The sequence below is a fragment of the Cytobacillus sp. FSL R5-0569 genome (assembly GCF_038007265.1).
GTDB classification, from domain to species: Bacteria; Bacillota; Bacilli; order Bacillales; family Cytobacillaceae; genus Cytobacillus; species Cytobacillus kochii.
In genome coordinates this window covers 3,633,299-3,748,641 of record NZ_JBBOWW010000001.1, presented here as the reverse complement: position 1 = coordinate 3,748,641, position 115,343 = coordinate 3,633,299, and the positions used below count along the sequence as shown (strand labels likewise).

The following is a 115,343-nucleotide window of genomic DNA, read 5'->3' as shown; positions in this document are numbered from 1 at the left end:
TCTTTTATCCCATTATTAGTTTTATTGAGCTTGTTAGTTAGTTGTACGCCAGAAGGGGAATCCCCATTTACAGAGGGAAGACAAACAAATGATTATCAGGTTGATAGTGACTATTATAAAGAGGCAAAAGGGAAAACGGGAGATGAATTAAAAGCAGCACTTCATGAGATTATAGATGATCATAATGAACTGACTTATCGTGAGGTATGGGAAGCGTTAATGGTGACAGATGAAGATCCACAAAATAGAGACAATGTAATTTTATTCTATAGTGGAAGATCGCAAGACAAGGACTTAAAAGGTCCAGATGCAGATGACTGGAACCGTGAACATATTTGGGCAAAATCCCATGGTGGATTTGATACTGATCCAGGTGTAGGAACAGACCTGCATCATTTAAGGCCGACGGATGTAAGTGTAAATGCTTCTAGAGGAAACTTAGATTTTGATAATGGTGGAAAAGAACATCAGGAAGCAAAGGGTAATTATTATGATCATGATTCTTTTGAACCTCGTGATGAAGTGAAGGGTGATATTGCCAGAATGCTTTTCTATATGGCGGTACGTTATGAGGGAGATGATGGCGAGTTAGATTTAGAATTGAACGATAGAGTCAATAATGGACGCACGCCTTTGCATGGAAAATTATCCGTTTTGTTAAAGTGGCATAAAGAGGACCCTGTAGATGAGAATGAACAACGTAGAAATCAATTCATCTATGAAGAATTTCAAAATAACCGCAATCCCTTCATTGATAATCCTGAATGGGCATTTGCTATTTGGGATGATGAACAGTAAAAGTGGAATAGAGTAAGTCTGGTATAATTGTAAATTTTTTTACATTTCAACCAGACTTTTTTTACTTCACGAGAATGAAAGGCAGGCTCATTTTAGCAATAAACAAAATAACTTTAATTTTAAAAAAATAAGCCATTTGTATCAAAAACAATATTGACAGTTGATTTGTATGATGTTAGTTTAAAAGTACTTACATGTTCTTTATAAAGAACTAACAAAGAGGGAGGTAGCGCATGACAGCAATTACTGGTATATGGAGCTTCAATGAGTGGGAAATTCCCGTTCATTATGGGGATAGGATGTTGCAACAGTTTCAAGGGTTCCGTTATGATCAAGTGCAAACAATAAGAGAGCGCCGCCTATTCTTAAGTTGTTCTTTAAATTGGATTACACCACAATCTATGGGTGAGGAAATTCCTTATTATAATCGAGAAAAAGGGTTAGCTATTATATGCAATAGTATTATTGATAATCGCGAAGACTTATACCAGCTATTAAATATTCGGAAGTATGAGAGATATATGATTACCGATAGTCAACTGATTTTATATGCCTATGAAAAATGGGGAGAAGATTGTCCTAGGTTTTTAGTCGGTGATTTTGTATTCATGATTTGGAATGACAAAAAACAAACATGGTTTGGAGCTAGAGATTTCTCAGGCACGAGAACATTATATTTTACTAAAAATGCTTTGTTCTTTTCATTCGCATCGACTATGGGTGCACTACTGACTTTACCAGAAGTAGAAGATACATATAATGAGAACTGGATCGCTGAATATCTTGCTAATCCATTAACGATAGAATCAGTAGATTTAACCTCAACAGTCTATCAATCAATCTATCAAATTCCACCTTCACACTCAATCACGATAACGAAACATCATACGCAGTTTAAACAATACTGTCACCTACTAGAAGAAAGAGAACCGCTTAAACTAAAGAATGATGAACAATATATTGAAGCATTTCAAGAATTATTTCAAAAAGTAGTTGATTCTAAATTAAGAACATTTAAGGGAAAAGGTGCTCATTTAAGTGGGGGGTTGGATTCAGGTACAGTCACTGCATTTGCGGCCAAATCATTACAAGGGGAACCGTTACATACTTTCAGTTACATCCCTATTCCCAAGTTTGAAGATTGGACACCCAAAAGTAGACAAGCGAACGAAAGACCATGGATTGAAGAGATGCTTAAGCTATACCCTACTCTCGTTCCGCATTTCTTATCTTTCTCTGACCGTAATGCTTATACAGAAATGGATGAGTGGTTGAATGTGATTGAATCACCTTATAAATACTTCGATAATACGTATTGGTTACGAGGGATTTACGAACAAGCATCAGCTTTGGATATAGGTATTCTCCTCAATGGCCAACGTGGCAATTGGACCATTTCTTGGGGTCCAGCGCTTGATTACTATGCAAGTCTTCTTAAAAAGTATCGATTATTACATTTTTTAAAAGAGACTAATTCCTATAGTATCGCTTTAGGTGTTGATCGAAAAAAAGTTTGGTCGACTATTATAAATAAAAAAATAAGAGCATCCCATGTGAATCGGGGGCATCCCTTTCCACAATTTATTCATCCTGCATTTGCAAGACAAACAAAGGTGTATGAAAAATTAAGAGATAACGGTATAGACCAAGCGGGGAACGGGCTAACTAATGCATATCAAGTGAGAGAAAAACAATTCAATGACCTCTATTATTGGCATACAACAGGGGTATATGGCGCAAAAATGGCCTTGAAATATGGAGTAATTCCTAGAGATCCTACAGATGATTTACGAGTGGTCCGTTTTTGTTTATCGCTTCCGGAGGATCAATTTGTGAAAAATGGATTCAATCGTGCCTTTATTCGTAGAGCAACAAAAGGATATTTACCGAATCTTAACCGATTAAATGTGAAAAGTAAGGGTGTGCAAGGTGCAGATGGGCTGCTGCGTCTCCTACCAAATTGGTCGTCTTTTCTAAATGAAATGGAAAAAGCACTAAACGATCAGCGCATTCAGCACTTTATCGATGTGTCAGTCATCCGGGACCATCTAAAGCGTATTCAGCAACCACAAGCAAACCAGGTGTTTGATGATGATTTTCGCATAGCGATGCGGACACTCATTCTTTACCGTTTTCTTATTAAAGGAGGTGAAACAAGTGACAAAAATTTGGCAAACACCCATTTTGCAAGAACTTGAAATAAAAAGAACAATGGGAGGACCAGGATTAAAAATCCCGGATGCTGTCCAACCAGATGAAGATGAAACCATTCATCATTCGTAAGCACATTAAAGGAACCGGCCCTTGTGCTTATGTATAAGGGCTTCTTAGAAAAGAGTTGGAGAGATAATAAGTTTAATTGACATTTCGTGCGCTAAATTTGGACGCTATTGCTCTTAGGTATAGCTTAAAAAAACAGGATAGGCAGAGTCCTTTCTTTTACGCTTATAGGCAGTGGTGTCTGGCGCTTTTCTAAGAAAGGAGGATCGTTTTGGATAAGAAGACACATAAATATCGGGCATTCGGTTTATATGTATTAAGTGATATTCCATTTAAAGAACTTGTTGCTAGCGAAGAATCTGAGCCCTCTAATCCTATTGAGATGATTAGTATTAAACAAAGAGATTTATCATCTATATGGGATAATTATGGAGAGAAAAGAAAATTTAAAGTATTAACAGATCAATCCGTTCTATTTACAGTTAATGAAACGGCAACTTTCTATATTGAGGGGGGCAGGAGTATTTATTTTGACCCTCATCCTAGTAGTTCAATAGATAAGGTCCGTTTGTTTATATTAGGATCGTGTATGGGTGTACTGTTAATGCAAAGGCGGATATTACCCCTTCATGGAAGTGCAGTAATGAAGGATGGCAAAGCCTATTTAATTGTCGGAGATTCAGGGGCAGGAAAGTCGACACTAGCTTCGACGCTTATTCTTAAAGGATGGTCGTTATTAAGTGATGATGTCATACCTATTCAATTAGTAAACGGCACAGCCTATGTAGTACCGAGCTACCCACAACAAAAACTATGGGATGAAAGTATTATAAAGTTAGGTTTATCAGTTACAAGTTATCATCCTCTTTTTGATAGAGAAAATAAATATGCGATACCTGTACAGAATGTATTCACACATCACTCGGTTCCACTTGCAGGTATTTTCGTACTACATCAGGTGAATGAAAGGCCAAAAGAAATACACCCTTTAAATGGGTTGCAAAAAATTGAAGTTTTGGATGCTCATACATATCGTCCTTTTATGATCGGGCGGTTAGGACTATTAGCTTGGCATTTTGACTTATCGGTTAAGATTGCTAGTCAAATTCCTATGTATGCGATCGAGCGGTCGAACTTATTTTCAGCATATGAGCTGGCAGATACGATTCATAACTTGTTTGAGGAGGAGCAGAATGATAACAAAGAAGCCATTGTCAATCAATGATATCGTGAAACAAGTAAGTGGAAATATGGTAAGCGATATGAACGGTGAGAAAGTGATGCTGAATATTGAAAACGGTAAGTATTATAATTTAGGTGTCATTGGTGGTGAAATCTGGGGAAAGATGCAAGAAGGCGTGTTAATCTCTTCTCTCATTGTGCAAATGCAAGCAGAATACGAAGTGGAGCAAATCAAGTGTGAAGAAGAGGTGTTTTCCTTTCTTGATCAGCTTTTAAAAGAAGGGCTTATTGAAGTACATCAACATGAATAGCATACTTTTTCATAAACTTAAACATTTTCTTGCTCTTCCCTGGGAGAAAAAACAATTATTAATAGAGGCCCTAATTTATCTAGCTTATGCAAGAATCTATAAGCAGTTACCATTTTCTAAAGTTTCACATCTATTAGGTAAGCATATGAAAGAGACAGAACAAACACAGGACCTTCATAGAGAGAATCCTATTCAACAAATTTCTGAAGCAGTACATCATATGAGTCGGTATACGTTTTGGGAGAGTGAATGCTTAGTGAAGGCTGTTGCTTGTATGAAAATGCTTGAAAGAAGAGGAATAGAAAGTACTTTATATTTAGGGACTGCAAGGGATGATTACGGTGAGTTTGTCGCTCATGCATGGTTAAGAAGTGGTACTTTCTTTCTGAGCGGGGCGCATGAAAAAGATAAGTTTACAATTGTTAGTATGTTTGCATGTATACCGAAAAAGGAGAAGGAGAGATGGTAAGAACGTCATTGGATAATCAAAATTTACCTTTAGAAATGCAGCTGATCGTATCATTGATGAAAAATGAAAAGCAATTAGTACTTTCATTATGTACCAAGGTAGATTGGGATCAGTTCCTGCTAGCAGTAAAGCATCATCGAATATTCCCGCAAATATATCATGCAATAAATGAACAAAGGGTAGCTGATAAGATGCCAGCATATATATTTACAAAAATAAAGAAAGATTATGAGCAGAATATCTATCGTATGCTGCATTTGACTGCGGAAATGCACACACTCTATTTGCAGTTTCAACAAGCATCTCTACCGCTTCTTTTTCTCAAAGGTCCGATACTAGCTAAAGAGCTTTACGGTGATCTGTCTTTGCGTACTTGTGCTGATATTGATTTGCTGGTGCCGATTGAACGTATTGAACAAGCAGAACAATTAATGCTCCTACAAGGTTATGAAAAAGATGAATATATTGAATCGGTGATGGATGATTGGAAATGGCGACATCACCACTTTACCTATTTTCATAAGCAACATCGAACGAAGGTAGAAGTTCACTGGCGCCTTCACCCTGCACCAAGCACAGAGCCCCATTTTACCGAGTTATGGGAGAGACGAAGAGAAAGCCAATGGAGTAGTCAAATTAGCTTTCCTTATTTAGGTGAAAAAGATTTATTCTATTTCTTAAGTACTCACGGTGCTAGGCACGGTTGGTCAAGGTTAAGATGGCTGTTCGACATTCATCAGATCTTGTTACAGGGAAGTTTTGTGAATGATAAGGACTGGTCACATCATTTAACCCAATACCAATACGATAAAATCGCTGGGCAGGCATTATTATTATCAGTGAAACTATTTAATTCAAATGTAAAATCAACATGCATGGATAAGCGTGCATCAATAAAATTAGCAAGGGGTGCATCGTTTTATTTTCACCAATTGGTTTCGTTACATGATCATCATGTACCAAAGGAAATTGCTCATTATCATGCGCAATATTTACGTAGTTTATTTACTTTGAAGCAGAAGTTCATTCATTATTTGCAATGGTTCTATCCTTTGTCCGAAGATTATCAAGCATTCCCGTTACCGAAAAAATGGTTCCCACTTTATTATGTGATAAAACCTTTTCTATGGCTAAATAGGAAACGGCAAATACTACAAAATGCAAGAAAGAAAACTTGTTGACTTGTTCTTTATAAAGAACTAAAATGAAATAAATCTAATCTAATTCTATTTTTTTACTCTTTTTGTTCTTTATAAAGAAAATACAAAAGGTGGATTACAAATGAACAGATATTTGAATGAACCTGAGGCTAAAGAAATACAATTACCTGAACTATTTAAAGTCATTAAGAAAAGGTTTTGGCTGGTGCTTCTTTTTACGTTGCTTGCTTGTGGGATTGCTTTTATTTATCACTTATTAAATAAACCAACGTTACTCTATCAAAGTGATACGAATATTATTATTGGGGCAGAAGTAGGGTATCGAAATACTCTACAGGTCATCATTAGAGACACAGTGGTGTTAGAGGAAGTAATTAAAGAATTGAGATTAGCGGAAACAAGTGATCAATTAGCGAATAAGATTGCTGTTACGAGTGTTGATGATACGCAGGTGGTGAATATAACCGTAGTTGATTCACATCCAGAAAGAGCCGCTTTAATTGCTAATACTACAGCAAAAGTGTTTATTGAAAAAATCCCGACAATTATGGATTTTGATGAAGTCAGCATTTTGTCGGAGGCAAGAACAAACCCGACCCCTATTAATGAAAGTAATGGGCTGAATATAATAGTAATTGCAGGGGTATTAGGTTTAGTTGCGGGAATAGGCTTTATTTTTCTATTAGACTCATTAAATGATTCTGTAAAGTCAGAAAGCCAGCTTGAGAGATTAATCGATGTGCCAACAATTGGTACTGTTTCAATCATACATACAAAAAATTTGAAACAAAAGAAACAAAAACAAACAATGAAAGAAAGGAGGAAGACTAATGGTCAATATGCGGAAATGGAAAATCGGTACGAGCAATAAGGGACGAAACTTAGTCACTTATTTGTACCCTCATTCTATCATTTCTGAACAATTCCGCACGATAAGAACAAATATCCAATTTATCAATGGTGAGAAAAAGCATATGGTCTTGCTTATTACTTCACCAGATCGTTATGAAGGTAAAACGACTATGATAGGCAATATTGCTGTATCAATTGCGAACCAAAAAGAGAAAGTACTCTTGATTGATGCTAATTTAAGAAATCCAGCATTGCATCAAATGTTTATGGCAGCTCAAGAGCCTGGTTTAACAGATGTATTGAAAGGCGATGCAATACAGGAAGAAGTGACTATTTCTACGCAAATTCCTGGCCTAAAACTATTGCCTAGTGGGAAGATTCCATCCAATCCCTCAGAACTACTTGGTTCTAGTGTCATGAAGAAGCTCATAGCTAAAGTTAGCCCATTATATGATGTAATTTTAATTGATTCCCCTTGTTTATTAGATGTTACTGATACAAAGGTGTTAGCGAATGTTAGTGATGGTGTGATACTCGTCGTAAAACAAGGGCAAACAAAAGCAGAACATGTCTACAATGCTAAAAAAACACTACAATATGCAAAGTCGAACATTATTGGCACCATCTTGAATGGAAGCCATTAATTTTTTTATGATTGTTCGTTATAAAGAATATTTAAGGTGATGTCTCCTTGCCTTTATCTAAGAGAGATACTCGGTCATGCTGTGGGTTGAAAGAAACCTTAGACGCCCTGTCGTCAAGAGTGTGGTGAGAGGGGGGGTTAGATGCCCTGTTTTACTTTTAAATTAAATGTCTTTACATGAGTTGAGAATTGTATTAGTTCTAATCATTTACTGATGGTATAAGTCATTTGGAATCCTGAAGCAAGGGAGGGATGATATTGTGTCATACAGACTAAAGCTTATATTTTCGTTATTGATGGATGCAGTATTACTATTGAGTTCTTTTATATTTACGTATCTATTACTCCCAACTTCTATCTCATACAATCAAGCTATTATAATTTATAGTTTATCACTTCTATTTTATTATATCTTTGCTTATAAAGAGCAATTCTATGAGCAATTATGGTCCTATGCTAGTATTCGAGAATTTCTCATTATTCTCAGGCTTGTAGGAACGACAGTCTGTTTAACAATGATTACATACTACATGTTATTAAAAGCGTTTCTTCCACAATTTACAATCATTTATAGTTTAGTGTTGCTTATTATATTAACAAGTTCGAGATATGGCGTAAGAGTCTATCGAGAACAAATGCAAGAGCTAGCTATTAATAAGAAAAAAACATTAATTATTGGTGCTGGTTCAGCAGGAGGAATGCTTGCCAAACAATTGATGCAAGGACATGATCAATTAATTCCAGTCGGATTTATTGATGATGACTATAGGAAGCAAGGCTTGTATTTAGCAGGCTTAAAGGTTTTAGGGAAGGTAGAACAATTAAGAGAGATTGTTCAGGAAATGGGTATAGAGCATTTAATCATTGCTATCCCTTCACTTAAAAAAGAAGAGCTCGAAATCATTTTTAATGAATGTACCAAAACGAATAGCAAGACACAAACACTACCCTTTATTGAAGATATTGTCATGGGAGAAGTAAAAGTCAATCATATACGAGATGTAAAGGTGGAAGATTTACTCGGAAGAGAGCCGATTCTCTTAGAGGACAATAGTATTTCGGAGTATATTGCCAATCAAACGGTACTTGTCTCTGGTGCAGGTGGTTCAATTGGTTCAGAGATTTGTCGACAGATTTTAAATTTTTCACCGAAGCGTTTGATTCTTCTCGGTCATGGAGAAAACAGCATTTATTCCATATTATTAGAACTGGTAGATATGAAAAGTGATAGCGAACTGATTCCTGTTATTGCTGATATTCAAGATAAAGAACGCATGATTCAAGTCATGAAAAAATATCAACCGGCAGTTGTTTATCATGCAGCCGCCCACAAGCATGTACCATTAATGGAAGAACATCCAGAGGAAGCAGTAAAAAATAATATAATTGGTACAAGGAATATGGCAGAGGCAGCTCATCAGTCACAAGTCAATGTATTTGTAATGGTGTCAACAGATAAAGCAGTAAATCCAACAAGTGTAATGGGCTCATCGAAGCGTCTTGCAGAAATGCTTGTTCAACAAATGAATAAAGTAAGTACAACTCGTTTTGTTGCGGTAAGGTTTGGCAATGTATTAGGTAGTAGAGGGAGTGTTATTCCCCTTTTTAAAAAGCAAATCGAAAAAGGGGGACCAATTACTGTCACGCACCCTGATATGGTGAGATATTTTATGACCATTCCTGAGGCGTCAAGGCTTGTGCTACAGGCAGGTGCACTAGCATTAGGTGGTGAGATATTTATTTTAGATATGGGTAAACCGGTAAGAATATATGATTTAGCAAAAAATTTAATTAAACTTTCCGGCTATACAACTCAGGAAATAAGTATTAAATTCACCGGTATTCGCCAAGGGGAGAAGTTATTTGAAGAACTATTGAATAAGGAAGAAATGGACGATCAGCAAATTCACCCACATATTTATATTGGGAAAAGCGCCACTCTTTATATTGAAGAGATTGAAAGTTTAATTGATTTATATCCTGTGATGAGTAAAGAGGAATTAAGAGAACGATTGTTAACCCTTGCAAACCGAAAAGAAACGCCAGAGAAACAGCAGGAAGTTGCTAATATGTTATCACTATCTTAAGGAAGAAGGAGTGAGTAAGTATGAGGCAAGTAAGAAAAGCGATTATTCCAGCTGCCGGTTTAGGAACTAGATTTCTTCCTGCAACAAAAGCAATGCCAAAAGAAATGCTACCACTTGTCGATAAACCGGCAATTCAATACATTGTAGAAGAAGCAGTTGCTGCTGGTATTGAAGATATTATTATTGTTACAGGTAAAGGGAAAAGGGCAATAGAGGATCACTTTGATTATTCTTTTGAACTAGAACAAAATTTAATGAGCAAAGGTAAATTTGAATTACTATCAGAAGTGAAGAAGTCATCTCAACTGGCCAACCTTCATTATATCAGACAAAAAGAACCGCTTGGGTTAGGGCATGCCATATGGTGTGCACGGAAGTTTATTGGCGATGAGCCGTTTGCGGTCTTGTTAGGTGACGATATTATTGAAGGATTTACGCCATGCATAGCTCAAATGATAGAACAGTATGAAGAGCATAAAGGTACGATTCTTGGGGTGAAAAAAGTGAAAGACGAAGAAGTATCAAGATATGGCATCATTGATGGTGAAATAGTGACGGAAAGACTTCATACGGTTCGTTCTTTAATTGAAAAGCCAGACCTTAATCAAGCACCATCTAATTTAGCAATCATGGGGCGATACATCCTACCACCGCGTATTTTTGATATTCTTTCATATCAAGAGCCAGGGAGGGGGAATGAAATTCAACTAACAGATGCGTTAGCCACTTTGAATCATAGTGAACCGATATTTGCATTCGAATTTCAAGGAGAGCGCTATGATGTTGGTGAGAGACTTGGTTATATTCAAACATCCATTGAATTTGCTTTAAAACGTAAGGATTTACAAGAGGAGCTGTTAGGTTTTCTACAAACGATAACAGAAAGATATCCAATCAAATGACGGCAAAAAAACTGCTATTAGTTGCCACAGTCGACTATCATTTCAAGGCATTTCATCTCCCCTTTATGCGACATCTATACGAACAAGGTTGGGAAATACATATAGCGGCTAAAGGTGACTTAACCTTACCTTTTGTATCCAAACAGCATCGCCTCCCAATTGAAAGACATCCGTTGAAAAAAGCCAATCTATATGCGTACAAGCAGTTGAAAAGCTTAATGGAGATTCATCAATACGATATTGTTCATTGCCATACACCCACTGGTGGATTACTTGGTAGATTGGCAACTTTTAGTTTGAAGAAGAAGCCATTACTATTTTATACTGCCCATGGATTTCATTTTTGCAAAGGTGCACCACTACTTAATTGGCTTATCTATTATCCTATTGAAAAAACCTTGGCGCGGAAAACGGATTGTTTAATTACGATTAATCAAGAAGATTATGCCTTAGCCACTAAGGCATTGAAAGCGAAGGAAATAGCTTTTATCCATGGAGTGGGCGTCAATGTAGCGCAATATCAGCCAATTGATAAGGAAATAAAGGAAAAACTAAGAGAAAAGCATCTGATTGAAAAAGAGGCTTTTTTATTTTTTTATGCAGCAGAGTTTAATCGAAACAAAAACCAAAGGCTTTTACTACAAGCGTTTAAGAAAATAGCGAAACAATACCCATCTAGCCAATTACTATTAGCAGGAGAAGGACCGCTGTTATCAGATTGTCAAAGACTTGCTACTGAGCTTGGAATTGATCGTCAGGTAGTATTTCTCGGCTTTACAAATGAAGTGAAGGAATGGTTACAAATGAGTGATGTGGCTGTGGCTTCTAGTTTAAGGGAGGGCCTCCCAGTGAATATTTTGGAAGCTATGGCTTGTGGCCTACCCATTGTAGCTACTATGAATCGAGGGCATCATGAATTGATCAGGGACAGGGATAATGGATATCTGATAGCAGCGACTGATGTGCATCGTTTCGCCGAAAAAATGGAAAGTCTTATACTTTCTGAACAAGAGAGAGAGAGGTTCGCTAAAGCAAATAGGCAACTTGTTAGCAAGTATTCAACTGAAGTCGTCATGGAAGAATTAATGATCCTTTACGCTAAATACACGCAGGAGAAGAAAGATGAAAGCAATCATCAGCATTATCGTGCCTATATATAATATGGAAATGTATATTGAAAGATGTCTACATAGTTTACTCACACAAACATTTAAAAAAATTGAAATTATTGCCGTCAATGATGGTTCAACCGATCAAACGGGGGACATTCTTTCAAAATATCAAGAGAAGGATAAAAGGCTGAAGGTCTTCTACCAGGAGAATAAAGGTGTCTCCCAGGCCCGTAATTTTGGACTAAAGCACGCGGAAGGAGAGTATATTGGTTTTGTCGATCCTGATGACTGGGTTCACCAAGAGATGTATGAGGCATTATATGAAGCGCTTCAACGAGAGCAGGCAGATATCGCTATGTGTCGATACACACGAGCGTATCAACACTTTTCTAAGGAAAGATACTTCCATCACTTGAAAGAAAAAACCTATAGAGGTCAAGCCTATAAAGAACAAATTGTCAGGCGATTAGTAGGTCCAATTAAGGAAGAAGTATCTGATCCTAGTATGCTTGATGCTATGGGAACCGTTTGGTCAAAGCTATACCGTACAAATTTATTTACAAAACAACCTATCTTTTTTACAGATTTACATCATATTGGATCAAATGAGGATACCCTTTTCAATATGAAAGTGATGAGCCTAGCTGACTCTTTTGTCTATGTCGATCGGCCTTTATATCATTACTGGAAGGAAAATGAACATTCACAAACGAGTGAATATAAATCGGATTTATTTCAGCTTTGGCAGCAACTTTATGATGAAATGAATCATTGCATAAAGGAATATTCATTCAGTCGTCATGCTCAATCAGCTTTAAATAATCGTATTTGCTTAAATATGATTGGTTTAGGCTTAAATATCCTTGCTTCTAAAAGCCAACTAACGGTACGAGAAAAAATCAATGAAATAGATAACATATTAAGTGCACCTATTGTTAGAGAGGCTTTTAAAGCGTTGGATCTCAGCTACTTTCCATTCGTTTGGAGGGTATTTTTTGTTTGTGCCCGTTCACGTTCAGCTAGCAGTGTCTACTATATGCTTATGATGATTGATAAATTAAGAAAAAAACGCTGGGGGGGGTAGGTCATAATGGAATTAAGAGTGTTGCAAGTGGTAACGATTATGAATCGTGGTGGGTTAGAGACCATGTTAATGAATTATTATCGTCGGCTTAGGCATGTTGGCATTCAATTTGACTTCATTGTCCATCGGCAGGAAGAAGGTCATTATGACAAGGAAATTAAGAGGCTAGGTGGTCGTATATTTCATATGCCATCCATTCGCCCAGGCAATTACCAAAAATACTTTAAACAATTGGACACCTTTTTTGCCGAACACGCATATTATCGAATTGTACATGCTCATTTAAACGAAAACAGTAGTTTTGTTATGCGTGCAGCATATGATGCTGGAGTGCCGTGTCGGATTGCGCATAGCCATTTGAGCGATTTACATATAGATTTTAAATGGCCGTTTCGCAAGTATGCAAGATTATGCATGAAGGAATATCCTAATTATTACTTTGCATGTTCAGAACGTGCTGGGGAATGGTTATTTACATCATCATCTAAGAACAAGGTAATTGTTTTACCTAACGCAGTAAATGTGAGTCAATATCTTTATCATTTGCCAGAGCGAAAGCGGATAAGAAGAGAATTGGGCGTGGATGATTCTTTTGTAATTGGTCATATTGGGCGCTTTAATTATCAGAAAAATCATGATTTCATCATAGATATTTTCCAATCTATATCTGATAAAAGAAAAGACGCTGTTTTAATTTTAGCTGGAGATGGTGACTTAATGCCACAAATAAAGAAAAAAGTTCACAAGCTAGGGCTAGAACAACAAGTGAAATTTTTAGGTGTTAGAGAAGATATTCCTTCGCTTTTGCAATCCTTGGACGTCTTTTTATTCCCTTCTCATTTTGAAGGTTTACCTGTAGTTTTAATTGAAGCACAAGCTGCAGGTCTCAGTTGCCTTGTCTCTGATACGATAACGGCAGAAGTGAATCTGACGAATAGGGTAACATTTGTGAGCTTATCTAGAAAGGCTTCTGAATGGGCAGATAAACTGTTGCAATTAGATAACCAACATAAGGATACCTCTACGGAGTTAAAAGTAGCTGGTTATGATATCGAGACCACGAGTCAGTGGTTATCTACCTTTTATAACGAATATAACGATACTAAACATCATGCAAGCGGGACGAGATAAGATGAAACCAATATTAACAATCTTTACCCCTACCTATAACCGTGCTTACACCCTACATTTAGGCTATGAAAGTTTAAAGAAACAAACATGTCAATCCTTTGTGTGGTTAATCATTGATGATGGTTCGAATGATGGAACAAGGTCATTGGTTCAAGGGTGGATAGAAGAGGGAATCATTTCTATTCGCTACCATTACCAGGAAAATTCAGGTATGCATGGGGCACATAATACAGCCTATGAGTTAATCGAAACAGAATTGAATGTGTGCATTGATTCTGACGATTATATGCCAGTGGATGCGGTACAGAAAATCATTACTTATTGGAACCAATTTGGGAGTGAGGAGGTAGCTGGAATTGTCGGGCTTGATGCCTATCAAAATGGGGATATCATAGGGACCGAATTACCCGCTGATTTGTCTACTTGTACTCTAGGGGAATTGTATGGTGTTCATAAAGTGAAGGGTGATAAGAAGCTTGTCTATCGAACAGCATTGACAAAAACGACCCCTGCTTATCCGATTTTCTCAGGAGAAAAGTATTACCCATTAAGCTATAAGTATATTTTTATTGATCAGTTAAAACCGTTATTACTTCTCAATGAAGTATTATGCCATGTCGAATATTTACCAGACGGATCGAGTTTAAATATGCTTAATCAATATTATAAAAACCCGAAAGGTTTTGCATTCTTTCGTCAAACAGCAATGATCCATGCTCCATCATTGAAAGAAAAATTAAGAGAATGTATACATTATGTTTCTAGTTGTTTATTAAGTCGAAAGAAACACTTCATTCAAGCGTCACCTTTAAAAGGAATGACATTTGTTGCGCTACCATTTGGATATCTACTTTCATTTTATGTACGCTATGAGCAACGAAAGAGGAATGCCATGGGAAGTGACCAGTAATCATGACTGTTTTTTGGATGTGTTTATTCGCAAGTTTTAGTGTTGCTTTAATAGCTAGATACTTTTCTAGACCTGTACTTGTAGGGGATTCAGTTCAGACTGTTTATCCTAATAAACTGATGATTACTTGTGTTGCTTTCATTCTTATTGCTGTTTCAGGGGCAAGAACCAATATTGGCGATACTTTTTTTTATATGCATGCATATGAAGTCAATGATTTTAGCTGGGCAACAATAGTAGAGGGAAAGGATATTGGCTTCGGATTATTACAAATGGTTCTGAAGTTTTATACTGATGACCCGCAAGTGTTAATTTTCGTTGTCTCGTTATTGACGAACAGTTTAATAGTATTTGTTCTCGCACACTATGCAAGATTATTTGAGTTGAGTATTTATATTTATATAACTGGTGGTTTATTTTTAGTTACGATGAATGGTATTCGCCAATGCTTAGCAGCGGCGATAGTATTTGCGGCAACAAAGTTCCTTATAAATGGGAATTGGCCTGTGTACTTTTTATTTGTTATCCTTGCTTCTTCAATTCATCAAAGTGCGCTCATTTTATTACCTATTTACTTTTTTGTACGTTATAAGGCTTGGTCGAAAGCGACGTTGATATTACTTCTGATAGCCGTTCTTATTGTTGTCGGCTTTAATGAGTTTTCGACACTCCTTTTTTCAGCGATAGAAGATACACAATATGGGCAATATGCAGAATTCCAAGAAGGAGGAGCAAATATTTTACGCGTGGCTGTGGAAGCAACCCCTTTATTCATCGCTTATCTTGGGCGAGAGAAGTTAAGGACTATCTTTCCTAAAAGTGATTTTATTGTGAATATGGCACTAGTTGGTTTAGTATTTATGATTATTTCTACACAAAACTGGATTTTTGCGCGATTTTCTATCTATTTTAGTCTTTATCAATTGATTCTTGTTGCTTGGATAGTCAAATTATTTCAACCAAAGGATCAACGCTTTATTTATTATTGTATCCTTGTGCTATATTTTTTCTATTATTTTTATGAAACAGTCATTAGTTTAAATATTCAGTACCAAAGTGATTGGTTAGGATAACGAGAGAAAGAGGGGAAAAAAATGAGTGTTCTCGTCACCGGTGGAGCAGGGTATATTGGCAGTCACACATGTGTCTCTTTATTAAACCGTGGTATGGATGTCATTATTCTTGATGACTTTTCCAACAGTAATCAAAAAGTGGTGCAGCGGATTGAGCATATGACGAAGAAAGAGGTAAAGTACTATTCGATTGATTTAAAGGATAAAGACGCAGTTCATTCTGTCTTTGCTGATAATGAAATCGAGGCAGTGATTCATTTTGCAGGGTATAAAGCAGTTGGAGAATCAGTTGTTAATCCACTTTCCTATTATGATAATAATCTCATTTCCACGATTTACTTATTGCAAGTAATGAAACAGTTTAACGTAAAAAAACTGGTGTTTAGCTCTTCAGCGACTGTTTATGGTAGACCAAAGCAGGTACCGATTGCGGAGAATGCTCATCTATCGGCAACTAATCCATATGGCAGAACAAAACTAATAATCGAAGATATGTTGAGAGATATTTATGCATCCGATAATGATTGGGCGATTACATGCTTACGTTATTTTAATCCAATCGGTGCCCATCCAAGTGGAAATTTAGGCGAAGATCCACGAGGTATCCCTAATAACCTCATGCCTTATATTACCCAAGTAGCTATTGGTAAACGACCGGTATTACAAATATTCGGCGATGGCTTTTCTACTAAAGATGGTACAGGAGTAAGAGATTATATCCATGTAATGGATTTAGCTGAGGGACATATCTGTGCACTAGAACAATTAAAAAAGGTAACCGGTTTTAATTTTTATAATTTAGGTACAGGGAAAGGCTATAGTGTTTTAGAAATTGTCCAAACTTTTGAGAGAGTAAATCATGTGAATATACCGTATATCATTACGGATGCCCGTATGGGTGATATCCCTATTAGTTATGCTGATCCAACAGCTGCTGCGACGGGGTTAGGTTGGAAGGCTCAAAGAGGATTAGAGGAAATGTGTATAGACGCCTGGCGTTGGCAGAAAAATAACCCCACTGGATATAGTGATAAGAAAAATCCGCACTTAATGCAAAGTGGGGCTTTTTCTTTTTCTTAATAAGATGTCGGAACCCGTATAAGAAGAGGAAGGAAATGAAAAGATTATTTGATTTTATTAGCGCATGTTTACTGCTTCTTTTATTTGCACCTGTAATGGCAATTATATCTACCGTTTTGCTTATCAACGGATCGTCCATTTTTTTCAGACAAGAAAGACCTGGACTTAATGGATCATCCTTTCGCTTATATAAATTTTGTACAATGACTGATGAAACAAATGAGCAAGGTCATCTGTTACCAGATGAGAAAAGATTGACCAAAATCGGTAATAAGTTAAGAAAATATAGTTTGGATGAATTACCACAACTGCTTAATGTCTTAAAAGGTGAAATGAGTTTGGTTGGACCTCGTCCGTTACTAATAGATTATTTACCATTATATTCACCAGAACAAGCAAGAAGACATTGTGTCAAACCTGGAATCACAGGCTGGGCACAAGTAAATGGCCGCAATGCGATTAGTTGGGAAGAAAAATTAAAAATGGATGTATGGTATGTCGATCATCAACATTTTTTACTAGACTTAAAAATTCTTTTTCTTACGATTAGTAAGGTCATCCGTTCAGAAGGAATTAATCAGCCAGGTGCTGCCACAACTGAAGTGTTTAAGGGAAGCCAAATAAAAATGAAAGAGTGACATAAATGGATATTGCATTAATTGGTTATGGCGGGCATAGCAAAGTAATCTTTGACATTATTACAATGCAAAAAAATAAAGTGGTTGGTATTTTTGATGATAAGCATCGCTCATTAAAAATGAAAGGGAATGCGTTTTTAGCACCGATTGATTATGTGCATGATGTCCTAAAAATCAACCCTAATATGCGGTTTGTTATCTCTATAGGCAATAATAAAATCCGCAAGCAAATGTTCGAAAGGCTAGCTTTACCAATAGAATACTACACCACTTGTATCCATCCTTCTGCTTGTATTAGTCCGAGCGCAATAATTGGTAAAGGAACCGTCATCATGCCGCAGACGGTTATTAATGCGGATGCGGTGATTGGTCATCATACAATCATTAATACAGGAGCAGTGATTGAACATGATAATGAAATTGGTGATTATGTGCACATCTCCCCGCGTTCAACTTTAACTGGATCAGTAAAAGTTGAAGAGGGGGTGCATCTCGGTTCTGCTTCTGTTGTCATTCCACAAGTAACATTAGGAAAATGGTCTGTCATAGGGGCAGGTTCGACAGTGATTCATTCAATACCAGAGCGAGTAATGGCAGTGGGATTACCCGCACAAGCAAAGAAAATATTGAAATGGAGTGATGACATTGACTGAGCGTATTTATTTATCGCCTCCCCATTTGACTGGTGAAGAAATTCATTATGTACAATCCGCATTTACGGATAATTGGGTGGCACCCGTCGGTCCTCATATCGATTTGTTCGAACAAGAAATGTCAACACTTGTGAATGTCCAATCTTGCTTAGCGGTGAACTCGGGTACTGCTGCCATTCACCTCTCATTATTAGCACTTGGTATTAGCTCTCTAGACACCGTTTTTTGTTCTACATTTACATTTGTAGCTACGGCTAATCCTATTCTTTATATTGGGGCAAAACCGGTATTCATTGATTCAGAACCCGAAACTTGGAATATGTCTCCTGATGCGTTAGAAAGAGCTCTAAAGGAAGCGAGTGCAAATGGAAATTTACCAAAAGCGGTAATTGTCGTTCATTTATATGGGCAACCTGCCAAAATGGATGAATTGCTAATGATTTGTCAACGTTATGGTGTGCCTTTAATTGAAGATGCTGCTGAATCTCTCGGTTCTACATACAAGGAGAAGCCAACCGGCACAATCGGCAGTTATGGTATTTACTCATTTAATGGTAATAAAATCATTACTACTTCTGGAGGGGGGATGCTCGTTTCCAATCATAAAGAAGGTGTGGAGTATGCTTCGTTTTTAGCCACACAGGCAAAAGATATAGCACTACATTACCAGCATAGCCAAATCGGGTTTAATTATCGTATGAGTAATATCGCTGCTGGTATTGGTAGAGCCCAATTGACCTATCTGGAAAAGAGAATAAATGCACGTCGGAAAATTTTTCAGCGTTATGAAGAAGGGCTTCAAGGATTGGAAGGCATTTCATTTTTACCTGAGCTTCCGGGAACCTATTCCAATAGATGGCTAACTACTATATTGATTGATAGTGAGACAATTGGTGTAACTGTCGAGGAGCTAATTTTCGCTCTTAGGAATGAGAATATAGAGGCTCGTCCAGTATGGAAACCATTACATCTACAACCGTTATTTCAAGGTTATAGTTTTTATCCACATGATGTCGAGCACGAATCTATCTCTGAAATGATATTCGAAAAAGGAATTTGTTTACCTTCAGGATCTGATTTGACAATTGAGCAACAAAACAGAGTGATACATTGTATTCAAACAACCATTACCTCAAATCTTCATCTGCATCCATATTTATTAGGATAGGTGGCAGAGAATGATTGGAAAGAATATTGCAAAACTACGTAAACAAAAAGGATTAACATTAACAGAACTAGCCGAACGAGCGGGCGTAGCGAAGTCATATCTTAGTAATATTGAAAGGGAGGTCCATCAAAATCCTTCTATTCAAGTCATTGAAAAAATTATTTTCGTACTCGGTGTTGAAATAGAAGAAGTCATCAGAGGCGTTTATATCACGGAGCAAAATAGACAATGGCAAATACTTATTAAGGAAATGCGAGAGTTAGGTATTGAAAAAGATCAGATGGAGACAGTTAAACAAAGAATTTATGAAGTAAAGAATAAATAACTCAGTTTTAAGAAAAGGAAGAGAGCGCTGGAATGATGGAGAAGATACCAAGAATTATTCATTATTGTTGGTTTGGTGGCGGGGAAAAGCCAGAGTTAATGAAACAGTGTATAAGGTCCTGGGAAGAACATCTCCCTCATTATGAGCTAAAGCAATGGGATGAAAGCAATGTAGATGTAACATGCAATGCTTATGTACACGAAGCGTATCAAGCGAAAAAGTATGCTTTTGTGAGTGATTATTTTAGAATGTATGCTTTGTATACAGAAGGTGGGGTTTATCTTGATACAGATGTCGAGGTTTATCAATCTTTTGATCGTTTCCTTCATTATCCATCCTTTTGGGGATTTGAAGAAGGCAATTATATTGCAACAAGCACGATTGGTGCCAGTAAGGGGCATCCGCTTATCCAGTATTTTTTAGAATCCTATCAATCTAATCATTTTATCAATGATGACGGGACTTTTAACGAATGGACAAATGTTGCCGCCATAACAGAAGAAATGAAGAAAAAAGGTGTTATATGTAACGGACAAAAGCAAGTGATAGAAGATTTGGGAGTAATATTCGAGCAAGCTATTTTCTCCCCATATGATTATATTAATTGTCGCGACCTGCAATCAGATGAAACAGTAACGAAGCATCATTTTTATCAGAGTTGGTTGCCTCCTCATGTGTTAGTTAAACGAATCGTGAAAAGGAATATAGTCAAATTGATTGGCGGAGAAAAATTAGCTAATTTACGTAAGAAGTTTTCGGGAGTGAGGTCATGAGCCGAATATTCATTGCTACATATGATATGGAGATTGGCGGGGTAGAAAGAAGTTTATTACAATTATTGAAACAACTTAACTACGAAAAGTATGAGGTGGATCTATTATTATATCGTCATCAAGGCGATTTTTTTCATTTGCTTCCTAAACAAGTGCATTTGTTGCAAGAGTTTTCAAGTATGGCTACTTTTCGTCAGTCCATTATTGAAACAATCCAAAAGAAACATATGCTATTGGCTTCTGTAAGACTACTAGCCAAATGGCAAACACAATGGAAAAGCCTGCACGCACGTGATGAAGAGTGGGGTTACTATCAGATGCAGCAAATCGGCAAATATTCATCACCCTTCCTTCCTACAATGGATAAAACTTACGATGTGGCTATTAGTTATTTATGGCCCCACCATTTTGTAGCCTATAAAGTAAAGGCTAAAAAGAAGATTGCTTGGATTCATACTGACTTTTCCTCTCTTCATATTGATACGAATGAAGATGAAAAAGTTTGGAGGTTATTTGATCATATTATCGCAGTTTCTGATGCTTGTAGAGAAGCATTTCTTACCGTTTATCCACAGTTAGCCGATAAGGTGATGGTGATGGAAAATCTGATATCGCCGACATTTATACAAGAATTGTCTGAGGAAATAGTCGAAAATCCTATTCTCTTAGATCATCGTTTTACTATTGTTACAGTTGCTAGACTCTCAAAAGCAAAAGGAATAGATATTGCCATACAGGCGATGAAAATAGTTAAAGAAAAAGGTTATCACAACATTGTTTGGTATGTGATTGGTTTTGGTGGAGATGAAAAAGAACTGACACAACTCATTCAAGCTTGTAATTTAGAAAGTCAGTTTATATTACTTGGTAAAAAGGTCAACCCTTATCCATTTATGAAGGCATGTGACCTCTATGTTCAACCCTCTCGTTATGAAGGGAAAGCCGTTACAGTAAGTGAAGCGCAAATACTAGCAAAGCCAGTACTACTTATGAATTATCCTACAGCAAAAAGCCAAATTCGTGTTGGAGTGGATGGTTATATCGCTGGCAACAATCCAGAGGAATTAGCTTCAAGCATTATTCAGCTATATGAACATCCGGAGGAAAGGGAGAGGTTGAGCAAGAATTGTCAACGAACGAACTTTAGTAATGAAGCCGAGCTCGAAAAATTACATGCTATTTGTGAATAAAAAAGGGGGATAGGGCCATTGGAACAACCTAAAGTAAGTGTCGTCATCCCCGTTTATAACGCAGCCGATTATTTGGAAGAATGTATTCAATCCTTACTTACGCAAAGTTTACAACAATGTGAATTTATCTTCGTCAATGACGGGTCTAGTGACCACAGTCAACAACTCATTGAAGCTTATCAAGAAAAAGATCATCGCATTAAACTTTTGAATCAAGAAAACCACGGGGTCAGCTATGCGAGGAATAAGGGGGTTGAAATAGCTAAAGGTGAATACATCGGATTTATAGATGCTGATGATACAATAACAGAAAATACTTATCAGCACGTATATCAGCTTGCTAATCAATTCGATAGTGAGGTCGTTATTTTTCACTTAGTTGAAGAGGTCAATGGCATTCAAAGAGTGATTAGCTATCCCTTTCCAATGCGGGTAAAATTACATAAAAAGGACATTCATGAGTTTATCATTCCACATATGTTACAAAAAGAAGATTTTAATAGTGTGTGTAACAAGTTATATAGAAGAGAAACATTGAATAAGCTTCGACTGCAATTTCCGATAAACGAGGTACTTGGGGAAGATGGACAATTTAATTGGTCCTTTTTTTTATGTGCGAATTCAGCGATTTATAGCGATTTTCCTGGTTATTATTATCGTGAAGTAGCAGGCAGTGCGACAAGAAATCTCCAAGAAAAAGATTACTTTTCTCATGCGTTACGCTCTTATCAGCGTAGTATACCAGATCGGATTGAAATGAGTAGCCCTCAAATCAAGACACTAAAGGCTATGAAGCTGCTTCATCAAGTGTTAGCTTATATTCACATCTATATTTTACCTACAAATGAATTAAGTAAAAAAGAAAGAAGGCAATATGTACAAAAGATGATTCATCATCCAGTTGTTCAAGAAGCTTTACGACTCTACCCGTTAGAAAAGGTAAGAATGCTCGGCAGATATGACCGCTTCTTAATGAAGTGTATAAAGCATCAATCGCTTCTTGGTTTATATAGTGCAACTGCATATAGTAGGTGGCGAAATAGATAAAAAGGGGAGGTTCATTCATGAAAATATTGATGTTTGCCCATGGAGGAAGTGAGAATCGCGGTTGTGAGGCGATTGTACGATCAACGTCAACTATGCTCAAAGAAAAAGTGGAAGATGTGGCTGTTTTTCTTTCCTCTTATCAACCTGAAACAGATCAACATATACAACAGCTAGATGGAATCTTTGATGGTTCAGAAACAATCATAAGAAAATATTCAACAGATTGGTGGAAGGCTGCGATTCGGAATAAACTCTTTCAAGACGAAACATACGCCTTGCAAAAAGCGCAACAAAAAACGATTAATCAAATTGATGTGGCTGACATTTGTCTTTCAATTGGCGGAGATAATTACTGTTATGGTGAACAGCCCGGTTGGTATGAAGTTGATAAAATGGTCAAAAAGAAAGGGAAAAAATTAGTATTATGGGGGTGTTCGATCGGAGAGGAAGATATGTCGGCAAGAAAGCTAGCAGATCTCAAAACATTTGATTTAATTTTGGCTCGAGAGACATATACGTACCAAATGTTAAAAAAGAGAGGCATTCATCATGTGACACTTTGTGGTGATCCTGCATTTACACTAGAGAAAGAAGAAGTAGACCTGCCCTTTGGTTGGAAAGATGGGGATACGATTGGCTTAAATATCAGTCCACTTTTAGTTAGTAAGAATCAAGGTAGTAAACAAGCTGTCTCTCATTTAATTGAATATATTTTAGAAAATACCGAATCTGTCATCGCGCTCACACCACATGTCATGCAAAAGGGGAATAATGATTATGATTTATTACAAGAATACTATCAAAAATATAAAAGTTCACGAAGAGTCATATTGCTACCAGCGGATTTAAACGCATTACAGTATAAAGGGTATATTGCAAAAATGCGTTTTTTCATTGGCGCAAGAACACATGCAACCATTGCGGCCTATTCCAGTTTTGTCCCGACCCTCGTTTTAGGCTATAGTGTGAAGTCAAGAGGTATCGCCTATGACTTATTCAATAGTGAAAGATTTGTAGTTTCGATTGAGGAAGTGTCAAATAGTAATAAACTGATTCAATATTTTGGTGAAATGGTAGAACAAGAAGCCCAGATTAAAGAGCAATTGCTAAAAGTCATCCCCATTATACAAAACCGTTCGTATGAAGCCGTGCATTCTTTAAAGGAATTGCTAGGATAATGAAAAGACAACTATTATTTATTATCCCTAGTTTAGCAGCAGGTGGAGGAGAAAAAAGCTTGATCAATCTTCTATCACAAATCGATTATGACCAGTATGAGGTGGATGTTTTTCTTTTTGCCAAAAAAGGTGTATTTCTATCGTTTCTACCTCCTCAAGTGTCTGTGCTAAATCACTCCGTAGATTTTGAACATTTCTCTTTACCAGTCCATTCAGCTATATGGGCTCTAGCCAAGAGACGCAGATGGAAGCTCGTGTATAACCGTCTATTATACTTTTTAGCTAATAGAAGAATAGGAAATACAGCTCAAAAAGAACAGTATGCCTGGAAATATTTAAAACAAGCATGTCCACAACTAGTCAAAACGTACGATACAGCGATCGGATTTTTAGAGAAATCTTCAACCTATTTTTGTGTGGAGAAAGTAAATGCGAAACAGAAAATTGGGTGGGTACATATTGATTACAATGAAATGGGTATGGATGCAACATACGATCATACTTATTTTAAAGAAATGTCCACTATTGTCACAGTCTCTCATGAATGTGCACGCGTGTTTATCGAACAGTTTCCTTCATTGAAATATAAAGTAAAGGTGATTCATAACATTGTGTCACCAACAATCATTTACGAAATGTCACGTCAGTCCATACCGTTACAAAAGCAAATGTTTACGTTACTAACCATTGGCCGTTTGCATCCGCAAAAAGGTCTAGATATGGCAATTGAGGCTTGTAGCCGTTTAGTACGAAAAGGAATGAAACTGAAATGGTACATTATTGGCGAGGGGCAAGAAAGAACCAAATTGGAAAGATTGATTAGAATTCATCAACTAGAGGAACACTTCATTTTGCTTGGACAACAAGCGAACCCCTATCCTTGGCTCGATGTAGCTGATATTTATGTACAGCCATCAAGGTTTGAAGGTAAGGCAATTGCTATAGACGAGGCAAAAATACTGCACAAACCGATTGTCGTAACAAACTATACTACAGCAAAAGATCAAATTATAGATAGAGTAACGGGACTCATCGTAGATTTAAACGTGGATGGGATCGAAAAGGGAATTAGCTTATTAATGAAAGATGATGCTTTAAGAGAACAGTTAACAGTCAATTTAAGCGGGCACTCTTATGGAACAGAATCTGAAATAGACAAGTTTTATCAAATCGTATAGAGGGGTATAAGCATGAAAACAAAACTACTCTTTGTGATGAATAACCTCCAATGTGGCGGTGCAGAAAAGGCACTTATCTCATTATTACATGCCATTGACTATAAAAGATATGAGGTGGACTTGCTGTTATTTAAAAAGGAAGGTGTATTTTTGAATATCGTGCCAAATGAAGTAACCATTTTAAATGAACAAGAGGAATTTCGTTACTTTGATGGCAGAGTCATCGATAATGTGTTAAAAGCTATTTCATCTCGAAGGTTTGATCTCGCCATTTCTCGTATAAGGGCAGCCCGTATTTTTAGAACGGAAAATAATGGAGCTGTTTGTGAACAAAAAGTGTGGAAATATATATCCCCATGCTTATCTAGTGTAAAAAAAGAATATGATGTTGCCATAGGATTCTTAGAAAAGAATCCTATTTATTTTTGTCTAGAAAAAGTAAAAGCAAAGAGGAAAATAGGGTTTATCCATAATGATTATAAACAAATGGGCATGGATAAAACGTTGGACTCTCCATACTTTCAGCAGTTGGACGGTATTATGACAGTGTCAGATTCCTGTGCCGAAGTATTACGTCAACAATTTCCAGAATATCAACAGAAAATAAAAGTCATACAAAATATCTTATCTAAATCGACTATTCAAACGTTGTCTATGAATGAGATGCCTTTACCATTTCCAGGATTGAAGCTTTTATCTATTGGACGATTACATCGACAAAAAGGTTTTGACTTAGCTTTAGAGACAGCTGCGTTACTGAAGAAAAAAGGTGTACCATTTAAATGGCTCATCTTAGGAGAAGGTAGCGAAAGGGAGAATTTAATCCAGTTATCTACAAAGTATCAATTAGAAGAAGAAGTGAAATTTATCGGAATAAAGGAGAATCCTTATCCATATATTCGCTGGGCAGATATATATATTCAGCCTTCGCGCTTTGAAGGAAAGTCAGTTGCTGTTGAGGAAGCCAAAATATTGTACAAGCCAGTGATTGTCACAAACTATAGCACAGCAGGCGATCAAATTAATCATGGACAGACGGGGCTAATCGCAAATATGACAGCAGAATCACTTGCAGAAACGATTGTACAATTATTTGCAGATGAATCTTTACAGCATCAGTTAATGGAGGGACTAGGGAAAGAGAAACTTGGAACAGAAGACGAAATCAAGCGTTTTTACCAATATATAAAAGTAGGGTAGGCGAATCTTTAATGATTATATGGCCGTTAGCCTTTTTCATACTGATTTTGGTTGGAGCAATCGGTTTGGATTTATTTCTTATATTTAAAACTTGGTTTTCACGGATTCATTTTGGCAAATATGAAAATGAACGCGATTGGGAGAAACCTATCATCACTACAGTCGCTCGTTGGTTAAAGCGAACACCGAAAGTACCTTTAACCGACCAAAGGCGTTGGGTGGCTTTAGATATCATCAAAGGACAATATACAAGAGGCGAGATCCAATATTGGCAAGAGGCAGCTTTGTTAATGGCATTACCATCACCCCAGTTTATTTCAGAAGTCGATCGTTTTATCAATAAGAAAATCACTCCCTCTGGTGAATGGAAAACATGTCCACAACAGATAGATGGTGCAATCTTAGCTTATGCAATCCTTAAAAATAATCGGTTAAATGGTGAGTGTTATCAGCAAGCAATGGATGAAATGTGGCAAGTGATTCAAGCACATATTGGGAAGGATGGAACCGTCATGTATAGAAAGTCAATGGTAGACTATCGGTACGTCGATACGATTGGTTTTATTTGCCCTTTTCTGATTACTTACGGTGTGAAAAATAATAAGCCGGAATGCATTGACCTTGCGATTCATCAAATAGAATCCTTTTTTACTTATGGGATGAGTAGTCAGATGGCAGTACCCGCTCATGCTTATCATATAAAATCAAAGGTGGGGACTGGACTATATGGATGGGGACGAGGAATGGCATGGTTAGCGCTAGGCGTGATTGATTCGTGGAAGGAGTTACCGAATCATCATCATTATAAACATGAATTAGAGTTAAGGATAACACAATTGGCAAAAGTCATTTTGAGTCTACAGCAAGACTCTGGTTCCTGGAGTTGGTTAATGACTAGAAAAGAAGCGAGAGCGGACTCTTCGACAACGGCGACATTAGGATATTTCTTAGCTCATGCTGCTTATATCGAGGAGATTGCGGATCAGTGTTGCCAAGGTAGAGATAAAGCTATTCATTATTTGATGAAGGTAACGAGAAGGACGGGAGCGATTGACTTCTCACAAGGAGACACAAAGGATATTGGCGTTTATTCCCAATTGTTTGATATCCTTCCGTTTACGCAAGGGATGTCGCTAAGGTTATTGGCAGAGAAAAGAAGATATCAGGAGACAAAGAAAGATAGACAAGCTGTGAGCTAATGGGTGTGAACAAAGAAAGTGAGAAGGGGACAAAATGAGATCACGCTACTCTCTAATTAATATAACAGCAGGTTTAACCAATCAGTTGATTATTACCATGTTAAGCTTCTTATCAAGAACAATTTTTATCCAAACATTAGGTGTAGAATATTTAGGGATTAATGGTTTGTTTACGAATCTTTTAGCGATGCTTACGCTCGCTGAAGCAGGGCTAGGTGCTAGCATTATGTACAGTTTATATAAGCCTGTTGCGGACAATGATTATATGAAGATCCGCATTCTTATGAAATTTTATCGTCAAGCGTATATGGTTATTGCAGCAATTGTCTTCGTACTCGGTTTATTGCTTTTTCCGTTCCTTGATTTTTTTGTAAAAGGGGCGAATATTGAGGATGTAGAACTCATTTACTTTATCTTTTTGCTTAATACAGTTGCTCCCTATTTTTACATTCATAAAAATTCATTTCTGAATGTCGCACAGCGTGGTTATATTGTTACAGCTGTTTACACAGTTTCATCGATAGTAACGGCCGTAATGAAAATAGCTATTTTATCTTATACTCAAAATTATTTACTTTATTTAATAATTGATAGTGTTATTACAATTGCCAATTCCATTATCCTTGCTGTGATGGTCAATCGAATGTACCCATATTTGCGCGAGAAGGTGGAGGGTAAATTAGATGAAATAACAAAGGGACAAATCACTACCAACGTGAAGGCGATTGTTATTCAAAACATAGGGAATTATTTATTATTCGGGACAGAGCATCTTCTGATTGCATCCTTTGTTAGCTTAGTGGCTGTTGGAATTTATTCGAATTATAAAATGGTCATTGATATTGCTCGTACGTTTATTAACCAGGTATTTAGTAATGTGTATCATAGTGTTGGCAATCTCGTGGCTAATGAATCGATGGTGAAGATCATAGCGATTTATAAATGTTATCGTTTAGTAAATTTTTGGCTGTATTCTTCGTTAACCATTGTATTGGCATTTACATTGGAGCCGTTTATAAGAATCTGGTTAGGAAGCGACTTCTTGTTTTATCAAGAAGCGTTACTCGTCATTCTATTATTGACGTTCTATGAACGTGGCATGCGAAATTCTATATCAGCAATAAAAACAACAGCGGGTTTATTTCGAGAAGATCAATATGCACCGCTATTACAAGCAGGAATCAGCTTAATATTTGCACTTGTCCTTGTACAATTTCTAGGGATTACTGGCATATTTTTAGGGCATTTCCTTAGTGCTCTTTTCGTTCCTTTTTGGTTTACCCCCTATGTGGTCTATAAAAAATTGTTTAAGCTACCAGTAAGACAATATTTTACTTCTTATTTGTCTCTTATGTTGATAGGATTGGTAGCTTATTTATTAACGAAAATCATTCTTATGCAGTTTTCTCCTGTCAGTTTTTCTACTTTTCTTATTTACTTATTTGTAAGTTTAGTGCTGCCTAATTTATTATATATAATCGTATTTTACCGAACGGACGAATTCCAATATATTTTAAAAATGGTTTTGACTATACTAAGACGCTTGCAAGCGAAGAGAAGAGATAGAATGCTCTCTTCTTAGCAGCAATATTTTAGGTGATTCTTGTCTAGTCCTAGACGTGATATTGGCTTTTTTAAATAGTAGTATTCTGGTAAGTGTGAACTTGATAGGATCCATTCTCATGTTCTTTACCAGTGGTAAAACCGGCACCATCGGTAAATATATTTCTGGCGAGAATGGATTCTGCCTGCGTACTAAAGTCATTGGTGATTGCGCCTTTACCCATAAAAATATTATTATAAATTCTAAAGTTTTGTGTTCTTCCCCATGCCTTCATTGTTGACATAGTAAATTCGTTTTCATAAATAGCTAAACTGCTACCAGCACTTAAGATAATACCTAGAGGCGAAGTAAAACGGTTATACCTAACAACATCCAACGCCATTGCATCCCAGCCATCTTCCCAATCAATGTCACAGCCTGGTGTTCGTCCTTTATTATTAACAAATGTATTTCCTTCAATTAACCATTCTTGACCACCACACATCGCAAGTCCTGTGCTGGTGTTTTCTTCAAAATGACAGTTTTTAATTTTACATTGTCTTGGCATGCCAATGGTACGAAGAAAAGCGACTGCGCCATTAAAGTCGGTATCGCCATCTGCAGGGGGGGCTTCTTGATAAATGACAATTTTGACCCATTTTGCCGCTTGTGGCTTTTCATAATTGTAAAATTGTAGATTATAAGTTTGGGAAGAAATGAATAGGTGATTTTCATCGTAAAAGTATATAGAATACAGTCTGGATCGTAAATAACGGAACCCTTGATAACCTTGAGTGTAACCTAACAAATAATAACTACCCAGTCCTGAAATATTTAAATAGGTAGATGAGCGAAAACGATGATTGTTTATTTCTGCACGCGCATTCCCTTGATCATCTATATCTCCTGGTTCAAAATGTGACCAGCTAACAACCGTATCACTTTTCACTTCTCCGAGCTCACGGTTATGAATTGTTCCAGTGATGAAATTAAATCCTGGTGATTGATTAAACGTACATGACTCAAAGGAGACATTTTTACAATCATCAATGAGCACACTCAGGCAACCTTCAGTAGATTCTGCAACAGTTGTATCGTTTCTTTCGCCATAAATATGGGCGTTTAAGAGTTTGGTATTTTCAAGATTAGTAAAATAGAACATTCTGTACCCAGTTTTTGTCTTTTCACTTGCTTCAATTTGAATCTTACTATCACTGAAATCAATGATGATATTAGTCGGAGGAAACAATGTTCTAACAGTTGGATTAATTAAATAATGGCCGTAGGGGAAAATGACTTTTTTATATGGGCCTAGTAAGGCATCATCAAATGCTGCTTGGATCCCGTTAGTAGTTGCAAGAGCGTTTGTTTCATCCAAATGTATATCATATTGTTCTGCATTCACATACAAAATGTCGGCTTCCTCAATCGGTTGCTCCGCTCGTTCAGATACAGTCAAAGTAAAGCTTGCAGCAATTGTTTTACTACTATCATAAGCAGTAATAGTCGTTGTACCGCTCGTAAGTGCTTCAACCACTCCATATTGTACTGTGGCGATATGAATATTTTCACTTTCCCAGAAGACAATATTATCATTTAGCACATCAAAAGGTAATCCTTCTGATAATGCAGTCGCCATCAATACAGTCGCTTCACCAACAACCATCGTTTCCTTCTTCTTATTAATAACAATCTCGGTGATCGTCCGATTAGATGGGGGGAGAGAGGGAGATAATTGCACATCTATAGGAATAGTTGTCGTAAAGCTCTGTTCTTCGTAGGCAGCCATTACATTTACGGACGTCGTCCCTGCGGTTAATGCCTTTATACGGCCTCTGTTATCTACTTCTACTATTTGTTCATTATTACTTTGAAAATCAAGGGTGAGGTCTGAAGTGTATTGACTTGGAATGGCTTCAATAAATAACTTTTGGCTTTCACCAATGGCTAAAGAGATGGTTTGTGGTAACGCAGAAATGCCAATTAATTGTTCTGTTTGCTGATAATAGTCATAATTGTTTTTTACTTCCTCATCCGTTAATGCCCGATTATAAATTGCAAAAGCCACAATGATTTCAGGTGCTTGATTGTGTGCGACAAAGTCCTTTCTTAATTGAAGTGGTGATTGAATAAGCGCATTTACGGTACTAGCAAAATCATTAGGTACAGGTCTTGGACCATTATCATTGATTGCATCATTGATAAAGAGACTGGCTGTTTGATCGGTATTAAATCTGAGTGTAAAGAGATTAATCGCATGTGAATCAATAGGGTTTAGCCAATCTTGATAACTTTTCTTTTGTCCTTGTTCATCTTTAAACCAATATGAATTAATTGCTCTTGTGTTTTGCTGTCCTGTTGTAGTCAAATACGGAATAAATACATCTGAGCGTGCAGCTGTGAATTTCCCATCTACTGTTTTCCAGTGCGATCCATTTGTGTTGAAGCTGGCCATTTGGATAGTTAATCCATTTTCAAAAGTAATGAGTTGATTCAGTGGGGAGGCATTTGTCGGTATTTCTACATAATCCTCGCGATTGACTAATAAACCTTGATCTGTCACATAACCATCGCTCACTCCATCATGTGAAAGACCTATTAAGGAAGCAACGACCCCATGAATCGTATCACTAATAGAATTATTCGATTCCCCGGAACGGTTGGTAAAGTCATAATGAAGAATAATACCCTCAGTTTGAATGCCAATTTTTTGATATAAGGCAGATTGTAGCGCACTCTTGTTTCCAGTATTATCTATTGCGTAAGCCTGTAAGGTTGTGGTTTCAGTAATTATAAATGGACCTGAATAAACCGGGCTTGTTGAAGTGGGTTCGTCTCCATTTAAAGTATAATAGATCGTCGCTGGTTCACTTGAAGTAATAGTAATTTCGTGTGATTGTGAAAAAAAGCCACTAGGTGTCACCGTTAAAGTAGGTGGTGTTTCGTCTAATTCTAAGGTAGTAACGGTAATGCTAACCCCTGTAGAGGTTTGACCTGCTTCATTTTTTGCTTGTACGGTAAAAGTATAAAAGGTGGATGGGGACAAGTTTGCTAAAGTGACAGAAGGATTGACGACATTCTCTCTAAATTGGTCATTTTGAGAAATGTCATAAGAGGTAATTCCATCATGATAAAGAGGTGGCTCCCATTGTAACGTAACGCTAGTAGCAGTTACTTGATGAATCATTAAGTTTTCTACATTTCTTGGAGGTGATTCAGGCTCAGGTTTGAGTTCGTCATTATTTAACCAAGAACTTACATAACATCTAAAAGGGACAGATGATTGCACAGAGAGCGTGTTAAACGGGGCAAAGTTTCCCTCGAATGTTTCATTCGCCCTAACGGTAATCGTGATGTTGTGAATGTTAAATGACAACGAAGTGGTTGGATGTAAATTTGTTATTTTTAAACGAATCATCGCGGTATCGTAATTCTTAATCGTTGGTGCATTATTCTCGAAATAATCTTTGATAATAAAAATCACTTTTTCTCGCCTCCTTTTCTAGATAGGTTATCTTATGCGCGTACTGTCGCTTTTTTACTATATATTTGTGTTTAATAGTACTTTAGATGAGGAAATCAGTGTAAACCATTATGAATGTAATTAAACATAGTTCGTTTAACCTAATTTTTATTGACGTCTAGTGGTGAATCATGGTAAATTGATAATGGGAGTTCGTTATATAGAATATAAATGTTCTTTTTAGGAATAAGGGGTGGTTACTTGAAGGATATTATCTATTTTTTAAAACAAGTTTACCAATACGCTGGTTGGAGACTATTCGCTAGCTTAATAGCAGTTACAATTGTCAGTCTTTTAGATGGATTAGCTATCCTTTTACTAATCCCATTGATTCATTTTACCGGTATGGTCGATTTCGGCTTAGAAAACTCCTTTTTATCCTCTTTTTCCTTATTCGAGTATGTACCATCTAGTGTAGTACTGCCGTTGATCTTACTGATTTTTGTTGTCATTGTAGCTGTTCATCATCTTATTGAAAAAGCTGTGATGATAAAGCATACGCGCATACAAATGGGTTTTTTGACACATTTACGGATGAGTATCTATCAGGACATATTGTTGAGTAATTGGTCTTTTTTCCTGAAAAAGAGCAGTTCCGATTTAATCCATACCGTGCTAACCGAGATTGCCAAAACAAGTGGTGGTACGAGGTCTATTTTACAATTATGTACGAATCTGATTTTCGCTTGCGTGCAAATTGGCATGGCGTTTATTCTGTCTCCATATATTACAAGCTTTGTTCTTTTGCTTGGCATGGTGGCCATTTATATGAACAGGAAATATTTGAAGCTGACACAAGCTTTTGGTAAACAAAATTATACGTTAGGTAAAAAATTCCTATCCGGAATAACAGACCAATTAGGGGGAATCAAGGAAATTAAATCTAACCATTTAGAAGAAGCACAACTACGCTGGGCTGGTGAAATGACGGCTCAAATGCAAGAAGAGCAAGTGAATTATATGAATACGAGATTACGTTCACAGTTGAATTATAAAATTTCATTAGCTGTATTCATCGCGGTCTTTGTTTATCTATCTATTCAATTATTTCAAGCACAATCAGCAACACTATTACTAATTGTTGTTATATTTTCTCGCCTTTGGCCGAGAGTTGCAGGTATTCAATCCTCTTTAGAACAAATAACAACAGCTATCCCATCTTTTAAAGCGGTAAAATTATTACAAAGTGAATGTAAACAAGCTCGCGAGGAACTTATTTCATCAGATGAAAAACTCAAATTAGAGAACAGTATTACTTATCAACAGGTGTCTTTTCGCTACGTTAAAGAGAAATATGCCTTAAAGGATATTAATGTAACAATCCCATCAAAAAAGATGACAGCAATTGTCGGCAAATCAGGTGCGGGTAAAAGTACATTCGTGGATTTACTGATGGGCTTAAATCAACCACAGGAAGGCGAATTGTATATTGATGGACAAAAGATTAGCAATCATTCGCTTGCCTTATTAAGGCAGAGCATTGGTTATGTCTCTCAAGAGCCTTTCTTATTTAACGGTACGATTAGAGAAAACTTGCTACTACTTCGCCCGAATGCGACAGATCAAGAACTATGGCAAGCCTTGTCCTTTGCTTCAGCAGCTGATTTTGTGAAAAAATTACCTGAATCTTTAGAAACTTACATTGGCGATCGAGGAATAAAGTTATCTGGTGGTGAGAAACAAAGGCTTGTTTTAGCAAGAGTTATTTTGAAAGATCCTTTAATTCTTATACTTGATGAAGCAACGAGTAGTTTAGATACCGAAAATGAAAAGAACATTCAAGAGAGTATTGAACAATTAAAAGGAAAAATGACAATCATAGTAATTGCTCATCGCCTCTCCACCATTAGAGATGCCGATCAAGTAATCGTGTTAGATGCAGGTAAAGTTGTTCAAGTCGGAGAATTTGTTCAATTATCTAAAGATAAGAACCAGTTATTTAGTCAACTGTTACAGAGGCAGGTGGAGGCAATGTAAATATTTCCTTTTCCTAAAGAAAAAATAGAAAGGATTCGTGATTTTATGAAAAAGCCGTGGGGAGAAGTAAAACTGGAAGTACTAGATGTAAAAATGACCATGAAAGGTGGAGGACATGGGGGAGGAAAGGATCCTAAGGATCCTGCTGATCCAGAGCCGGAAACAGATATCTACAGTTGAGGAAATGTCCTTATGTACTTTTGTACATAAGGATTTTTTACTAGAAAAGAGATTAACTTGTTTATTTCAGGGCGCTCTGCGTTTTTTATTTAGGTGGTGAGTATATGTTTAAAAAAGTAACTAGTCAGAAGGAACAAGAGGCTTTTGCTGCTACATGGGAATATTTTTGTGAGAGAAATGGTTGGCATAAAGACCCTTATGCACAAACAGGCGAGAGGTATCAACTATTGTTATCTAAAAGAGACCCGACCGTGATCGGTACGATTGAATTTATTCCTTATCATGAAGAAGTGGAAGTAGAAAGGTATTTTCGCTTTTCTAAAATCCCATCTATTTTTCAACAACAGGATCGGGTATGGGAGATAGATAAACTATGCTTACATAAAGATTATCATAGACAAGGTTATTTCTTTCATTTTTTTGAAATCATTTATGATCATGCCCTTCTTCATCAGCCGAAATATTATATAGCTATATTAGAAAAAAAGTTATATAGACTTTTAAAAATGTCTGTTGGTCGACGAATGATACGGGTCGATAAACAAACTGTCAGATCAGAAGCATCACTTATTCCAGTTGTAATACAGATAGAACAAATAATGAAGGATGATACAATCATACAATCACTTTTCTTGCGGAGAAATAAATTATTGTTGTGGAAATATTTCTTCAGATCAGGATTAAACCGATTGAAAAATAAAGCTGTGCGTATTCTTAGGGGGTAAATCATTGGTACTTTGGAGATACGGAAAACAGGTTAGTTGGATGCTCATGACGATTGGTTATATGGTTTTCATTTGGCTTCAATCTGAATATTTTAACCCCCAATTAATTGAAATATATGCTTATAGACTAGATTTTCCTATATTAGTAATTCTCGGCACTGTTTTTGAATTATTGCATCTTATCGAGTTTGGCATTTTATTTATTTTCCTTATCTTTACCTTTAAGGCCAATCCTAATGGAGAGTTTACAAAAAAGAAAATGATTGTTTGTTTCATTTTGTCTTTACTTTATAGTCTGATTGATGAAATTCATCAATTATATATTCCTTATCGTTCTTTCTCTTTTGTTGATATTTTTAAGAACTTTATCGGTATTTTCATTGTTTATTATATTGTTAAGAAAAGGTATAAGTGGTGAATTGCAGTGTCCATTTCTTCTCTTCAATTAAAGCTTCTTTATTCCGTTTATTTTGTTACAAATGTCTATTTTACAGGCGAATACACAAACAGAATACTTTAATGGGAATAGCATATAGGTAATTGAATATGAAACGAATATAAAATAAATAGATAAAAAGTTTATTAAAATCTATAAGGGAGAGAGGAAATTTGAGATATGTGAGAATCATCGAGGAAATCAATCAATTGAGGCTATTGTTAAGTAATATGTATGACCAAGGCCTATTCGATGTTGAAGAGGTAGAAGAGAGGCTCACATATCTTTTTCAATTGCTGTTTCCGGATAGAATAGGTGAATTTTCACCGGAAATTCATGAGATTCCTGGTGAGTCTCTTAGACTCTTGGCTGAGATTTTACAAGATCCCATATTAGTTCCAATCTTGAGAGAAGTAAGTGAAGGAGCAGCTGGTGAAATAAATATCCCTCATGCTTGTAATCAAAGATGTAATTGTCGGATGTGTAGATGGTGCAGAAGAGGGGTAACGGGTGCAACAGGAGTTACCGGAGTAACAGGTATGACTGGCGCAACAGGGTCGACAGGTGCAATGGGTCCGAGGGGTTATCCAGGAATACCTGGGAGAAGCGGATTAACAATAACGGGTCCTACAGGGGCAACAGGTCCAACAGGTCCACCAGGCAGTGAGACAGGAATAACAGGTGCAACTGGACCAACGGGTATGACTGGTGCGATAGGCTTAACTGGAAGTACGGGAATCACTGGTATAACGGGGGCCACCGGTCTAACTGGAGCTACTGGAGTGACAGGTCTAACAGGGGTAGATGGTTTAACTGGAGCGCCAGGTATCACCGGTCCTACTGGAGTGATGGGATTAACCGGAGCCACTGGCGTAACTGGTTCAATAGGAACCACCGGCCCTAATGGTGTGACAGGAGTAACGGGAATGACTGGACCTACTGGCTTAACAGGTAGCGCAGGGGTGACGGGAACAACTGGAGAAACAGGAGTCACAGGCGTTACTGGTCCCACAGGCACGCCAGGTATCACTGGGAGCACAGGAAATACCGGTGTCACGGGTCTAACTGGAGAAATAGGATTAACAGGTGCAACAGGAGTCGCAGGCTTGACAGGGGCTACGGGCGTTTCAGGTGTGACGGGAAGTACTGGTGCAACAGGCAACACTGGGCCAATAGGCGAGACTGGAATAATGGGTTCAACCGGTCCTACTGGTTTGACAGGAGTCACAGGTTCAACGGGAATGATTGGACCTACTGGAATCACAGGCCCAATTGGTTTAATGGGTCTTACAGGGAGTACCGGAACCACTGGCAACACCGGAGTAACAGGAATAACGGGTTTAACAGGAGCAACAGGAGTCACAGGTTCAATCGGTTTGACGGGAGTAACAGGATCAACCGGAATCACCGGTTCAATGGGTTTACCAGGAACAACAGGAATAACGGGAACTACTGGTTCAACAGGAGTGACAGGGGTCACGGGTCCAACAGGCTTGGCGGGTGTAACCGGAGTGACAGGTTCAATCGGTTCGACGGGTCTAACGGGAGCCACAGGTTCAACGGGCGCAATAGGAATCACCGGAGCAATTGGCTTGACGGGGCCTACGGGTTCAACAGGAGTGACAGGTATCCCAGGAGGTACTGGACCGACAGGAATCATTGGAACTACTGGTTCAACTGGTAACACAGGAAATACAGGTCTAACGGGTCCAACTGGCTCAATAGGCTTAACAGGAGCAACAGGAATTACGGGGTCAATCGGTTTGACAGGAGTAACGGGTTTAACAGGATCCACCGGAGTCACCGGTTCAACCGGCTTGACGGGAGTAACAGGTCTAACAGGGGCGGCCGGAATCACAGGTCCAACTGGTACAACAGGATTAACAGGGATAACGGGACCAACCGGCTTGACAGGAACAACTGGTCTAACCGGTGTAAACGGTTTTACTGGGACTACGGGAACCACTGGGCTAACAGGAGCGACGGGGATCACAGGCCCAACTGGCTTGACGGGAGTAACGGGTTTAACAGGGTCAACCGGAATCACTGGTGCAATAGGTTTAACCGGAGTCACAGGTCTAACAGGGGTAACTGGATCAACAGGTTCGACGGGTCCAACCGGATCAACGGGGTTAACAGGTGCAACTGGAATCACCGGTCTAACGGGTATCACAGGTTTAACAGGATTGACAGGACTCACAGGGAATACCGGAGTAACGGGTAGTACAGGAAATACAGGTCTAACGGGAGTAACAGGAATTACCGGAGCAATAGGTTTAACCGGAGTGACAGGTCTAACAGGGACGACCGGAATCACGGGTTCAACTGGCGCAACGGGAGTAATAGGTCTAACAGGATCGACCGGAATCACTGGATCAACAGGAGTGACAGGTGCAACTGGATCAACGGGCTTAACAGGAATTACGGGGTCAATCGGCTTGACTGGAGTAACAGGTTTAACAGGAACAACCGGTTTGACAGGAGCCACGGGAGTCACGGGTTCAACAGGAGTGACCGGCATAATAGGAAATACGGGAGTTACTGGTAGTACTGGATCAACAGGAGTAACGGGAACAACCGGTCCAACTGGTGTCACAGGAGGAATAGGTTTAACCGGAGTAACAGGAAATACAGGGTCAATCGGCTTGACTGGAGTAACAGGTCTAACAGGATTCACAGGAACAACTGGTCCAACTGGCTTGACCGGATCAACTGGACTAACCGGTGTAAACGGTTTGACAGGAGCTACAGGTTCAACAGGAATCACCGGTTCATCCGGCACGACGGGTCTAACGGGGGCGACAGGAACTACAGGGCTAACGGGAATCACAGGAGCAATAGGTTTAACCGGAGTCACAGGTTCAACAGGAGTGACCGGTATCACCGGAAGTACTGGAGCAACGGGCATAACAGGAACAACAGGTATTACGGGTTCAATCGGCTTGACTGGAGCAACAGGTTTAACAGGACCAACAGGAGTAACAGGAACAACCGGTTTGACAGGAGCTACAGGTTCAACAGGAATCACCGGTTCATCCGGCACGACGGGTCTAACGGGGGCGACAGGAACTACAGGGCTAACGGGAATCCCAGGTCTAACTGGCTCAACGGGCTTAACAGGAACCACAGGAATTACTGGGTCAGTCGGCTCGACTGGAGTAACTGGTTTAACTGGATCAACCGGTTTGACAGGAGCTACTGGTTTAATTGGAGCCACGGGTTCAACAGGAGTGACCGGTATCACCGGAAGTACTGGAGCAACGGGCATAACAGGAACAACAGGAATTACGGGTTCAATCGGCTCGACAGGATTAACGGGTTTAACTGGATCAACAGGAGTAACAGGAACAACCGGTTTGACAGGAGCTACAGGTTCAACAGGAATCACCGGTTCATCCGGTACGACGGGTCTAACAGGGGTAACTGGAGTAACAGGTTCGACTGGATCAACAGGCATAGCGGGAGTAACGGGTCTAACAGGGGCGACAGGAACTACAGGGCTAACGGGAATCACAGGAGCGATAGGTTTAACCGGAGTAACAGGTTCAACAGGAGTGACCGGTATCACCGGTTCAATCGGCTTGACAGGAGTAACTGGTTTAACTGGAACAACAGGAGTAACAGGAACAACCGGTTTGACAGGAGTAACTGGTTCAACAGGTCCAACAGGAATCACAGGAACAACGGGTCCAACAGGCTTGAGTGGATCAACTGGCCTAACAGGGGTAACCGGTTTGACTGGGGCGACAGGAAATTCTGGGCTAACAGGAGCGACGGGGACCACAGGCCCATCCGGCTTGACGGGAGTCACCGGTTTAACAGGACCAACAGGAATCACAGGAACAGCGGGTCCAACAGGCTTGACCGGATTAACAGGTCCAACAGGCTTGAGTGGAGCAACAGGTCTAACTGGAGCCACGGGGGTCACGGGTTCAACAGGGGTGACCGGTATCACGGGAAGTACCGGAGTATCGGGTGGTACTGGAGCGACAGGAATCACGGGGAGTGCAGGCCCAACCGGTCTAACGGGAGTAACAGGGATCACAGGAGCAATCGGTTTAACGGGATCAACCGGCTTAACAGGAACAACAGGACCTACGGGACTAACGGGCCCAACCGGTTCAACAGGCTCAATCGGACCAACCGGTCTAACGGGATTAACGGGTTTAACAGGATCCTCAGGGTTCACAGGAACAACCGGCCCAACGGGAGTAACAGGTCTGACTGGCCTAACAGGATCTACCGGGATCACGGGTCCAACAGGAGTGACAGGAATCACAGGTGTAACTGGTCCATCAGGCATTTCAGTACCTATTGTCGGTTTTTCGGCTAGAACAAACTTAAGTGGGATTAGTGCTTCGCAACAAATTGCTAATTGGAATATTGCTTCGCCTAGCTATAGTAGTGCAAGTTTTAATGCTACTACAGGTACTTTTACAGTACCAAATACAGGGAGATATTCTATTAAGGCAACAATTAATTATCAAACAACTACCACTATTTCTATAGCTATCGGTGCAGGAGTTAGTCCGACTTTTAGTGTTAGAAGAATATCTACTTCAACTGATTTAATTACTGGTGTATTTCCTATTCTAGATGTGAATATTGTTTTATTATTGAGTCTGAGAACTATATTGGGTTCTGGAACAGTTACTCTCTCAGGTGATATGACTTTAAATGCGGGAGATACTGTGGGTTTATTCTATAATGCAAATGGGCTTACAATTAGCTTGAATCTGGGATCAGGGACTTTACCCATTGTTTGGTCCATTCACCAAATTGGATAAAAAGAGCAATGTGGGAATCATTATCCTCACATTGCTTATTTGATGTAATATTCTTTGAAAAAAAGCTCGTTATGATTGACTCTTGAATCATTGGGTCGGTACTCTTTTGCTTTACAGTGATGGAAATATGATTGATTTTCATTACCATTTTGCCAGTAACAATAACATAGTTGAATATGTGGGTACCAGGTAGTATAAGATTCATCTTTAAAATTAAAATGAGTCGGTTCCTCGAGCGTAGTTGCTAATTGATACCAAAAAATGGCCTTATTAAAGTCATTTTTTTCTTTATAAATATCACCAATTTTACAAGCGGCTTCGGGTCTTGGTGTATCAAACTTCATGGTTAAAATGAGTGCCTCAAGCTCACTTTCTTCTATATTTAAATGTTTATAACATTCAGCTATAGATAAGCATGCCCTAATTTCATCCTCGACCCATCCCTTTTTACTCTGTAAAAATTGTGCATAATAGGAAATTGCATTTTCGAATCTAGCATGGTCTTTTAGTTCATTTGCAAAATAAAACAAATCCCTTGGTGAAAACTCCTCACCCTTTTCTAACCTTTTCTCGTATATTTTAATATTGCGGTCACTTTGTTCATGATGTGTTTGTTTCCTACTTTTATTATGCTTAATGGCAATATCTGACTCAATAATATGGCCCCCGACTTCCAAATATTCATGGACAGGACCATGCCACTTGAAATGTCGGTCTCTTTTAACTAACCGATGTCTACGAGAACTAAAGGTTGGTTTATTTTCCTCATCAAAGGCTAAATGGTAGAGCATTGCGACAGCATCTACGTCAAAAGATAACGCTCCTTTTAAGTCTTTCATTTTTTGTCTGTCATCTGGTAAAAGTATATCGTCTGCATCTAACCAGAGAATATAATCTTGTGTAGCTTGCTCAAAAGCATAATTCCTTGCTGCGGCAAAATCATCTGTCCATTCATAGTGAAAAAGATGTTCAGTAAACTCTTTAGCGATTTTCTCTGTTTCATCTGTTGAGCCCGTGTCTACAATTATAATTTCATCACATAAATCAGACACACTTTTTAAGCATTCAGCAAGTACTTCCTCTTCATTTCTTACAATCATACAAAGGCTAATTGTTATCATCCCGTTCACCACCAAATAAAGAATCCTTATACTATATGAATGGTGAAAGAAATGGGTTCAAACCTAATTAGTTATTTCATTGCAAGTCTTAAAAATAGTAAATAAAGTAAGAAAACCCCTAGATATCCCCCTGTAATTAAAAATAAAGGGTTGAGAAAGACGACATGGACGGTTGTCATAAATACTAAGTTTTCGCTAATGATTTCATAAACTGTTGTAGCTGTTATACTTTCAAAAACGATAAGGGAAATGGTAGCTAAAGAAATTAGCACAATATGTGTAGGTGCCCAATATTTATTAGCAAAAACCATTAAAAGAGGAATCATTATAATCATCAATACAATGAAAAATACCATTAAAAAACCCTCCTAAGAAGAGTGATAGGATTAGCTTCTGTTATTTTTCAAAGAAAGATACATTTATTTTCCGAAAAATATAAAAACGAAAAGGAACTTACCTAGATTTGTCGAATGATAGGTGAAAAGGAGCTGAGAGTAATGAAACAAGTGAAACAACAACAGTGGATTTGCTCTAAATGTGAGAAAGTAATAGAAGACAAGAATGAATATATCGATAATGATGGTGTTTGTGACCAATGCTATTCTCGTAAACTGAAAATAAGGCGTGGTTTTAAGATTTAAGAAAAAATAAGCGGATCCCATATTTGTAATTATCAAATATGGGACACCGCTTATTTTGATTTGTGAACAACTCTTTTAGTTAAACAAGTCATACAAATGGTCTTTCTTTTTACGATTAGTATTTCATGATAATAAACAAGCTCTTGACATTTATTGCAAAGTACAAATTCACTCATGAATTTACACATCCTTTCTTTAAAGGTATATGTAAATAGAGAGGTAAACATGATTACTTGTACGAGGCTTATAAACTTACTCATTAATATGAAGTGCAATTTCTTGAAGCTCTTCTTTCATTTGACCAATAAGTGATAAAACAGACCCGATCGCCTGAATCCAACTACCATAAAACCCCAATGCTTCACCGCTCTCACTACTCTTGTCTCTTAATGATTCAATCCCTCCTTTTGCTTGCATACTATTGCCAATTCCTTGAAGGAAGCCACCAACTATATTTAAAAATCTACCCGAGGGTGTTAAATCAAAAAACTCATCACTTAATGCAACAAAACTTCCTAAAGCCTGGAACCAATTACCAGTAATGATTATTCTTTGGTTCAAGTCCTTATTTGGGTCAAAAAGGATGCCAATGATAACGAGAGAATTGCCAACAGCTTGGACTTCATCACCAATAAGCTCAAGTGAATAGGTTCCTTGGCCATCAGCGGAAAGTGCTTCGCCTGTAGCTTGAAGTATATTTCCTTGCAAACGCAAATCAATTTTTAGCTGTTCATTGATAGGGAGTTGAGGAGTACTTCCTAAAGCTGCTTCAATTGTACCGATAGTTGACAATACAGAGCCAAAAATCTCCTTTAGTTGACTATTCAGGCCTAATCCCTCCCATACTCGCTTCATTATATGTATGTGGTGAAGGAAGTGGGTTTGTACTTAAGGAGATAAAAATGAAAGATGTACATTTACCGGTTACTTCTTCCAAATAAAGACCATTTATTAACTAGTACACGACCCGTAGTAAGAGTCGAATCATTAGAAGCTAGGTACAACAGCATAACCTCATCGACTAACGGTTTTTTGGCAATTAGTTCATCTTTTTAAAATTGTTTGTTGCCAGTTCATCGCAATGAAACCTGGCTGGACTCTATTCATACGAATCTTCTTCTCTTTTGCAACATGAAGTGTAGCCAGTCGATTGTGTCTCCTTTAATGCTTGAACTTTTAAGAATTTCACATCTAATCAACATTGACTTTTTTTATTCATCATTTGTTTTATCCTCAGGAACTCTTTTGTACAAGTATCGGATTCTGTTAAGTCTGATTCATTTAGCTTTCCCTCATTTGCAACATTCAATTTTTTTAAGCATTTTTCTTACTTGATCATCTATATCTGTTACAATTACTTCTGCCCCTTTTTAGCAAATATATTAGAACTGTAGCGCTCATACTAGAGATATCTCCAGTAGTAATCGTAAATTTATTGTTCATCCCATTATCTTAGCTCCAATTATTAGCAGTAAACTTAACAAATAACTTGATTCACCTACTCTTAAAGGTTAACTTTAAGTGAATACAATCTAATACTTGTTTTTTATTTGAAAGAAGAGGGAATATAAAACATAAGTACATAATAGTTAAAGGAGAACGATTAAAGATGAAGAGATTTTTACTTATATTATCGATAATGACGTTGTTTTGTTTGACTGCATGTGGCGATGGTGAGGGCGATTCTCAGAGTGGAAACATTGATAAACCTAATCTAGCAGATGAAGAAATTGAAGTGAGTCTTCAAAATGCCGTAGATATCTTTCTGCGAGAATATGAAGTGGATTATATTACAAAAGTTGAATTAGATAGTGATATGGATCAATGGAAATATGATGTGGCTGGAGCTTCTAATGAAAAAGAGTATGAGCTTGTGATTGATGCACATACTGGAGATATTTTAGATCAAAGTGAAGAGGCAATTGAAAAAGGGGATGAAGAACAAGGTATTTCTTTAAATGAGATTCTTTCACCTTCAGAAGCGATGAAAATTGTTCAAGCAGAAACGAGTAATGAAATTGGCGGTTGGACATTAGAAGTAGAGAATGGAACAGAGCAGTATGAAATCGAAGTCAGAGATGGTAGTGAAGATATCGATTATATTATTAATGCGATAAGTGGTGAGTTAGTAGGCAGAGATTAAATTTTTTTCCTCAGCAGATAGTAAAGTCCAATGATTAATTTAATCATTGGACTTTTTTTAACCTATTATTAAAGACTAGGTTGCACGACGGGTGATTTCTTATATTTTTTCTGGATGACATATGTCTGGATAATAAGGAATAATCCACTCACTGACCAATATAAAGGCAGTGCAGCTGGTGCAGATAGGGAAATGAACAAGATCATTGCCGGTGAAAGGTATCCCATGATTTTCATTGGTCCTTGTTGTTGATCCTTTGGTAATTGCATAAGGGAAACTCTGAATTGCAAATAATAAATGACACCAGCGATAATAGCCATGGGAATATTGGCGTGTCCTAAGCTAAACCATAAAAAGCCATGGGTAGCGATTTCAGGAGATGTTCTAATAGCATAATAAATAGCCATCAAAATCGGCATTTGTATCAGCAAGGGCAAACACCCCATATTCAATGGGTTGACCCCATGTTTCGCATATAAACCAATAAGCTCTTGTTGTAATTTTTGCTTCTTAGCTTCATCTTTTGTTTTGTTCATTTGCTCTTGTATAGCCTTCATTTCAGGTTGTAACGCTTCCATTTTGACCTTCATCGATTGAGAGCTTTTTACTTGTTTAACGGTTAAAGGTAGTAAGATCAACCTTAATAATAAAGTCACTAGCACAATACTCCAACCATAATTTCCGTGGAATATGCCTGCAAAAAAGTCGATGATAGAGATCAATGGCTGCACAAAATAATGATGGAAAAACCCTGTGTCTGTACCACCATTTGCTTGACAGCCAGCTAAAACCAATGAAATTGTAATTACTAACCATATCATTTTCTTCAAAAATATTTCCTCCTCTAATGATTGTTTTAATTAGTCATTAGAGAAAGAAATGCTTCATCGCTATCGTCTGGACTTTCTTTGCGACGAACTGTAAGTAAACGGTTTTGTTTACATGCCCAATTAAGCACATTAGAAAGAACAGATGCGTAGTGGTTAATTAAATCAGCGTCTGCTTCTTGAAGACGATAAAAAAGCATGCCTGTATTTCGTTGTAAGAAATATATCGTTAAGGCGGGGAGTAGGATTGTTAAGACAATACCAGCTAAGGTTAAGTCATGAATCGTTTGATAATCAAGTTCAAAAAGACCAGCAAATATCATCCCAAAGAGAATGGTATGATTAAATGATAAATGTCTCATTAGACTGCTCCCCTCCTTTCAATTCTTTTACATATTTTCATCATAATCATAACGGAATCAGAAGGAAAAGTAAATGAAGCAAGACTTACAGGCTATGGATAACCTTTTTGTGACTATTATATTTAAATATTAAGTAGATAGTACAAGCTTCTTTTTCTGGTACATCCATTCTAAAAAATGCTGTTACGTTATGGGAGTATTCATGATTGCAAGCAGTAAATGGGTAGTTGTTATAGTCTATTCTTTTTCCTCATCCTTCCCTAAGTCTTCACATGCATACTCTATTAAAGAAAAAATCAAAGCTAAAATAATTGTAGCGAACAATCCGATTTGGATGGAATGCATGACATAATCCAAAAAAGACACAATCGCCCAGTTTGTCAAAAAAGAAAACACTAAAGATGTAACCTGCTGTTGCTTCAGGGTATATTTCCCCGAATGATTCATCAATAAAATGAGAGCTCCTATAAAAATTTCAGATACGATTCCAATGAGAAAATAAAGCAAAATAAATGAAATGATGGATGGGAAGGATTCAAATTTGATGTTAAGTAAATGAAAGATTCCTAGAGTACTAAAAAAGTAAAGAGCAAGAACGAATGATAAGACCAACAGAACAATGATGCTTATCGCGATAGTTGACCCAATGATACTTTTGAAGTTACTTTTCTTTGATGATGGTTTGTCTTTCATCTCCTCATCCTCCCAATAGACTTCGTTAATATGTAAAATTTTACATTGTATTAAAGTGTTTGCCAACTTATATTAGTTTTTTTGTAATAATCTTGTAGCAGACATTGGAGGTCATGTACCGTTTTATTTCTAAAGGGGTGGCCATCATTAAATGTATGAGTACCAGATGAATAGTTTGTCTCAGTCAGGCTATTGCTACCGGACACCGTTATAGGAATAACTCAATTAAAACTTTAAGGGGCTATTTGAAAGCTAGAAAGTGAGAATGAATAGCTCAATATGTAACAAAAGGATTCCTAGGTGCTTGATATAGAGAGGTAGTTGAAACTTGGCATAGGAGAAGATGGCAAAGGAAACTGATGAAAAAAATACAAATTTGTCATTCAAAGGACCTTTGCCTCTCTTTATTTTACTTTATGCCCTTATATTACTTTTAATTGAAGTCCTATGAATAGGTAAGAGTCTTTTAAGCGAATAATTACTCACTTTTACTTGCTTCTTGATTTAAATACTTTATTTGGACTATGAGAATATTTAATTTCTACATTTATATCTTCGGCAGTAATATTCTTAAACATGTCTTGAAATTTGTGTTGCTTCCAAATTTTATTATGATGCCTAAAGAGGTAATCTTCAAAAAGGTATACATCTATACCTTTTTCCCTCCCAGATTTTAAAGATAAGAACGCTTCATCTCTGATTTTATCTTCAACTTTATGTTTAAGTGCATCTTGATTTACTTCGGAGGCTCCCTCCCTTAAAATGATTGTGGATTTTATGTTTAACTTGAATTTAGAATGAAAGTTGTCTTCCTCCAACGTTAATTTCGTTTTAGGATCTCTAAGTTCGACTTCAACAGGATCGTTTTTATTTTCCATATTGACTTGAATTAAACTTCTTTCAACATCTGCCTGCTTATTAGCTTTGATATAACCACTTAATTGAGATGAGTTTAAAAAACCTTTGTAGTTCCCGCCTTTAATAAAATATCCTCCATTAAAATAGGGTACTAAAAATTTCAATTCATTTTTTCTCACATTATTATTAGTTATTTCAATTCGTGGTAGTAAGATAGTCTTTGTCGCTTCACCTAAACCAATAAGAAATTTAGTTGCATCAATAGCAGGTACTTCTGAAACTTGTGTTTGTGTGTCTAGAGGTTGATTAATAATACTGCTTGTATAGGGATAATAAAAAGGCATTTTAAGTGTCAATATTTCCTCTAAATCTTCACTAGTGCCATAAATCCACCCATGGACACGTATGTTGTAATTCGAAGATAGTGAATCAGTCGTTTCCTTTAGTTTATACTTGATTATATTTTCTGAAAAAATAAAGCTATTGATATGATCAAAATTAATTTTTATTTGCATGGTTTTATAAATATTAGTTAATGCTTTATTTATTGTATTGCCTGTTCCTACACCCAACCATACAGGTTTATCTTGATTAATAGAGCTGCTCTCGGTCTTAGCTACATTTGAAAAATCCAAGAATTGAACATATACCACATATTCTTCGTCAATAAAGTCAACACCAAAACCAATGGCGTATGCTTGATATTGAATTTCTACAGGCTTTTGACATCCACTTAACAAAAGAAACATAATCATGGTAATGAGGATCCTCTTAATTTTAACTCTCCCCTTTAAGGTATACTATCTTAACTTAGAGTGACGTTAAATGGACTTAAGTATTCATAAATTATAAAGTCATTTACATATTTCATGCTCTTTACCAGGTATGCTTTTGTATTTAATCTCAGAATTATGTGCTTCGAAGTAGATGTATATTTTAATTAACCAATGTATCTGCGAGCACAGGATGAATTACAGATTATGTATAATGTCTCTTAAAAAACAGCCCACTGATGTGGGCTGTGCTTCAATATAATGGTTGTTGGTTATGACAGGATGGAAACCCACTTATATCTTGAATCATATGAAAATCATATTGTTTTAATGCGAATTGGGATTGATATAAATATTCAATCACTAATAATTTTCTTTGAGATGTACCACAAAGTTTCCCTGATGTCCCTTGACCATTGGTGAATGAGATACCAATTGGTTGGCCAATTAAATAATTAATTTTATGTTGCCATGGCATGGTGATATCACTCCTTCAAAGCATCTTATGATTTTGAAGGGATTGGGTGCATGTATGAGCTTTATTAAAGAATTCTTAAGTTTATTTAAAAAAGCACCCAAATGAAGGTGCCTACTTAAAAAATTGATGGAAACCTAATTCCATAGGTATTAACCAAATAAAAAAACCTAATAAGGCTATTGGCCCGATAAAAAAATTGTAGAGTTTAACTGGCAATAGTTTAAAAAGCAAAAATCGATAAATGAAAGCTACACCAAACATTGTAATAAACAGAATTAGCAATGGTCCAATAAATTGCATGTAGTTAAATTCTATCCCCTTAAAAATATCCATATGGATCCTCCTTATATACATTGTGGGTATATTTTACTATAAGATGAAAAGTTTTGAAAAGAGGATACACAATTTTATGGTGCTGCTTTATTCTCTAATTGCTTGAAGACAAAACGTATAGCTCTAGTCGTTTAGGAATCTTGTTTCCCTTTGTTGGAGTAATCCTTATTGAATTGAAGATTGCCGGAAGGGGTATAGCTGTAACTTCTCCAATCAAATACGTTCTCCGAGAGTGAGCAAGAGAATATGGAATGTTAGAAAAAACACAGAAGCTCCAATCATTTATAACGTTTTGACCAGATGAAAATCAATGAAGCATCCTTTTAAGGGTTATCTTCTGAATTTTAAAAATCTATTTCTAAATACGTAGTTGATAGAAGGTGAATAATTTAGAGATTTAATTGGTTGGTGCTTATTAATCTTATATAGGAGGATGTTTTTAATAGATGTTAAGAATCTTAAATGTATGAAAAAAACCGAAGAAATCGGTTTGATTAGCGCTTATGAGTGAATATTAAAGAGAGCCCTCTTGATATTGAGGGCTATACAAATTTTAAACACCTTTAAGTAGTATTTAGATATTGTTAAATAAACAATACTAGGTGCTGTTTTTTATATGGTAACCTGGTTTAGTTCTTTCGTAAGTTAGTAAGAGTTTATTAATACTTAGATTTTTCATTCATCTCTATTTTTTTATTTAGCAAATCTTTACCCCAGGTTTGCATTGCTTCTAAAATAGGTATAAATTTTCGCCCCTGTTCGGTTAATGAATATTCTACTTTTGGTGGTACAACTTTATAAACTTCTCTGTGTACTAGGTTGTCCTCTTCAAGTTCTCTCAATTGTCTAGTTAAGATTCCTTTTGATATTCCAGGTAACATTCTCAATAATTCATTAAACCTAATGATATTATTTTGGCTTAAATGCCATAAAATCACGATTTTCCATCTGCCCGCAATTGCATTTTGGGTGACTGTTAATGGACAGATTTCTTGTTGTATTTCCTCAGTGATTGATTCATCTTGATAACTAAAACGTGCCATAATAAAACCTCCTTTTTCTCTAGGTGCTATTTTTATGACTATGTTATTAAAATGTGCCTACTTACATAAATCCTACATAACAAATAGTATAGATATTAGAATTAAAAATCAAAAATACACCATAGTGGAGGAGTTTCTATGAAAGTTTTAATAACTGGGGCAACTGGAAATTTAGGTTCTAAAGTTGTAGAATATTTACTTGTCAAATTATCAGTAGAAGAAGTAGTTGTTGGTGTACGTGACGACAAGTCTCAAAAAGCAATGGGTTATAATAAAAAAGGCTTGGAAGTGCGAGTAGCGGATTTTGAAAAGAAAGATACCCTAATTACTGCATTTAAAGATATAGATCGAGTATTTGTTATATCAACATTTGGTGATTATGAAACGGTTATGCGACAACATTTAAATGCAGTTGAAGCTGCCAAAGAAACAAACGTAAAACAAATTATTTATCCAAGTGTTACTAGATCAGAAGAAAATGATTTCTTCCTAGCAGTTCTTCATAGAGCACGTGAAATAGCTATTATTGAATCAGGTATCCCTTATGTAATTCTACGTAACAACTGGTATATAGAAAATGAGCTTAATACAATCCAAGGTTGTATGGATGGTGCCCCTTGGGTAACTTCTGCAGGTGAGGGGAAAATCGGTTGGGTATACCGACCAGATTTAGCTGAAGCAGCTGCAAATATTTTAGTAGAAGATGGTCATGAAAATAACATTTATGAACTTTCTGGTGAAAATTTAACACACCAGCAATTTGTTGATATATTAAATCAAGTAACAGGTAAGGAAGTTCCTTTAGTAGCAGTAGACGATGCTTCTTTTGAAAAAATGTTAAAAGATGCCGGAGTACCAGAAGCTTACCACCCTATGTTGGTAATGACTCAAAAAGGGATACGTGAAGGTGGCTTAGAATCCACACATTCCGATTTGGAATTCTTATTAAAACGTCCTGCTACATCATTGAGGCAAGCTCTTATAAAATTATTAATAACTACTAAATAGGTCAATTAAATTTTCTGCAAAAACAAACAAAAATTTTATACCACTAAATGAACTTGCACTTATGTTAAAAAGCCTTTCCAGTTGGAAGGGCTTTTTAACATAAGTCACCATTAATACAAATTAATAAGTCAGTTACTTCAAATCGGAAGTTAACATGCCATACACAATACTATCTGTCCATTCATTTTTATTCCAAAAATCTTGTATGAAATGTGCTTCCTTTCTCATACCAATTCTTTCACATAATTTTTGTGAAGCTATATTTCGTGCATCTAGATTAGCCTGTATACGATGTACATTAAATTCATCAAATAATTTATAGACCAAACTACTTACTGCTTCTGTTGCCAAACCTCTACCAGCAACTTCATTTGAAAAACTATAACCAATCTCAACAGTATCTTTCATTTCTGTATACCATACGGATAAATCACCAACTACTTTATTCTTGTATATAACTGCCAAACTTAACATGGATTCTTTAGTGAGTGCACAGTTTGCTAACTTTTTATCAAACCTTTTATTCATATCTTCGTCAGTCCACTTCTCATGTAATAAGAACTTACAAGTATCATCATTATTATAAATAGCAAATACATCCTGTAAATCATTACGCTTAAAAGGTCTGATTAGTAGTCTTTCTGTTGTGATATTCAAGTTAGTTCTTCCCCCTTGCTTTTATTCTACAAACATTTCTTATAGTATCTAGCCTCCTTTTATATGTTACCTTAAATACATATTTCACCATAGTAAATGAATAGCCTCTTCACCTAAATTCTCCGTTTCTTTAAGGAAAACCCTTCATTAACTCCTTAAATAAGTACATTTATTATAAGAATGCTTCCAAGATTTTTGTCTTATGATCCCCTTCTAAATAATCTTTTGGATAAAATAAACAAAATATTAATTTTTAATTAAAAAAAGACAAAAAAAGAGTAGAAATCATTCTCCTACTCTCTTTTGCTATTTAAGACTTTTATCCTTAAAGTATTCTCGGCTATCAACACGGATTTTTTTTGGTAAAACACGATCAAGTTCTTCATCTAACCAAGCAATCGTTTTGTTTCGTAAATACTCTCTCATTTGCTGTTCGGCTTCTAACATTACTAAATTTATTGTACAAGTGGAATTACCTGATATACAAGATGAACAGTCTCTATCCTCTTTTTCTTCTTTACCTACATACATAAGGTTATTACTTAAAATGTTTTTACACTGAAAAATTGGTTTAACACCTTCAACAGCTTCTATTACATCCCAAAAGGAAATTTCTTCAGGAGCCTTAGCTAATTTATAACCTCCATTGACTCCTGGAACAGAACTCACAATTTTAGCCTTTGATAATTTACCAAATGCTTTGGAAAGATATGTTTCTGAAAGCCCTTGAAATTCTGAAAGTTCTTTTATCCCAATAACTTCATCTGATGGTACATCAATTAAGTACACTAAACTATGCAACGCATATTCAACCATAACACTATATTTCATGTAATCACCTGCTCTATTTAAAACATCTTTAATCATCTTTTTATTGTATTTGTATCTTAACATAGTTTTTTTTGTTTGACACAAATTACTAATAGCGTTATATTGATTAACGTCGACAAGATTAATCGACGATTGATGTAAGAGACAATTAGTTTACCCATTAAAGAAACATTTATTCAGGAGGAATTATCTAATGAGCAAATTACTTATTATAAATGCACATCCAGAAGTGGAATCTACTTCGTCTGTTAGTCTTAATGTTCTTAATCACTTTAAAAATGTATATAAGGGATTACAATCAGAAGATGAGGTCATTGAACAAATTGACTTATATAGCGAAGAAGTACCTATGATAAATAAGATAGTTTTAAATGCATGGGCTAAGCTTGCTAAGAATCAAGAACTTACGAATGAAGAAAAAGAAGTAACAAACCGTATGAGCGCAGTGTTACAACAATTTAAAAGTGCGAATAAGTATGTAATCGTTCTCCCATTGCATAATTTTAATGTACCAACAAAATTAAAAGACTATATGGATAATATTTTAATTGCGAAAGAGACTTTTAAATATACAGAGAATGGTTCTATTGGCTTACTTAATGATGGAAGAAGTATGTTGGTGATACAAGGAAGTGGTGGTATTTATACTAATAATGACTGGTATACTGAAGTCGAATACTCACACAAATATTTGAAATCTATGTTCAATTTTATTGGAATTGAAGATTATCATATGGTTAGAGCGCAAGGGACAGCTTTACTAGAAAGAGAGACAATTTTAGAAAATGCTTATATTGAAGTCGAAAAAATTGCTTCTGAACTTGCACAGAAATAAATAAAAAAAGCAAAGAAGAGAAACTTTTAAATTTCTCTTCTTTGCTAATTGTGATATTGAATCTGACTATTTTATACTTTGCTTCAAACAAGTTTCTTGTTAAAGTTAGCCTTATTTTTATTAAAATGATGGATATGTAATCTTTCCTTTTTCTACCAACTCTTTCAAACCTAAGAACATATAATGCCAACCTTGTTCGGTATCTTTTTTCCAATCTTCATGTGCTTTTTGAATATCTTCAGTTGTCCAATCTTTTTCATGGATTACGTTAATTTCTTGTGTGAAAATCATTTCACAGCCTGATTCAAGCGATTCGATTTCCACTGTAATGTCGTCTTCTAAATCACTAAATTGAGGCATTTTGAATGTGAAAACAAGTTTCGCTGGTGGTTCAACCAATTTGTATTCTCCAATAGCTCGATAATCTTTCCCATCCCGATGATCCACAACTTCCCATGTTCCACCTACACGAGGATTACTCTTTGCCACTTTATTTGTATGTTCCATGGTGAACATCCATTTTTTAATCGTGTCTGCTTTAGTCCACGCGTCAAATACTTTTTCTGCTGGAACATTAAATTTGCGTTTCATATTAAGGGTTGTTATTGATGTTTTTGCCATCTGAACCATCCTCTCAACGATTATTATTCTTTTGATTCATTCTTACGTCTTTACTACTTGAAACGTTGTTCTTATATACGAAAGTGGCCTTTCAAAAAAATAGTATAACCAATATTGGATAATATTACAAAACCATCAATGGTTAAATCTCGATACTTTTTCTTGAGAACGTCAGAATGAAAGCAGGATATCAAGAAGTTATCATTTCAGCCAATTTTCAAAGACTTTGTAGCCATCAATTTGTATTCATTCTCTACACCATACGTATCAGCGAGTTGTTGATAACACCAATGAGACTTAATCCCATATATGGATTCTAGGTATTCCTGCTGATCTTAAGTAATCCAATAACTGACCGGTATGAACAGATTCATGATAAGCAATTCGTAATAGCATGTCACCTAAATCTCGTATGTAACCTGCATCGGAACGGTCAATTTTTATATTAAATAGGTCTTCTTCTGAAAATGATTTAATTGTATTTATAAATTGCTGTCTATAAGGTTCAGCAAAATCCAATTCTGCATTTACAGAAGTGAAAGGACGATTTTCGAATGGAGAATTGAATTTGGACAAACTCCTTCTATTTTTAATTGCTAGGTGATAATAATGTTCGCTTTCTAACACATGCCTAATCATTTCTAGGCATGTCAAGGCTTCATCATCAGGCTTCCATTCTAGCTTATCTTGAGGAATAGATGTCCAGACCTTAATACTTCTTCTTCTAATTTCGTTGAAGTTTAAAATAATTAAATTAACTGAGTTCATAATATCCTCCTTGAAAATTATATCTTTAATATACACGAATAAACGTTCGTGTTAAAGAGGATTAGTTGAGCATTTAAAAAACAAGATTAGAGGAGTGATGTAGAAGTAAGTGGAAGAATAAGAGAATAAGGCACAGGAGCTGCATTTAACAACGGACTTACTAGCCTTATTCAGTCAAATGAGGTACAGAATTACCATGGAATATGACAATACCATTTAGTGCATTCTTGTGGTTTTACTTCACCTGCAGCAGAAGCAGGAGAAACAATTGTTAAGGTGAGTATATTCAGGATCTTTATAATCGAGTTAGTAACTTATGGAACCGATTCATTTTCTGTCCAACCCTGCTCCTCTCTAATAACATCTTCATCTTCTGGGTTTACAGCATGTACTTTAATGGCAACCCTTGTTTTCAGAATGTTTGCACTTGATTATGTGCTTATACAATTTATGTGATGCTTCTAAAGGTGTTGAATGAGGTTTGTAGTGGGGGAGGATAATTAGACAAAAATAAAAGAAGCCCTGATAAATCAAGGCTTCTTGGTATGGAGAATAGGGGGCTCGAACCCCTGACCTCATCGCTGCCAGCGATGCGCTCTCCCAGCTGAGCTAATCCCCCGCTAGATATATTGAAATTATAGCGGGAGAATGAATATTTTTCAATAGTCAAAATAAAAAATTAGTGCAAGCTTTCTATTTCCATCGACTTTACTCCCGGCACTTGAGAAATTGTATGATAAAAGTCAGTTGTTTTTTTACGATAATCAACTGCAATAGTTAAATAAACTTGTGGGTAGCCCTCTTCAGTATCTTTAATTCTCATCCTGCGAATAGCCGCTTGCTGCTCTTTAATGGTGTGAATAATCGTCGTGATCTGTTCCTTCGTTTCAACTGCCATTTTCATCGTAATCTCTTTTTCTCGTAGTTGTCTTGGGCCAATAAGCCCTAATAAGTAGGGAACAACTTCAACTGAAATAATAAGTAATACGACACCTGCAACAGCCTCCATATAATATCCAGCTCCAACAGCGATACCAATTCCAGCTGCGCCCCAAATTAAGGCGGCGGTTGTAAGGCCGGAAATACTATCATTCCCTCTCCTCAATATGACCCCTGCACCAAGAAAGCCAATTCCTGATACAATTTGAGCTGCTAAACGTAAAGGATCCATTGTAATATTAATATCGTCATTACCTGGAAATATGTATGCTGATTCTATTGACACAATAGTGAGAAGACAGCTAACGATTGAAATGACTAGGCTTGTTTTTAAGCCAACTGGTTTACGTTTTAGTTCTCTTTCTAGTCCTATAATAAGACCAAGCACAGCTGAAATCCCTAACTTCATTAGGACATCCATTTCTAATCCGTACATAATATCGCCTGCTTTATCATTTAATAAATTTTAAATAAGTTACCTTTACTATAGGTTTAAGGTGTAAAATAGTCTATACCTAAATATCAATATATAGAGACAAGGTGATAGCATGGGGTAGTGAAGATGAATCCGCTTTTTGTATTAGCTATAGGAGTTGTTTCAGTTTCAACTTCAGCCATTTTTGTAAAGTTGATTTCAGCTCCCCCTGGTATTATTGCTTTTTATCGTCTCCTTTTTTCAGTCGTGCTTATGATGCCAATCTTTCTTTTAAAATATGTTCATGAAATTCGTCATATTACAAGCAAGGATTGGCTGTTTTCTATCATTGCGGGTATTTTTTTAGCTTTCCATTTTATTTTATGGTTTGAGTCTCTTCAATACACATCGGTTGCTAGCTCGACTGTGTTAGTTGCCTTACAACCGATTTTTGCATTTATAGGTGCTTATCTCTTCTTTAAAGAAAAAACTTCTTGGAAATCCATTTTGTCAACTATAACTGCGATAGGCGGTTGTATCATTATTAGCTGGGGTGATTTTCTACTAAGTGAAAAGGCGCTCTATGGAGATTTGTTAGCACTCATCGCCTGTGGGCTAGTAACAGGGTATTTACTGTTTGGGCAGACCGTCCGTCAAAGAGTATCCCTGATTACTTATACATTTATTGTATACAGTATTAGCACATTGACACTTTTTATCTATGTCATGCTTAACAAACAACCTTTGTATCCTTATCAAGTAAATGACTGGATTTTTTTAATTCTCTTAGCACTTTTTCCAACATTATTAGGCCATACATTATTTAATTGGTCTGTAAAGTATTTAAGTACTTCTGTTATTTCGATGGCTACTTTGTTTGAACCTGTGGGTGCAGCCATTTTAGCTTATTTTGTACTACAAGAAAGAATAGCTTGGTCACAAATTTTTGGTGGGCTATTTGTTATAGTAGGGCTATCTTCCTTTTTAATAGATGAAAGAAGGAGAAGAAAGAAACGATTATAGGCAAATAATGAAGATCAAGTTTAGAAAATGAAGCAAAAGGTGAGCCAAGAATGAGCTCACCTTTTTTATATAAATAAATAGGATAATCTACTAAAAATAAATGCTGCTGTTACGGTGAAGATGAAAGTTCCTCCATAAACTTTACCTGGTGAATTAGCGATGCGAATACCTTCCACATAAGCGAATGAAAATAAAAAAAGGGCCATAATTACTGATACGTATAGTGCTACATCTTCCAGCTCTATTCACACCTTTCATATATAATAGAATGAGATTAGTAGATTATATGACCCATTCTCAACTTTATGACAAATATTTATGATAAGGATGAAGAGAAAGAGAGATTACTTATTGAGTTAAGACGGGAGCTTAGAAGAAGGGAAGAATGATTGAAGAGTATCTGAAGAGTATCTATATATAAGTAAAGCAAAAGATAATTAATAGTTTCTTGTGGTTATCAATTAATGGAAACGCTTAACTATATGATAGTTACGATACTTAATAAAAATATGAAAAACTTGATTAAAACTTTTAAAATTATATTGCAAACACTTTTTAATCATGATATAGTTATTTTTGTTCCCGATAAAAGAAAAATTTACTAATTTAATCACTTAAATTATTTTAAAAAAATGGTTGACGTGATGAAGACGGGATGTTATGATAATAAAGTCGCTTTTGAAGCGAACGAGATTGTTCTTTGAAAACTGAACGAACATAAAACGTCAAGCGTAATTCTAAAAAGCTGATTTATCAGCAACAAAGCACCATAGGTGCAAATGAGCTAATCAAACACTTTATTGGAGAGTTTGATCCTGGCTCAGGACGAACGCTGGCGGCGTGCCTAATACATGCAAGTCGAGCGAATCTGAGGGAGCTTGCTCCCAAAGATTAGCGGCGGACGGGTGAGTAACACGTGGGCAACCTGCCTGTAAGACTGGGATAACTCCGGGAAACCGGGGCTAATACCGGATAATATCTATTTATACATATAATTAGATTGAAAGATGGTTCTGCTATCACTTACAGATGGGCCCGCGGCGCATTAGCTAGTTGGTGAGGTAACGGCTCACCAAGGCGACGATGCGTAGCCGACCTGAGAGGGTGATCGGCCACACTGGGACTGAGACACGGCCCAGACTCCTACGGGAGGCAGCAGTAGGGAATCTTCCGCAATGGACGAAAGTCTGACGGAGCAACGCCGCGTGAGTGATGAAGGTTTTCGGATCGTAAAACTCTGTTGTTAGGGAAGAACAAGTATCGGAGTAACTGCCGGTACCTTGACGGTACCTAACCAGAAAGCCACGGCTAACTACGTGCCAGCAGCCGCGGTAATACGTAGGTGGCAAGCGTTGTCCGGAATTATTGGGCGTAAAGCGCGCGCAGGCGGTTCCTTAAGTCTGATGTGAAAGCCCACGGCTCAACCGTGGAGGGTCATTGGAAACTGGGGAACTTGAGTGCAGAAGAGGAAAGTGGAATTCCAAGTGTAGCGGTGAAATGCGTAGAGATTTGGAGGAACACCAGTGGCGAAGGCGACTTTCTGGTCTGTAACTGACGCTGAGGCGCGAAAGCGTGGGGAGCAAACAGGATTAGATACCCTGGTAGTCCACGCCGTAAACGATGAGTGCTAAGTGTTAGAGGGTTTCCGCCCTTTAGTGCTGCAGCAAACGCATTAAGCACTCCGCCTGGGGAGTACGACCGCAAGGTTGAAACTCAAAGGAATTGACGGGGGCCCGCACAAGCGGTGGAGCATGTGGTTTAATTCGAAGCAACGCGAAGAACCTTACCAGGTCTTGACATCCTCTGACAATCCTAGAGATAGGACTTTCCCCTTCGGGGGACAGAGTGACAGGTGGTGCATGGTTGTCGTCAGCTCGTGTCGTGAGATGTTGGGTTAAGTCCCGCAACGAGCGCAACCCTTGATCTTAGTTGCCAGCATTCAGTTGGGCACTCTAAGGTGACTGCCGGTGACAAACCGGAGGAAGGTGGGGATGACGTCAAATCATCATGCCCCTTATGACCTGGGCTACACACGTGCTACAATGGATGGTACAAAGGGCTGCAAGACCGCGAGGTTTAGCCAATCCCATAAAACCATTCTCAGTTCGGATTGTAGGCTGCAACTCGCCTACATGAAGCCGGAATCGCTAGTAATCGCGGATCAGCATGCCGCGGTGAATACGTTCCCGGGCCTTGTACACACCGCCCGTCACACCACGAGAGTTTGTAACACCCGAAGTCGGTGGGGTAACCTTTTGGAGCCAGCCGCCTAAGGTGGGACAGATGATTGGGGTGAAGTCGTAACAAGGTAGCCGTATCGGAAGGTGCGGCTGGATCACCTCCTTTCTAAGGAATATACGGAATTAACTTGATGTTAGACTGTTCGTTCAGTTTTGAGAGTATAATCTCTCAAAATAAGGTGAAAGTAGCGAAGGATTCAAGGAAGCGTAAGCTGACGAGAATACCAAAGCTTACCATTCATCAATCGTTCTTTGAAAACTAGATAATGTAATGAAGAAGATTACCGAGTAATCGCCACCTTAGTTATTTTCTCTCTATATAATAGAGTAGAGATACTAAACTTTTTTTAAAAACATACAACCGTGAGGGTTGTGAGAAGCAAGCAGTTCAAGGAAGCGAGCTAGGAAACACCGGAGTGTGCGTCTTGTGCACATGAGGATGTTGACGAGTGAGCTGACGCCGAAATGCGTAGCTTATCGCAAGCCGAACAATGGTTAAGTTAATAAGGGCGCACGGTGAATGCCTTGGCACTAGGAGCCGATGAAGGACGGGACTAACACCGATATGCTTCGGGGAGCTGTAAGTAAGCTTTGATCCGGAGATTTCCGAATGGGGAAACCCCCTATCCGTTATGGGATAGGATCCATACCTGAATACATAGGGTATGGAAGGCAGACCCGGGGAACTGAAACATCTAAGTACCCGGAGGAAGAGAAAGCAAACGCGATTCCCTGAGTAGCGGCGAGCGAAACGGGATTAGCCCAAACCAAGAGGCTTGCCTCTTGGGGTTGTAGGACATTCTATACGGAGTTACAAAGGAACGAGATAGACGAAGAGGTCTGGAAAGGCCCGCCATAGGAGGTAAAAGCCCTGTAGTTGAAACTTCGTTCCCTCCAGAGTGGATCCTGAGTACGGCGGGACACGAGAAATCCCGTCGGAAGCAGGGAGGACCATCTCCCAAGGCTAAATACTCCCTAGTGACCGATAGTGAACCAGTACCGTGAGGGAAAGGTGAAAAGCACCCCGGAAGGGGAGTGAAAGAGATCCTGAAACCGTGTGCCTACAAGTAGTTAGAGCCCGTTAATGGGTGATAGCGTGCCTTTTGTAGAATGAACCGGCGAGTTACGATTACATGCGAGGTTAAGTTGGACAGACGGAGCCGTAGCGAAAGCGAGTCTGAATAGGGCGAATGAGTATGTGGTCGTAGACCCGAAACCAGGTGATCTACCCATGTCCAGGGTGAAGTCCAGGTAACACTGGATGGAGGCCCGAACCCACGTACGTTGAAAAGTGCGGGGATGAGGTGTGGGTAGCGGAGAAATTCCAATCGAACTTGGAGATAGCTGGTTCTCTCCGAAATAGCTTTAGGGCTAGCCTCATGCGTAAGAATCTTGGAGGTAGAGCACTGTTTGGACTAGGGGCCCTCATCGGGTTACCGAATTCAGACAAACTCCGAATGCCAAAGATTTATCCATGGGAGTCAGACTGCGAGTGATAAGATCCGTAGTCAAGAGGGAAACAGCCCAGACCACCAGCTAAGGTCCCAAAGTATACGTTAAGTGGAAAAGGATGTGGAGTTGCTTAGACAACCAGGATGTTGGCTTAGAAGCAGCCACCATTTAAAGAGTGCGTAATAGCTCACTGGTCGAGTGACTCCGCGCCGAAAATGTACCGGGGCTAAACGTATCACCGAAGCTGTGGATTGAACATCGTTGATGTTCAGTGGTAGGAGAGCGTTCTAAGGGCGTTGAAGCTAGACCGTAAGGACTGGTGGAGCGCTTAGAAGTGAGAATGCCGGTATGAGTAGCGAAAGATGGGTGAGAATCCCATCCACCGAATGCCTAAGGTTTCCTGAGGAAGGCTCGTCCGCTCAGGGTTAGTCGGGACCTAAGCCGAGGCTGAAAAGCGTAGGCGATGGACAACAGGTTGATATTCCTGTACCACCGTATTCTGTTTGAGTGATGGGGGGACGCAGGAGGATAGGGTAAGCGCACTATTGGATGTGCGTCTAAGCAGTTAGAGGGACCATGAGGCAAATCCCATGGTCACATACCTTGAGCTGTGATAGCGAGGGAAATTTAGTACCGAAGTTCTTGATTCCACACTGCCAAGAAAAGCCTCTAGCGAGGAATAAGGTGCCCGTACCGCAAACCGACACAGGTAGGCGAGGAGAGAATCCTAAGGTGAGCGAGAGAACTCTCGTTAAGGAACTCGGCAAAATGACCCCGTAACTTCGGGAGAAGGGGTGCTCATTAGGGTGTTAAAGCCTTGATGAGCCGCAGTGAATAGGCCCAGGCGACTGTTTAGCAAAAACACAGGTCTCTGCGAAGCCGCAAGGCGAAGTATAGGGGCTGACGCCTGCCCGGTGCTGGAAGGTTAAGAGGAGAGGTTAGCTCACGCGAAGCTTTGAATCGAAGCCCCAGTAAACGGCGGCCGTAACTATAACGGTCCTAAGGTAGCGAAATTCCTTGTCGGGTAAGTTCCGACCCGCACGAAAGGCGTAACGATCTGGGCACTGTCTCAACGAGAGACTCGGTGAAATTATAGTACCTGTGAAGATGCAGGTTACCCGCGACAGGACGGAAAGACCCCGTGGAGCTTTACTGTAGCCTGATATTGAATTTTGGTACAGCTTGTACAGGATAGGTAGGAGCCTTAGAAGCCGGAGCGCTAGCTTCGGTGGAGGCGTCGGTGGGATACTACCCTGGCTGTATTGAAATTCTAACCCACATCCCTTATCGGGATGGGAGACAGTGTCAGGTGGGCAGTTTGACTGGGGCGGTCGCCTCCTAAAGAGTAACGGAGGCGCCCAAAGGTTCCCTCAGAATGGTTGGAAATCATTCGTAGAGTGTAAAGGCACAAGGGAGCTTGACTGCGAGACCTACAAGTCGAGCAGGGACGAAAGTCGGGCTTAGTGATCCGGTGGTTCCGCATGGAAGGGCCATCGCTCAACGGATAAAAGCTACCCCGGGGATAACAGGCTTATCTCCCCCAAGAGTCCACATCGACGGGGAGGTTTGGCACCTCGATGTCGGCTCATCGCATCCTGGGGCTGTAGTCGGTCCCAAGGGTTGGGCTGTTCGCCCATTAAAGCGGTACGCGAGCTGGGTTCAGAACGTCGTGAGACAGTTCGGTCCCTATCCGTCGTGGGCGCAGGAAATTTGAGAGGAGCTGTCCTTAGTACGAGAGGACCGGGATGGACGCACCGCTGGTGTACCAGTTGTCTTGCCAAAGGCATCGCTGGGTAGCTATGTGCGGAAGGGATAAGTGCTGAAAGCATCTAAGCATGAAGCCCCCCTCGAGATGAGATTTCCCATAGCGCAAGCTAGTAAGATCCCTGAAAGATGATCAGGTTGATAGGTTAGAGGTGGAAGTGTGGCGACACATGCAGCTGACTAATACTAATCGATCGAGGACTTAACCAAAAACGAAAAGCGAAAGCGCCTTGCACAGGTGCGACAAGCATAAGACAGATTTGACAGGAGGTTGTTCTTTAACCTCATGACAAATTTGACTTATGACCTCGAGCACCTAGGCGCTGTAGCTGGACAATACGATATGCGGGCGGCTTCAAGCCGCCGCAGCTAGACAGCACTACGTAAGTAGTCGCGTCAGCACGCATTCAGGCGATTACTCAAAACAATCTTCTTCAACATTACCTAGTTTTCAGAGAATGATTTAAAATTTCTCTTGAAAATTTTATTAAAGACGTTATAATAATATATGTCTTTAAAAAGTCCGGTGGCGATAGCGAGAAGGTCACACCCGTTCCCATACCGAACACGGAAGTTAAGCTTCTAAAGCGCCGATGGTAGTTAGGGGCTGTCCCCTTGTGAGAGTAGGACGTTGCCGGGCATACATATTGGAGGATTAGCTCAGCTGGGAGAGCATCTGCCTTACAAGCAGAGGGTCGGCGGTTCGATCCCGTCATCCTCCACCATTTTTTGTGTGTATTTGCCGGCCTAGCTCAATTGGTAGAGCAACTGACTTGTAATCAGTAGGTTGGGGGTTCAAGTCCTCTGGCCGGCACCACTCGTGCTTTGTACGAGCCATTAGCTCAGTTGGTAGAGCATCTGACTTTTAATCAGAGGGTCGAAGGTTCGAGTCCTTCATGGCTCACCATTTGATCATTTTAATATGCGGGTGTGGCGGAATTGGCAGACGCACCAGACTTAGGATCTGGCGCCGCAAGGCGTGGGGGTTCGACTCCCTTCACCCGCACCATTTTTCATTTTAAATATTTGCGGAAGTAGTTCAGTGGTAGAACATCACCTTGCCAAGGTGAGGGTCGCGGGTTCGAATCCCGTCTTCCGCTCCAATATGTGCCGGGGTGGCGGAACTGGCAGACGCACAGGACTTAAAATCCTGCGGTAGGTGACTACCGTACCGGTTCGATTCCGGTCCTCGGCACCATTCTTTTTAAAATTAAGCGCCCGTAGCTCAATTGGATAGAGCGTTTGACTACGGATCAAAAGGTTAGGGGTTCGACTCCTCTCGGGCGCGTTTTGTATCGGGAAGTAGCTCAGCTTGGTAGAGCACTTGGTTTGGGACCAAGGGGTCGCAGGTTCGAATCCTGTCTTCCCGACCACTAGATATACATATATATTTTTAGGGGCCTTAGCTCAGCTGGGAGAGCGCCTGCTTTGCACGCAGGAGGTCAGCGGTTCGATCCCGCTAGGCTCCACCAATTAATTTTATACAATATATTCTATGGCGGTGTAGCTCAGCTGGCTAGAGCGTACGGTTCATACCCGTGAGGTCGGGGGTTCGATCCCCTCCGCCGCTACCATAGATAGAATGATGGACCTTTAGCTCAGCTGGTTAGAGCAGACGGCTCATAACCGTCCGGTCGTAGGTTCGAGTCCTACAAGGTCCACCATTATTCGGAGGAATACCCAAGTCTGGCTGAAGGGATCGGTCTTGAAAACCGACAGGGGTGTTAAAGCCCGCGGGGGTTCGAATCCCTCTTCCTCCGCCATTCATATTATTATCGCGGGGTGGAGCAGTCCGGTAGCTCGTCGGGCTCATAACCCGAAGGTCGCAGGTTCAAATCCTGCCCCCGCAATCTGGTCCGGTAGTTCAGTTGGTTAGAATGCCTGCCTGTCACGCAGGAGGTCGCGGGTTCGAGTCCCGTCCGGACCGCCATTTACATATTTATTATTTTGGCTCAGTAGCTCAGTCGGTAGAGCAAAGGACTGAAAATCCTTGTGTCGGCGGTTCGATTCCGTCCTGAGCCATCTTTTATGGCGGTTGTGGCGAAGTGGTTAACGCATCGGATTGTGGTTCCGACATTCGTGGGTTCGATTCCCATCAGCCGCCCCATTGCGGGTGTAGTTTAGTGGTAAAACCTCAGCCTTCCAAGCTGATGATGAGGGTTCGATTCCCTTCACCCGCTTAAATAGGGGCCTATAGCTCAGCTGGTTAGAGCGCACGCCTGATAAGCGTGAGGTCGATGGTTCGAGTCCATTTAGGCCCACCATTTATATTATTCCGCAGTAGCTCAGTGGTAGAGCATTCGGCTGTTAACCGAACGGTCGTAGGTTCGAATCCTACCTGCGGAGCCATATGGAGAAGTACTCAAGTGGCTGAAGAGGCGCCCCTGCTAAGGGTGTAGGTCGGGCAACCGGCGCGAGGGTTCAAATCCCTCCTTCTCCGCCAGTTGGCCCCTTGGTCAAGCGGTTAAGACACCGCCCTTTCACGGCGGTAACACGGGTTCGAATCCCGTAGGGGTCATAAAAAAGAAGCTGTCAACATAAGTTGACAGCTTCTTTTTTATGTGGCTAACACTTTTTGGATGTTATATTATCTGTCATTAGATGTCAAAATAATTTGAAAAATAACAAGGGATTTTTATACTTAAGACGAATTATTTAAGAAAGAGTAATGTAATACAAGGAGTGGAATGAATTAAGATGAATACAACTGCATACCCCACTGAATTCGAAATGCACTTGTTTCATGAAGGAAGCTTATTTATGGCATACGAACTGTTTGGATCACACCGTCATAAAGAAGGAGATAATTGGGTTACTTCCTTTACTATCTATGCTCCACATGCCACCTCAATATCATTAGTTGGTTCTTTTAATCATTGGAATGGCGAAGGTTTTTCATTAGATAAAGTAAATAAAGAGGGGATATGGAGAATTCAGCTAGATGGAGATTTAACAGGAGAAATTTATAAATATGCAATTAAGAACAAGGATGAACAAACTTTTTTAAAGGCTGATCCTTTTGCTTTTTGTTCAGAATTACGGCCTAGTACTGCTTCGATTGTTTATTCCTTAGAAGGTTACAAATGGAAGGACCAAGGCTGGCAAAAGGAAAAACAACAAAGGAAAGCATTTTCAGAACCTATGATGATATATGAGATGCACTTAGGTACATGGAAAAAGAGGAATGGCCTTTTATTGACATACAGTGAACTAGCAGAAGAAATCATTCCTTACGTAAAGGAGCATGGTTTTACACATATTGAATTGATGCCTATAATTGAACACCCTTATGATCGTTCATGGGGGTATCAAGGAACAGGCTATTATTCGGCTACTAGTAGATATGGTGAACCAAAAGATTTAATGTTTTTTATTGATCAATGTCATCAAAATAATATTGGTGTTATTTTAGATTGGGTACCAGGACATTTCTGTAAAGATCAACATGGGCTATATTGTTTAGATGGTGAATATGTTTATGAATACGAAACAGAAGCTGATAGGGAAAATTTTGTTTGGGGTACAGCTAATTTTAATTTAAGTAAAACAGAGGTTCATAGTTTCCTCATATCCAATGCTATTTTTTGGATGGAAAAATACCATGTCGATGGATTTAGAATTGATGCAGTATCAAATATCATTTTTTGGCCTAATAACGAGAATAGGGAAAATCCATTTGGTATTCAATTTTTACAGAAATTAAATAAGGCTGTTTTTGCTTATGATCCTTCTATCTTGATGATGGCAGAGGATTCTACAGATTGGCCCCAAGTAACGGCTCCTGTTCACTATGGCGGATTAGGTTTCAGTTATAAATGGAATATGGGGTGGATGAATGATGTATTATCTTATATGGAGAAAGCCCCACATGAACGGCAATACCACCATAATAAAATGACTTTTTCATTAATGTATGCATACTCCGAAAATTTTCTCTTACCGTTATCACATGATGAGGTTGTCCATGGGAAGAAATCCCTGCTAGACAAGATGCCAGGAGATTATTGGCAAAAATTTGCCCAATATCGTTTGCTCTTAGGTTTTATGATGACACATCCAGGTAAAAAGCTGTTATTTATGGGGTTTGAGCTAGGACAATTTGCCGAGTGGAAAGATGAAGCTGAGTTGGATTGGCACTTACTTCAGTATGAAATGCATGCAAAAACGAATCATTATGTGAAGAAGTTAATAAAGTTATATAAGAGATCTAAATCATTATATGAATGGGACCACAGATCAGAAGGTTTTGAGTGGATTGATGCTAATAACCATCAGCAATCCATTTTTTCATTTATTCGTAAAGGAGTAGAAGAACAAGAAATATTAATTGTTGTATGTAACTTTTCCCCTCAAGTATATATGAATTTTCGAATGGGTGTTCCTAAAAATGGGAGTTATAGAGAAGTGTTTAATAGTGATAATAATGAATTTGGTGGCTCCCATTGTATTAATAAACGTGTATTAAATACAAAAAAACTATCCTATCATGGAAAACCATACAGCATCGAAATGACGATACCACCATTCGGTATTTCAGTTTTACGTCCTGTTAGAAAAAGAAAAAGGAGTGATGTTGTAAATGGCTAACAAGAAATGTGTAGCGATGTTGCTTGCTGGAGGCAAAGGAAGCCGCCTTAATTCTTTGACGAAGGAGCTTGCTAAACCAGCTGTACCTTTTGGAGGTAAATACCGCATCATCGATTTTACACTTAGTAATTGTACAAATTCAGGCATCGATACAGTCGGTGTATTAACACAATATCAACCGCTAATACTCAATTCATATATTGGCATAGGAAGCGCTTGGGATTTGGATAGAAGAAATGGCGGTGTGACAGTACTTCCCCCTTACAGTGAATCTTCTGAAGTCAAATGGTATACAGGTACGGCAAGTGCTATCTATCAGAATATCAATTATTTAGAGCAACATAACCCCGAATATGTATTAATTTTATCAGGTGACCATATTTACAAAATGAACTATGACTTAATGCTAGATTACCATATTAGTAAAGGAGCTGATGCGACAATCTCTGTTATAGAGGTCCCGTGGCATGAAACAAATCGTTTTGGTATTATGAATACTTCTTTAGATATGAGAATAGAAGATTTTGAAGAAAAACCTGAGCAAGCAAAGAATAATTTAGCATCAATGGGCATTTATATCTTTAAATGGTCAGTACTAAATGAGTTTTTACAAAAGGATAATCAAAATAAGGACTCAAGCCATGATTTTGGAAAAGATATTATACCTGAGATGTTGAAGTTAAATAAGAAACTTTATGCCTATCCTTTTAATGGTTATTGGAAAGACGTTGGTACAGTTCAAAGTCTATGGGAAGCTAATATGGATTTATTAGATGAAAATTGTGAGTTAAATCTTTTTGATCAAGATTGGAGAATTTACTCAGTTAATCCTAATCATCCTCCACAATATATTTCTCCACAAGCAAAGGTCAAACAATCTTTAGTAAATGAAGGATGTACGATTGAAGGCGAGGTAATCAAATCAGTTCTCTTTCAAGGTGTAGCGATTGATAAAGGGTCTGTTATTAAAGAGTCAGTAGTTATGCCAAATACAAGGATTGGTAAGAATGTCATATTAGAAAAAGTCATTGTCCCATCTAATATAGTTATACCAGATGGAACAGTAATTAAAGAAAGAAAAGAAACAAGTGAAGCATTGTTAATCACGCCAGAAAGTATTTGTCATTTTGCATAAATGTAGAACTGTATGATTTTTACTGGGGGGATATTGATTGAATAATCGTTTATTAGGAGTCATTGATGCGACAACTTATCATAAGGGACTGGATGAGTTAACCCTTCATCGTTCTTTAGCTGCTGTTCCTTTTGCTGGAAGATATAGACTAATAGATTTTATTCTCTCTAATATGGTCAATTCAGGAATAGAGAGTGTGGCGATTTTTCCGAAATATCAATACCGATCTTTGATGGATCATCTAGGATCGGGGAAGAACTGGGATCTAGATAGAAAAAGAGATGGTCTTTTCTTCTTCCCATCACCGATGATTGATAGTTCAAATAGTGGGATTGGTTCATTTAATCATTTTGTCGCTAACATTGATTATTTTTATCGTAGTTCACAAGATTATGCATTAATTGCTAATTGCTATACCGTTTGTAATATTGATTTCTCACCAGTTTTACAGCGACATATTCAATCTGGCTGTGATATTACGTCAATTCAACAGCTAAATCAACCTTTAGAAATGTATTTGGTCAAAAAAGATCTTCTAATAGATATGATTCAAACTCGGAGACAAACAGGTTATACATGTATAAGTGATATTATGGCTGATATCCATCAGCCTTACACAATTTGTCATTATGAATATAAGGGGGAGGCAGTAACTATCGATTCTGTCCAATCTTATTTTCAAGCGAGCATGGAACTACTAACCCCCGATGTCTGGAGAAATTTATTTTTAAGAGATTTTCCAATCTATACAAAAGTAAAAGATGAACCGCCAACAAGATATCTAAATGGTTGTGAAGTAAAGAATTCTATTGTGGCCAACGGTTGCCAAATAGAAGGAAAAGTAGAAAATAGTATTATTGCTAGGGGTGTAAAAGTCGGTAAAAATACGATAGTAAGAAACTGTGTGATTATGCAGAAATGTGAGATTCAAGAGGGATGTGTATTAGATTCTGTTATTTTAGATAAAGATGTGAAAGTAGAAGAAGGAACCTACTTAACAGGCACACAATCGGTCCCTTTTGTTGTTAAAAAAGGGTCAATTCAAGGAGCGTTGATGAATTCGTGAAAGTATTATTTGCCGTCTCAGAATGTGTCCCTTTTATTAAATCAGGTGGATTAGCAGATGTCGCAGGTTCGTTACCGAAGGAATTAACGAAACAAGGGACGGAAGTAAGAATAATATTACCGAAGTATGGGAACATCCCTGCCTTATATAAGAATAAGACAAAAAAGATAGCCGAATTCGTAGTCGCTGTTGGCTGGCGCAATCAATATTGTGGAATTGAAGTGCTCGAGTTAAATGATATTACTTTTTATTTTGTAGATAATGAATACTATTTTAAGAGAGAACAATTATATGGTTACGATGATGATGGTGAGCGATTTGCTTATTTTAATAGAGCTGTATTAGAAACACTGGCACAGCTCGACTATTATCCTGATATTATTCATTGCCATGATTGGCATACAGGCATGATTCCTTTTTTATTAAGAGTTCATTATCAAAAAAGAAGTGGGTATGAATTGATTAAAACAGTCTTTACGATTCATAATCTACACTTTCAAGGTGTCTTCCCTAAAGAGGCCATTCATGATTTGTTTGGGTTGGGGTTTGAGTATTATCGTGAAGATCAATTAAAGTATTATGATTGTATTAATTTTATGAAAGGTGCCATAGTAGCAGCTGATCAAATAACAACTGTAAGTCCTACGTATAGAGATGAGATTCTAACAGATTATTTTGGTGAGGGATTAAATGGTTTGTTACAGGAAAGAAAGGACCGTTTAATTGGGATATTGAATGGAATTGATGAAGACGTCTATCACCCAGAGAAAGATGCGACGATTTATCAAGCATTTCATCCAGAGCAATGGCTATTAAAGAAGGAAAACAAGGCATATTTACAAAAAATATTCGATTTAAAGATAGATCGTAATACCCCCATTGTGGCTATGATCACAAGGTTAACAACACAAAAAGGTATGGACTTAATAGAGAGAGTATTCCATGAAATGATGCAAGAAAATGTGCAATTTATTCTTATTGGCACAGGCGATGTAGCGTTTGAAAATTTCTTCAGAAGAATGGAAGCTAATTACGGGGAAAAATGTAAATGTTATATTGGGTTCAATGAAGAAGTTGCGCATCAAGTATATGCGGGTGCTGATCTATTTTTGATGCCGTCTAAGTTCGAGCCTTGTGGATTAGGTCAACTCATTGCGATGAAATATGGTGCCATTCCTATAGTAAGAGAAACAGGAGGGTTGAATGATACCGTACAGTCTTATAATGAGAAGACAGTTGAGGGCTGGGGGTTCACTTTTAAAAACTTTAACGCACATGATATGCTCTATACTTATCGTCGAGCACTAGCATATTATCGGAACCAACCACTGTGGAGTCAATTAGTTATAACTGCTATGGAAAAAGATTATAGTTGGGCACAATCCGCTTTTAAATATAATCAATTATATTCAGATGTGATCTCTAGGAGTGAGAGCCATGTTTTCTAATACAGAAGAATTTAAAGAGGCATTTTTAAAGAAGCTAGAGATGACATGCGGAAAAAGCTTTGCTGATAGCACAGAAAAAGATCATTACTATACATTGGGCTTATTAATACGTGAGTATGTAAGTACGGAATGGATTAATACCAATGAGCGTTACAGGATAGACCAAGTAAAGCAGGTTTATTATTTGTCGATAGAGTTTTTATTAGGTCGACTACTTCGAAACAACTTATTAAATTTAGGGATAGAGCAAGTGGTGTCTGCTGGGTTGCAAGATTTAGGTATCGAATTAAGCTCTTTAGAGGAAGTAGAATCAGATGCAGGATTAGGTAATGGAGGTTTAGGTCGATTAGCAGCCTGTTTCCTTGACTCATTAGCTTCTCTTAATTTGCCTGGCCATGGTTGTGGGATTAGATACAAGCACGGGTTATTCGAACAAAAAGTGGTTGATGGATATCAAGTAGAACTACCCGATCAATGGTTAAGGAATGGTCATGTCTGGGAAGTGAGAAAGGCAGATTTATCAGTTGAAATTCCGTTTTGGGGAGAAGTAGATATACGTGAAGAAAATGGCAGACAAGTGTTTCAACACATCCATGCTGAAAGAGTAACTGCAGTACCATATGATATGCCAGTCGTCGGGTATCATACTGAAACGATTAATACACTTAGGTTATGGAGTGCAGAGCCAGTCCGTTATCCTACCAATCAAGATGTCTTAAAATATAAAAAAGAGACTGAAGCAATATCTGAGTTTTTATATCCTGATGATACGCAAGATGAAGGCAAGATACTGAGGTTAAAACAACAATATTTTTTAGTTCGTGCAAGTCTTCAGTCGATCATACGCTCATTTAAACGACAGCATAAGGATATGAAGGAATTCCATCAATATATTAGTATTCATATTAATGATACGCATCCAGTATTAGCGATTCCAGAATTAATGAGGATATTAATTGATGAAGAAAAGCTTGGTTGGGATGATGCCTGGGAAGTAACTACACAAACAATCTCTTACACTAATCATACGACCTTATCTGAAGCACTGGAAAAATGGCCAGTTCGCATTTTCCAACCGTTATTACCAAGAATGTATATGATTGTCAATGAGATCAATGAACGGTTCTGTGCCAAGCTTTGGGAAAAGTATCCTGGCAAATGGCAGCATATCGAAAACATGGCGATTATTGCTCATGACCAAGTAAAAATGGCTCATTTGGCTATTGTAGGTAGCCATAGTGTAAACGGAGTGGCTGCACTCCATACCGAGATATTAAAATATCGAGAAATGCATTCATTTTATCAGTTTTTTCCTAAGAAGTTTAATAATAAAACAAATGGCATTACGCATCGTAGCTGGTTACTTAAATCTAATCAGTCGCTTGCTGATTTAATAACAGAAAAGTTGGGAGCGGAATGGATTCGTGATCCAGAGCAAATGGCATTATTATTAAAATATGAAAATGATACAGACTTGTTAACGAGACTTGCTGATATTAAACACGCAAATAAAGAAAATCTTGCCCATCGTATTTTTACCCAAACAGGAATAAAAATTGATACCCATTCCATATTCGATATTCAAGTAAAGAGACTACATGCATATAAGAGACAACTATTAAATATTTTTCATGTCATGTATTTATATAATCGAATCAAAGAAGATGAGAGTTTTAAAATGCACCCCCGTACATTCATTTTTGGTGCGAAAGCTTCTCCAGGATATTATTTTGCTAAGAAGGTAATAAAGCTTATTAATACTGTTGCTAAAAAGGTAAATCATGATCCTAAAACAAATGAATACCTTAAGGTGATTTTCCTTGAGAACTATCGGGTATCACTGGCAGAGGATGTTTTTCCTGCAGCAGACATTAGTGAGCAAATTTCGACGGCAAGTAAAGAGGCGTCTGGAACTGGAAATATGAAATTCATGATGAATGGTGCGATTACTGTTGGAACGATGGATGGTGCTAATGTTGAAATTCATGAGCGCGTAGGTGATGAGAATATTTTTATCTTCGGTTTACGCTCTGATGAGGTCAATCATTATTATGCTCATGGTGGCTATCAAGCGACTGAATATTATCATCATGATCATCGAATTCGGCAAGTAATGGACCAGTTAAGAAATGGTTTCTTTCCTGATGTATTTGATGAATTTGAACCCATTTATGATTCTCTAATTATGGAAAATGACCAATATTTTGTTTTACGTGATTTCTCTAGCTATGTTCATATTCAGGAAAAAGCGGGGTACGCTTATGAAAAACAGGAGAAATGGCGGAAAATGAGCCTTAACAATATCGCTAAATCGGGTTTCTTTTCCAGCGACCGAACAATTAATGAATATGCTCAAGGGATATGGGGGATTAAATAGATAAAAAAAGCAGGGGTGCAGTTCATACACACTTCTGCTTTTTATTTATGTTGGAACTTATAAGCACTATATTATAAATGCTAGAGAAAACGGAGGGAGTCTCTTATATTTATTCACTCAACCGCATTTGTTCCTCAATCAAAATAAGCTGGGTCTGTTAAACGTAATAGGGGCATTGTGCAACAGCGGAAGGCACCACCGGATTTTATGATTTCAGAAATATCTACTTCGATTACTTCGAAGCCTCTTTGACTTAGAGCTCGATTTACTTGTGTATTGATTGGTTGTGAGAATACTTGTCTATTACCTACAGAAAGGACATTTGTTCCTAGTGTGAACTGTTCTTCCTTAGAGACCTCAATAATGTCATATCTTGAATATAAATATTCTTCTACTTTTTTATCCATTTGTCCTGGATATAGGAGTGCTTCTGTAGGAGATAGCACGTTAAAGATACAGTCTAAATGTAAAAAGGATTTAGTAAATGGTACTGGTAATACTTTCATATGTGGTAATTTAGATTGTAAATATTGAATACCAATCGTATCGGAACGGTCACTTTGTCCAATATAAACGGTATCTTGATCGATAATGACATCTCCACCTTCAACATGACCATGTTTTATATTGTTATAAGATACATTATGGGATTTTAACCACTCTTGTAAAATATCTTCTTCACCATGTCTTATTTTCGTTGCCATCGCAGCGATAAATACAGTGTCCCCAAGGGTGAAACCAATGTCACGCGTAAACACTTGTTCAGGATAGTTTTTACCTGGAGGTAAAAGTACGACCTCAATCCCTAAATCTTTTAATTTTGCAACGAATTGTTGATGCTGAATGACGGCTTGCGCCACATTAAAGCCTTTATCAGAATACCTTCTTTGTGTTTCATTGATTTGATTCTCAATATTCATGTAGGTTGGTTCGCATAATACGACAGTCTTTAAACGACTATACTCGGTACTACATTGTGCTTTATACTGACTATCCAGCATCTTTCATCCTCCTTACAATCTTTAGTGAGATTTCGTCCTTTGTATCTATTCCTATTTAGCATCTTACATGGGTGAATTCAGGATGTATTAAGTTTTCATCTTGATTATTAGGTAGTTTCACTGCAGCTTTTCTTATAATATGACCTAGTTCAAATACTTTAGTCGCTTTCTAGATGTGCCGTTGTTGGTTAAAATAAGTGAAAAATTGCGATAATTATTCATTTATTTTATCATCTTATGGTACGCTAAGCAGAGATTGAATGCTAAAAAAGTAGGAAAAAGCGCCTTATAAGTAAAAGGCGCTTAGCAAAGTGCTACTGATTTTATAGAATATATCCGATTAATAATCCTATAGAAAGTAGTAATCCAAATACAGTATTTGTTTGGGCAGTATTTTTCATTGCTGGGACCATCTCATATGCAATCGTCTTGCCTTTAAAGCCTTTAATGGCATTGATTGGTTTTGGTGCACTTAGTACCACGAGTGCAAGCCATGGTGAAACAACTTGCATTACAATTAAAATAAATACCCATATATAAGAAACGATAAACATGGTTGCTAATAATTTTACGGCTTTTGGACGTCCGATTAAAATAGCTAATGTTTTTCGACCAAATTCCTTGTCCCCATCTAAGTCTCGAATATTATTAGAGAGCATAATACCTCCAACTAATAAAAGACTAGGAATGGCGACAAGAACACTTGTCGTAGTTACTGTGCCAGTTTGAATAAAAAATGAGATCAAAATAAGTAACATACCCATAACAAAACCAGAAATAATTTCACCAAAAGGCGTATAGGCAATTGGTAATGGCCCACCTGTGTATAAATAGCCAATAGCCATACCTAGAAGTCCAACAGCTGCTAACCACCAACTGCTATTCATGCAAATATAAATCCCTATCAAGATGGAAGCGCCGTATAACCCTAAAGCGGAGTTAAGCACTACATGTGGTTTAATCCCTTCTCTAACAATTGCTCCACCAATCCCTACAGAGTCAGCTGTGTCATTGCCGCGTTTGAAGTCATAATATTCATTGAACATATTCGTTGCAATTTGAAGGAAAAGACTAGCAACCATCATGGCGATAAAAAGTCCGGCATCTAACGGCGTTTCATAAATAGCCAATGCGCTACCTAGTAGTACAGGAACAAAGGCAGCTGTTAATGTATGTGGACGTGTTAATTGCCACCAGATTTGCCATTTCTTCTTCGTAGAATGTGGCGTGTTTATATTAGGTTGTGTTTGCACTTTTTAGTACCTCCAATTAAGTCAAATAAAACAAATCACTTTCTTAAGTTTAGGTAATGTCCTATTAAGTGTCAATTGAATTTTGAAAGAAGCGAAGGAGGATATTTCCTACTAAAGAACGAACAGTGCTTATTTTACTCAAAATAATATATAATAAGGAAGTGTATTAATTGGAATGATTGACAGCATTTAAGCAAGAGGTGTATCTTTAATGAATGAAGAATAGCAGCTGACTGTAGCTGTTATTGGAGGGATTTTTTTGTTTACTTTACAGCACACAGAATTTAAAGAAGGGTTTATTAAAGCGTTATCGAAAGCACAACGAACGAACCATGATATTTTATTTAGTGAGGTTTGTGAGATAGATTGCATAGACCCTTTAGCTTTTTTTGGAGCAGGAAAAAAGACAGAACTAGGTGATCGGTTTTTTTGGACAGGTTCTGATAATGAGGTTGTAATAACTGGTGTTGGTATTAACTATTTATTTCAATCGGATCAGACTACTGACCGCTTTTTTTATGTGCAAAAAAAGTGGCAGTCATTGCTTGATGATGCAATAATCCATAATTCATACTCAATCGACGCGATTGGTCCAACATTATTTGGTGGATTCACTTTCGATCCTCTGAAAGAAAAGACCAAATTATGGAGTCAATATAAGCATACAGATTTTCATCTACCGCAATATATGTGCACTATTACTGGTGGTCGTGCTTTTTTAACAACGAATATGCTTGTTCATCCACACGATAGAGAAGAACGTATTGAGGATATGTTAGAGGAACGTAGGCAATTATTACAAAATGCTAAAGTATTACCTACGGGGATAAATAACAAGGTGATTGCCCAACATGAGGTGGCGTCTAGAGAATGGAAGAAAGCTGTCGCACAAGTAGTAGATGAGATGAAAAAAAACGTTATACAAAAAGTTGTTTTGGCGAGAGAAACGAGACTTACTTTTGCTCATCCTGTACAAATTGAAAGCGTCCTACAAAATCTTTTAGACAAGCAAAAAAACAGCTTTATCTTTGCCTTTGAGTCGGGGTCCGATTGTTTTATTGGAGCGACACCAGAACGGTTAGTGAAAAAACAAGGTCATACGCTTTATACGACTTGTTTAGCGGGCTCAATGAAAAGAGGAGAGACAAAGGAAGAGGATGATGTTCTCGGGAAAGAATTATTACAAGATGAAAAAAATCTCCAAGAGCATCAATACGTTGTAGATATGATTCGTCAAGCGATGGAAATGGTAGGTACAGAAGTCGAATTACCTGAGGGTCCGCAACTTTTAAAATTAAGAGATATTCAACATCTTTATACACCAGTTATTGCAGCAGCTAGTAAGGAAGGGTCGCTCTTGGCAATTATAGAAAAACTGCACCCAACACCAGCTCTAGGTGGAGTTCCGACAGAAAAAGCTATAGAAGTCATTAGGGGTTTAGAGATTTTGGACAGAGGGTTATATGGTAGTCCAATTGGCTGGCTTGATTACCAAGGCAATGGCGATTTTGCAGTGGCATTGCGATCAGGATTAATACAAGGTAATGAGGCTTCGATCTTTGCTGGATGTGGTGTTGTGAAAGATTCTGAAGTTGAAAGTGAATTTCAGGAAACGAAAATTAAGTTTAGACCAATGTTATCAGCGCTTGGAGGGGAACTGAAATGAGCCATCAACAGGCTTTAACTAAATACATTGCGGCTTTCATTTCTGAACTAGTAAAAAATGGCGTAGAAGATGTGGTCGTCAGTCCTGGATCTCGTTCTACGCCCATGGCTATGGTAATGGCTGAGCACCCAGATCTTCAAGTCCATATCCATGTTGATGAACGTTCGGCAGCTTTCTTTGCTCTTGGAATAGCCAAAGGGACAAAACGTCCAGTCGCCATTTTATGTACTTCGGGTACAGCAGCAGCAAATTACTATCCTGCGATAATCGAAGCGTTTTACTCTCGAGTACCTCTACTTGTCTTTACTGCAGACCGCCCTCATGAACTAAGAGATATAGGCGCGCCACAAGCTATCGATCAAATTCAAATGTACGGAAAACATGTCAAATGGTTTGCAGAAATGGCACCACCTGAAAATGGGCCTTCGATGATTAATTATGTCCGTACGGCTGCTGTAAGAGCAGTTGCTACTGCGAAGAGGAATCCAGAAGGTCCTGTTCATATGAACTTTCCGTTTAGGGAACCGCTTATCCCTGACCTAAACGATCCGGAGATTTTCCTTAGCTCTTCTAGAGAACAAAAGTATATGACAGTGTCACCATCTATTTTAACAGTGGATGATGCCCAATTTGATACTATTGCACAAACTGTTTCAACACATAATAAAGGAATGATTATCTGCGGACCTATGGATGATGCGGACCTTTCACATAAGATTGTTGAACTTGGAAAGGCACTACAATTTCCGATTATTGCTGATCCACTTTCACAATTACGCAGTGGATGCCATGAACAAAGCCAAATCATTGATGCATATGATGCCATTTTGAAAAGTGAGACAGCGAAAGTTGAGTTGCAACCTGAGTTAATCATTCGTTTTGGCGCGATGCCAGTATCGAAACCGTTGCTACTGTTTATGAAGCAGTATCCAGAAACGCGTCAATTAATTGTCGATGGTGGAGGAGGCTTTAGAGATCCCTCATTGTTATCAACAGATATGATATATTGTGATGAGAAACAATTTTGTGAAGAACTGATTCTTCGTGCCAATACTTTTGCTATTAAAGAGAATGGCTATCTTACTTTATGGCAGGACGTTAATGAAGTGGCAAAAAAAGAAATGGTAAAAGTATTGGAGATTGAACAACTCAATGAGGGAAAGATATTTGCCCAATTAGGTCAGTTACTGCCTGAAGAGTCTACGATTTTCGTTGGGAATAGCATGCCCATTCGGGATTTAGATAGCTTTTATTTTATTAATAACAAATCTATGAGGATTTTAGGTAATAGAGGAGCAAATGGTATTGACGGTACAATTTCCACAGCGCTAGGCGTGGCAATGTATACACAACCACTTTATCTAATTGTTGGAGATTTAACCTTTTTCCACGACTTGAATGGGTTGATTGTTAGTAAACTATACCATATTCCTATTACGATTATTGTTATTAATAATAATGGCGGAGGGATTTTCTCTTTCTTACCACAATCAGAACACCCGAAGCATTTTGAATTATTATTTGGTACGCCATTGAACATAGATTTCTCACACAGTGTAACAATGTTTGGTGGAGATTATATAAAGGTGGAAGACTGGCAGCAGTTCTCGGAAGCAATTGCGACGGAGACATCTCATTTAAAGGTAATTGAGGTTATGACCAATAGAGAAAATAATGTAAAAGAGCATCGGAATTTGTGGGAATCTGTTTCCCGGGAAATAGATAAGAGAATAAAGGACGAAGAGTAATGGACTTTTTCTACAAAAACGTGAAATATCATGTCGAAACTTTCGGTCATGGAGAACCAATCATGGCACTTCATGGATTTACAGGTAATAGCAACGGTTGGCAATTTTATTCAGAAATAATATCTGATCGAACAATCATTGCACCGGATATTATTGGTCACGGACAGTCAGAATCACCGGATGATATTTCTCATTATCAAATTGAAGAGCAAGCGGCTATGCTAGCACATTTAATAAACCTTATGAAAATAAGTAAAGTTGATGTAATTGGTTATTCAATGGGTGGGCGATTAGCCATTACCTTTGCTCTGCTTTTTCCAGAAAAGGTCCATCGCCTGATCCTTGAGAGTACAACACCAGGAATTGAATCTATTGAAGATAGAGAAATACGTATTAAAAATGATAAGAAAATCTGTCAATTGATTAAAGATAAAGAAATAGAGGGATTTGTGAATTATTGGGAAAACATTCCTTTGTTCGCAAGTCAAAAGAAATTAACAGCACATAAGAGAGAGCTGGTACGTACGCAACGTCTGAGAAATAGCCCCCAAGGGTTAATAAACAGTCTTATTGGGATGGGTACTGGTGCGCAACCTAATTGGTGGACAGCGATAGCTGAGCTTCAGATGCCAGTCCTTATTTTGACCGGTTCAATCGATCAAAAGTTTTGTACGATTGGTGAAGAAATGTCTATGCGTATTCAACGTGCTACACATCAAACGATTGAAAAATCAGGCCATACCGTTCACCTTGAAAAACCTTTACAGTATGTGGATGAAATAGAGAAATTTTTATTGGAAACATCAACCTATTAGAAGAAAATGATGAAAAAAGGTGTGTTTTTCGTCAATTATTGCTAAAATATGATAGGAAGCACTATTAAAATTACAAAATGAGTTAGTAATATAGAAGGAGGACTTCGAAATGTCAGCAGTAGAATGGGTAGCAGGCCGTAAATATGAAGAAATTCTATATGAAACATATAACGGTATTGCTAAAATTACAATTAACCGTCCGCACGTACATAATGCATTCACTCCGAAAACTGTAATGGAATTAATGGATGCATTTGCATACGCACGAGATGATTCTAATGTAGGTGTAATCGTTCTTACAGGAGCAGGGGATAAAGCTTTCTGTTCTGGTGGGGACCAAAAAGTCCGAGGACATGGCGGATATGTTGGAGATGACCAGATTCCTCGTTTGAACGTACTGGACTTACAACGATTAATTCGTGTCATTCCTAAACCTGTTATTGCAATGGTAAAAGGTTATGCTATTGGTGGTGGACATGTTCTTCACGTTGTTTGTGATTTAACAATTGCTGCAGATAATGCTGTATTTGGTCAAACAGGTCCTAAAGTTGGAAGCTTTGATGCTGGTTACGGTTCTGGTTACTTGGCACGTCTTGTAGGCCACAAGAAAGCGCGTGAGATTTGGTTCTTATGCCGTCAATATAACGCACAAGAAGCTTTAGATATGGGACTAGTTAATACAGTAGTGCCACTTGAAAAAGTAGAAGAGGAAACGATTCAATGGTGTGAAGAAATTCTATCAAAAAGTCCAACTGCGATTCGTTTCTTAAAAGCTGCATTTAATGCAGATACTGATGGTCTAGCAGGCCTTCAACAGTTTGCTGGAGATGCAACACTTCTTTACTATACTTCTGATGAAGCAAAAGAAGGAAGAGACGCATTTAAAGAAAAACGTGATCCGGACTTTGGACAATTCCCACGTTTCCCTTAATGAAATGATAAAATGAGCAGCTTGATGGGATAACCATCAAGCTGTTTTGCCATTGTTTCTTTTTAGGATTCGTTGTGACTATATTAAAGAAGGTGTCTGTTTTGTCTAATCAAGAGATGCAAAATTTTATTTATAAAAGGTTTCTATCTACACCGAAAAGAGAAGCATTTTATTACAAAGGAAAAAGTTATACTTTTGAAACCGTTTATCATGAGGCATATCGGTGGGCTGGTATCTTATCAGCTAAAGGAGTAAAGCAATCACAATTCGTGGGTGTACTGCTTAAGAATAATCTTCAATCGGTTTTCGTTTTATTCGCTTTGCAACTTCTTGGCGTTAAAGCGGTAATATTGAATAGTAGATTAACGAGTAAAGAAATCATTTGGCAACTACAGGATTCAGGGTCTGTTTTTTTTATAACTGAAGATGCTTTTAAAAAAGTTAGAGCTGATGTTGAAATGGAAGTATCATCCCTTCGTTTACTTGTGAAAGAGGAAATCATGGATGATGATTTCGAGGAGCCTATGATAGTAAGTGAAGTCCAATTAGATCATATTTGCACAATTATGTACACGTCAGGCACGACAGGTCATCCAAAAGGTGTGATGCAAACTTACGGTAATCACTTATGGAGTGCTGTTGGCTCAAGTTTGAACCTTGGATTAAGGGATGATGATGTATGGTTATGTGCTGTCCCGTTATTTCATATAAGCGGTTTCTCCATTCTTATGAGAGGACTCATATATGGTCATAAGATTGTACTACTTGATAGTTTTGATGCGGATAAAACGATAACACTGATTCGTGAGCAAAAAGTGACCATTATGTCTGCAGTCAGTACGATGTTAAAAAAAATGGTAGAACGTTTGCAACAGCAGCCGTTGCACGATTCATTTCGCTGTATGTTACTTGGAGGGGGACCGGCATCGCGTGCACTATTAGAAGATTCCGTTTCTTGTGGTATTCCGGTTTATCAAACATATGGGATGACAGAGACATCCTCACAAATCGTAACATTATCACCTGAGGATAGTATTAAAAAGTTAGGTTCGGCTGGTAAAGCCTTATTTCCTTCTCAAGTAAAGATATGTCGAGAGACTGGTGAAGTGGCAGAGGCGAATGAATCTGGTGAAATTTTTGTTAAAGGGCCGAATGTAACAAGTGGTTATTTAGGAAAAGATGAGGCAACTGCTGAAAAAATTCAACAAGGTTGGTTAGCAACAGGGGATATAGGCCTTCTAGATGAAGATGGCTTTCTTTATGTGCTTGACCGTCGCTCTGATTTGATTATTTCAGGTGGAGAAAATGTGTATCCTGCTGAAGTAGAAGGAATTGTTGCAGCACATCCAGCTGTTGATGATACAGGTGTGATAGGTATGAAAGATTCCACATGGGGAGAAGTGCCGGTAGCATTTGTTGTAATTAAGAAAGACGCAGAAGTTTCTCATAAAGAGCTCGAGGAATATTGCCAAGAAAAATTAGCGAAGTACAAAATTCCGAAGAGATTCTTTATTGTCGATCAAATTCCAAGAAACGCTGCTAAAAAAATCTTGCGAAGAGAACTAAGAAAAATGGTACAAGCATTTTAAAGGAGAAAATCCGAACGATTGTTCGGATTTTCTAATGAGATGACTTTATTAATTTCTTCAAATAAGCTATCTGTCCTATATGGTAAGCGTTGTGTGAAGTGACATTGGCAATGATTGCCCACCAATGGGCTGTAACAGGAAATCCTTCGACATATTGATCCAATAATTCATTGGTTGTTAGGAGTTTTTGCCAGTGTTGTAACTTAACTAAGAGTGAAGCTTTTAAATCTGAAAAGTTTTTTCCCTTAGGAACGAAAAAGCTCCAATCGTTATTTTCGATTCGTTGAACTGCCCCAACATTATTTTCTTTAAAGCGAATATGCCAAACTTCATTCCAGTAAATGAGATGTTGTGTTATTTCGGCTATGCTATGACTTTTATCGTTTGGCTTCATAAACGCTTCTTCTTCACTAATTTCATCAACCGTTTGCAAGAAGGGGGTATACCAACTAGGATCGTCTGCATTTGCGGCTAACTGATCTAATAATACTTCTCTCGCCTCAGCCATTCATCTTCCTCCTAATGAATTTTCACTTTATGCAAAAGCTATTATTCGTTTATGGACAAAATATAAGCCGTTTCTTTGCCAAAATGATGTCCACTATTAATGAAGCCCACCGCTTTAAACAGAGCAATACTAGCATGATTTTCACGATGAATACCTGCAATAATAAGTGGTTTTCTAGCTAACTGTTTCATTTCTGTCACGATAAGTTTTAATGCTTGCTTGGCATATCCCTTTTGTTGATGACTATCACAAATCATAATACGATAAATCCAATACCCATTCAGTTCTTCTAGCTGACGATTATACATAACAAAGCCAATGATTTGCTGATTTACTGTAATCGCATAGGTTTGTAAAGTTGGTTCAAACTGTTGTTGAATGATAGAGGTAGCATTACTTTCCACAAATTTACTCTGCTCTGTTGTAACATGTAATGATGCAACTTCGTACCAATTCTCTTTTGTGATTGCAGTTAAATGAATTTCACTCATAACGTGCACTCTTTTTCTTATTCGTTGTTTTCATACGTTTCTTTTCTTGTTGCGCACGGCGTTTCTCGAGCATGATTAACTCTCGTTCTAGTTTAAAGTAGCTGCTAAGCCTCTTCTCAGTTATTTTTCCTTCATCAATTGCTTGTTGTACGGCACATCCCACTTCTTTATGATGAGAGCAGTTTCTAAATTTACATTGCTCACTTAGTGCTTGAATATCTGTAAAGCTCTCCCCTATATTTATATCATCTTCCCAAAGTTGAAATTCACGCATACCTGGTGTATCGATGATATATCCGTCACCTAATTGAATTAATTCCCTATGGGTTGTGGTGTGACGACCTTTCTGATCATCTTCACGAATATTGCCCACCTTCATCCGTTCCTCATTCGTTAGTAAGTTAATAAGTGTAGATTTCCCGACACCAGATGATCCCACAAATGTACCAGTTTTGCCTCCAATTAAGTAATCTTTAATGACCTCTACAGATTCAGGTTGAAACATACTAACCATTGTGAAGTCGACGCCAAGTAGTAATAATTGATCCAAAATCCATCCTTTATCTTCACAAAGATCAGCTTTTGTTAAGATAATAATAGGTAAAGCTCCAGAATGTTGTGCTGCAACTAAATAGCGCTCGATTCTTGCTATATTAAAATCTTCGTTCATGCTTGTAACAATGAATAAATAATCAATGTTAGTAGCGATAATTTGTTCCTTCACAGCAACTCCGGCAGTTTTTCTTGAAAACTTGCTCGTTCGTGGTAAAACTTCTTTGATCATTGCTTTATCTTCATTTGGTAATTGGTGAAACACAACCCAATCACCAACCGCTGGATAGTCTGCCTCATGTTGAACTTGAAAGTGATAGTTGCCAGGGAGGCTAGCGGGTAAAAAGGTTTGCTCTTTTGTCAATATTTTGTACATATGGTTATAGGCGATAGCAATTCGCCCGATGAGTTGTTTTTCATGCTTTTTTTTCAAATTCTTTTCCTCCATTTTTGTGATAAATAAAAAACCTTATGACCCGCAATTAAAGGATCATAAGGTTTATCCGCACATAAATGAAAGAAATGAATAATAGGGTATTAACCTATTTCCAATGAGCATGATAAATATGAAAACTTTAATTGCTTCGGTATGAAAAAGTCAATTAGATTCATCATGCTCACCTACTTTCAATATTTAGTAGCTTTAGTATATAATGCTATTTGAAAAATAGCAATAATTATTTTTTTTAGAAAAAGGAAGGCGCCTTTATATGTACGAAAATTACATATAAAAGCGTCTATAGGCTATTTCTTATTGAGGTTCAAATGTTTTACAGTCAGTTTCCTTGCTCGTAGATGCCTGGTCTCGATGGCTGACTACATAAATTTGATCAGCACCACATAGATTGCCTTTTTCCCAGAAAGTACAATTATTGACTTCACACAATACATCTTTTGCCATCATTTTCACTTCCTTTTAGAAAAATCTTCAGATGGGTTTCACCATCATCACTATTCTTACCATAATTGGCTGATGATATAATCATAAGTTTTTTCAAAAAAAGGGAGAGTAAACTAATTATCGCTAACTCAGATATAGGTAGTTACATGCTTTATTAGTCCGAAACCTAATACGATTTCCTCTTAAAGAAAAAATAAGAACCAAAGCATTTATTTGCTCTGGTCCTACTATTAGTTAGTTTAAACCTTTTTCCAGGTTATCAATATTTCTTTCCATTAATGTAAAATAGTTTTCTCCTTCATTAATATCTGCTTCAGTTAAGACAGCAAGATTATGAAGCTGTAAGCTCTCGGCACCGATTTCAGATTGAACGATTTCAGTTAATTTAGAGCTAACATTTTGTTCGAAATAAATCGTGTCTAAGGTATTTTCATTTGCTGTTTGAATAATATTTTGCAATTGTTTTTGGGAGGGTTCACTAGATGTACTAAGCCCGGCCACACTTATTTGTTCTAATCCATAACGAGATTCCCAATAACCATAGGCTGCATGAGAAACGATGAATTTGTTTTTATCTGCATTTTCAACCATTGAAGTAAAGTTATCATTTAATTCATTAAGTTCTTCATTGAGTTTATCAAAGTTTGCAGTAAATTCTTCTTCATGCTCTGGAAGGGCAGTAATTAATTGTGTTTGGATTTCCTCTGCTAATTGCTGTCCGTATACTGGATCAATCCAAACATGGGGGTCAACATCGCCATGATCGTGACCATCATGACTATGACCATCATGGTCGTGATCATGTTCATGATCATGATCATCGTGTTCGTGCTGCTCTGTTTTTTCTATTGCAAGATGTTCCCCAGCGGCAACCATTTTAACGCCTTCATTACTTAAGATATCTTTCGCTTGATCAACAAATCCTTCTAAACCAAGGCCCAAATAGATAAATAAATCAGAATCGGCCATTTTAATCATGTCCTTTTGTGAAGGTTCGTAAGTATGTTCATCAGAACCGGGAGGGTAAACAGTTTTTACATCAACAAGGTCTCCACCGATTCTTTCTGTGAAATATTGTAATGGGTAGACTGTAGTATAAACAGTTAAAACTTCTTCTGATGATTGTGATGTCTCCTTGTCACTCGCTGTTGAATTTGAGCATGCAGCAAGGATGAAAATAAAAGGAATAAGTAAAATAGATAATTTCTTCATATGTTTCTCCCCTTAATGTATCAAATCGTATTTATTACGATTTATTTTTCATATTAATACGTAACCGTTCCGATTCACATATGTAATCATACAAAAACTAAATCGAAAAATCAAGTATAAAATTTGTTAAAATGGATACTATTTTGTATCATAAAAGAAGAGCAAGCGATTTAACACATATTTAACAATATACGTAGTGGAGATGAAAATAATGAGTCTTTTACAAGAGGTATTAGCATTTAATAAGGAGTTTGTGGAAACAGAGCAATATCGTGAATATGCCACAACGAAATATCCAAACAAACGAATGGTTATTTTAACATGTATGGATACAAGATTGGTGGAACTATTACCGAAAGCATTAAATGTAAAAAATGGTGATATAAAAATCGTCAAAACAGCAGGGGCACTTGTGAGTCATCCATTTGGCAGTATAATGAGAAGTATTCTCGTTGCGCTGTATCAATTAAAAGCAGACGAGGTATTAGTTATCGGTCACCATGATTGTGGGATGAGTGGCATGAATGCCAATGCAATGATTGAAAATATGAAGGAAAGAGGCATTTCAGAAGAAACAATTTCTACTTTGAATTATTCCGGTATTGATATTGAGAGCTGGTTAGAAGGCTTTAATAAAGTAGAGGACAGTGTCGCACATAGTGTAGATATGATTAAGAACCACCCGCTGATTCCAGCAGTACCAGTACATGGTCTTGTCATCGATCCTAGTACGGGCAAACTGGACTTAGTCGTGGATGGATATGAGAAGAAATAAGTTATTTGCTTTGTTTGCGAGTTGGCCATTCTTCGGGCACGAAATCAACCCCACCAGGATGGAATGGGTGACATTTTAAGATTCTTTTAATAGTTAAATATCCGCCCTTTATTGCACCAAATCGTTTAACTGCCTCTAATCCGTAATTGGAACAAGTAGGGTAAAAACGACAAGTAGGTGGCTTGATGGGTGAAATGGCTACTTGATAGAATTTAAAAAATCCAAGCATGATTTTTTGTAACATATGGACCTTCCTTTGAAAAAAGTTGCTCTTTTAGCACCAAGATATCATATAATAGGGTGAAAAGTCCAAATCATTGACTATATATTTAAAGTTGATGAAATTAGTCGGATTTTATAGTATAATAAAGGCAATGATGATAAAGGAGTGTATTTTATGCCATCAGTTGAAAGTTTTGAATTAGACCATAACGCTGTCAAGGCTCCATATGTGAGACATTGTGGCGTGCATAAAGTAGGAACAGACGGAAAGATTAACAAATATGACATTCGTTTCTGTCAGCCAAACAAAGCGGCTATGAAGCCAGATTCTATTCACACCCTTGAACATTTACTTGCGTTTAACATTAGAACACACGCAGAGAAATATGATCATTTTGATATTATTGATATTTCGCCAATGGGTTGTCAAACAGGCTACTATTTAGTTGTAAGTGGTGAGCCAACAGTAGAAGAAATTATCGACCTTTTAGATGCAACAATGAAAGATGCTGTTGAAATTGTAGAAATACCAGCAGCAAATGAAAAACAATGTGGTCAAGCGAAGCTACACGACCTAGAAGGTGCAAAGAAGTTAATGAAATATTGGCTTTCTCAATCAAAAGAAGAATTAAAGCAAGTATTTGCTTAAGTGGTTCTCCTTCCATCATATTTGATGGAAGGTTTTTTATTTTCCCTGAAGTGGTCACTTTTGACATTGTTACTTCACCCACGCAAACAGAAAGTATAAACCTTCTCTGAACCAAGAGCTATTTTAAATCTAAAAGACGAAGAGGAATTAAATCTGTCGCTCGTATAAATGAATATCCACTTCAGTTCTTACAGGTCATTTCCCTTCCACCTTTATTTTTTATTAAAATTTATCTAGATTTTATAGAGAAACTGGAGGAAAAATTTCAGTTAGCAGTAAGATGAAGAATATAAGTCCGATAAGAAAAAAAGTGAGGGAAGCGATAAAGAATGGTCCTCGTCTAAATATAGTTGGTGGTTCTACAAATGGTGAAAAGCCCGTTTCTGCACGAGTTTTAGCATCTTGTTGCTCCTTGATGTAAGAGAGCCCTCCAGAAAAGTAAATGCTTGTGATAAGAAATACTATGCCCGTAAAGAATATGACTTCAATAAAGCGCACAGAAAACTGAGAAGAGAGAAAATAAGTGATACCTGTTTCGATGGCAAAGGTAATGAGGAAAATAGTCCAAAACTTTATCTTCATCAACAAGACTCCTTTTTTATCCATATATCCCTATTTTATGTTATTTATTACCATAAATCTATACAAAAAACCACCGACTCACAGAATCGGTGATAGTAGGCGCGATATAGATTCCTTGAACTTAATATAAAAGGAACGGTTATTGTAATCATCTAATGTAAGGTTACGTGATACTCTTACATCATTATAGAAGCTAGCTGCTACTTCCTCAGCTATCTTGCGGTCATAAATAAAGGCATTGACCTCAAAGTTGAGCCTAAAGCTTCGAACATCGATGTTGGCTGTCCCAACAGATGCAATTTCATCATCAATTACGATTGTTTTCGCATGAATAAAACCATTATCATAAATTAGCACTTTTGCTCCAAGTTTTAATAATTCGCCAATGTACGAATAGGTAGCCCAATAAACAAACATATGGTCAGGTTTGTTAGGAATCATAATTTTTACATTCACACCTGACAAAACAGCTATCCTAAGCGCATCAACAACACTAGCATCAGGTATAAAATAAGGAGTTTGAATAAGGATGGTTTCTTTTGCGGACATAATCATTTTTATATAACCAAGTTTGATTTGTTCGAGTTCGTTATCTGGTCCACTTGCTACAATTTGCATAGGGATACGTCCCTTTGTAGTGATAGGGGGATAATACTCCGGTAAATAGTGAATATCATGACGATGTGAAGCTTGATTCCAGTCAAGTATAAAGCGTGTTTGTATCGCATAAACTGCGCTTCCTTCTATCCTTAAATGTGTATCTCGCCAATAACCGAATTTCTTATTTAAACCTAAGTATTCATCTCCAACATTAAAGCCACCAACATAGCCAATTTTGCCATCAATAATTACTAGCTTGCGATGATTACGATAATTTAACCGTAAATTAATAAAGTGGAATTTAGAAGGAAAGAACGCCTCAACCTCTCCACCAGCCTCACGTAAGCTCTTAAAAAACCGTTTGGTTAAACTTCTTGATCCTAAATCATCATATAAAATGCGGACCTTCACACCTTCACGGGCTTTTTTATTCAGAAGTGTGATTAGCCTTTTGCTTAATGCATCCCTTCTTAAGATATAGTATTGCAGATGGATATGGTCAGTAGCGCCTTCTATATCTTTAAATAGGGCATCGAACTTGTCTTTGCCATCTGTATACATTTGTATAGCATTATCTTGCGTAAGTACAGCATCATTATTTACTAATTGCATATGAATGAGGTCATAATGATTTTGAACTTGCTCATTCTCTGCAGGCAAACTGCGATTATGAAGCGCTGATATTTGCATTTTGAGCATTTCATCAATGCCTATTTTCTTACGATCTTCCCATTGAAACATTTTCTTCTTTTTGGAGAAGTTTTGTCCGAATAATAAGTAAATGGCAAACCCGAGTAGCGGGATAAAGAACAAAACTAGTAACCACGCCCATGTGGATGCGGCGTCTTTTCGTTCAAGAAAAATAACGACAATGGCAAGAATCATATTTAAAAGGTAAATGAGTCCAATAAATATGGAGTAAATATCCATAGAAGTGCAGATTCCTCTCAAAAAGTATTAGTGTTACTTTATATCCTTGTCCTCTTGATTGGGTGCCTTATCCTCTTCTGAAAGAGGTTTCGGAAGAGGATCTACGGTATGTTTGAATGTGTAAGCTTTGGATGTTGTCATTACACTTAAAATAAGGATTGTAAAGACAATAATAATTGATATCATAATGACAATAATATAAGTCATAAATAGTCTCCCCCTTTACAAAAGCTATTTTACCATTTCTCTCTTTTAATCTGAACTAAAATATCTTTCCTTATCCGATAGTTATGTGTTTGAAAATTGGATAAGCGGGTATCTTATAAGTGGAGGTTGATAAATATGAGCGAAAAATTAATCCAATCAGTAAACAAACAAGTAGCAAACTGGACTGTAATGTATGTGAAGTTACATAACTACCATTGGTATGTTAAAGGAAGCAACTTCTTCGTATTACATGAAAAATTTGAAGAACTATATAACGAAGCTAATGACCATATTGACGAATTAGCGGAAAGAATACTTGCTTTAGGTGGAAATCCTGTAGCAACAATGAAGGATTGCTTGGATACGGCTTCTATTGAAGAAGCAACAGGTAAAGAAGACGCAAGAGACATGGTACAATCTGTATGGAGTGACTTCGATAAAATGTTAGATGAACTACAAGAAGGTATTGAACTAGCTGATGAAGCGAAAGATGAAGCCACTGGTGATATGCTGATTGCAGTTAAACAGAGTGTGAAAAAACATAACTGGATGCTTAAAGCATTTTTAGGATAAGCGGAAAAAGATCTCTTTTAAGAGGTCTTTTTTAATTTTGGGAAATATAAAATGTGCAGGGAGAGACGATATGAAAGAATGTGGAATATGAAAAGAGCCGAATGAAAAGGAAATCTGAAATTGCGAACCTTAGTGGGCTGAAAAGAGCCGAGAATAGTTGTTAAACTGGAATACGAACACAAGAAAGTGTAAAGAACCTAGAACTCCAGCATTGATCCGACTAAACTGTGGATTTCTGTCGAGATGAGTAGGGATATGAGTAGTTGCCCGACTAAACTTTGTTTTTCCGTTGAGATGAGTAGTTGCCCGACTAATCTTTGTTTCACCGTCGAGATAAGTAGCGATTCGTTGAAATGCCCGACTAAACTGTAGATTTTCGTCGAGATGAGTAGGGATTCGGGCAAATGCCCGACTAATCTGTGGATCTCCGTCGAGATGAGTAGCGATATAAGCAGTTGCCCGACTAAACTATGTTTTTCCGTTGAGATGAGTAGTTGCCCGACTAATCTTTGTTTCGCCGTCCAGATGAGTAGCGATTCCATCATCTGCCCGACTCAACTCTGCATCCCCATCCTGATGAGTCGTAATTCCATCATTTATTTGAATCAATATCAAGTGAGAGAAGACCAAGATGCTTCTAACATGCCACTAATTAATTTGGCAAATATAGCAAGTTAAATGGGTGAATATTCAGCTTCACTTTTAAACATGCCACCAAGTTTATCCTTATTTCCCTAATCCACCACTTTCTGTAACATGCCACTTTTTTATCAGAAGCCTATGTAGACTCAATGATAATTTTGAGGCTTTGTAAAATCACTTTCTGCAAATTTTCCTTTAAGGGATTCAATAACATAAAGCCCCATTAAATTATATAGTTCTTGGTTATCCAGTTCTTCAATTAATGTAAGGATATCTTCTCGGGACATTTCCTCTAAGAAAGCAAACGTAAGCATATCAATATCTTCTTCGTCCCCTGTAAGCTTATTACGATAATAGTCGTACAGTTCATCAATAATTTTCATTATTTGCACCTGCCCATTTTCTTCTTATTTTACGTTTAGTATATGTTAAGTTCATGGTTTTGCTCATTTTTCGTATAAATTCATTCATAATGAGGGAAACAAATAATAAGAAGAAAGGGGCTGAAAGTGTGGATCAGAAGAAAACTTATTATATTACGGTGAATGATGGTGAAATCTCACAAAGTTCTACTTCCTCATCATGGAATTTTAAAATAGAGGCAACTGATGATGAAATTATCGAATTGAGAGAGTTGTTTGATCAAAATTACTCAACAGAATGGGAAGGTTTTTTCCGGGCTCATGTTCCTTATTTACAGTATCATTTCGACAGGCAAAATGATAAGTATGATGATGGTTTGACGCAAATATATAGCGCCATTTATCGATTAGGCGATGAAGAAGCTAAAAATCATATTGTCAATATGGGGATTCTTCCCCCTGAACAACAATAAAACTGTGCTCTAAACACCGTTATAAATATTGACGGTGTTTTCACCTTTTCCTGTACGTTACGTTTCTTTCCAAGTAAAATATACCAATAAGTATATGTAAAGTGAGAGGATTAAATGGAATATTTTATCGATCAAAACGGGAATCGTGTAGCACTCTCATTTAATGAAGAAGGATTTGAAATGGAGCCGCGTCATGTGTTGGTGTTATGTAAAAAAGGCGATGACTGGTTATTAACGAACCATAAAGAAAGAGGGTGGGAGTTTCCCGGTGGAAAGGCTGAGGAAGGAGAAGATATATATACAGCTGCAAAGAGAGAAGTAAAGGAAGAAACCGGAGCAGTCTTGTCTTCTATTGAACATATTGGTACATATCAAGTAATGGAAAAACATCGTTCCTTTATAAAGGCAATCATGTTTGCAGAGGTTGATTATTTACAAATAGTAGACCATTATTTCGAAACGGATGGTCCAAAATGGGTAGCGATTAATCAGCTCATGAGAGAGATTCATCAACCTAATTATAGCTTTATAATGAAAGATCGAGTAGTCGAGAGAAGTGTAGCTTATCTACAAAATCGCTTGAAATAAAGGGCTGCACGCTCATGCAAGCCCTTAGTTGTTTTTTATTAATTTCTTCTCTAAAAATTCTACTGCTTGATACATAATGGTAGCTAATACAGCTATGACAAGCAGAGAGAGCATAACTAAAGTAAAGTTAAATACTTGGAATCCGTAAATAATCATATAACCTAATCCTTTAGAGGCGACGAGAAACTCCCCGACAATCACCCCGACCCAAGATAAGCCTACATTGACTTTAAGTGTGGAAATAATTACAGGAAAGGATGACGGAAGAATGGCTTCCTTAAAAATTTGGAAGCGGGTTCCACCAAAGGTTTGAAGCACTTTTATATAATTTGGATCCACCTCTCTAAAAGATGTATAAACGACGATGGTTGTGATAATAACGGAAATAATTGTTCCCATTGCTACAATCGACGTGAAGCTAGGTCCAAGAGCGACAATTAAAATCGGTCCTAAAGCCACTTTAGGCATACTGTTTAAAATGACGAGATAAGGATCTAGAATCTTAGAGAGAAACGGTGACCACCATAGAATCGCCGCCAATATCGTTCCCAATAATGTCCCTAAAATAAAACCGAGTATGGTTTCTGATAAAGTAAAACCTAAATCAAAAAACAGCGTACCATCTTGAACTTTAATTAAAAAGAGCTCCCATACTTTTGAAGGTGAACTGAAAATGAGAGGATCAATCCACTTGTTTCTACTGGCAATCTCCCAGCCTGAGAAGAAAATAAGAAAAATAACGAGTTGATAAAATCGTACCCAATACTTTTCTTTCTTAAGGGAGCGGATATACGCATTATGGAGTGCTTTTGTGTGACTCTTGTGATCCAAGGGACTCCATCTCCTTCCAAATCGTTTGAAAAATTTCTGCATTCATTGGGTGGTTTCTTGTATCGAATGGAGAGCATTCTCTTAATTCTTCAGGTATTTCAAATACTTTATGAATCTTACCAGGGCTTGGTGCGAATAAATAGATGCGATCGCTCATCGCAATTGCTTCGCCGATATCATGTGTCACAAGAATAGCTGTTTTTCCAAATGATTTTAATGTGTCAGATACAAGATTTTCTAAATGCAATTTTGTTTGATAATCGAGAGCGGAAAATGGTTCATCTAACATGAGAAGTTTAGGTTCGGTTGCCAGCGTCCTTACAAGTGCTACCCTTTGTCGCATGCCGCCTGATAATTGTTTTGGATACAATGACTCGACATCTGATAAGCCCATTTGTAATAATAAATCTTTTGCATAAGCTTTTCTTTCTTCATCTAAGTGATGATTGATCTTTAGACCCAAAAGAATATTTTCCTCAATGGTTTTCCAAGGGAATAGATAATCTTGTTGCAACATATATCCAATTTCACTTTTCAATGTAGCTACTTGTTTTCCTTCTAATTCTACACGGCCCTCCGTTGGTTGGAAAAGACCAGCAATGATAGATAACAAGGTTGTTTTGCCACATCCGCTCGGTCCTAAAAATGAAATGAATTCTCCTTCATTCACTTGAAGTGAGATATTAGAGAGAGCCGTCACTGCATTTGATTTCGTAAAGTAAGTATGATGAATATCTTGCACTTTTAAGAATGTCATCTTGCAGTCTCCTCTTTTTTTTCTGGATGGTTGAGCGAACAGAATCATTCTATCCGCTCCACATAGTACTATTCTTTAATCACTTTCTCAGCAATGGATGTGTTGACAAGAGTTTCATAATCCACTCGAGCAGGCAGTTCACCTGCTTCATCCATAATATTTTGCAAGTTCTCCCATTCTTCTTTTTCTAAAATAGGATCGGTCGCAAAGGACCCTTGACTTTTATAACGATCAATTGACATGGTTAAAATTTCTAAATCTGTATTATCAAAGTATTTTGTAATGATTTTAGCTGTTTCTTCTGCTGAATGTTCATCTACCCATTGTTGCGCTTTATAGATGGCACGTGTAAATTTCTCTACTGTTTCTTCGTTACCATTGATGAAGCTATCCTTTGTCATATATGCTGTATAAGGAAGGTGGCCAGATTCTTCACCGAAGGAAGCGACGATATGTCCAATGCCTTCTTTTTCAAACACACTCGCAGTCGGTTCGAATAATTGTACAAACTCACCAGTACCAGATGAAAAGGCAGGAGCGATATTGGCAAAATCAATATTTTGAATTAGCTCTAAGTCAGCATGTGGATCAATATCATGTTTTTTTAACGTATACTCACCAGCCATTTGCGGCATGCCACCTTTTCTTTGCCCGAGGAAGGTACTCTTCTTTACCATATCCCAAGTGAAATCTTGGATATCTTCCCTTGCAACAAGGAAGGTGCCATCTGTTTGCGTCAGTTGGGCAAAATTTATGACAGGATCATTTGCTCCTTGCGCCTGAACATAAATGGATGTTTCAGAGCCAACAAGAGCAATATCAATACTATCGGATAATAGCGCAGTCATCGTTTTATCGCCGCCGGCAGTGGTGGTTAACGTAACATCCAAACCTTCCTCTTTAAAAAAACCTTTTTCAATTGCAACATATTGGGGAGCATAAAAAAGAGATCTTGTGACCTCACCGATACGTATTTTTGTCACATCCTCTTTTCCACAAGCTGCAAGAGGAATGAGTAGAACAGAAATACAGAGAAGCATGAAGCTCCATTTAAGCCATTTTTTCATTTGAGAACCTCCTCATTCAATGTTTCTTAGATTTTTGCATCTAAACTATCTTATGAGGGTGACAAATTTGTGTGATTGCCCATGTGAAATTTTTACTATATGTAAAGGAGGGAAAAGCATTGATAATCGATAAATGGCGGTTTCCATCTCCGCATCCTCAAGTGAAATTATCAATCATTACATACTTATCTAATGATCTAAAAATCAAAGGTCTATTAGCTGAACCAGAAAATAAAAACGTATCAGAAGGTTTTCTATATTTAAGAGGTGGGATTAAGAACGTCGGTAAAGTGCGCCCTAGTCGGATTGTACAGTTTGCCCTCCAAGGTTTCATTGTATTTGCGCCTTTTTATCAGGGCAATCAAGGAGGGGAGGGAAATGAAGATTTTGCAGGTGATGATCGTTATGACGCTTTTTCAGCTTTTCAACTTTTAGCAGAACACCCTCGGGTTAAAAGGGTACATGTCTTTGGGTTTTCTAGAGGAGGTGTAATGGCGTTATTAACAGCCTTACATATGCCTAAAGCGGCTTCAGTTGTTACGTGGGGTGGTGTTAGCGATATGTTCCTCACATATGAAGAAAGAGTGGACTTGCGTAAAATGATGAAACGAGTCATCGGTGGAACGCCTCATAAATACCCAGAAAGATATGAATATCGCACACCATTATATGAACTTAATCAACTGCAAGCAAATGTATTAATTATTCATGGTGTCTTAGATCATAATGTTTCTGTCGAGCATGCCTTCCGCTTAGAGAAGCGATTAAAAGAGTTAGGTAAACCTGTAGATACATGGTATTTCAAAGAATATACGCATTATTTTCCGCCAGCTATTAATAGACAAATTGTCCGTGATCTTGGGCGGTGGATGAAAGAACAATAAGCTTTATTGTATAGAGATTGTAAGATACAATAGTAATATAAAACTCGATGAACAAGGAGCAAAACAATTATGGGTATGCCTTTAGAATTAAATACAATGATCGTTACGAAAGGAAGAGAAGAGAGGCTAAATGAAAACCTTTTTACATTAACAAAAGAAGGATACCGCCTCTACCCACTAAATATTCCACTTGAAGTAAAGAAAACAAGAGACGGTGAAATCAGTGGAATGGGAAGCATCCAAAAGTTAGAAATGGAAAATGATTGTACGAAAATCTTTTATCAACTGATTTCGCTAAAAACTACAAATTAAAAATTGGCCCGACTGCTTTTGCAGTGTTGGGCTTATTTTGTATACAAATGTCTATTGAAACTTTGCATGAATATAAGTATTTATTAATCGGTGACCATCAACAAAAGATCATCGTTTCTTAAGTTAGCAGCTAATTTGTAGACTCATAAAGGGCGAATATTGGATACATAGGAAAGATAGTGAGTGGTGGCTATATGAAACAAGCAGTCGATTGCAACTTGGTGAGATTAGCTAATCGATTGACTTAAGTTAATCGCACTTATTAGAAATCGAAGCCGGTTGAACCGGTATTTTGACCCTCAAAAATAAACAGTGAGTGATGAGTGAAGTGAAATTATTGAAACAAAAAACCTTCGAGTCGGATGCTCGAAGGTTTTTTTAATTAAGCGATAGGACCGCCTTTTTCAGCGATTTCACTAGAGATATTACCGAATTTCTTGAAGTTTTCACGGAATTCATTAGCAAGTTCTTTTGCTTTTACATTATATGCATCTTGGTCTGGCCAAGTTTTGTTAGGCAATAGTACTTCATCTGGAACACCAGTTACATGTTGAGGAATTTCTAAACCGAATACTTGGTCAGTTACTGTCTCAACAGAATTTAGTTCGCCTTCTAGAGCAGCTTCAACCATTGCTCGTGTATAAGCAAGCTTCATACGGCTTCCTACACCATATTCTCCACCAGTCCAACCAGTGTTTACTAGGAATACTTTCGCGTTATGCTCGTCAATTTTTTTACCAAGCATTTCTGCATACTGTTGAGCTGGTAATGGTAAGAATGGTGATCCAAAACAAGTGGAGAAAGTCGCTTGTGGTGAAGTAATACCACGCTCAGTACCAGCCAGCTTAGAAGTGTATCCACTTAGGAAGTGATACATTGCTTGTTCTTTATTCAATTTAGAGATTGGAGGTAATACACCAGAAGCATCAGCTGTTAAGAAGATAATAGTATTCGGGTGACCTGCAATACTCGGGTCAACAATATTGTCAATTGCTTGTAATTGGTAAGCCGCACGCGTGTTTTCCGTTAGCGTATTGTCCGCATAATCTGCTACGCGTGTTTCTTTGTCTAATACAACATTCTCAAGTACAGCGCCAAAACGGATGGCATCGAAAATTTGTGGTTCTTTTTCACGTGTAAGGTCGATACACTTCGCATAGCAGCCACCTTCAATGTTGAATACTCCATTTGGAGACCAGCCATGCTCATCATCACCGATTAAACGACGGTTGGGATCAGCTGATAATGTTGTTTTACCAGTTCCGGAAAGGCCAAAGAATAAAGCAACATCACCTTCGCGGCCAACATTGGCTGAACAGTGCATAGGGAGAATTCCATTTTCAGGAAGCATGTAGTTCATAACAGAGAAAATAGATTTTTTCATCTCACCAGCATACTCAGTACCACCAATAAGTACAATACGGCGTTCGAATGAAACGATGATAAAAGTTTCTGAAGCTGTACCGTCAACTGCTGGGTCTGCTTTGAAATTAGGTGCTGAAATAACTGTAAATTCAGATTCGTGATCTAATAAATCTTCTTCTGTAGGACGAATAAACAATTGGTGTGCAAAAAGGTTATGCCAAGCATATTCATTAATTACTTGGATTGGCATACGGTGTTTTTTATCCGCACCAGCAAATCCTTTGAATACGAAAACTTCTTCTTTCTCTTTTAAGAAAGCAATCACCTTGTTGTATAAGTTATTGAAGACTGCTTCAGAAATTGGTTGGTTCACACTTCCCCAGTCAATTTTATCTTTAGAGCTTGCTTCTTCAACAGTATATTTGTCTTTAGGTGAACGACCTGTATACTTACCTGTTGTCGCGCGAATTGCACCAGTAGATGTAAGAACACCTTCGTTTCTGTTTAATACTTTTTCAACTAGTTGCGGCACAGATAATTGAACTTGGATGTTTTCGCCTTTTAGTAAATCATTTAACTCAGTTATCGATACAGAATTCATCTGATGAATACCTTCCTTTATATAATATTATTTAAGAGATATGCATCTCAGTCGCTATTTGTGATTATTTCTTCAAAAATAGTATAACACATTTATTCATTCAGTCTATACTATATAAATCATTTTTATATAATTAATGAAATTGTCACAAATACAGGCAGTATTCATTATAAATAGCTTTTGCAAATTTAAAAAGGATAATCAGCAAATTTAATGTAATTTTTATATATATTAAGGAAAAAGAACGGTATGATCTTAACTAAAATTATCCGTTATCAAAACTAAAGTTTATAGAGTCGGATATGACAATTTTTACATTGAATTGTTAATGAAAAACATTTGACTATATTCCATGTGTAAGTTATGATGAATCCTTGAACGGATACTCTCTTATCCCGAGCTGGTGGAGGGACAGGCCCTATGAAACCCAGCAACCTGCCAACTACATTTTCATGAGCAAAGGTGCTAACCTGATGCAAGGATTTATTACTCACTATCCTTGAACGATAAGAGTGAAAGGCGCGAATCATTTTGCTTCAACCTTTTCACTAAATCAGAGAAGAGGTTTTTTTTCATGCTTTTTAACATGATGTTGGCGAATACGAGGAGCGGCTTTTGGAATGTACTATTTATGTATGGGAAAAAGACCAACCATTTTATTCTCAATATTCCAAGTTAGCGCATAGGTTATTAAGGGTATGAGATAAACATTGGCCCATAAATAATGAAGATTCAAATAAGGGAATGAGTTCCGTATCAAAAATAAAGACTATAATAAAGTCTTATTGATTCGATAAATAAGGAGGAAGTCAGATGTCAACAAAACGTAGATTGTTTACTTCTGAATCAGTAACTGAAGGTCATCCGGATAAGATCAGTGACCAAATATCTGATGCAATATTAGATGCTATTTTATCACAGGACCCAAATGCGAGGGTTGCTGCGGAAACGTCTGTTACTACAGGTCTTGTATTGGTTGCAGGAGAAATCACTACATCCACATATGTAGATATTCCAAAAATCGTTCGTGAAACCATTAAGGAAATTGGTTATACACGTGCAAAATATGGCTTTGACTCTGAAACATGTGCTGTATTAACTTCTATTGATGAACAGTCAGCTGATATTGCTATGGGTGTAGACCAAGCATTAGAAGCGCGTGAAGGACAGATGACTGATGCAGAAATTGAAGCCATTGGTGCTGGAGATCAAGGTTTAATGTTTGGCTTTGCATGTAATGAAACAAAAGAGCTTATGCCATTACCTATTTCATTAGCTCATAAACTTTCTCGCCGTTTAGCTGAAGTAAGAAAAGAGGAAATCTTACCTTACCTTCGCCCAGATGGTAAAACACAAGTAACAGTAGAATATGATGAAAACAACAAACCTGTACGTATTGATACAATTGTTATCTCTACGCAGCACCATCCAGAAATTAGTTTAGAGCAAATTCAACGCAATTTAAAAGAGCATGTAATTAACCCAGTTGTTCCTACTGAATTAATTGATGAAAACACAAAATACTTCATCAACCCAACAGGTCGCTTCGTTATTGGTGGACCTCAAGGTGATGCTGGCTTAACTGGTAGAAAAATTATCGTTGACACATACGGCGGTTATGCACGTCACGGTGGTGGTGCATTCTCTGGTAAGGATGCAACGAAAGTTGACCGTTCAGCTGCTTACGCAGCTCGCTATGTAGCAAAGAATATCGTTGCTGCTGGACTAGCTGACAAAGCGGAAGTACAATTAGCATATGCAATTGGTGTTGCTCAGCCGGTATCCATCAGTATTGATACATTTGGAACTGGAGTAGTATCTGAGGATGTTTTAGTTGAAGTTGTTAGAAACAATTTTGACCTCCGTCCTGCTGGCATTATCAAAATGCTTGATTTACGCCGTCCGATTTACAAGCAAACAGCTGCTTATGGACATTTTGGTCGTACAGATATTGATTTACCTTGGGAGCGCACAGATAAAGCGGAAGAATTGCGTAAGGAAGCTTTAAAATAAATTAGAAAATTATGGCTGTAGAAAACTCCTTTAATGAGTTTTCTACAGTTTTTTTATGTGGAAAAGGGGCTATCGTTAAATTTTAATAAACGTACAATTGAGCCAAAGCGATTAGCTCGTACATCAAGAAGTGGAATAGCCAAAGATAGAAGAGTAAAAGTCGTTTTTTTAGATATTACAGTAGCAAATAAATATAATATTTTAAGCCCCCTAATAATGGACAAATACGCTTAAGGAAACGATTTCATATAAAATTAAAATAATTGTCATCTTTTCGTCTTAAATTGAGGGTAAAGAATAAACATCCTTAAGTATATGAAGAAGTAAACATGAACATACTGCCTAGCATAAATCATTCCATTTTTTTTTCGAAAGGTGAAACTTTTTAAAATAACTTATCGTCTATACAAGGTATGGGAAAAAATACAAACTAGATGAAATAAAAAGTAGGTGACGTACATAATGTGTGGTTTTATTGGTTGTATACATGATCAAGCACAAAAAGTACAAGAAGCAGATAAGCAATTTGAGAATATGAATAACATTATTACTCATCGTGGACCAGATGATTCAGGATATTATCGTGCAGACCATATCCAATTTGGCTTCCGTCGATTAAGTATTATAGACATTGAAAGTGGTCATCAACCACTGACTTATGACAATGGTAAATACTGGATTATTTTTAATGGAGAAGTTTATAACTATGTTGAACTACGTGAGGAATTAATCAATAAAGGACTAACTTTTGAAACTAATTCGGATACTGAAGTGATTATTGCTTTGTACAGTTATTACAAGGAGAAGGCGGCAGAAAAGCTGAGAGGTATGTTTTCCTTCGTTATTTGGGATAAAGAAAAGCAAGAAGTTTTTGGAGCGAGAGATCCTTTTGGAATCAAACCATTCTATTATTTTGAAGATGGTGAAACCACTTATTTTGCCTCTGAAAAGAAAAGTATCCTGTTGGCATTAAAAAACGATGTCATTAATTATGATGCTTTGCAGTATTATATGACTTATCAATTTGTACCTGAACCGATGACAATGTCGGTGGGTATAAAGAAACTTGAGCCAGGTCATTATTTCAAGAAGAAAATCGGTGGATCTATGCATATCCAGCGTTATTGGAAAGCACATTTCCAACCTGTACAAAAAGAAGAATCTCAGTTTATTAAAGAGATTCAAGATGTTTTAACTGACTCAGTTAAAATGCATATGCGCAGTGATGTACCCGTAGGTTCGTTTTTATCCGGCGGGATTGATTCTTCTATTATTGCATCAATAGCAAAACAGTTTCACCCTAATATTAAAACGTTTTCAGTAGGTTTTGAAAGAGATGGTTTTAGTGAAGTGGATGTGGCTAAAGAAACAGCTGAAAAACTAGGTGTTGAAAATATAAGCTATATCATCTCTCCAGAAGAATATATGCAAGAAGTTCCAAAAATTATGTGGCACACGGATGATCCATTAGCGGACCCTGCTTGCGTTCCACTTTACTTTGTCGCAAGGGAAGCAAGAAAACATGTAACGGTGGTATTATCAGGCGAAGGTGCTGATGAATTGTTTGGTGGATATAATATATATCGTGAACCACAGGATTTGGAAATTTTTAGTAAAATGCCTTCGGCAGGAAGAACGTTATTGCGTACCCTTTCTCGAATCATGCCAGAGGGGATGAGGGGTAAGAGCTTTATTGAACGAGGAACGACGCCAATGGAAGAACGCTACATTGGCAATGCGAAAATGTTCTTAGAACATGAAAAAAGAGAATTATTGCAGGTTTATAATGAGAAGAATGATTTTAAAGATATTACCCGTCCATTATATGCTGAAAGTGCAGCCTATGATGCGGTTAATCAAATGCAGTATATTGATATTCATACTTGGATGCGCGGAGATATTCTTTTAAAAGCAGATAAAATGACGATGGCACATTCATTAGAATTGAGGGTACCATTCCTTGATAAAGAGGTCTTTAATGTGGCTTCAACCATCCCAACTCATTTAAAAACGTCTCATCAAACAACGAAATATATCCTTCGTAAGGCAGCGGAAGGTATTGTGCCAGAACATGTGTTGAATCGTAAAAAGTTAGGCTTCCCGGTCCCTATCCGTCATTGGTTAAAAGATGAGATGTATGATTGGGCGAAAACGTTAATTAAAGAAAGTCATACAGATTATTTAATTAATAAAGAGTATGTAGTAAACTTACTTGAAATGCATGCACAAGGAAAAGCAGATTATAGTAGGAAAATCTGGACGGTACTTATGTTTATTGTGTGGCATGATGTGTTTATTGAAAAGAAATATGATTTTGAAAAGCAATTTATTTCAGCAACAACAGCACACCTTTAAGTCAACAACTGTGAAAAAGAATGAAAACCCGAACTGAGTTCGGGTTTTCTTGTTGTTAAAGTAAAAAAATTCTAAATGTCTTAACTGTACTTTACTAATTTAAATAAGTAATTGCCTGCCTGCCCATTTGTTCCCAACCGGCCTGGAACTCTTTGATAGGTGCTTTCTTATTTTTTATATTAGAGAAGGGGTCATTAAAGTATATATATTGTTCATCGTATCCAGTCACTAAAACGGAATGTTCTTTATACGTAATGTCAATTACGCCGCTTGGTGTGTGCCATGTCTGAAAATAAGCATCAGGCAGTTCATTGTATTTCGTATTAATGATCACCCAGACAGGCTTCTCATTAGAGAGATGTGTTTTGATTGATGAAAAGTCATCACCAGTAAAATCATGAATCTTCTCTGGTAAATAGTTTTCTGCCAGCTCTTTAATAGGCGTATGGTAAACACCGAGACCTCGATTGTTAAAAGAGTACATATCGCCAATAAAACCGTCATTGGGGTGACCATAATAAATCTTGCCATCTTTTTTTTCAAAGGTTGCAGGGTTTTTCCTAATTTCTTTAGCTAAAGTCATTTTATCCACAGTTACGCCTGCGTGGTTGAGTAACATCGCAAGGCTTGTAACCTCACATCCGCGAGGGAGTTCTGGAAATTGTGATATGACCGGAATGTCTAATAATACTTGTTGTTTTATTTTTACGATAAATTCTTCATTGTTTGTTCCTTCCGCCCATTTGTTCTCTCGGAAAAGGGCAGCATCAGCGTGTTCCGTTGTTGCTTTCGGAGAAGGAAGAAGGAAGATTAAAATAAGAAGAAGGATAAGCAGTTGTTTAGCACCATTTTTTAGCAGTTTAATAAATAAATAAACTAACAAAATTAATGCCATTCCAATAATAAATTTCAACAATTACACCACCTAAAAAATGTCTTCCACTTATTATCGGCGATTGAGCAGAATTTATCAGAAGTTATTGCCTTTCTTTTTTTAGTGCTTTGTAATACTGCCCTTTCTCAGCATATTCTCGTATAATCCGTTCCATATCCTTTTTATCATCGTCATTTAATTCACGCACTACTTTTGCTGGACGACCAAATGCTAAAGTGTTTGGAGGGATGATTTTACCTTGAGGAACAAGACTACCTGCTCCGATAAATGAACCTTCACCAATTTCTGCTCCATCTAAGACGATAGAACCCATGCCAATTAATGCTTTTTTTCTTATTTTACAACTATGTAAGATAACTTGGTGTCCAATTGTTACTTCATCTTCCAGGATGAGTGGGTTATTAGGGCTTTGGTGAAGAACTGAATTGTCTTGTATATTCACTCTTTTTCCAATATAAGTGGGTGCAACATCACCGCGGATGACTGTATTGAACCAAACGCTTGATTCTTCGCCAATTTCTACATCACCCGTAATAGTTGTATAATCAGCAATAAATACATCATCAGCAATTTTGGGTTGTTTGTCATGAAAAGGATAAATCATTGTTATCATAGCTCCTTTTTACCTTAGTCAATTTAGAATGACTGTTTTCTAGCCATTCTGTTCTTTTTTAATATTATATCATGGAGAAATCATGAGAAATCGTGAAGATTTTCAAAAGGTAGGATATAATAAAGGGTAACAAACTTGAACGAAACAGAATTGTTTTTAGGAGGATCAGACGATGTGGAAATGGGAAGCTGAGGGTGAGGCAAAAGGTGTGATTGTGATGGTTCATGGGGCAATGGAACATCACGGCAGGTATGGTTGGTTAATAGAAATGTGGAGAGTATCAGGATTTCACGTTGTTATGGGTGACCTTCCGGGTCAAGGAATGACGACTAGATCACGAAGAGGGCATATTGATTCTTTTCAAGAGTATCTTATTGAAGTAAAGGATTGGATACAAGCTGCTTACACCTTTGATTTACCTGTTTTTCTTTTAGGTCATAGTATGGGTGGTTTAATAACAATACGCTTGTTACAAGAAGAAAGATTAAAGCTTGCGGGCGTCATTCTTTCATCTCCATGTTTAGGGCTTATGAAAAATCCACCAAAGCTACTCGAGCTTGCGTCGTATCCTTTAAATAAAATTGCTCCTACATTGAGAGTCAATTCGGGGTTAACTATTGATATGGCAACAAGGAATGCTGATGTAAGAGAAATGGATGTAAATGACACACTGTATATTACTAAAGTGTCTGTACGATGGTTTCGTGAACTACACCAAACAATCAATTTGGCATTTGAAGATATAAAAAAGGTGCAAGATGTTCCTTTACTGGTTATGCAAGGTGGGGATGACAAAATCGTTAATAAAGTTCCTGTTAAACAATGGTTCAATAAAGCTCCGTTTACTGAGAAACGTTTTAAAGAATGGCCAAAATGCTATCATGAAATCTTTAATGAGCCGGAGAGGGAAGATGTATTTGATTACGCAAAGGATTTTGTAATGAGTAGTTTGCGGTCTATCGGGTATATTGTATAGTAAAGAGTAAAGGGAGTCCATGTAATGAATGTTCCAACAATGCCGATCAGCTTAATGACAAATGCATATAAAAAAGTGATGCCTGCTGTGAATGAGGAGTTAAACAAATGGCGCAAATTGGCGGAATCAATCCCCAATGATGAATTAAAGTCACAAGCACTTTCTAGCATAAAAAATAAAACCTTTCATTGTGAGGGTGGGGCCATCATGTCACTTTTGGCCGTTGATGACTATCGTCAAGTCATAACGTTTATTGTTGCCTATCAAACCATTAGTGATTACTTAGATAATTTATGTGATAGAAGTACATCGATGGACCCTAAAGATTTTACGGCAATACATGAAGCGATGCGTCACTCATTGTTAATCGATGAGCAGTTACCTAAGGTGAATTATTATCGTTATCGGGATGACCAGGAGGATGGTGGCTATCTGTTAGCATTAGTGATGACTTGCCGTAAAGTTTTAGCTTCTATGGAAAATTATTCATTGATTAAAACTTATTTGACAGAGCTTTGTCGTTATTATTGTGATTTGCAAATACATAAACATGTGGCAATTGAGGAAAGAGTTTCTCGCCTGCAAAGTTGGCATAAAGAACATCAAGATATCATCCCACCTATGAGCTGGTATGAATTTTCTGCTTGTTCGGGTTCTACACTCGGTATTTTTTGCTTAGTTGCTTATGCAACGAGAAGGGACTATAAGGAAAGTTACGGGGAGATTATACGTAATGGGTATTTTCCATATTTACAAGGTCTGCACATTTTATTAGACTATTACATTGATCAAGAGGAAGATAAGGAAGCAGGAGATTTAAACTTTTGCTTTTATTATGAAGATGAAAAAGAATTATTTGAGCGCATACGTTATTTTGTAAAGTGTGCAGATGAGCATACGGACAAGCTTCCTCATAAACGATTTCACCTTTTAATTAATCGAGGATTATTAGGGTTATACTTATCGGATGAAAAAGTCGGGAGAGGACAACAAATGAAAAAACTAGCAAGAAAGATGATTAAATCTGGTGGATTCTCAAGCCTCTTTTTTTATATTAATGGTCGTGCCTATCGCGCATTAAAAAGTAGGCAGGGGGTTGTGCGTTCATGAATCGCACGGTTAATAGCTTAAAATCATGTCTAACGATAAAATTTGCAGAATAAAGTTCTCCAGCCCATAAAACTTGTCATCATCGTGGAACATTAGTAAGGGGCTTCTAGCTCAATAAATCGGAATCAATCCAGAAAACAAAAGAAAAGCAGGAACAGGATACTCTAACTCGGCAAACTCTGATTCGTAAGCAATGCATCGATTCAACCATTAAGAAAAGGCTACAAGTAGACTAGGATAACTCAGATTCGATTCAAACAAAAGTAAACGAGAATAAAAAAAACAAGAACAAATTTGTTCTTGTCTGTTCGGGAGTGTTTCTTTGTCTTAACTTACCTTTTCTCAATCGCAACAATAAAAGGTGGACGGTTAGCTTGGTTAATGAATTGATATTGCAAAATATGAGCAGTATTTTGATCAATGGTTTTCAAGTAACGCAAAATATAGTCACGCTCAACAGCACCTTCTGGATGGCCGTGATAAATCACCAAAATAATGATGCCTTCAGGTGCCATCATATCAATTAACTGTTCAATCGCGGAAATGGTTGTTCTCGGTCTTGTGACAATCGTTTTGTCTCCACCAGGTAAGTACCCGAGATTAAAAACAGCGCCAGTGATACGGCCGAAATGGATTGGTGGAATGCAAGCAGTCACATGCTCATGACCACGATTGAATAGAACAGTACGATTAGAAAGTTCATGTTCATCAAGTTTTATTTGGGTAGACTGTATGGCTTCATCTTGGATATCGAATCCATATACTCTGCCATGTTCGCCAACGAGCTGAGCTAAAAATAATGTGTCATGTCCATTTCCAAGTGTAGCATCAACCACGACGTCTCCTGGTGCAATTGCTTTCTGTAGTAGTTCTCTCGCAAATGGTAGAATACGTTCTAGCTTCAAGAGCTCACCTCCTCGGTAAATGGTTGATAATATTTACCTTGCCAGCTATCTCTTTGCTTCAGTTCATGATCAATGCCATTTAGCACATCCCATTTATTCACACTCCACATAGGACCAATCATAAGGTCGATGGGACCATCGCCAGTGATGCGATGAACAATCATCTCTTTAGGTAAAATCTCTAATTGGTCACAAACTAACTGAATGTATTCATCTCGGCTAAGGAATGAAACCATTCCCTTTTCATATTGCTTAACCATCGGTGTTCCTTTTAATAGATGTAATAAGTGTATTTTAATTCCTTGTACATCTAATTTTGCAACCTCTTGTGCTGTTTCCATCATCATTTCAGGTGACTCTTCAGGTAAACCATTAATGATATGAGAACAGACACGTATATCATGTTGACGAAGTTTCTTTACTCCTTCTTTATAGCAATCATAATCATGTGCACGATTAATTAATTGGGCTGTTTTTTCATGAACGGTTTGTAGGCCTAATTCAACCCATAAGTATGTTCTTTTATTAAGGTCAGCTAAATAATCTATGACATCATCTGGTAAACAATCAGGCCTTGTGGCAATAGATAAGCCAACAACCCCTTCTTGTTTTAAAACAAATTCATACTTTTCTTTTAGTACTTCAACAGGTGCATGGGTATTTGTGAATGCCTGAAAATAGGCGATGTATTTTCCGTTTTTCCATTTCTTATGCATACTATCCTTGATTTTAATAAATTGTACGTCTAATGGTTCTGCACGATTACCGGCAAAATCACCTGATCCTGCTGCGCTGCAAAATGTACAGCCACCATGAGCGACAGTACCATCCCGATTAGGACAATCGAAGCCTCCATCCAAAGCAACTTTAAAGACCTTGTGCCCGAAATGTTTTTTTAAATGAAAGTTCCATGTATGATAACGTTTTTGATCATTTGTATATGGAAATTGAGTCAGTAAATCCAAAGTCAGCCCTCCTAAAGTCACCACTGTGACAAATTCAATATTATCATGAAAGAAATCATCAACTCAATTACACATTGATAACATTTCAATTAGTAGAAATCGAACACTCGGTAAATACTATCATTGAGGCGTATTTGCTTCGTACATTTCATTAAAAAAGAGGGGGAAGGCTTTTATGGCAACCCGTGATTCCGTACAACAATTAATGCAACAATGTGAAGAAGTCATTGAATTTGCTAACATGCAGTTTAAAGATGGGCAAATGCAAGAACATTATAACGATCAAGACTATGCTAAAGCGCTTGCTCATATCGAACAAGCCTACAATGATTTGATGACGATGTCTCATAGTGCTACAGATGCGCAGAGGGAAGAACTTCATCGAATGAGATTACAGCTACAGCAGTTACAAAATCAAATGATCATTACTCCCCATTAAGAGGTGAATAACAATTGGTTAGAAAAAAGTCAAAACAAAACAATCCAGAGCAAAAAACAAGAAATGGTATCAATAACCAAGAGGTAGAATTCGGTAGTGCCAATGTGATCCCACGATCTAAAAAGAAATATGAGGAAACAGGTGGGCAACCCGTTAAATCTAAATTTCATCCAGAATAAATAATATGTATTTAGTAAATGATCTGTACACAAGCAATTCTCGTGGAGTTTGCTTGTGTATGGTTATGATAAATTTAAAAATATTTCTGTATATTTCATACATAAATTCATCCATTCCTTCCGTTTATGCTTAGATTCAAGAGTAATTATTCATTTATATGTATAGATTAGATAGATGTCTAAATCTGTCACAAAATTAGTATTGAATCCATCATAAAAAACGAATAGAATTTATTTTGGAATTCGAAATGGAATGAAATGAATAGAATTTGAAAGGGGTATGGATGATGCCTCGAGCTTTGTGGTTATTAGTAATTGGAATGGCTGTTAATGTAACAGGTTCCTCTTTTTTATGGCCTTTAAACACCATTTATATGCATGAAGAATTAGGAAAGTCTTTATCGATTGCCGGCATTGTTTTAATGATCAATTCAGCAGCAACAGTCATAGGCAATCTAGTTGGTGGTGTGCTGTTTGATAAATTAGGTGGCTATCGTTCGATCTTATTAGGCATAGTCATTTCGTTATCTTCACTCATTATTATGGTCTTTAAACATGGATGGCCGGAATACATTGTATTATTGACGATTTTAGGTTTTGGCTCAGGGATCGTGTTTCCTTCTATGTATGCATTGGCAGGAAGTGTATGGAAAGAGGGCGGCAGAAAAGCGTTTAATGCGATGTATGTAGCGACAAATCTAGGTGTAGCATTAGGTGCAGCAATGGCAGGGTATATAGCTTCATTTTCTTTCAATTATATCTTTATCGCTAATTGTCTAATGTATATCCTGTTTTTCTTGATAGCTATTACTAGCTATCGAAAAATGGAAGTAAAGTCTGTTAGTCAACCAAATGAAATAAAAACAGCACAAAAATTTCGCGGTAATCCTAAATTAAACGCTTTATTCGTTTTATTAATCGGTTATCTATTATGTTGTATTGGCTATGTGCAATGGCAATCGACTATCTCAGCATATACTCAACAAATTGGGATTTCTTTAAAACAATACAGTATGCTATGGACAATAAATGGCGCCATGATTGTACTTGCGCAACCATTAATTAGTCTTCTAGTTAAAAGAATAAAATCATTAAAAGTACAAATTATTATTGGTATTTTTATTTTTGCTATTTCTTTTGCTGTTGTAGGAAATGCAGTTGCCTTTTCCGGCTTTGTCACAGCAATGATTATTTTAACCATTGGGGAAATGCTCGTATGGCCAGCGGTACCTACAATTGCTAATGACTTAGCACCTAAAGGTAAAGAAGGGTTCTATCAAGGGATTGTTAACAGTGTCTCTACAGGAGGAAGAATGATTGGGCCATTACTTGGGGGCGTACTCGTGGATGTATACGGTGTGAAGATGCTTTTCGGTATATTAATGGCATTACTGCTCATCTCCGTATATACAACAGTTGTTTATGATAAGAAGCTTAAAAAGAAAAAAGTTTTGCCAGCTATACCTTCATAAAAAGCGAGCCCCATAGATAAAAAATCCAGGGGCTCTCTACTTAACCATTCAGATAATATCCTGGTAATGATGTGATTGAACTTCATCTAGAAAAATGACTTTATGAAAGAAACTTTTCAAGATCAACCAACGAGCGGGATAGGCCTCGATAAAACTTTCAATGACTTTTTCGGAGTAGAGTATCAGGCAATCTAACTTCGGTTTGGTTTGTTTTAAATCATAATATAAGGCATGTGGAATGGTGTAGTAATCATGTAATTGATAAGGATTTAATTTAATGGTTTTCATTTGGTTATTTTCAATGAACGTCTGGATGGATTGCTTCTGAACTTCAAGGCTTTCATCTAGCGTTTTATAATCATTCATAATCCACTTTTCATTAATAAAAGCGATACCTTTCATAATATGAAATCACCTTTCCTTATTTTTTACTATAGTTATGGGCAAAATAAGGAAGAGTAATACATGGATTAAAAAATTGACACGTTTTCATTTTTCTTGAATAGCTTATACTTATCTATAGTAACTTGTGAAAGCCTACTTGCATCAACCATTGAAATTGATTACAATGTCAATATGAATATTTTATAACTGCAATGATGAGGAATAGTAATGCTAGGAAGCCTGATATTAGAGAGCTAGCGGTTGGTGTAAGCTAGTCAGCTCCTTTCATGAACTCACCTACTGAGCAGCAAGTGTGAAAATGACAGTAATGCTTGCCGTACTCCGCGTTAAGGATGAATGAAGTGAACAGTTAACCGTAAACTGTTAATGTGGGTGGTACCGCGGGAGATATACATAATCCTCTCGTCCCTTTTTGAGGGATGAGGGGTTTTTTTATACTTAAAAACGTAGCATTTTTAGGAGGAAAGAAGATGAGCTTTAATCATCAGCAAATTGAAGGTAAGTGGCAACACTATTGGGAAGAACAAAAAACATTTAAAACGGGTGAAGAAAAAGGGAAGAGAAAGTTCTATGCGTTAGATATGTTTCCTTATCCGTCTGGTGTAGGTTTACACGTAGGACACCCTGAAGGATATACAGCAACAGATATTCTTGCCCGTATGAAAAGAATGCAAGGGTATAATGTTCTTCACCCAATGGGATGGGATGCATTTGGTTTACCTGCTGAACAATATGCCCTTGATACAGGGAATGACCCAGCTGAATTTACCGAGAAAAACATTAATACATTCCGCCGTCAAATTAAATCATTAGGATTTTCTTATGACTGGGATCGTGAAATTAACACAACAGATCCGGAATATTATAAATGGACGCAATGGATTTTCTTAAAGCTTTATGAAAAAGGTCTTGCTTATATCGATGAAGTAGCAGTGAACTGGTGTCCTGCACTTGGAACTGTGCTAGCTAATGAAGAGGTAATTGATGGGAAAAGTGAACGTGGAGGCCATCCTGTTGAAAGAAGACCGATGCGCCAATGGATGTTAAAAATAACAGCTTATGCTGACCGTTTACTAGAAGATCTTGATTTACTTGATTGGCCAGAAAGCTTGAAGGATATGCAGCGCAACTGGATTGGTCGTTCTGAAGGTGCTGAAGTGACTTTCCATATCGAAGGTGACAAAGGTACGTTTGAAGTGTTTACGACACGCCCAGACACATTATTTGGTGCGACATATGCTGTCCTTGCCCCAGAGCATAAACTAGTTGATGTAATTACAACAGAAGAGCAACGTAATGCAGTTGAGACTTATATTGAAAAAGTTAAAACAAAGAGTGATTTAGAAAGAACAGATTTAGCCAAAGAAAAAACAGGTGTATTCACAGGTGCTTATGCAATTAACCCTGCTAACGGTGAAAAAATGCCAATCTGGATTGCTGATTATGTGCTTGCTTCATATGGTACAGGTGCCATTATGGCTGTTCCAGCTCATGACGAGCGTGATTATGATTTCGCGAAAGAATTTAACTTGACTATTAAAGAAGTCGTAGCTGGTGGAGATATTTCTAAAGAAGCTTATGCGGGTGAAGGAGAACATATTAATTCTGATTTCTTAAATGGCTTAGGTAAAGAAGAAGCAATTACAAAAATGATCGCTTGGCTAGAAGAGAAAGAGATTGGGACGAAAAAAGTGACGTATCGCTTACGTGATTGGTTATTTAGTCGTCAAAGATATTGGGGTGAACCGATTCCTGTTATTCATTGGGAAGATGGTACAATGACGGGAGTTCCTTACGAAGAGTTACCGTTAATTTTACCAACAACAACGGAGATTAAGCCATCTGGTACAGGTGAATCACCGTTAGCTAATATTGAAGAGTGGGTTAATGTTATTGACCCTGAAACAGGTAAAAAAGGTCGCCGTGAAACCAACACGATGCCACAATGGGCAGGTAGCTGCTGGTACTATTTACGTTATATTGATCCGAAAAACAGTGAGGCATTAGCTGATGCCGAAAAATTAAAAGAGTGGTTACCGGTTGATATTTATATTGGTGGCGCTGAACATGCGGTTCTTCACTTATTATATGCTCGTTTCTGGCATAAAGTATTATACGATATAGGTGTAGTTGATACGAAAGAACCATTCCAAAAATTATTTAACCAAGGCATGATTCTTGGGGAAAATAATGAAAAAATGAGTAAGTCAAAAGGGAATGTTGTTAATCCTGATGCCGTTGTAGAAAGCCATGGAGCGGATACGCTTCGTTTATATGAAATGTTTATGGGACCACTTGATGCCTCAATTGCCTGGTCTACAAATGGATTAGATGGCTCTAGACGATTCTTAGACCGTATTTGGCGTTTAATTGCTGAAGAAGATCATACATTAAGCAACAAAGTGCAGGATGTAGAAGTGTCTCAACTGGAAAAAGTGTATCATCAGACAGTCAAAAAAGTAACAGAGGACTTTGAAGGTTTGCGCTTCAATACAGCAATTTCACAAATGATGGTTTTCGTCAATGAAGCCTACAAAGCTGATATTCTTCCAAAGGCTTATGCAGAAGGGTTCGTAAAAATGTTGGCTCCAATTGCTCCACATATTGCTGAAGAACTATGGGAGATACTTGGTCACACAGGAACCATTTCTTATGAAGCTTGGCCAGCATATGACGAAGCGAAAATGACAGATGATGAAGTGGAGATCGTTATCCAAATCAATGGTAAAGTGAAGGCTAAATTAATGGTACCCGTTGATGCACAAAAGGATGTGCTAGAACAAATTGCCATGGAAGATGATAAAATCAAAGAACAAATTGATGGCAAAACAGTAAGAAAAGTAATTGCTGTTCCTGGGAAGCTAGTGAATATTGTCGCTAATTAAGATTATTTAGGAAAAGAGGTAGCTTAATGAAAAGAGCTATCCTTTCCCTATGAGACTGTAATATTCGCATTTCGATCAACACTTCTTTAGAATAAAGATAATGATAATGGAAAGGGTGGTTGATGATGACTGAAATGAAAGAAATCACAACAGAAGAATTACTGAAAAAGATAGAAGCTGGAGAACAGCTTGAACTTGTAGATGTAAGGGAAGATGACGAAGTAGCTCAAGGAATTATTCCTGGTGCGAAGCATATTAGAATGGGCACAATTCCTGAAAACCTAGATAAGTTTGATAAAGACAAAGAGTATATTATGATTTGCCGTTCAGGGAATCGTAGTGGACAAGTTTGTCGTTTTATGCAAGAACAAGGCTATCAAGTGACCAATATGGTCGGGGGTATGCTTGAGTGGGAAGGCGAAACAAAATAATTGGTACTTATGAAGAAGACCTCTTTTTAGGAGGTCTTCTTTTTTTTGTTATCGTATAACCATTAGTATGTAAGAATCACGAGTTGTTTACATAACTTTCAGTTTGCTTTTACAATATGCCAAATTTGTCATGAAATGTGTTGATCAATTGAATATTATCTAACACGGTGGGTTTCTCAGAGTTGTGTGGGCATTTTTGTTTAGCTCTCACCAAATTTTTTGAGCTGAGCTTGTTTTCAGGCTTTAGTAATGATCATTAGATGATTGATTTTCTCAGCAACTTCTCTTGTATTTGTGATTGGTAAGAAATGATAGCCATTATTAATGTGGTGGACTTCTGTTTTAGGGTGCTCTTTTATAAAGGCTGTCAGTTTGGTCTTACTAATTTCATCGAGGTTTAAATCAGCTATTAATAATTGCAAGGGAATATCACATTTACTTAAATAATAGGATGAATCCGTATGGATTTGTTGTATGAGACGATTTACGGCCTTTTCATCACTATGATGCCTATACTCATCCCCTGTTAGGATAAAATTGTTCTTCAAATAAGAAAATAGCACTTCACTTGTTTCGTACGTTAACCTGCTCATTTGTTGGCAATGTTCTTTTATCGCAGGGATAAAATCATCCTTATGGATGATGGGATGCTGAATGTCTTCGCTGGGCCTTTCATTTATTGGATAGTAACCGCCATCTAATAAGGTAAGACTTAATACCTCCTTTGGATATGTACCGTAATATTTTTGAATAATCCATGCACCAATAGAGTTCCCGATAAAATGGGCTTCACTTATTTCCAGTTGATTTAATACTTGATGAATGCCTTATAGATAATTAGTAAGAGACATATCAACTTCACCGTTGTGTCCAGGCAAATCAAATGAAATGATACGATGGCCACTTAACACACTGCCAAGAGAGGAGAAAATTTCCTTTCTTTCACCAAGAGGTGGAAGAGCGATTATCGCTTCCTTGCTTACGCTTGTGCCACCATAAATTGCGTATTGCATATTTACACCACCTGTTAACAATTTACTCTATTATAGGTATAATATTATAAAAATTCAATTTATTTACTTCAGACGATCGTTCAAATGGATGCGAAAGGAGAAAGAATGAGTAAAAAAATCATTCCTTTTTTATCGGTAATTGTTCTATTATTTTTGTCCATGGGTGTATATCAATTTTATCTTTCTCAGAAAAAGCTGGAGTTTAATGAGATCGTACTGATATCGGAGGAAAATCTACAGTCCATCATTATAGCAACTAGTGAAACAACAGAAACTGTATCTTTAAATAAGGACGATTATGATAAGCAACTAAAAGAAATTCGCTCACTTTTGGCAGATATTGAATTAAAAAGATATCATCGCACAGCATCTAAAGAACTGTATAGAATTGGTTTTGTAACGAAAACAGCTGGAAAAAGTGTTAGCGT

The 115,343-nt window shown here is 37.5% G+C and carries 105 protein-coding genes, 22 tRNA genes, 3 rRNA genes, 1 riboswitch and 1 other annotated feature (2 of these 132 running past the window's edge); of the genes, 90 read left to right on the top strand and 40 right to left on the bottom strand.

The features are described 5' to 3' along the window. From MKX78_RS18945 to MKX78_RS18805, 29 genes are all read left to right on the top strand, one after another. Nucleotides 1–798 carry the 3' portion of an endonuclease I family protein gene (locus MKX78_RS18945; protein ID WP_095372088.1) on the top strand. It extends 12 nt beyond the left edge of the window, so only the last 798 of its 810 coding nucleotides appear in the window; the start codon falls outside the window, past its left edge; it ends in the stop codon at nucleotides 796–798. A 233-nt stretch (nucleotides 799–1,031) separates the two neighbouring features. Then, nucleotides 1,032–2,996, top strand: a complete 1,965-nt coding sequence (locus MKX78_RS18940) for an asparagine synthase-related protein (protein ID WP_341051910.1) — start codon at nucleotides 1,032–1,034, stop codon at nucleotides 2,994–2,996. Then, nucleotides 2,956–3,081, top strand: coding sequence for a paeninodin family lasso peptide (locus MKX78_RS18935; RefSeq protein ID WP_224937966.1), 126 nt, complete (start codon nucleotides 2,956–2,958; stop codon nucleotides 3,079–3,081). The genes MKX78_RS18940 and MKX78_RS18935 overlap by 41 nt, the downstream gene beginning before the upstream one ends. Before the next feature lie 208 nt (nucleotides 3,082–3,289). Further along, the gene (locus tag MKX78_RS18930; RefSeq protein WP_341051907.1) at nucleotides 3,290–4,243 is read left to right on the top strand and encodes an aldolase; all 954 of its coding nucleotides are present in this window, start codon (nucleotides 3,290–3,292) and stop codon (nucleotides 4,241–4,243) included. Continuing rightward, nucleotides 4,212–4,511, top strand: coding sequence for a lasso peptide biosynthesis PqqD family chaperone (locus MKX78_RS18925; protein ID WP_095372091.1), 300 nt, complete (start codon nucleotides 4,212–4,214; stop codon nucleotides 4,509–4,511). The genes MKX78_RS18930 and MKX78_RS18925 overlap by 32 nt, the downstream gene beginning before the upstream one ends. Then, nucleotides 4,504–4,980 (top strand): lasso peptide biosynthesis B2 protein, encoded by a 477-nt coding sequence (locus MKX78_RS18920; protein WP_095372092.1) that lies wholly within the window; start codon nucleotides 4,504–4,506, stop codon nucleotides 4,978–4,980. The genes MKX78_RS18925 and MKX78_RS18920 overlap by 8 nt, the downstream gene beginning before the upstream one ends. After that, nucleotides 4,974–6,161 carry a nucleotidyltransferase domain-containing protein gene (locus tag MKX78_RS18915; protein ID WP_307318127.1) on the top strand — a complete coding sequence of 396 codons (1,188 nt, stop codon included), beginning with the start codon at nucleotides 4,974–4,976 and terminating at the stop codon, nucleotides 6,159–6,161. Before MKX78_RS18920 ends, MKX78_RS18915 begins: the two co-directional genes overlap by 7 nt. Before the next feature lie 100 nt (nucleotides 6,162–6,261). After that, nucleotides 6,262–7,011, top strand: coding sequence for a YveK family protein (locus MKX78_RS18910; protein ID WP_095372094.1), 750 nt, complete (start codon nucleotides 6,262–6,264; stop codon nucleotides 7,009–7,011). After that, nucleotides 6,971–7,636 carry a CpsD/CapB family tyrosine-protein kinase gene (locus MKX78_RS18905; protein WP_095372095.1) on the top strand — a complete coding sequence of 222 codons (666 nt, stop codon included), beginning with the start codon at nucleotides 6,971–6,973 and terminating at the stop codon, nucleotides 7,634–7,636. Before MKX78_RS18910 ends, MKX78_RS18905 begins: the two co-directional genes overlap by 41 nt. A gap of 259 nt (nucleotides 7,637–7,895) precedes the next feature. After that, on the top strand, nucleotides 7,896–9,722 hold the full coding sequence (locus MKX78_RS18900; protein WP_307318124.1) for a polysaccharide biosynthesis protein: 1,827 nt from the start codon (nucleotides 7,896–7,898) through the stop codon (nucleotides 9,720–9,722). 20 nt (nucleotides 9,723–9,742) lie between these two features. Continuing rightward, the gene (gene galU / locus MKX78_RS18895) at nucleotides 9,743–10,624 is read left to right on the top strand and encodes a UTP--glucose-1-phosphate uridylyltransferase GalU (RefSeq protein WP_307318122.1); all 882 of its coding nucleotides are present in this window, start codon (nucleotides 9,743–9,745) and stop codon (nucleotides 10,622–10,624) included. Beyond that, complete coding sequence (locus MKX78_RS18890) at nucleotides 10,621–11,784, top strand: glycosyltransferase family 4 protein (RefSeq protein ID WP_341051904.1); 1,164 nt, start codon at nucleotides 10,621–10,623, stop codon at nucleotides 11,782–11,784. Before galU ends, MKX78_RS18890 begins: the two co-directional genes overlap by 4 nt. After that, a complete protein-coding gene (locus tag MKX78_RS18885) occupies nucleotides 11,747–12,820 on the top strand; it encodes a glycosyltransferase family 2 protein (protein ID WP_341051902.1) in 1,074 nt (357 codons plus the stop codon). Before MKX78_RS18890 ends, MKX78_RS18885 begins: the two co-directional genes overlap by 38 nt. 6 nt (nucleotides 12,821–12,826) lie before the next feature. Next, complete coding sequence (locus tag MKX78_RS18880) at nucleotides 12,827–13,951, top strand: glycosyltransferase family 1 protein (RefSeq protein WP_233435205.1); 1,125 nt, start codon at nucleotides 12,827–12,829, stop codon at nucleotides 13,949–13,951. Nucleotide 13,952: 1 nt separating this feature from the next. Continuing rightward, on the top strand, nucleotides 13,953–14,861 hold the full coding sequence (locus tag MKX78_RS18875; protein WP_095372101.1) for a glycosyltransferase family A protein: 909 nt from the start codon (nucleotides 13,953–13,955) through the stop codon (nucleotides 14,859–14,861). Nucleotides 14,862–14,863: 2 nt separating this feature from the next. Continuing rightward, nucleotides 14,864–15,934 carry an EpsG family protein gene (locus MKX78_RS18870; protein ID WP_095372102.1) on the top strand — a complete coding sequence of 357 codons (1,071 nt, stop codon included), beginning with the start codon at nucleotides 14,864–14,866 and terminating at the stop codon, nucleotides 15,932–15,934. A gap of 21 nt (nucleotides 15,935–15,955) precedes the next feature. Continuing rightward, complete coding sequence (gene galE / locus MKX78_RS18865) at nucleotides 15,956–17,014, top strand: UDP-glucose 4-epimerase GalE (protein WP_322910403.1); 1,059 nt, start codon at nucleotides 15,956–15,958, stop codon at nucleotides 17,012–17,014. Nucleotides 17,015–17,049: 35 nt separating this feature from the next. Further along, nucleotides 17,050–17,652 (top strand): sugar transferase, encoded by a 603-nt coding sequence (locus tag MKX78_RS18860; RefSeq protein ID WP_322910402.1) that lies wholly within the window; start codon nucleotides 17,050–17,052, stop codon nucleotides 17,650–17,652. A 5-nt stretch (nucleotides 17,653–17,657) separates the two neighbouring features. After that, nucleotides 17,658–18,305, top strand: a complete 648-nt coding sequence (locus MKX78_RS18855) for an acetyltransferase (RefSeq protein WP_322910401.1) — start codon at nucleotides 17,658–17,660, stop codon at nucleotides 18,303–18,305. After that, the gene (locus MKX78_RS18850) at nucleotides 18,292–19,473 is read left to right on the top strand and encodes a DegT/DnrJ/EryC1/StrS family aminotransferase (protein WP_322910400.1); all 1,182 of its coding nucleotides are present in this window, start codon (nucleotides 18,292–18,294) and stop codon (nucleotides 19,471–19,473) included. The genes MKX78_RS18855 and MKX78_RS18850 overlap by 14 nt, the downstream gene beginning before the upstream one ends. Nucleotides 19,474–19,483: 10 nt before the next feature. After that, nucleotides 19,484–19,798 carry a helix-turn-helix domain-containing protein gene (locus MKX78_RS18845; protein ID WP_095372106.1) on the top strand — a complete coding sequence of 105 codons (315 nt, stop codon included), beginning with the start codon at nucleotides 19,484–19,486 and terminating at the stop codon, nucleotides 19,796–19,798. Nucleotides 19,799–19,833: 35 nt separating this feature from the next. Further along, on the top strand, nucleotides 19,834–20,571 hold the full coding sequence (locus MKX78_RS18840) for a glycosyltransferase family 32 protein (RefSeq protein ID WP_095373617.1): 738 nt from the start codon (nucleotides 19,834–19,836) through the stop codon (nucleotides 20,569–20,571). Continuing rightward, on the top strand, nucleotides 20,568–21,761 hold the full coding sequence (locus MKX78_RS18835; RefSeq protein ID WP_095372107.1) for a glycosyltransferase: 1,194 nt from the start codon (nucleotides 20,568–20,570) through the stop codon (nucleotides 21,759–21,761). The genes MKX78_RS18840 and MKX78_RS18835 overlap by 4 nt, the downstream gene beginning before the upstream one ends. A gap of 18 nt (nucleotides 21,762–21,779) precedes the next feature. Continuing rightward, the gene (locus MKX78_RS18830) at nucleotides 21,780–22,808 is read left to right on the top strand and encodes a glycosyltransferase family 2 protein (RefSeq protein ID WP_341051893.1); all 1,029 of its coding nucleotides are present in this window, start codon (nucleotides 21,780–21,782) and stop codon (nucleotides 22,806–22,808) included. 17 nt (nucleotides 22,809–22,825) lie between these two features. Next, a complete protein-coding gene (locus MKX78_RS18825; RefSeq protein ID WP_322910398.1) occupies nucleotides 22,826–23,986 on the top strand; it encodes a polysaccharide pyruvyl transferase family protein in 1,161 nt (386 codons plus the stop codon). Then, nucleotides 23,986–25,164, top strand: coding sequence for a glycosyltransferase (locus MKX78_RS18820; protein ID WP_322910397.1), 1,179 nt, complete (start codon nucleotides 23,986–23,988; stop codon nucleotides 25,162–25,164). Before MKX78_RS18825 ends, MKX78_RS18820 begins: the two co-directional genes overlap by 1 nt. A gap of 12 nt (nucleotides 25,165–25,176) precedes the next feature. Then, a complete protein-coding gene (locus MKX78_RS18815) occupies nucleotides 25,177–26,364 on the top strand; it encodes a glycosyltransferase (protein ID WP_307318098.1) in 1,188 nt (395 codons plus the stop codon). A gap of 11 nt (nucleotides 26,365–26,375) precedes the next feature. After that, nucleotides 26,376–27,563: a glycoside hydrolase family 88 protein gene (locus tag MKX78_RS18810; protein WP_322910396.1), complete on the top strand. Its 1,188-nt coding sequence runs from the start codon at nucleotides 26,376–26,378 to the stop codon at nucleotides 27,561–27,563. A gap of 34 nt (nucleotides 27,564–27,597) precedes the next feature. After that, nucleotides 27,598–29,145 carry a lipopolysaccharide biosynthesis protein gene (locus MKX78_RS18805; RefSeq protein WP_095372113.1) on the top strand — a complete coding sequence of 516 codons (1,548 nt, stop codon included), beginning with the start codon at nucleotides 27,598–27,600 and terminating at the stop codon, nucleotides 29,143–29,145. Between the two features lie 52 nt (nucleotides 29,146–29,197). Here MKX78_RS18805 and MKX78_RS18800 read toward each other — a convergent pair whose 3' ends face one another. After that, complete coding sequence (locus MKX78_RS18800) at nucleotides 29,198–32,590, bottom strand: chitobiase/beta-hexosaminidase C-terminal domain-containing protein (protein ID WP_341051887.1); 3,393 nt, start codon at nucleotides 32,588–32,590, stop codon at nucleotides 29,198–29,200. 240 nt (nucleotides 32,591–32,830) lie between these two features. Between MKX78_RS18800 and MKX78_RS18795 the strand changes: the two genes are divergently transcribed. From MKX78_RS18795 to MKX78_RS18775, 5 genes are all read left to right on the top strand, one after another. Further along, nucleotides 32,831–34,606, top strand: coding sequence for an ABC transporter ATP-binding protein (locus MKX78_RS18795; RefSeq protein ID WP_341051885.1), 1,776 nt, complete (start codon nucleotides 32,831–32,833; stop codon nucleotides 34,604–34,606). A gap of 45 nt (nucleotides 34,607–34,651) precedes the next feature. After that, nucleotides 34,652–34,786, top strand: a complete 135-nt coding sequence (locus tag MKX78_RS18790) for a paeninodin family lasso peptide (RefSeq protein WP_157733909.1) — start codon at nucleotides 34,652–34,654, stop codon at nucleotides 34,784–34,786. A 104-nt stretch (nucleotides 34,787–34,890) separates the two neighbouring features. Next, nucleotides 34,891–35,511 carry a hypothetical protein gene (locus MKX78_RS18785; protein WP_328197445.1) on the top strand — a complete coding sequence of 207 codons (621 nt, stop codon included), beginning with the start codon at nucleotides 34,891–34,893 and terminating at the stop codon, nucleotides 35,509–35,511. Nucleotides 35,512–35,515: 4 nt separating this feature from the next. After that, nucleotides 35,516–35,929 (top strand): VanZ family protein, encoded by a 414-nt coding sequence (locus MKX78_RS18780; RefSeq protein ID WP_341051882.1) that lies wholly within the window; start codon nucleotides 35,516–35,518, stop codon nucleotides 35,927–35,929. Nucleotides 35,930–36,795: 866 nt separating this feature from the next. Beyond that, entirely contained in the window at nucleotides 36,796–40,734 is a 3,939-nt protein-coding gene (locus tag MKX78_RS18775; RefSeq protein WP_445662674.1) for a beta strand repeat-containing protein, read from the top strand. Nucleotides 40,735–40,769: 35 nt separating this feature from the next. Here the strand turns inward: MKX78_RS18775 and MKX78_RS18770 are convergent, their stop codons facing one another. Together MKX78_RS18770 and MKX78_RS18765 are read right to left on the bottom strand one after the other, a co-directional pair. Further along, nucleotides 40,770–41,855, bottom strand: a complete 1,086-nt coding sequence (locus MKX78_RS18770) for a glycosyltransferase family 2 protein (RefSeq protein ID WP_340976167.1) — start codon at nucleotides 41,853–41,855, stop codon at nucleotides 40,770–40,772. Nucleotides 41,856–41,926: 71 nt separating this feature from the next. Then, nucleotides 41,927–42,211: a transposase gene (locus tag MKX78_RS18765; RefSeq protein ID WP_095372119.1), complete on the bottom strand. Its 285-nt coding sequence runs from the start codon at nucleotides 42,209–42,211 to the stop codon at nucleotides 41,927–41,929. Between the two features lie 141 nt (nucleotides 42,212–42,352). On the opposite strand from MKX78_RS18765, the gene MKX78_RS18760 reads away from it, so the two are divergent. Further along, on the top strand, nucleotides 42,353–42,496 hold the full coding sequence (locus MKX78_RS18760; protein ID WP_180316941.1) for a hypothetical protein: 144 nt from the start codon (nucleotides 42,353–42,355) through the stop codon (nucleotides 42,494–42,496). 252 nt (nucleotides 42,497–42,748) lie between these two features. Here MKX78_RS18760 and MKX78_RS18755 read toward each other — a convergent pair whose 3' ends face one another. After that, nucleotides 42,749–43,351, bottom strand: a complete 603-nt coding sequence (locus MKX78_RS18755; RefSeq protein WP_322910394.1) for a DUF6944 family repetitive protein — start codon at nucleotides 43,349–43,351, stop codon at nucleotides 42,749–42,751. A gap of 754 nt (nucleotides 43,352–44,105) precedes the next feature. Between MKX78_RS18755 and MKX78_RS18750 the strand changes: the two genes are divergently transcribed. After that, entirely contained in the window at nucleotides 44,106–44,639 is a 534-nt protein-coding gene (locus MKX78_RS18750; protein WP_095372120.1) for a PepSY domain-containing protein, read from the top strand. Between the two features lie 68 nt (nucleotides 44,640–44,707). Here the strand turns inward: MKX78_RS18750 and yidC are convergent, their stop codons facing one another. From yidC to MKX78_RS18715, 7 genes are all read right to left on the bottom strand, one after another. Continuing rightward, entirely contained in the window at nucleotides 44,708–45,460 is a 753-nt protein-coding gene (gene yidC / locus MKX78_RS18745; RefSeq protein ID WP_095373619.1) for a membrane protein insertase YidC, read from the bottom strand. Between the two features lie 35 nt (nucleotides 45,461–45,495). Then, nucleotides 45,496–45,828, bottom strand: a complete 333-nt coding sequence (locus tag MKX78_RS18740) for a hypothetical protein (protein WP_095372121.1) — start codon at nucleotides 45,826–45,828, stop codon at nucleotides 45,496–45,498. 237 nt (nucleotides 45,829–46,065) lie between these two features. Next, nucleotides 46,066–46,521 (bottom strand): YrvL family regulatory protein, encoded by a 456-nt coding sequence (locus tag MKX78_RS18735; protein WP_095372122.1) that lies wholly within the window; start codon nucleotides 46,519–46,521, stop codon nucleotides 46,066–46,068. Between the two features lie 488 nt (nucleotides 46,522–47,009). Next, on the bottom strand, nucleotides 47,010–48,146 hold the full coding sequence (locus tag MKX78_RS18730; RefSeq protein WP_340978588.1) for a Ger(x)C family spore germination protein: 1,137 nt from the start codon (nucleotides 48,144–48,146) through the stop codon (nucleotides 47,010–47,012). Nucleotides 48,147–48,405: 259 nt separating this feature from the next. Further along, entirely contained in the window at nucleotides 48,406–48,630 is a 225-nt protein-coding gene (locus tag MKX78_RS18725; protein ID WP_095372124.1) for a hypothetical protein, read from the bottom strand. A 111-nt stretch (nucleotides 48,631–48,741) separates the two neighbouring features. Beyond that, entirely contained in the window at nucleotides 48,742–48,963 is a 222-nt protein-coding gene (locus MKX78_RS18720; RefSeq protein WP_095372125.1) for a hypothetical protein, read from the bottom strand. 659 nt (nucleotides 48,964–49,622) lie between these two features. Further along, nucleotides 49,623–50,006, bottom strand: a complete 384-nt coding sequence (locus tag MKX78_RS18715) for a winged helix-turn-helix transcriptional regulator (RefSeq protein ID WP_307318079.1) — start codon at nucleotides 50,004–50,006, stop codon at nucleotides 49,623–49,625. A 138-nt stretch (nucleotides 50,007–50,144) separates the two neighbouring features. Here MKX78_RS18715 and MKX78_RS18710 point away from each other — a divergent pair, with 138 nt between their 5' ends. Continuing rightward, nucleotides 50,145–51,014, top strand: coding sequence for an SDR family oxidoreductase (locus MKX78_RS18710; protein WP_341051877.1), 870 nt, complete (start codon nucleotides 50,145–50,147; stop codon nucleotides 51,012–51,014). 132 nt (nucleotides 51,015–51,146) lie between these two features. Here the strand turns inward: MKX78_RS18710 and MKX78_RS18705 are convergent, their stop codons facing one another. Both MKX78_RS18705 and MKX78_RS18700 read right to left on the bottom strand, forming a co-directional pair. After that, a complete protein-coding gene (locus MKX78_RS18705) occupies nucleotides 51,147–51,671 on the bottom strand; it encodes a GNAT family N-acetyltransferase (protein ID WP_095372128.1) in 525 nt (174 codons plus the stop codon). A 306-nt stretch (nucleotides 51,672–51,977) separates the two neighbouring features. Next, nucleotides 51,978–52,502: an RrF2 family transcriptional regulator gene (locus tag MKX78_RS18700; RefSeq protein ID WP_095372129.1), complete on the bottom strand. Its 525-nt coding sequence runs from the start codon at nucleotides 52,500–52,502 to the stop codon at nucleotides 51,978–51,980. Between the two features lie 193 nt (nucleotides 52,503–52,695). On the opposite strand from MKX78_RS18700, the gene MKX78_RS18695 reads away from it, so the two are divergent. Further along, nucleotides 52,696–53,337, top strand: coding sequence for an FMN-dependent NADH-azoreductase (locus tag MKX78_RS18695; RefSeq protein WP_095372130.1), 642 nt, complete (start codon nucleotides 52,696–52,698; stop codon nucleotides 53,335–53,337). Between the two features lie 120 nt (nucleotides 53,338–53,457). Here the strand turns inward: MKX78_RS18695 and MKX78_RS18690 are convergent, their stop codons facing one another. From MKX78_RS18690 to MKX78_RS18675, 4 genes are all read right to left on the bottom strand, one after another. Further along, nucleotides 53,458–53,958, bottom strand: coding sequence for an SRPBCC family protein (locus MKX78_RS18690; protein WP_341051871.1), 501 nt, complete (start codon nucleotides 53,956–53,958; stop codon nucleotides 53,458–53,460). Nucleotides 53,959–54,255: 297 nt separating this feature from the next. Next, nucleotides 54,256–54,726 carry a DinB family protein gene (locus MKX78_RS18685; protein WP_307318072.1) on the bottom strand — a complete coding sequence of 157 codons (471 nt, stop codon included), beginning with the start codon at nucleotides 54,724–54,726 and terminating at the stop codon, nucleotides 54,256–54,258. A 546-nt stretch (nucleotides 54,727–55,272) separates the two neighbouring features. After that, nucleotides 55,273–55,345: transfer RNA gene (locus MKX78_RS18680), tRNA-Ala, on the bottom strand. Between the two features lie 60 nt (nucleotides 55,346–55,405). Next, nucleotides 55,406–56,101, bottom strand: coding sequence for an MgtC/SapB family protein (locus MKX78_RS18675; protein WP_095372133.1), 696 nt, complete (start codon nucleotides 56,099–56,101; stop codon nucleotides 55,406–55,408). A 126-nt stretch (nucleotides 56,102–56,227) separates the two neighbouring features. Between MKX78_RS18675 and MKX78_RS18670 the strand changes: the two genes are divergently transcribed. From MKX78_RS18670 to MKX78_RS18525, 30 genes are all read left to right on the top strand, one after another. Continuing rightward, a complete protein-coding gene (locus MKX78_RS18670) occupies nucleotides 56,228–57,103 on the top strand; it encodes a DMT family transporter (RefSeq protein ID WP_307318070.1) in 876 nt (291 codons plus the stop codon). Nucleotides 57,104–57,900: 797 nt separating this feature from the next. Next, a 16S ribosomal RNA gene (locus MKX78_RS18665) occupies nucleotides 57,901–59,449 on the top strand. A gap of 387 nt (nucleotides 59,450–59,836) precedes the next feature. Continuing rightward, a 23S ribosomal RNA gene (locus MKX78_RS18660) occupies nucleotides 59,837–62,769 on the top strand. A gap of 312 nt (nucleotides 62,770–63,081) precedes the next feature. Then, nucleotides 63,082–63,199, top strand: a 5S ribosomal RNA gene (rrf, locus tag MKX78_RS18655). The 16S, 23S and 5S rRNA genes sit together here with 21 tRNA genes alongside, the layout of an rRNA operon. Nucleotides 63,200–63,208: 9 nt before the next feature. After that, nucleotides 63,209–63,284: transfer RNA gene (locus MKX78_RS18650), tRNA-Val, on the top strand. Nucleotides 63,285–63,300: 16 nt separating this feature from the next. Then, nucleotides 63,301–63,376: transfer RNA gene (locus MKX78_RS18645), tRNA-Thr, on the top strand. Between the two features lie 14 nt (nucleotides 63,377–63,390). Beyond that, a tRNA-Lys gene (locus tag MKX78_RS18640) sits at nucleotides 63,391–63,466 on the top strand. Between the two features lie 17 nt (nucleotides 63,467–63,483). Further along, nucleotides 63,484–63,568, top strand: a tRNA-Leu gene (locus MKX78_RS18635). Nucleotides 63,569–63,587: 19 nt separating this feature from the next. Further along, nucleotides 63,588–63,662 (top strand) — tRNA-Gly (locus MKX78_RS18630). 6 nt (nucleotides 63,663–63,668) lie between these two features. Then, nucleotides 63,669–63,757 (top strand) — tRNA-Leu (locus MKX78_RS18625). A gap of 16 nt (nucleotides 63,758–63,773) precedes the next feature. Next, a tRNA-Arg gene (locus tag MKX78_RS18620) sits at nucleotides 63,774–63,847 on the top strand. An 8-nt stretch (nucleotides 63,848–63,855) separates the two neighbouring features. Then, nucleotides 63,856–63,932 (top strand) — tRNA-Pro (locus MKX78_RS18615). A 23-nt stretch (nucleotides 63,933–63,955) separates the two neighbouring features. Continuing rightward, a tRNA-Ala gene (locus MKX78_RS18610) sits at nucleotides 63,956–64,031 on the top strand. A gap of 25 nt (nucleotides 64,032–64,056) precedes the next feature. Further along, a tRNA-Met gene (locus MKX78_RS18605) sits at nucleotides 64,057–64,133 on the top strand. A 13-nt stretch (nucleotides 64,134–64,146) separates the two neighbouring features. After that, nucleotides 64,147–64,223, top strand: a tRNA-Ile gene (locus MKX78_RS18600). Between the two features lie 6 nt (nucleotides 64,224–64,229). Further along, nucleotides 64,230–64,322 (top strand) — tRNA-Ser (locus MKX78_RS18595). A gap of 13 nt (nucleotides 64,323–64,335) precedes the next feature. After that, nucleotides 64,336–64,409 (top strand) — tRNA-Met (locus MKX78_RS18590). A gap of 3 nt (nucleotides 64,410–64,412) precedes the next feature. Next, nucleotides 64,413–64,489, top strand: a tRNA-Asp gene (locus tag MKX78_RS18585). 19 nt (nucleotides 64,490–64,508) lie between these two features. Further along, nucleotides 64,509–64,581: transfer RNA gene (locus tag MKX78_RS18580), tRNA-Phe, on the top strand. Nucleotides 64,582–64,590: 9 nt separating this feature from the next. Continuing rightward, nucleotides 64,591–64,666 (top strand) — tRNA-His (locus tag MKX78_RS18575). Between the two features lie 2 nt (nucleotides 64,667–64,668). Next, nucleotides 64,669–64,739: transfer RNA gene (locus MKX78_RS18570), tRNA-Gly, on the top strand. 7 nt (nucleotides 64,740–64,746) lie between these two features. Beyond that, nucleotides 64,747–64,823, top strand: a tRNA-Ile gene (locus MKX78_RS18565). Nucleotides 64,824–64,833: 10 nt separating this feature from the next. Next, nucleotides 64,834–64,908, top strand: a tRNA-Asn gene (locus tag MKX78_RS18560). A 3-nt stretch (nucleotides 64,909–64,911) separates the two neighbouring features. After that, nucleotides 64,912–65,002: transfer RNA gene (locus MKX78_RS18555), tRNA-Ser, on the top strand. A gap of 3 nt (nucleotides 65,003–65,005) precedes the next feature. Beyond that, nucleotides 65,006–65,077, top strand: a tRNA-Glu gene (locus MKX78_RS18550). A gap of 179 nt (nucleotides 65,078–65,256) precedes the next feature. Next, the gene (gene glgB, locus MKX78_RS18545; RefSeq protein ID WP_341051865.1) at nucleotides 65,257–67,146 is read left to right on the top strand and encodes a 1,4-alpha-glucan branching enzyme; all 1,890 of its coding nucleotides are present in this window, start codon (nucleotides 65,257–65,259) and stop codon (nucleotides 67,144–67,146) included. Beyond that, nucleotides 67,139–68,281 (top strand): glucose-1-phosphate adenylyltransferase, encoded by a 1,143-nt coding sequence (locus tag MKX78_RS18540; RefSeq protein ID WP_251162494.1) that lies wholly within the window; start codon nucleotides 67,139–67,141, stop codon nucleotides 68,279–68,281. Before glgB ends, MKX78_RS18540 begins: the two co-directional genes overlap by 8 nt. Before the next feature lie 37 nt (nucleotides 68,282–68,318). Beyond that, nucleotides 68,319–69,347, top strand: coding sequence for a sugar phosphate nucleotidyltransferase (locus tag MKX78_RS18535; protein WP_095372137.1), 1,029 nt, complete (start codon nucleotides 68,319–68,321; stop codon nucleotides 69,345–69,347). Continuing rightward, nucleotides 69,344–70,795, top strand: coding sequence for a glycogen synthase GlgA (gene glgA / locus MKX78_RS18530; RefSeq protein ID WP_341051860.1), 1,452 nt, complete (start codon nucleotides 69,344–69,346; stop codon nucleotides 70,793–70,795). The genes MKX78_RS18535 and glgA overlap by 4 nt, the downstream gene beginning before the upstream one ends. After that, nucleotides 70,785–73,172, top strand: a complete 2,388-nt coding sequence (locus MKX78_RS18525; RefSeq protein WP_322910389.1) for a glycogen/starch/alpha-glucan phosphorylase — start codon at nucleotides 70,785–70,787, stop codon at nucleotides 73,170–73,172. The genes glgA and MKX78_RS18525 overlap by 11 nt, the downstream gene beginning before the upstream one ends. Nucleotides 73,173–73,306: 134 nt before the next feature. On the opposite strand, the gene MKX78_RS18520 is transcribed toward MKX78_RS18525, so the two are convergent. Beyond that, nucleotides 73,307–74,173: a dimethylarginine dimethylaminohydrolase family protein gene (locus MKX78_RS18520; RefSeq protein WP_341051858.1), complete on the bottom strand. Its 867-nt coding sequence runs from the start codon at nucleotides 74,171–74,173 to the stop codon at nucleotides 73,307–73,309. Nucleotides 74,174–74,496: 323 nt separating this feature from the next. Further along, complete coding sequence (locus MKX78_RS18515) at nucleotides 74,497–75,426, bottom strand: 1,4-dihydroxy-2-naphthoate polyprenyltransferase (RefSeq protein ID WP_341051855.1); 930 nt, start codon at nucleotides 75,424–75,426, stop codon at nucleotides 74,497–74,499. Between the two features lie 259 nt (nucleotides 75,427–75,685). Between MKX78_RS18515 and MKX78_RS18510 the strand changes: the two genes are divergently transcribed. The 5 genes from MKX78_RS18510 (at nucleotide 75,686) to MKX78_RS18490 (ending at nucleotide 82,175) form a co-directional block, all read left to right on the top strand. Continuing rightward, nucleotides 75,686–77,092, top strand: coding sequence for an isochorismate synthase (locus tag MKX78_RS18510; protein WP_322910387.1), 1,407 nt, complete (start codon nucleotides 75,686–75,688; stop codon nucleotides 77,090–77,092). Beyond that, a complete protein-coding gene (gene menD / locus MKX78_RS18505) occupies nucleotides 77,089–78,840 on the top strand; it encodes a 2-succinyl-5-enolpyruvyl-6-hydroxy-3-cyclohexene-1-carboxylic-acid synthase (RefSeq protein ID WP_095372142.1) in 1,752 nt (583 codons plus the stop codon). The genes MKX78_RS18510 and menD overlap by 4 nt, the downstream gene beginning before the upstream one ends. Beyond that, nucleotides 78,840–79,655 carry a 2-succinyl-6-hydroxy-2,4-cyclohexadiene-1-carboxylate synthase gene (gene menH, locus MKX78_RS18500; protein ID WP_307316627.1) on the top strand — a complete coding sequence of 272 codons (816 nt, stop codon included), beginning with the start codon at nucleotides 78,840–78,842 and terminating at the stop codon, nucleotides 79,653–79,655. The genes menD and menH overlap by 1 nt, the downstream gene beginning before the upstream one ends. Nucleotides 79,656–79,764: 109 nt before the next feature. Continuing rightward, on the top strand, nucleotides 79,765–80,586 hold the full coding sequence (menB, locus tag MKX78_RS18495) for a 1,4-dihydroxy-2-naphthoyl-CoA synthase (RefSeq protein WP_095372144.1): 822 nt from the start codon (nucleotides 79,765–79,767) through the stop codon (nucleotides 80,584–80,586). A gap of 101 nt (nucleotides 80,587–80,687) precedes the next feature. Then, nucleotides 80,688–82,175 carry an o-succinylbenzoate--CoA ligase gene (locus MKX78_RS18490; RefSeq protein ID WP_341051851.1) on the top strand — a complete coding sequence of 496 codons (1,488 nt, stop codon included), beginning with the start codon at nucleotides 80,688–80,690 and terminating at the stop codon, nucleotides 82,173–82,175. A 31-nt stretch (nucleotides 82,176–82,206) separates the two neighbouring features. Here MKX78_RS18490 and MKX78_RS18485 read toward each other — a convergent pair whose 3' ends face one another. The 5 genes from MKX78_RS18485 to MKX78_RS18465 all read right to left on the bottom strand — a co-directional run bounded on the left by MKX78_RS18485 (nucleotide 82,207) and on the right by MKX78_RS18465 (nucleotide 85,839). Beyond that, the gene (locus tag MKX78_RS18485) at nucleotides 82,207–82,683 is read right to left on the bottom strand and encodes a DinB family protein (protein WP_095372146.1); all 477 of its coding nucleotides are present in this window, start codon (nucleotides 82,681–82,683) and stop codon (nucleotides 82,207–82,209) included. A 41-nt stretch (nucleotides 82,684–82,724) separates the two neighbouring features. Then, nucleotides 82,725–83,174: a GNAT family N-acetyltransferase gene (locus MKX78_RS18480; protein ID WP_095372147.1), complete on the bottom strand. Its 450-nt coding sequence runs from the start codon at nucleotides 83,172–83,174 to the stop codon at nucleotides 82,725–82,727. Next, nucleotides 83,167–84,159, bottom strand: coding sequence for a ribosome small subunit-dependent GTPase A (gene rsgA, locus MKX78_RS18475; protein WP_341051848.1), 993 nt, complete (start codon nucleotides 84,157–84,159; stop codon nucleotides 83,167–83,169). Before rsgA ends, MKX78_RS18480 begins: the two co-directional genes overlap by 8 nt. Nucleotides 84,160–84,477: 318 nt before the next feature. Continuing rightward, a complete protein-coding gene (locus tag MKX78_RS18470) occupies nucleotides 84,478–84,627 on the bottom strand; it encodes a DUF1540 domain-containing protein (RefSeq protein ID WP_095372149.1) in 150 nt (49 codons plus the stop codon). 234 nt (nucleotides 84,628–84,861) lie between these two features. After that, nucleotides 84,862–85,839 (bottom strand): metal ABC transporter solute-binding protein, Zn/Mn family, encoded by a 978-nt coding sequence (locus MKX78_RS18465; protein ID WP_095372150.1) that lies wholly within the window; start codon nucleotides 85,837–85,839, stop codon nucleotides 84,862–84,864. A 211-nt stretch (nucleotides 85,840–86,050) separates the two neighbouring features. Here MKX78_RS18465 and MKX78_RS18460 point away from each other — a divergent pair, with 211 nt between their 5' ends. Then, nucleotides 86,051–86,614 (top strand): beta-class carbonic anhydrase, encoded by a 564-nt coding sequence (locus MKX78_RS18460; RefSeq protein WP_095372151.1) that lies wholly within the window; start codon nucleotides 86,051–86,053, stop codon nucleotides 86,612–86,614. Nucleotide 86,615: 1 nt separating this feature from the next. On the opposite strand, the gene yidD is transcribed toward MKX78_RS18460, so the two are convergent. Next, nucleotides 86,616–86,858 (bottom strand): membrane protein insertion efficiency factor YidD, encoded by a 243-nt coding sequence (yidD, locus tag MKX78_RS18455; protein WP_095372152.1) that lies wholly within the window; start codon nucleotides 86,856–86,858, stop codon nucleotides 86,616–86,618. A 153-nt stretch (nucleotides 86,859–87,011) separates the two neighbouring features. On the opposite strand from yidD, the gene MKX78_RS18450 reads away from it, so the two are divergent. Next, on the top strand, nucleotides 87,012–87,485 hold the full coding sequence (locus MKX78_RS18450) for an S-ribosylhomocysteine lyase (RefSeq protein ID WP_095372153.1): 474 nt from the start codon (nucleotides 87,012–87,014) through the stop codon (nucleotides 87,483–87,485). A gap of 240 nt (nucleotides 87,486–87,725) precedes the next feature. On the opposite strand, the gene MKX78_RS18445 is transcribed toward MKX78_RS18450, so the two are convergent. The 3 genes from MKX78_RS18445 to ytzI all read right to left on the bottom strand — a co-directional run bounded on the left by MKX78_RS18445 (nucleotide 87,726) and on the right by ytzI (nucleotide 89,804). Continuing rightward, nucleotides 87,726–88,067 (bottom strand): hypothetical protein, encoded by a 342-nt coding sequence (locus MKX78_RS18445; protein ID WP_341051843.1) that lies wholly within the window; start codon nucleotides 88,065–88,067, stop codon nucleotides 87,726–87,728. 78 nt (nucleotides 88,068–88,145) lie between these two features. Then, nucleotides 88,146–89,597: a cardiolipin synthase gene (gene cls / locus MKX78_RS18440; protein ID WP_095372155.1), complete on the bottom strand. Its 1,452-nt coding sequence runs from the start codon at nucleotides 89,595–89,597 to the stop codon at nucleotides 88,146–88,148. A 33-nt stretch (nucleotides 89,598–89,630) separates the two neighbouring features. After that, on the bottom strand, nucleotides 89,631–89,804 hold the full coding sequence (gene ytzI, locus MKX78_RS18435; protein WP_095372156.1) for a YtzI protein: 174 nt from the start codon (nucleotides 89,802–89,804) through the stop codon (nucleotides 89,631–89,633). Between the two features lie 135 nt (nucleotides 89,805–89,939). On the opposite strand from ytzI, the gene MKX78_RS18430 reads away from it, so the two are divergent. Further along, nucleotides 89,940–90,377 carry a Dps family protein gene (locus MKX78_RS18430; protein WP_095372157.1) on the top strand — a complete coding sequence of 146 codons (438 nt, stop codon included), beginning with the start codon at nucleotides 89,940–89,942 and terminating at the stop codon, nucleotides 90,375–90,377. Nucleotides 90,378–91,165: 788 nt separating this feature from the next. Here MKX78_RS18430 and MKX78_RS18425 read toward each other — a convergent pair. After that, on the bottom strand, nucleotides 91,166–91,402 hold the full coding sequence (locus MKX78_RS18425) for a DUF6154 family protein (RefSeq protein WP_095372158.1): 237 nt from the start codon (nucleotides 91,400–91,402) through the stop codon (nucleotides 91,166–91,168). Nucleotides 91,403–91,491: 89 nt separating this feature from the next. On the opposite strand from MKX78_RS18425, the gene MKX78_RS18420 reads away from it, so the two are divergent. Both MKX78_RS18420 and ytkD read left to right on the top strand, forming a co-directional pair. Then, the gene (locus MKX78_RS18420; RefSeq protein ID WP_095373621.1) at nucleotides 91,492–91,854 is read left to right on the top strand and encodes a hydrolase; all 363 of its coding nucleotides are present in this window, start codon (nucleotides 91,492–91,494) and stop codon (nucleotides 91,852–91,854) included. 114 nt (nucleotides 91,855–91,968) lie between these two features. Further along, nucleotides 91,969–92,442, top strand: a complete 474-nt coding sequence (gene ytkD / locus MKX78_RS18415; protein ID WP_341051840.1) for an RNA deprotection pyrophosphohydrolase — start codon at nucleotides 91,969–91,971, stop codon at nucleotides 92,440–92,442. A gap of 24 nt (nucleotides 92,443–92,466) precedes the next feature. On the opposite strand, the gene MKX78_RS18410 is transcribed toward ytkD, so the two are convergent. The 3 genes from MKX78_RS18410 to MKX78_RS18400 all read right to left on the bottom strand — a co-directional run bounded on the left by MKX78_RS18410 (nucleotide 92,467) and on the right by MKX78_RS18400 (nucleotide 95,097). Beyond that, nucleotides 92,467–93,273: an ABC transporter permease gene (locus tag MKX78_RS18410; protein ID WP_224938834.1), complete on the bottom strand. Its 807-nt coding sequence runs from the start codon at nucleotides 93,271–93,273 to the stop codon at nucleotides 92,467–92,469. Then, complete coding sequence (locus tag MKX78_RS18405) at nucleotides 93,239–94,030, bottom strand: ABC transporter ATP-binding protein (protein WP_095372161.1); 792 nt, start codon at nucleotides 94,028–94,030, stop codon at nucleotides 93,239–93,241. The genes MKX78_RS18410 and MKX78_RS18405 overlap by 35 nt, the downstream gene beginning before the upstream one ends. A gap of 68 nt (nucleotides 94,031–94,098) precedes the next feature. Continuing rightward, on the bottom strand, nucleotides 94,099–95,097 hold the full coding sequence (locus MKX78_RS18400; protein ID WP_328198827.1) for an ABC transporter substrate-binding protein: 999 nt from the start codon (nucleotides 95,095–95,097) through the stop codon (nucleotides 94,099–94,101). Nucleotides 95,098–95,216: 119 nt separating this feature from the next. On the opposite strand from MKX78_RS18400, the gene MKX78_RS18395 reads away from it, so the two are divergent. Beyond that, entirely contained in the window at nucleotides 95,217–95,981 is a 765-nt protein-coding gene (locus tag MKX78_RS18395) for an alpha/beta hydrolase family protein (RefSeq protein ID WP_095373622.1), read from the top strand. 69 nt (nucleotides 95,982–96,050) lie between these two features. Continuing rightward, the gene (locus tag MKX78_RS18390) at nucleotides 96,051–96,293 is read left to right on the top strand and encodes a DUF2584 domain-containing protein (protein ID WP_095372163.1); all 243 of its coding nucleotides are present in this window, start codon (nucleotides 96,051–96,053) and stop codon (nucleotides 96,291–96,293) included. Between the two features lie 382 nt (nucleotides 96,294–96,675). Here the strand turns inward: MKX78_RS18390 and pckA are convergent, their stop codons facing one another. After that, nucleotides 96,676–98,259, bottom strand: a complete 1,584-nt coding sequence (gene pckA, locus MKX78_RS18385; protein ID WP_095372164.1) for a phosphoenolpyruvate carboxykinase (ATP) — start codon at nucleotides 98,257–98,259, stop codon at nucleotides 96,676–96,678. A gap of 387 nt (nucleotides 98,260–98,646) precedes the next feature. Continuing rightward, nucleotides 98,647–98,772: riboswitch (SAM riboswitch) on the top strand. A 300-nt stretch (nucleotides 98,773–99,072) separates the two neighbouring features. Between pckA and metK the strand changes: the two genes are divergently transcribed. Beyond that, nucleotides 99,073–100,272, top strand: a complete 1,200-nt coding sequence (gene metK, locus MKX78_RS18380; RefSeq protein ID WP_095372165.1) for a methionine adenosyltransferase — start codon at nucleotides 99,073–99,075, stop codon at nucleotides 100,270–100,272. A 462-nt stretch (nucleotides 100,273–100,734) separates the two neighbouring features. Next, nucleotides 100,735–102,627: an asparagine synthase (glutamine-hydrolyzing) gene (gene asnB / locus MKX78_RS18375; RefSeq protein ID WP_341051835.1), complete on the top strand. Its 1,893-nt coding sequence runs from the start codon at nucleotides 100,735–100,737 to the stop codon at nucleotides 102,625–102,627. A 94-nt stretch (nucleotides 102,628–102,721) separates the two neighbouring features. Here asnB and MKX78_RS18370 read toward each other — a convergent pair whose 3' ends face one another. Both MKX78_RS18370 and MKX78_RS18365 read right to left on the bottom strand, forming a co-directional pair. Further along, nucleotides 102,722–103,540 carry a C39 family peptidase gene (locus tag MKX78_RS18370; protein WP_233435206.1) on the bottom strand — a complete coding sequence of 273 codons (819 nt, stop codon included), beginning with the start codon at nucleotides 103,538–103,540 and terminating at the stop codon, nucleotides 102,722–102,724. A 64-nt stretch (nucleotides 103,541–103,604) separates the two neighbouring features. Further along, nucleotides 103,605–104,126, bottom strand: coding sequence for a gamma carbonic anhydrase (locus tag MKX78_RS18365; RefSeq protein ID WP_307316660.1), 522 nt, complete (start codon nucleotides 104,124–104,126; stop codon nucleotides 103,605–103,607). Between the two features lie 181 nt (nucleotides 104,127–104,307). Here MKX78_RS18365 and MKX78_RS18360 point away from each other — a divergent pair, with 181 nt between their 5' ends. Further along, complete coding sequence (locus MKX78_RS18360; protein ID WP_095372168.1) at nucleotides 104,308–105,111, top strand: alpha/beta hydrolase; 804 nt, start codon at nucleotides 104,308–104,310, stop codon at nucleotides 105,109–105,111. A gap of 24 nt (nucleotides 105,112–105,135) precedes the next feature. Further along, nucleotides 105,136–106,221, top strand: a complete 1,086-nt coding sequence (locus MKX78_RS18355) for a tetraprenyl-beta-curcumene synthase family protein (protein ID WP_341051831.1) — start codon at nucleotides 105,136–105,138, stop codon at nucleotides 106,219–106,221. Between the two features lie 332 nt (nucleotides 106,222–106,553). Here the strand turns inward: MKX78_RS18355 and MKX78_RS18350 are convergent, their stop codons facing one another. Together MKX78_RS18350 and MKX78_RS18345 are read right to left on the bottom strand one after the other, a co-directional pair. Further along, nucleotides 106,554–107,126, bottom strand: coding sequence for a class I SAM-dependent methyltransferase (locus tag MKX78_RS18350; RefSeq protein WP_095372170.1), 573 nt, complete (start codon nucleotides 107,124–107,126; stop codon nucleotides 106,554–106,556). Next, nucleotides 107,123–108,091: a TIGR01212 family radical SAM protein gene (locus MKX78_RS18345; RefSeq protein WP_095372171.1), complete on the bottom strand. Its 969-nt coding sequence runs from the start codon at nucleotides 108,089–108,091 to the stop codon at nucleotides 107,123–107,125. Before MKX78_RS18345 ends, MKX78_RS18350 begins: the two co-directional genes overlap by 4 nt. A 175-nt stretch (nucleotides 108,092–108,266) precedes the next feature. On the opposite strand from MKX78_RS18345, the gene MKX78_RS18340 reads away from it, so the two are divergent. The 3 genes from MKX78_RS18340 (at nucleotide 108,267) to MKX78_RS18330 (ending at nucleotide 110,181) form a co-directional block, all read left to right on the top strand. Then, entirely contained in the window at nucleotides 108,267–108,530 is a 264-nt protein-coding gene (locus MKX78_RS18340; protein WP_095372172.1) for a YtzC family protein, read from the top strand. Nucleotides 108,531–108,544: 14 nt separating this feature from the next. Beyond that, nucleotides 108,545–108,709 (top strand): glycogen biosynthesis protein GlgD, encoded by a 165-nt coding sequence (locus MKX78_RS18335; RefSeq protein WP_095372173.1) that lies wholly within the window; start codon nucleotides 108,545–108,547, stop codon nucleotides 108,707–108,709. A 287-nt stretch (nucleotides 108,710–108,996) separates the two neighbouring features. Beyond that, a complete protein-coding gene (locus tag MKX78_RS18330) occupies nucleotides 108,997–110,181 on the top strand; it encodes an MDR family MFS transporter (RefSeq protein WP_095372174.1) in 1,185 nt (394 codons plus the stop codon). A 48-nt stretch (nucleotides 110,182–110,229) separates the two neighbouring features. Here the strand turns inward: MKX78_RS18330 and MKX78_RS18325 are convergent, their stop codons facing one another. Further along, entirely contained in the window at nucleotides 110,230–110,583 is a 354-nt protein-coding gene (locus tag MKX78_RS18325) for a hypothetical protein (RefSeq protein WP_191809793.1), read from the bottom strand. 185 nt (nucleotides 110,584–110,768) lie between these two features. Then, nucleotides 110,769–110,999: a binding site (T-box leader), on the top strand. Between the two features lie 57 nt (nucleotides 111,000–111,056). Here MKX78_RS18325 and leuS point away from each other — a divergent pair. Beyond that, entirely contained in the window at nucleotides 111,057–113,471 is a 2,415-nt protein-coding gene (gene leuS / locus MKX78_RS18320) for a leucine--tRNA ligase (protein WP_095372176.1), read from the top strand. Between the two features lie 125 nt (nucleotides 113,472–113,596). Further along, nucleotides 113,597–113,902, top strand: coding sequence for a rhodanese-like domain-containing protein (locus MKX78_RS18315; RefSeq protein ID WP_095372177.1), 306 nt, complete (start codon nucleotides 113,597–113,599; stop codon nucleotides 113,900–113,902). Nucleotides 113,903–114,138: 236 nt separating this feature from the next. Here MKX78_RS18315 and MKX78_RS18310 read toward each other — a convergent pair whose 3' ends face one another. Together MKX78_RS18310 and MKX78_RS18305 are read right to left on the bottom strand one after the other, a co-directional pair. After that, nucleotides 114,139–114,495: a hypothetical protein gene (locus tag MKX78_RS18310; protein ID WP_095372178.1), complete on the bottom strand. Its 357-nt coding sequence runs from the start codon at nucleotides 114,493–114,495 to the stop codon at nucleotides 114,139–114,141. A 234-nt stretch (nucleotides 114,496–114,729) separates the two neighbouring features. Then, complete coding sequence (locus MKX78_RS18305; RefSeq protein ID WP_095372179.1) at nucleotides 114,730–114,915, bottom strand: hypothetical protein; 186 nt, start codon at nucleotides 114,913–114,915, stop codon at nucleotides 114,730–114,732. 105 nt (nucleotides 114,916–115,020) lie between these two features. Between MKX78_RS18305 and MKX78_RS18300 the strand changes: the two genes are divergently transcribed. After that, on the top strand, nucleotides 115,021–115,343 hold the 5' portion of the coding sequence (locus MKX78_RS18300; RefSeq protein WP_341051827.1) for a hypothetical protein. The gene runs 115 nt beyond the window's last position; only the first 323 of its 438 coding nucleotides appear in the window; its start codon is at nucleotides 115,021–115,023; its stop codon lies beyond the right edge, outside the window.

Excerpts from the sequence above, each read along its gene's own strand:
- MKX78_RS18315 (WP_095372177.1), top strand. The coding sequence starts at position 113,597 with ATGACTGAAATGAAAGAAATCACAACAGAAGAATTACTGAAAAAGATA.
- MKX78_RS18460 (WP_095372151.1), top strand. The coding sequence starts at position 86,051 with ATGAGTCTTTTACAAGAGGTATTAGCATTTAATAAGGAGTTTGTGGAA.
- MKX78_RS18305 (WP_095372179.1), bottom strand. The coding sequence starts at position 114,915 with ATGCAATACGCAATTTATGGTGGCACAAGCGTAAGCAAGGAAGCGATA.
- glgB (WP_341051865.1), top strand. The coding sequence starts at position 65,257 with ATGAATACAACTGCATACCCCACTGAATTCGAAATGCACTTGTTTCAT.
- MKX78_RS18860 (WP_322910402.1), top strand. The coding sequence starts at position 17,050 with ATGAAAAGATTATTTGATTTTATTAGCGCATGTTTACTGCTTCTTTTA.
- MKX78_RS18765 (WP_095372119.1), bottom strand. The coding sequence starts at position 42,211 with ATGGTATTTTTCATTGTATTGATGATTATAATGATTCCTCTTTTAATG.
- MKX78_RS18450 (WP_095372153.1), top strand. The coding sequence starts at position 87,012 with ATGCCATCAGTTGAAAGTTTTGAATTAGACCATAACGCTGTCAAGGCT.
- MKX78_RS18695 (WP_095372130.1), top strand. The coding sequence starts at position 52,696 with ATGAGCAAATTACTTATTATAAATGCACATCCAGAAGTGGAATCTACT.
- galE (WP_322910403.1), top strand. The coding sequence starts at position 15,956 with ATGAGTGTTCTCGTCACCGGTGGAGCAGGGTATATTGGCAGTCACACA.
- MKX78_RS18425 (WP_095372158.1), bottom strand. The coding sequence starts at position 91,402 with ATGAAAATTATTGATGAACTGTACGACTATTATCGTAATAAGCTTACA.
- menB (WP_095372144.1), top strand. The coding sequence starts at position 79,765 with ATGTCAGCAGTAGAATGGGTAGCAGGCCGTAAATATGAAGAAATTCTA.
- MKX78_RS18755 (WP_322910394.1), bottom strand. The coding sequence starts at position 43,351 with ATGAAGCGAGTATGGGAGGGATTAGGCCTGAATAGTCAACTAAAGGAG.
- MKX78_RS18420 (WP_095373621.1), top strand. The coding sequence starts at position 91,492 with ATGAGGGAAACAAATAATAAGAAGAAAGGGGCTGAAAGTGTGGATCAG.
- cls (WP_095372155.1), bottom strand. The coding sequence starts at position 89,597 with ATGGATATTTACTCCATATTTATTGGACTCATTTACCTTTTAAATATG.
- MKX78_RS18430 (WP_095372157.1), top strand. The coding sequence starts at position 89,940 with ATGAGCGAAAAATTAATCCAATCAGTAAACAAACAAGTAGCAAACTGG.
- MKX78_RS18770 (WP_340976167.1), bottom strand. The coding sequence starts at position 41,855 with ATGATAACAATTAGCCTTTGTATGATTGTAAGAAATGAAGAGGAAGTA.
- MKX78_RS18725 (WP_095372124.1), bottom strand. The coding sequence starts at position 48,630 with ATGCCATGGCAACATAAAATTAATTATTTAATTGGCCAACCAATTGGT.
- MKX78_RS18360 (WP_095372168.1), top strand. The coding sequence starts at position 104,308 with ATGTGGAAATGGGAAGCTGAGGGTGAGGCAAAAGGTGTGATTGTGATG.
- yidC (WP_095373619.1), bottom strand. The coding sequence starts at position 45,460 with ATGATATGGTTAGTAATTACAATTTCATTGGTTTTAGCTGGCTGTCAA.
- MKX78_RS18760 (WP_180316941.1), top strand. The coding sequence starts at position 42,353 with ATGAAACAAGTGAAACAACAACAGTGGATTTGCTCTAAATGTGAGAAA.
- MKX78_RS18710 (WP_341051877.1), top strand. The coding sequence starts at position 50,145 with ATGAAAGTTTTAATAACTGGGGCAACTGGAAATTTAGGTTCTAAAGTT.
- MKX78_RS18890 (WP_341051904.1), top strand. The coding sequence starts at position 10,621 with ATGACGGCAAAAAAACTGCTATTAGTTGCCACAGTCGACTATCATTTC.
- leuS (WP_095372176.1), top strand. The coding sequence starts at position 111,057 with ATGAGCTTTAATCATCAGCAAATTGAAGGTAAGTGGCAACACTATTGG.
- MKX78_RS18310 (WP_095372178.1), bottom strand. The coding sequence starts at position 114,495 with ATGAGCAGGTTAACGTACGAAACAAGTGAAGTGCTATTTTCTTATTTG.
- MKX78_RS18720 (WP_095372125.1), bottom strand. The coding sequence starts at position 48,963 with ATGGATATTTTTAAGGGGATAGAATTTAACTACATGCAATTTATTGGA.
- menD (WP_095372142.1), top strand. The coding sequence starts at position 77,089 with ATGAGCCATCAACAGGCTTTAACTAAATACATTGCGGCTTTCATTTCT.
- MKX78_RS18910 (WP_095372094.1), top strand. The coding sequence starts at position 6,262 with ATGAACAGATATTTGAATGAACCTGAGGCTAAAGAAATACAATTACCT.
- MKX78_RS18325 (WP_191809793.1), bottom strand. The coding sequence starts at position 110,583 with ATGAAAGGTATCGCTTTTATTAATGAAAAGTGGATTATGAATGATTAT.
- MKX78_RS18485 (WP_095372146.1), bottom strand. The coding sequence starts at position 82,683 with ATGGCTGAGGCGAGAGAAGTATTATTAGATCAGTTAGCCGCAAATGCA.
- MKX78_RS18785 (WP_328197445.1), top strand. The coding sequence starts at position 34,891 with ATGTTTAAAAAAGTAACTAGTCAGAAGGAACAAGAGGCTTTTGCTGCT.
- MKX78_RS18470 (WP_095372149.1), bottom strand. The coding sequence starts at position 84,627 with ATGGCAAAAGATGTATTGTGTGAAGTCAATAATTGTACTTTCTGGGAA.
- MKX78_RS18525 (WP_322910389.1), top strand. The coding sequence starts at position 70,785 with ATGTTTTCTAATACAGAAGAATTTAAAGAGGCATTTTTAAAGAAGCTA.
- MKX78_RS18870 (WP_095372102.1), top strand. The coding sequence starts at position 14,864 with ATGACTGTTTTTTGGATGTGTTTATTCGCAAGTTTTAGTGTTGCTTTA.
- MKX78_RS18690 (WP_341051871.1), bottom strand. The coding sequence starts at position 53,958 with ATGGCAAAAACATCAATAACAACCCTTAATATGAAACGCAAATTTAAT.
- MKX78_RS18700 (WP_095372129.1), bottom strand. The coding sequence starts at position 52,502 with ATGAAATATAGTGTTATGGTTGAATATGCGTTGCATAGTTTAGTGTAC.
- MKX78_RS18445 (WP_341051843.1), bottom strand. The coding sequence starts at position 88,067 with ATGAAGATAAAGTTTTGGACTATTTTCCTCATTACCTTTGCCATCGAA.
- MKX78_RS18675 (WP_095372133.1), bottom strand. The coding sequence starts at position 56,101 with ATGTACGGATTAGAAATGGATGTCCTAATGAAGTTAGGGATTTCAGCT.
- MKX78_RS18390 (WP_095372163.1), top strand. The coding sequence starts at position 96,051 with ATGGGTATGCCTTTAGAATTAAATACAATGATCGTTACGAAAGGAAGA.
- MKX78_RS18750 (WP_095372120.1), top strand. The coding sequence starts at position 44,106 with ATGAAGAGATTTTTACTTATATTATCGATAATGACGTTGTTTTGTTTG.
- MKX78_RS18520 (WP_341051858.1), bottom strand. The coding sequence starts at position 74,173 with ATGCTGGATAGTCAGTATAAAGCACAATGTAGTACCGAGTATAGTCGT.
- MKX78_RS18925 (WP_095372091.1), top strand. The coding sequence starts at position 4,212 with ATGATAACAAAGAAGCCATTGTCAATCAATGATATCGTGAAACAAGTA.
- menH (WP_307316627.1), top strand. The coding sequence starts at position 78,840 with ATGGACTTTTTCTACAAAAACGTGAAATATCATGTCGAAACTTTCGGT.
- MKX78_RS18820 (WP_322910397.1), top strand. The coding sequence starts at position 23,986 with ATGAAAAGACAACTATTATTTATTATCCCTAGTTTAGCAGCAGGTGGA.
- MKX78_RS18340 (WP_095372172.1), top strand. The coding sequence starts at position 108,267 with ATGGCAACCCGTGATTCCGTACAACAATTAATGCAACAATGTGAAGAA.
- MKX78_RS18735 (WP_095372122.1), bottom strand. The coding sequence starts at position 46,521 with ATGAAAGACAAACCATCATCAAAGAAAAGTAACTTCAAAAGTATCATT.
- ytkD (WP_341051840.1), top strand. The coding sequence starts at position 91,969 with ATGGAATATTTTATCGATCAAAACGGGAATCGTGTAGCACTCTCATTT.
- MKX78_RS18330 (WP_095372174.1), top strand. The coding sequence starts at position 108,997 with ATGCCTCGAGCTTTGTGGTTATTAGTAATTGGAATGGCTGTTAATGTA.
- MKX78_RS18540 (WP_251162494.1), top strand. The coding sequence starts at position 67,139 with ATGGCTAACAAGAAATGTGTAGCGATGTTGCTTGCTGGAGGCAAAGGA.
- MKX78_RS18480 (WP_095372147.1), bottom strand. The coding sequence starts at position 83,174 with ATGAGTGAAATTCATTTAACTGCAATCACAAAAGAGAATTGGTACGAA.
- MKX78_RS18365 (WP_307316660.1), bottom strand. The coding sequence starts at position 104,126 with ATGATTTATCCTTTTCATGACAAACAACCCAAAATTGCTGATGATGTA.
- MKX78_RS18840 (WP_095373617.1), top strand. The coding sequence starts at position 19,834 with ATGGAGAAGATACCAAGAATTATTCATTATTGTTGGTTTGGTGGCGGG.
- ytzI (WP_095372156.1), bottom strand. The coding sequence starts at position 89,804 with ATGACTTATATTATTGTCATTATGATATCAATTATTATTGTCTTTACA.
- MKX78_RS18880 (WP_233435205.1), top strand. The coding sequence starts at position 12,827 with ATGGAATTAAGAGTGTTGCAAGTGGTAACGATTATGAATCGTGGTGGG.
- MKX78_RS18905 (WP_095372095.1), top strand. The coding sequence starts at position 6,971 with ATGGTCAATATGCGGAAATGGAAAATCGGTACGAGCAATAAGGGACGA.
- MKX78_RS18740 (WP_095372121.1), bottom strand. The coding sequence starts at position 45,828 with ATGAGACATTTATCATTTAATCATACCATTCTCTTTGGGATGATATTT.
- pckA (WP_095372164.1), bottom strand. The coding sequence starts at position 98,259 with ATGAATTCTGTATCGATAACTGAGTTAAATGATTTACTAAAAGGCGAA.
- MKX78_RS18885 (WP_341051902.1), top strand. The coding sequence starts at position 11,747 with ATGAAAGCAATCATCAGCATTATCGTGCCTATATATAATATGGAAATG.
- MKX78_RS18790 (WP_157733909.1), top strand. The coding sequence starts at position 34,652 with ATGAAAAAGCCGTGGGGAGAAGTAAAACTGGAAGTACTAGATGTAAAA.
- MKX78_RS18940 (WP_341051910.1), top strand. The coding sequence starts at position 1,032 with ATGACAGCAATTACTGGTATATGGAGCTTCAATGAGTGGGAAATTCCC.
- MKX78_RS18810 (WP_322910396.1), top strand. The coding sequence starts at position 26,376 with ATGATTATATGGCCGTTAGCCTTTTTCATACTGATTTTGGTTGGAGCA.
- MKX78_RS18875 (WP_095372101.1), top strand. The coding sequence starts at position 13,953 with ATGAAACCAATATTAACAATCTTTACCCCTACCTATAACCGTGCTTAC.
- MKX78_RS18685 (WP_307318072.1), bottom strand. The coding sequence starts at position 54,726 with ATGAACTCAGTTAATTTAATTATTTTAAACTTCAACGAAATTAGAAGA.
- galU (WP_307318122.1), top strand. The coding sequence starts at position 9,743 with ATGAGGCAAGTAAGAAAAGCGATTATTCCAGCTGCCGGTTTAGGAACT.
- MKX78_RS18920 (WP_095372092.1), top strand. The coding sequence starts at position 4,504 with ATGAATAGCATACTTTTTCATAAACTTAAACATTTTCTTGCTCTTCCC.
- MKX78_RS18400 (WP_328198827.1), bottom strand. The coding sequence starts at position 95,097 with ATGAAAAAATGGCTTAAATGGAGCTTCATGCTTCTCTGTATTTCTGTT.
- MKX78_RS18775 (WP_445662674.1), top strand. The coding sequence starts at position 36,796 with ATGGGATTAACCGGAGCCACTGGCGTAACTGGTTCAATAGGAACCACC.
- MKX78_RS18835 (WP_095372107.1), top strand. The coding sequence starts at position 20,568 with ATGAGCCGAATATTCATTGCTACATATGATATGGAGATTGGCGGGGTA.
- MKX78_RS18670 (WP_307318070.1), top strand. The coding sequence starts at position 56,228 with ATGAATCCGCTTTTTGTATTAGCTATAGGAGTTGTTTCAGTTTCAACT.
- MKX78_RS18915 (WP_307318127.1), top strand. The coding sequence starts at position 4,974 with ATGGTAAGAACGTCATTGGATAATCAAAATTTACCTTTAGAAATGCAG.
- MKX78_RS18405 (WP_095372161.1), bottom strand. The coding sequence starts at position 94,030 with ATGACATTCTTAAAAGTGCAAGATATTCATCATACTTACTTTACGAAA.
- MKX78_RS18715 (WP_307318079.1), bottom strand. The coding sequence starts at position 50,006 with ATGGCACGTTTTAGTTATCAAGATGAATCAATCACTGAGGAAATACAA.
- MKX78_RS18825 (WP_322910398.1), top strand. The coding sequence starts at position 22,826 with ATGAAAATATTGATGTTTGCCCATGGAGGAAGTGAGAATCGCGGTTGT.
- MKX78_RS18805 (WP_095372113.1), top strand. The coding sequence starts at position 27,598 with ATGAGATCACGCTACTCTCTAATTAATATAACAGCAGGTTTAACCAAT.
- yidD (WP_095372152.1), bottom strand. The coding sequence starts at position 86,858 with ATGTTACAAAAAATCATGCTTGGATTTTTTAAATTCTATCAAGTAGCC.
- metK (WP_095372165.1), top strand. The coding sequence starts at position 99,073 with ATGTCAACAAAACGTAGATTGTTTACTTCTGAATCAGTAACTGAAGGT.
- MKX78_RS18845 (WP_095372106.1), top strand. The coding sequence starts at position 19,484 with ATGATTGGAAAGAATATTGCAAAACTACGTAAACAAAAAGGATTAACA.
- asnB (WP_341051835.1), top strand. The coding sequence starts at position 100,735 with ATGTGTGGTTTTATTGGTTGTATACATGATCAAGCACAAAAAGTACAA.
- MKX78_RS18850 (WP_322910400.1), top strand. The coding sequence starts at position 18,292 with ATGACATTGACTGAGCGTATTTATTTATCGCCTCCCCATTTGACTGGT.
- MKX78_RS18355 (WP_341051831.1), top strand. The coding sequence starts at position 105,136 with ATGAATGTTCCAACAATGCCGATCAGCTTAATGACAAATGCATATAAA.
- MKX78_RS18815 (WP_307318098.1), top strand. The coding sequence starts at position 25,177 with ATGAAAACAAAACTACTCTTTGTGATGAATAACCTCCAATGTGGCGGT.
- MKX78_RS18465 (WP_095372150.1), bottom strand. The coding sequence starts at position 85,839 with ATGAAGAAATTATCTATTTTACTTATTCCTTTTATTTTCATCCTTGCT.
- MKX78_RS18855 (WP_322910401.1), top strand. The coding sequence starts at position 17,658 with ATGGATATTGCATTAATTGGTTATGGCGGGCATAGCAAAGTAATCTTT.